This is a genomic window from Nitrosovibrio sp. Nv17 (assembly GCF_900119085.1).
Classification (GTDB): domain Bacteria; phylum Pseudomonadota; class Gammaproteobacteria; order Burkholderiales; family Nitrosomonadaceae; genus Nitrosospira.
This window is the reverse complement of record NZ_FPIQ01000003.1, coordinates 57,672-173,014: the sequence shown is the minus strand read 5'-3', so window position 1 is coordinate 173,014 and position 115,343 is coordinate 57,672. Positions and strand designations below refer to the sequence as shown.

99 protein-coding genes, 1 tRNA gene and 1 pseudogene (2 of these 101 cut by a window edge) are annotated in these 115,343 nt (G+C 63.2%); 53 read left to right on the top strand and 48 right to left on the bottom strand.

Annotated elements, in window-relative coordinates:
* On the bottom strand, positions 1 to 1,981 hold the 5' portion of the coding sequence (gene metG / locus BT108_RS03400) for a methionine--tRNA ligase (RefSeq protein WP_072293135.1). Its footprint begins 110 nt before the window's first position; 1,981 of the gene's 2,091 nt are visible here — the first part of the coding sequence; its start codon is at positions 1,979 to 1,981; its stop codon lies off the left edge, out of view.
* A gap of 196 nt (positions 1,982 to 2,177) precedes the next feature.
* Here metG and BT108_RS03395 point away from each other — a divergent pair, with 196 nt between their 5' ends.
* The 4 genes from BT108_RS03395 (at position 2,178) to BT108_RS03380 (ending at position 6,435) form a co-directional block, all read left to right on the top strand.
* Positions 2,178 to 2,864 (top strand): hypothetical protein, encoded by a 687-nt coding sequence (locus BT108_RS03395; RefSeq protein ID WP_143142380.1) that lies wholly within the window; start codon positions 2,178 to 2,180, stop codon positions 2,862 to 2,864.
* Positions 2,865 to 3,260: 396 nt separating this feature from the next.
* Positions 3,261 to 4,349 (top strand): iron-sulfur cluster carrier protein ApbC, encoded by a 1,089-nt coding sequence (apbC, locus tag BT108_RS03390; protein WP_072293133.1) that lies wholly within the window; start codon positions 3,261 to 3,263, stop codon positions 4,347 to 4,349.
* Positions 4,350 to 4,438: 89 nt separating this feature from the next.
* Positions 4,439 to 5,005 carry a dCTP deaminase gene (gene dcd, locus BT108_RS03385; RefSeq protein ID WP_072293132.1) on the top strand — a complete coding sequence of 189 codons (567 nt, stop codon included), beginning with the start codon at positions 4,439 to 4,441 and terminating at the stop codon, positions 5,003 to 5,005.
* 254 nt (positions 5,006 to 5,259) lie between these two features.
* Positions 5,260 to 6,435, top strand: a complete 1,176-nt coding sequence (locus BT108_RS03380) for a type III PLP-dependent enzyme (protein ID WP_072293131.1) — start codon at positions 5,260 to 5,262, stop codon at positions 6,433 to 6,435.
* 30 nt (positions 6,436 to 6,465) lie between these two features.
* On the opposite strand, the gene BT108_RS03375 is transcribed toward BT108_RS03380, so the two are convergent.
* Positions 6,466 to 6,981 (bottom strand): dihydrofolate reductase, encoded by a 516-nt coding sequence (locus tag BT108_RS03375; protein WP_072293130.1) that lies wholly within the window; start codon positions 6,979 to 6,981, stop codon positions 6,466 to 6,468.
* Positions 6,978 to 7,772 carry a thymidylate synthase gene (locus BT108_RS03370; protein ID WP_072293129.1) on the bottom strand — a complete coding sequence of 265 codons (795 nt, stop codon included), beginning with the start codon at positions 7,770 to 7,772 and terminating at the stop codon, positions 6,978 to 6,980. The genes BT108_RS03375 and BT108_RS03370 overlap by 4 nt, the downstream gene beginning before the upstream one ends.
* Before the next feature lie 118 nt (positions 7,773 to 7,890).
* Here BT108_RS03370 and BT108_RS03365 point away from each other — a divergent pair, with 118 nt between their 5' ends.
* Entirely contained in the window at positions 7,891 to 9,375 is a 1,485-nt protein-coding gene (locus BT108_RS03365; RefSeq protein WP_072293128.1) for a M17 family metallopeptidase, read from the top strand.
* Between the two features lie 89 nt (positions 9,376 to 9,464).
* Entirely contained in the window at positions 9,465 to 10,625 is a 1,161-nt protein-coding gene (gene aroC, locus BT108_RS03360; protein ID WP_072293127.1) for a chorismate synthase, read from the top strand.
* 18 nt (positions 10,626 to 10,643) lie between these two features.
* Here the strand turns inward: aroC and BT108_RS03355 are convergent, their stop codons facing one another.
* From BT108_RS03355 to nadC, 8 genes are all read right to left on the bottom strand, one after another.
* Positions 10,644 to 13,496 (bottom strand): bifunctional diguanylate cyclase/phosphodiesterase, encoded by a 2,853-nt coding sequence (locus tag BT108_RS03355; protein WP_255369593.1) that lies wholly within the window; start codon positions 13,494 to 13,496, stop codon positions 10,644 to 10,646.
* Between the two features lie 89 nt (positions 13,497 to 13,585).
* Positions 13,586 to 14,746 carry an OprO/OprP family phosphate-selective porin gene (locus BT108_RS03350; RefSeq protein WP_255369592.1) on the bottom strand — a complete coding sequence of 387 codons (1,161 nt, stop codon included), beginning with the start codon at positions 14,744 to 14,746 and terminating at the stop codon, positions 13,586 to 13,588.
* Complete coding sequence (locus BT108_RS14085; protein ID WP_255369591.1) at positions 14,665 to 15,267, bottom strand: hypothetical protein; 603 nt, start codon at positions 15,265 to 15,267, stop codon at positions 14,665 to 14,667. Before BT108_RS14085 ends, BT108_RS03350 begins: the two co-directional genes overlap by 82 nt.
* Positions 15,268 to 15,486: 219 nt before the next feature.
* Positions 15,487 to 16,281 carry a PEP-CTERM/exosortase system-associated acyltransferase gene (locus tag BT108_RS03340; RefSeq protein WP_072293125.1) on the bottom strand — a complete coding sequence of 265 codons (795 nt, stop codon included), beginning with the start codon at positions 16,279 to 16,281 and terminating at the stop codon, positions 15,487 to 15,489.
* An 891-nt stretch (positions 16,282 to 17,172) separates the two neighbouring features.
* On the bottom strand, positions 17,173 to 17,952 hold the full coding sequence (locus tag BT108_RS03335; RefSeq protein ID WP_072293124.1) for a gamma-glutamyl-gamma-aminobutyrate hydrolase family protein: 780 nt from the start codon (positions 17,950 to 17,952) through the stop codon (positions 17,173 to 17,175).
* A gap of 21 nt (positions 17,953 to 17,973) precedes the next feature.
* The gene (locus BT108_RS03330) at positions 17,974 to 19,089 is read right to left on the bottom strand and encodes a YbdK family carboxylate-amine ligase (protein WP_072293123.1); all 1,116 of its coding nucleotides are present in this window, start codon (positions 19,087 to 19,089) and stop codon (positions 17,974 to 17,976) included.
* Positions 19,086 to 20,294, bottom strand: coding sequence for a cation:proton antiporter (locus BT108_RS03325; protein WP_072293122.1), 1,209 nt, complete (start codon positions 20,292 to 20,294; stop codon positions 19,086 to 19,088). Before BT108_RS03325 ends, BT108_RS03330 begins: the two co-directional genes overlap by 4 nt.
* A gap of 245 nt (positions 20,295 to 20,539) precedes the next feature.
* Entirely contained in the window at positions 20,540 to 21,403 is an 864-nt protein-coding gene (gene nadC, locus BT108_RS03320; RefSeq protein ID WP_083566144.1) for a carboxylating nicotinate-nucleotide diphosphorylase, read from the bottom strand.
* A gap of 135 nt (positions 21,404 to 21,538) precedes the next feature.
* Between nadC and clpB the strand changes: the two genes are divergently transcribed.
* The 5 genes from clpB to BT108_RS03295 all read left to right on the top strand — a co-directional run bounded on the left by clpB (position 21,539) and on the right by BT108_RS03295 (position 28,324).
* The gene (gene clpB / locus BT108_RS03315; protein ID WP_072293120.1) at positions 21,539 to 24,127 is read left to right on the top strand and encodes an ATP-dependent chaperone ClpB; all 2,589 of its coding nucleotides are present in this window, start codon (positions 21,539 to 21,541) and stop codon (positions 24,125 to 24,127) included.
* Positions 24,128 to 24,275: 148 nt separating this feature from the next.
* Positions 24,276 to 25,154, top strand: coding sequence for a 4-hydroxy-tetrahydrodipicolinate synthase (gene dapA, locus BT108_RS03310; protein WP_072293162.1), 879 nt, complete (start codon positions 24,276 to 24,278; stop codon positions 25,152 to 25,154).
* A gap of 17 nt (positions 25,155 to 25,171) precedes the next feature.
* Positions 25,172 to 26,323, top strand: a complete 1,152-nt coding sequence (bamC, locus tag BT108_RS03305; protein ID WP_369816912.1) for an outer membrane protein assembly factor BamC — start codon at positions 25,172 to 25,174, stop codon at positions 26,321 to 26,323.
* Positions 26,324 to 26,395: 72 nt separating this feature from the next.
* Positions 26,396 to 27,370, top strand: a complete 975-nt coding sequence (locus tag BT108_RS03300) for a glycosyltransferase family 2 protein (protein ID WP_255369590.1) — start codon at positions 26,396 to 26,398, stop codon at positions 27,368 to 27,370.
* A 171-nt stretch (positions 27,371 to 27,541) separates the two neighbouring features.
* Positions 27,542 to 28,324 (top strand): FkbM family methyltransferase, encoded by a 783-nt coding sequence (locus tag BT108_RS03295; RefSeq protein WP_072293119.1) that lies wholly within the window; start codon positions 27,542 to 27,544, stop codon positions 28,322 to 28,324.
* A 33-nt stretch (positions 28,325 to 28,357) separates the two neighbouring features.
* Here BT108_RS03295 and BT108_RS03290 read toward each other — a convergent pair whose 3' ends face one another.
* The 4 genes from BT108_RS03290 to BT108_RS03275 form a co-directional block, all read right to left on the bottom strand.
* Positions 28,358 to 28,597 (bottom strand): hypothetical protein, encoded by a 240-nt coding sequence (locus tag BT108_RS03290; protein WP_072293118.1) that lies wholly within the window; start codon positions 28,595 to 28,597, stop codon positions 28,358 to 28,360.
* A gap of 89 nt (positions 28,598 to 28,686) precedes the next feature.
* A complete protein-coding gene (locus tag BT108_RS03285; protein WP_072293159.1) occupies positions 28,687 to 28,878 on the bottom strand; it encodes a hypothetical protein in 192 nt (63 codons plus the stop codon).
* Between the two features lie 26 nt (positions 28,879 to 28,904).
* Positions 28,905 to 30,929, bottom strand: a complete 2,025-nt coding sequence (locus tag BT108_RS03280; protein WP_083566162.1) for an AsmA family protein — start codon at positions 30,927 to 30,929, stop codon at positions 28,905 to 28,907.
* Between the two features lie 146 nt (positions 30,930 to 31,075).
* Positions 31,076 to 31,843 (bottom strand): Crp/Fnr family transcriptional regulator, encoded by a 768-nt coding sequence (locus BT108_RS03275; protein ID WP_072293116.1) that lies wholly within the window; start codon positions 31,841 to 31,843, stop codon positions 31,076 to 31,078.
* 323 nt (positions 31,844 to 32,166) lie between these two features.
* Between BT108_RS03275 and BT108_RS03270 the strand changes: the two genes are divergently transcribed.
* Positions 32,167 to 40,824: a GH36-type glycosyl hydrolase domain-containing protein gene (locus tag BT108_RS03270; protein WP_072293115.1), complete on the top strand. Its 8,658-nt coding sequence runs from the start codon at positions 32,167 to 32,169 to the stop codon at positions 40,822 to 40,824.
* On the opposite strand, the gene BT108_RS03265 is transcribed toward BT108_RS03270, so the two are convergent.
* Positions 40,804 to 41,433 carry a cyclic nucleotide-binding domain-containing protein gene (locus tag BT108_RS03265; RefSeq protein WP_083566142.1) on the bottom strand — a complete coding sequence of 210 codons (630 nt, stop codon included), beginning with the start codon at positions 41,431 to 41,433 and terminating at the stop codon, positions 40,804 to 40,806. The genes BT108_RS03270 and BT108_RS03265 overlap by 21 nt on opposite strands.
* A 348-nt stretch (positions 41,434 to 41,781) precedes the next feature.
* On the opposite strand from BT108_RS03265, the gene BT108_RS03260 reads away from it, so the two are divergent.
* From BT108_RS03260 to BT108_RS03250, 3 genes are all read left to right on the top strand, one after another.
* Positions 41,782 to 42,099, top strand: a complete 318-nt coding sequence (locus BT108_RS03260) for an ElaB/YgaM/YqjD family protein (RefSeq protein WP_072293114.1) — start codon at positions 41,782 to 41,784, stop codon at positions 42,097 to 42,099.
* Between the two features lie 76 nt (positions 42,100 to 42,175).
* Complete coding sequence (locus BT108_RS03255) at positions 42,176 to 43,222, top strand: SGNH/GDSL hydrolase family protein (protein ID WP_177257241.1); 1,047 nt, start codon at positions 42,176 to 42,178, stop codon at positions 43,220 to 43,222.
* A 2-nt stretch (positions 43,223 to 43,224) separates the two neighbouring features.
* Complete coding sequence (locus BT108_RS03250) at positions 43,225 to 43,551, top strand: DUF1840 domain-containing protein (RefSeq protein WP_072293112.1); 327 nt, start codon at positions 43,225 to 43,227, stop codon at positions 43,549 to 43,551.
* Positions 43,552 to 43,590: 39 nt separating this feature from the next.
* Here the strand turns inward: BT108_RS03250 and BT108_RS03245 are convergent, their stop codons facing one another.
* Positions 43,591 to 44,937, bottom strand: a complete 1,347-nt coding sequence (locus tag BT108_RS03245) for a hypothetical protein (protein WP_072293111.1) — start codon at positions 44,935 to 44,937, stop codon at positions 43,591 to 43,593.
* Positions 44,938 to 45,092: 155 nt separating this feature from the next.
* On the opposite strand from BT108_RS03245, the gene BT108_RS03240 reads away from it, so the two are divergent.
* Positions 45,093 to 46,319 (top strand): glycosyltransferase family 4 protein, encoded by a 1,227-nt coding sequence (locus BT108_RS03240; RefSeq protein WP_072293110.1) that lies wholly within the window; start codon positions 45,093 to 45,095, stop codon positions 46,317 to 46,319.
* Positions 46,320 to 46,420: 101 nt separating this feature from the next.
* On the opposite strand, the gene BT108_RS03235 is transcribed toward BT108_RS03240, so the two are convergent.
* The 7 genes from BT108_RS03235 to BT108_RS03205 form a co-directional block, all read right to left on the bottom strand.
* Positions 46,421 to 47,653, bottom strand: a complete 1,233-nt coding sequence (locus tag BT108_RS03235; protein ID WP_072293109.1) for an ATP-grasp domain-containing protein — start codon at positions 47,651 to 47,653, stop codon at positions 46,421 to 46,423.
* A 191-nt stretch (positions 47,654 to 47,844) separates the two neighbouring features.
* Positions 47,845 to 49,926, bottom strand: a complete 2,082-nt coding sequence (locus BT108_RS03230) for a TonB-dependent receptor domain-containing protein (RefSeq protein ID WP_083566139.1) — start codon at positions 49,924 to 49,926, stop codon at positions 47,845 to 47,847.
* A gap of 98 nt (positions 49,927 to 50,024) precedes the next feature.
* The gene (locus BT108_RS03225) at positions 50,025 to 50,657 is read right to left on the bottom strand and encodes a PEP-CTERM sorting domain-containing protein (protein ID WP_072293107.1); all 633 of its coding nucleotides are present in this window, start codon (positions 50,655 to 50,657) and stop codon (positions 50,025 to 50,027) included.
* Positions 50,658 to 50,693: 36 nt separating this feature from the next.
* Positions 50,694 to 51,347, bottom strand: coding sequence for a PEP-CTERM sorting domain-containing protein (locus BT108_RS14080; protein ID WP_072293106.1), 654 nt, complete (start codon positions 51,345 to 51,347; stop codon positions 50,694 to 50,696).
* 81 nt (positions 51,348 to 51,428) lie between these two features.
* Positions 51,429 to 52,226 carry an FxDxF family PEP-CTERM protein gene (locus tag BT108_RS03215; protein ID WP_072293105.1) on the bottom strand — a complete coding sequence of 266 codons (798 nt, stop codon included), beginning with the start codon at positions 52,224 to 52,226 and terminating at the stop codon, positions 51,429 to 51,431.
* Positions 52,227 to 52,434: 208 nt separating this feature from the next.
* Complete coding sequence (locus tag BT108_RS03210) at positions 52,435 to 53,238, bottom strand: FxDxF family PEP-CTERM protein (RefSeq protein ID WP_072293104.1); 804 nt, start codon at positions 53,236 to 53,238, stop codon at positions 52,435 to 52,437.
* 129 nt (positions 53,239 to 53,367) lie between these two features.
* Positions 53,368 to 54,945, bottom strand: coding sequence for a fused MFS/spermidine synthase (locus BT108_RS03205; protein WP_218184802.1), 1,578 nt, complete (start codon positions 54,943 to 54,945; stop codon positions 53,368 to 53,370).
* Positions 54,946 to 55,414: 469 nt separating this feature from the next.
* Between BT108_RS03205 and BT108_RS03200 the strand changes: the two genes are divergently transcribed.
* The gene (locus BT108_RS03200) at positions 55,415 to 56,356 is read left to right on the top strand and encodes a DmsE family decaheme c-type cytochrome (RefSeq protein WP_072293157.1); all 942 of its coding nucleotides are present in this window, start codon (positions 55,415 to 55,417) and stop codon (positions 56,354 to 56,356) included.
* A gap of 12 nt (positions 56,357 to 56,368) precedes the next feature.
* A complete protein-coding gene (locus tag BT108_RS03195; RefSeq protein ID WP_083566138.1) occupies positions 56,369 to 58,438 on the top strand; it encodes an MtrB/PioB family decaheme-associated outer membrane protein in 2,070 nt (689 codons plus the stop codon).
* Between the two features lie 364 nt (positions 58,439 to 58,802).
* On the opposite strand, the gene BT108_RS03190 is transcribed toward BT108_RS03195, so the two are convergent.
* Positions 58,803 to 60,248 (bottom strand): tetratricopeptide repeat-containing sulfotransferase family protein, encoded by a 1,446-nt coding sequence (locus tag BT108_RS03190; protein WP_072293101.1) that lies wholly within the window; start codon positions 60,246 to 60,248, stop codon positions 58,803 to 58,805.
* Positions 60,249 to 60,637: 389 nt separating this feature from the next.
* Between BT108_RS03190 and BT108_RS13925 the strand changes: the two genes are divergently transcribed.
* The 10 genes from BT108_RS13925 (at position 60,638) to BT108_RS03140 (ending at position 75,116) form a co-directional block, all read left to right on the top strand.
* Positions 60,638 to 61,498 (top strand): FxDxF family PEP-CTERM protein, encoded by an 861-nt coding sequence (locus BT108_RS13925; RefSeq protein WP_072293100.1) that lies wholly within the window; start codon positions 60,638 to 60,640, stop codon positions 61,496 to 61,498.
* 149 nt (positions 61,499 to 61,647) lie between these two features.
* Positions 61,648 to 62,574, top strand: a complete 927-nt coding sequence (locus BT108_RS03180; protein WP_255369589.1) for a PEP-CTERM sorting domain-containing protein — start codon at positions 61,648 to 61,650, stop codon at positions 62,572 to 62,574.
* Positions 62,571 to 64,778, top strand: a complete 2,208-nt coding sequence (locus tag BT108_RS03175; protein WP_072293098.1) for a cytochrome-c peroxidase — start codon at positions 62,571 to 62,573, stop codon at positions 64,776 to 64,778. Before BT108_RS03180 ends, BT108_RS03175 begins: the two co-directional genes overlap by 4 nt.
* Before the next feature lie 127 nt (positions 64,779 to 64,905).
* Complete coding sequence (locus BT108_RS03170; protein WP_083566158.1) at positions 64,906 to 66,843, top strand: TonB-dependent receptor; 1,938 nt, start codon at positions 64,906 to 64,908, stop codon at positions 66,841 to 66,843.
* 52 nt (positions 66,844 to 66,895) lie between these two features.
* Positions 66,896 to 68,158, top strand: a complete 1,263-nt coding sequence (locus BT108_RS03165) for an amidohydrolase family protein (protein ID WP_072293097.1) — start codon at positions 66,896 to 66,898, stop codon at positions 68,156 to 68,158.
* A gap of 610 nt (positions 68,159 to 68,768) precedes the next feature.
* Positions 68,769 to 69,719 (top strand): FecR domain-containing protein, encoded by a 951-nt coding sequence (locus tag BT108_RS03160; RefSeq protein WP_072293096.1) that lies wholly within the window; start codon positions 68,769 to 68,771, stop codon positions 69,717 to 69,719.
* Positions 69,716 to 70,930 (top strand): tetratricopeptide repeat protein, encoded by a 1,215-nt coding sequence (locus BT108_RS03155; RefSeq protein WP_083566133.1) that lies wholly within the window; start codon positions 69,716 to 69,718, stop codon positions 70,928 to 70,930. The genes BT108_RS03160 and BT108_RS03155 overlap by 4 nt, the downstream gene beginning before the upstream one ends.
* Before the next feature lie 174 nt (positions 70,931 to 71,104).
* Positions 71,105 to 71,611, top strand: a complete 507-nt coding sequence (locus tag BT108_RS03150) for an RNA polymerase sigma factor (protein WP_072293094.1) — start codon at positions 71,105 to 71,107, stop codon at positions 71,609 to 71,611.
* A 65-nt stretch (positions 71,612 to 71,676) separates the two neighbouring features.
* On the top strand, positions 71,677 to 72,663 hold the full coding sequence (locus tag BT108_RS03145; protein ID WP_072293093.1) for a FecR family protein: 987 nt from the start codon (positions 71,677 to 71,679) through the stop codon (positions 72,661 to 72,663).
* Positions 72,664 to 72,821: 158 nt separating this feature from the next.
* A complete protein-coding gene (locus BT108_RS03140; protein WP_072293092.1) occupies positions 72,822 to 75,116 on the top strand; it encodes a TonB-dependent receptor family protein in 2,295 nt (764 codons plus the stop codon).
* Here the strand turns inward: BT108_RS03140 and BT108_RS13475 are convergent.
* Positions 75,106 to 75,534 carry a hypothetical protein gene (locus BT108_RS13475; protein ID WP_143142376.1) on the bottom strand — a complete coding sequence of 143 codons (429 nt, stop codon included), beginning with the start codon at positions 75,532 to 75,534 and terminating at the stop codon, positions 75,106 to 75,108. The two genes, BT108_RS03140 and BT108_RS13475, sit on opposite strands and share 11 nt — an antisense overlap.
* Positions 75,535 to 75,603: 69 nt before the next feature.
* On the opposite strand from BT108_RS13475, the gene BT108_RS03135 reads away from it, so the two are divergent.
* The 5 genes from BT108_RS03135 (at position 75,604) to BT108_RS03120 (ending at position 77,507) form a co-directional block, all read left to right on the top strand.
* Positions 75,604 to 76,194 carry a BON domain-containing protein gene (locus tag BT108_RS03135; RefSeq protein ID WP_072293091.1) on the top strand — a complete coding sequence of 197 codons (591 nt, stop codon included), beginning with the start codon at positions 75,604 to 75,606 and terminating at the stop codon, positions 76,192 to 76,194.
* 43 nt (positions 76,195 to 76,237) lie between these two features.
* Complete coding sequence (locus tag BT108_RS03130) at positions 76,238 to 76,444, top strand: CsbD family protein (RefSeq protein WP_072293090.1); 207 nt, start codon at positions 76,238 to 76,240, stop codon at positions 76,442 to 76,444.
* A 103-nt stretch (positions 76,445 to 76,547) separates the two neighbouring features.
* Positions 76,548 to 76,697, top strand: coding sequence for a lmo0937 family membrane protein (locus tag BT108_RS13470; protein WP_143142375.1), 150 nt, complete (start codon positions 76,548 to 76,550; stop codon positions 76,695 to 76,697).
* 54 nt (positions 76,698 to 76,751) lie between these two features.
* Entirely contained in the window at positions 76,752 to 77,123 is a 372-nt protein-coding gene (locus tag BT108_RS13465; RefSeq protein ID WP_143142374.1) for a hypothetical protein, read from the top strand.
* 81 nt (positions 77,124 to 77,204) lie between these two features.
* A complete protein-coding gene (locus tag BT108_RS03120; RefSeq protein WP_072293088.1) occupies positions 77,205 to 77,507 on the top strand; it encodes a hypothetical protein in 303 nt (100 codons plus the stop codon).
* A 171-nt stretch (positions 77,508 to 77,678) separates the two neighbouring features.
* Here BT108_RS03120 and nirK read toward each other — a convergent pair whose 3' ends face one another.
* Entirely contained in the window at positions 77,679 to 79,064 is a 1,386-nt protein-coding gene (nirK, locus tag BT108_RS03115) for a copper-containing nitrite reductase (RefSeq protein ID WP_177257239.1), read from the bottom strand.
* 237 nt (positions 79,065 to 79,301) lie between these two features.
* Between nirK and BT108_RS03110 the strand changes: the two genes are divergently transcribed.
* The 6 genes from BT108_RS03110 (at position 79,302) to nikR (ending at position 85,125) form a co-directional block, all read left to right on the top strand.
* Positions 79,302 to 80,981: a CTP synthase gene (locus BT108_RS03110; RefSeq protein WP_072293154.1), complete on the top strand. Its 1,680-nt coding sequence runs from the start codon at positions 79,302 to 79,304 to the stop codon at positions 80,979 to 80,981.
* A 206-nt stretch (positions 80,982 to 81,187) separates the two neighbouring features.
* Positions 81,188 to 82,471, top strand: a complete 1,284-nt coding sequence (gene eno / locus BT108_RS03105) for a phosphopyruvate hydratase (RefSeq protein ID WP_072293087.1) — start codon at positions 81,188 to 81,190, stop codon at positions 82,469 to 82,471.
* A gap of 96 nt (positions 82,472 to 82,567) precedes the next feature.
* Entirely contained in the window at positions 82,568 to 82,873 is a 306-nt protein-coding gene (gene ftsB, locus BT108_RS03100; protein ID WP_072293086.1) for a cell division protein FtsB, read from the top strand.
* Between the two features lie 93 nt (positions 82,874 to 82,966).
* Positions 82,967 to 83,353 carry a LapA family protein gene (locus tag BT108_RS03095; RefSeq protein WP_072293085.1) on the top strand — a complete coding sequence of 129 codons (387 nt, stop codon included), beginning with the start codon at positions 82,967 to 82,969 and terminating at the stop codon, positions 83,351 to 83,353.
* A gap of 621 nt (positions 83,354 to 83,974) precedes the next feature.
* Positions 83,975 to 84,385: a hypothetical protein gene (locus BT108_RS03090; RefSeq protein WP_143142373.1), complete on the top strand. Its 411-nt coding sequence runs from the start codon at positions 83,975 to 83,977 to the stop codon at positions 84,383 to 84,385.
* Positions 84,386 to 84,624: 239 nt separating this feature from the next.
* Positions 84,625 to 85,125 (top strand): nickel-responsive transcriptional regulator NikR, encoded by a 501-nt coding sequence (gene nikR / locus BT108_RS03085; RefSeq protein ID WP_072293084.1) that lies wholly within the window; start codon positions 84,625 to 84,627, stop codon positions 85,123 to 85,125.
* A gap of 30 nt (positions 85,126 to 85,155) precedes the next feature.
* Here the strand turns inward: nikR and BT108_RS03080 are convergent, their stop codons facing one another.
* Both BT108_RS03080 and BT108_RS03075 read right to left on the bottom strand, forming a co-directional pair.
* The gene (locus BT108_RS03080; RefSeq protein ID WP_072293083.1) at positions 85,156 to 85,791 is read right to left on the bottom strand and encodes a response regulator; all 636 of its coding nucleotides are present in this window, start codon (positions 85,789 to 85,791) and stop codon (positions 85,156 to 85,158) included.
* 82 nt (positions 85,792 to 85,873) lie between these two features.
* The gene (locus BT108_RS03075) at positions 85,874 to 87,850 is read right to left on the bottom strand and encodes an ATP-binding protein (RefSeq protein WP_072293082.1); all 1,977 of its coding nucleotides are present in this window, start codon (positions 87,848 to 87,850) and stop codon (positions 85,874 to 85,876) included.
* 408 nt (positions 87,851 to 88,258) lie between these two features.
* Here BT108_RS03075 and BT108_RS03070 point away from each other — a divergent pair, with 408 nt between their 5' ends.
* From BT108_RS03070 to yut, 9 genes are all read left to right on the top strand, one after another.
* A complete protein-coding gene (locus BT108_RS03070; RefSeq protein ID WP_255369588.1) occupies positions 88,259 to 89,605 on the top strand; it encodes a hypothetical protein in 1,347 nt (448 codons plus the stop codon).
* A 57-nt stretch (positions 89,606 to 89,662) separates the two neighbouring features.
* Positions 89,663 to 90,616 (top strand): urease accessory protein UreD, encoded by a 954-nt coding sequence (locus BT108_RS03065; protein ID WP_083566156.1) that lies wholly within the window; start codon positions 89,663 to 89,665, stop codon positions 90,614 to 90,616.
* A 57-nt stretch (positions 90,617 to 90,673) separates the two neighbouring features.
* Positions 90,674 to 90,976 (top strand): urease subunit gamma, encoded by a 303-nt coding sequence (locus BT108_RS03060; protein ID WP_072293081.1) that lies wholly within the window; start codon positions 90,674 to 90,676, stop codon positions 90,974 to 90,976.
* A gap of 39 nt (positions 90,977 to 91,015) precedes the next feature.
* Positions 91,016 to 91,324, top strand: a complete 309-nt coding sequence (locus BT108_RS03055; RefSeq protein ID WP_072293080.1) for an urease subunit beta — start codon at positions 91,016 to 91,018, stop codon at positions 91,322 to 91,324.
* 36 nt (positions 91,325 to 91,360) lie between these two features.
* Positions 91,361 to 93,067, top strand: coding sequence for an urease subunit alpha (gene ureC, locus BT108_RS03050; RefSeq protein WP_072293079.1), 1,707 nt, complete (start codon positions 91,361 to 91,363; stop codon positions 93,065 to 93,067).
* Between the two features lie 7 nt (positions 93,068 to 93,074).
* The gene (gene ureE, locus BT108_RS03045; RefSeq protein WP_072293078.1) at positions 93,075 to 93,638 is read left to right on the top strand and encodes an urease accessory protein UreE; all 564 of its coding nucleotides are present in this window, start codon (positions 93,075 to 93,077) and stop codon (positions 93,636 to 93,638) included.
* A 2-nt stretch (positions 93,639 to 93,640) separates the two neighbouring features.
* Positions 93,641 to 94,321 carry an urease accessory protein UreF gene (locus tag BT108_RS03040; protein WP_255369587.1) on the top strand — a complete coding sequence of 227 codons (681 nt, stop codon included), beginning with the start codon at positions 93,641 to 93,643 and terminating at the stop codon, positions 94,319 to 94,321.
* Positions 94,322 to 94,364: 43 nt separating this feature from the next.
* Positions 94,365 to 95,018, top strand: coding sequence for an urease accessory protein UreG (gene ureG / locus BT108_RS03035; protein ID WP_072293077.1), 654 nt, complete (start codon positions 94,365 to 94,367; stop codon positions 95,016 to 95,018).
* A 112-nt stretch (positions 95,019 to 95,130) separates the two neighbouring features.
* Positions 95,131 to 96,078 carry an urea transporter gene (gene yut, locus BT108_RS03030; RefSeq protein WP_072293076.1) on the top strand — a complete coding sequence of 316 codons (948 nt, stop codon included), beginning with the start codon at positions 95,131 to 95,133 and terminating at the stop codon, positions 96,076 to 96,078.
* A 399-nt stretch (positions 96,079 to 96,477) separates the two neighbouring features.
* Here yut and BT108_RS03025 read toward each other — a convergent pair whose 3' ends face one another.
* Together BT108_RS03025 and BT108_RS03020 are read right to left on the bottom strand one after the other, a co-directional pair.
* Complete coding sequence (locus BT108_RS03025; protein ID WP_072293075.1) at positions 96,478 to 97,038, bottom strand: HNH endonuclease; 561 nt, start codon at positions 97,036 to 97,038, stop codon at positions 96,478 to 96,480.
* A 159-nt stretch (positions 97,039 to 97,197) separates the two neighbouring features.
* Positions 97,198 to 97,273, bottom strand: a tRNA-Phe gene (locus BT108_RS03020).
* A gap of 871 nt (positions 97,274 to 98,144) precedes the next feature.
* Here BT108_RS03020 and BT108_RS03015 point away from each other — a divergent pair.
* Together BT108_RS03015 and BT108_RS03010 are read left to right on the top strand one after the other, a co-directional pair.
* Entirely contained in the window at positions 98,145 to 99,761 is a 1,617-nt protein-coding gene (locus tag BT108_RS03015; RefSeq protein WP_072293074.1) for a dihydroxyacetone kinase subunit DhaK, read from the top strand.
* Between the two features lie 299 nt (positions 99,762 to 100,060).
* The gene (locus BT108_RS03010) at positions 100,061 to 100,594 is read left to right on the top strand and encodes a DUF2726 domain-containing protein (protein WP_072293073.1); all 534 of its coding nucleotides are present in this window, start codon (positions 100,061 to 100,063) and stop codon (positions 100,592 to 100,594) included.
* 305 nt (positions 100,595 to 100,899) lie between these two features.
* On the opposite strand, the gene vapC is transcribed toward BT108_RS03010, so the two are convergent.
* The gene (gene vapC, locus BT108_RS03005) at positions 100,900 to 101,310 is read right to left on the bottom strand and encodes a type II toxin-antitoxin system tRNA(fMet)-specific endonuclease VapC (protein WP_072293072.1); all 411 of its coding nucleotides are present in this window, start codon (positions 101,308 to 101,310) and stop codon (positions 100,900 to 100,902) included.
* Entirely contained in the window at positions 101,310 to 101,543 is a 234-nt protein-coding gene (gene vapB / locus BT108_RS03000; protein ID WP_072293071.1) for a type II toxin-antitoxin system VapB family antitoxin, read from the bottom strand. Before vapB ends, vapC begins: the two co-directional genes overlap by 1 nt.
* Before the next feature lie 156 nt (positions 101,544 to 101,699).
* Here vapB and BT108_RS14260 point away from each other — a divergent pair.
* A pseudogene (locus BT108_RS14260) lies at positions 101,700 to 102,252 on the top strand (transposase); the annotation flags it as partial.
* Here BT108_RS14260 and BT108_RS13775 read toward each other — a convergent pair.
* From BT108_RS13775 to BT108_RS02960, 8 genes are all read right to left on the bottom strand, one after another.
* Positions 102,190 to 102,438 carry a hypothetical protein gene (locus BT108_RS13775; protein WP_177257233.1) on the bottom strand — a complete coding sequence of 83 codons (249 nt, stop codon included), beginning with the start codon at positions 102,436 to 102,438 and terminating at the stop codon, positions 102,190 to 102,192. The pseudogene BT108_RS14260 and the gene BT108_RS13775 sit on opposite strands and share 63 nt — an antisense overlap.
* An 85-nt stretch (positions 102,439 to 102,523) precedes the next feature.
* A complete protein-coding gene (locus tag BT108_RS13770; protein WP_177257237.1) occupies positions 102,524 to 102,673 on the bottom strand; it encodes a hypothetical protein in 150 nt (49 codons plus the stop codon).
* Positions 102,674 to 103,000: 327 nt separating this feature from the next.
* Positions 103,001 to 103,525: a helix-turn-helix transcriptional regulator gene (locus BT108_RS02985; RefSeq protein WP_072293068.1), complete on the bottom strand. Its 525-nt coding sequence runs from the start codon at positions 103,523 to 103,525 to the stop codon at positions 103,001 to 103,003.
* 4 nt (positions 103,526 to 103,529) lie between these two features.
* Positions 103,530 to 103,805: a hypothetical protein gene (locus BT108_RS02980; protein ID WP_072293067.1), complete on the bottom strand. Its 276-nt coding sequence runs from the start codon at positions 103,803 to 103,805 to the stop codon at positions 103,530 to 103,532.
* Positions 103,806 to 103,959: 154 nt separating this feature from the next.
* On the bottom strand, positions 103,960 to 105,522 hold the full coding sequence (guaA, locus tag BT108_RS02975; protein WP_072293149.1) for a glutamine-hydrolyzing GMP synthase: 1,563 nt from the start codon (positions 105,520 to 105,522) through the stop codon (positions 103,960 to 103,962).
* Between the two features lie 71 nt (positions 105,523 to 105,593).
* Entirely contained in the window at positions 105,594 to 107,054 is a 1,461-nt protein-coding gene (gene guaB, locus BT108_RS02970) for an IMP dehydrogenase (RefSeq protein ID WP_072293066.1), read from the bottom strand.
* A gap of 71 nt (positions 107,055 to 107,125) precedes the next feature.
* Positions 107,126 to 107,461: an RnfH family protein gene (locus BT108_RS02965; protein ID WP_255369586.1), complete on the bottom strand. Its 336-nt coding sequence runs from the start codon at positions 107,459 to 107,461 to the stop codon at positions 107,126 to 107,128.
* Complete coding sequence (locus BT108_RS02960; RefSeq protein ID WP_072293065.1) at positions 107,433 to 107,870, bottom strand: type II toxin-antitoxin system RatA family toxin; 438 nt, start codon at positions 107,868 to 107,870, stop codon at positions 107,433 to 107,435. Before BT108_RS02960 ends, BT108_RS02965 begins: the two co-directional genes overlap by 29 nt.
* 96 nt (positions 107,871 to 107,966) lie before the next feature.
* On the opposite strand from BT108_RS02960, the gene smpB reads away from it, so the two are divergent.
* The gene (gene smpB / locus BT108_RS02955) at positions 107,967 to 108,410 is read left to right on the top strand and encodes an SsrA-binding protein SmpB (protein ID WP_072293064.1); all 444 of its coding nucleotides are present in this window, start codon (positions 107,967 to 107,969) and stop codon (positions 108,408 to 108,410) included.
* Between the two features lie 75 nt (positions 108,411 to 108,485).
* On the top strand, positions 108,486 to 109,496 hold the full coding sequence (locus tag BT108_RS02950; protein ID WP_072293063.1) for a COX15/CtaA family protein: 1,011 nt from the start codon (positions 108,486 to 108,488) through the stop codon (positions 109,494 to 109,496).
* A gap of 126 nt (positions 109,497 to 109,622) precedes the next feature.
* On the opposite strand, the gene ccmI is transcribed toward BT108_RS02950, so the two are convergent.
* The 7 genes from ccmI to ccmC all read right to left on the bottom strand — a co-directional run.
* The gene (gene ccmI / locus BT108_RS02945) at positions 109,623 to 110,909 is read right to left on the bottom strand and encodes a c-type cytochrome biogenesis protein CcmI (protein WP_072293062.1); all 1,287 of its coding nucleotides are present in this window, start codon (positions 110,907 to 110,909) and stop codon (positions 109,623 to 109,625) included.
* Positions 110,906 to 111,400 carry a cytochrome c-type biogenesis protein gene (locus tag BT108_RS02940; RefSeq protein ID WP_072293061.1) on the bottom strand — a complete coding sequence of 165 codons (495 nt, stop codon included), beginning with the start codon at positions 111,398 to 111,400 and terminating at the stop codon, positions 110,906 to 110,908. The genes ccmI and BT108_RS02940 overlap by 4 nt, the downstream gene beginning before the upstream one ends.
* A 55-nt stretch (positions 111,401 to 111,455) precedes the next feature.
* The gene (locus tag BT108_RS02935; RefSeq protein WP_072293060.1) at positions 111,456 to 111,980 is read right to left on the bottom strand and encodes a DsbE family thiol:disulfide interchange protein; all 525 of its coding nucleotides are present in this window, start codon (positions 111,978 to 111,980) and stop codon (positions 111,456 to 111,458) included.
* Positions 111,977 to 114,055 (bottom strand): heme lyase CcmF/NrfE family subunit, encoded by a 2,079-nt coding sequence (locus BT108_RS02930; protein ID WP_072293059.1) that lies wholly within the window; start codon positions 114,053 to 114,055, stop codon positions 111,977 to 111,979. Before BT108_RS02930 ends, BT108_RS02935 begins: the two co-directional genes overlap by 4 nt.
* 86 nt (positions 114,056 to 114,141) lie before the next feature.
* A complete protein-coding gene (gene ccmE / locus BT108_RS02925) occupies positions 114,142 to 114,591 on the bottom strand; it encodes a cytochrome c maturation protein CcmE (RefSeq protein ID WP_072293058.1) in 450 nt (149 codons plus the stop codon).
* Positions 114,575 to 114,778 carry a heme exporter protein CcmD gene (gene ccmD, locus BT108_RS02920; protein WP_072293057.1) on the bottom strand — a complete coding sequence of 68 codons (204 nt, stop codon included), beginning with the start codon at positions 114,776 to 114,778 and terminating at the stop codon, positions 114,575 to 114,577. The genes ccmE and ccmD overlap by 17 nt, the downstream gene beginning before the upstream one ends.
* Positions 114,775 to 115,343 carry the 3' portion of a heme ABC transporter permease CcmC gene (gene ccmC, locus BT108_RS02915; RefSeq protein ID WP_072293056.1) on the bottom strand. Its footprint extends 172 nt past the window's final position, so 569 of the gene's 741 nt are visible here — the last part of the coding sequence; its start codon lies beyond the right edge, outside the window; the stop codon is at positions 114,775 to 114,777. The genes ccmD and ccmC overlap by 4 nt, the downstream gene beginning before the upstream one ends.

Here is a 115,343-nt window from a genome sequence, read left to right as displayed (position 1 = left end):
TCGAGCGCGGCGCAAGATTGGCCACCAGAATCGTCAGACGTCCCTCCAGTTGCTCGGGCGAATAGGCGGAGCGGATGCCAGCAAATACCGTACGCGGGCATTCGGTGCCGGTATCCAGCGTCAGCCTGAGCAGCTTGTCCGCCCCCGCGACCTGCTCCGCCCGGACGATTCTCGCAACGCGCAACTCGATCCTGGAGAACTCGTCGATAGAGATGGTTTCGATACGCGTGTCGGTCGCGGTGGATGGTGCATCGGTTTTGTCTCGATGCTGAACGGGCTGGGGGACGGGTTTGTTGGCCTCGATCATGGCGGCGACCTGCTTAGGATCGATGCGCGTCATCAGGTGCCGGTATTCGCCGATCCGGTGGCCCTGCGGCAGCAGTGTCTCCGCATCGTCCCAGGTGAGCGGCGGGATGCGCAGGAACGCTTCCACGTCCGCCGCCAATCTGGGCAGAATGGGTTTCAGCAGGACGGTCAGATAGCGGAACAGGTTGATGGCGACGGAACATGCATGATGCAGTTCGCGCGTGCGCGCATCATCCTTGGCAAGGTTCCAGGGGGCTTGGTCATTGACGTACTGGTTGGCGGTGTCGGCGATCGCCATGATCCGCCTGATGGCTCTGCCGAAATCCCGGTTCTCGTAATCCCGGCCGATTTCACCGGAGTTGCGGCCGTGTCCGGCGCCGTCCCCGCTCCGGCAATCGAAAGCCCGGCAGACGTCGGGATCGTCCGCCTCCACCCCGGCCAGTGTGCCGTCGAAGCGCTTGACGATGAATCCGGCGCAGCGGCTGGCGATGTTGACGTACTTCCCGATCAGGTCGGCGTTCACCCGAGCCACGAAGTCCTCCAGACTAAGATCGATGTCCTCCATCGAGCCGTTCAGCTTGGCTGCGTAGTAGTAGCGCAGCCACTCCGGGTTCAGCCCCTGCTCCAGATAGCTGCGCGCAGTGATGAAGGTGCCGCGCGACTTGCTCATCTTTTCTCCGTTCACCGTGAGGAAGCCATGGGCGAAGATCGCAGTGGGTGTGCGAAAGCCGGCGTACTCGAGCATCGCGGGCCAGAACAGGGCGTGGAAGTAGAGGATGTCCTTGCCGATGAAATGGTAGAGCTCGGTGGTCGCGCCGCGTTTCCAGAACCGGTCGAAGTCGAGGCCGGCGCGTGCGCACAAGTTGTCGAAGCTGCCCATGTAGCCGACAGGTGCGTCCAGCCAGACATAAAAGTATTTCCCCGGCGCGTCCGGGATCTCGAAGCCGAAGTAGGGTGCGTCGCGCGAGATGTCCCAGTCCGAGAGCGTGTCGTCTCCGGTCGTGCCCAGCCATTCGCGGATCTTGTTGGCGGCTTCGGGCTGCAGCGTTCCCGAGCCCGTCCATCCGCGCAGGAAGTCGATGCAGCGGTCGTCAGAGAGCCGGAAGAAGAAGTGCTCGCTTGATCTCCTCACCGGCGTGGCGCCCGACAGCACGGAATAGGGGTTCTTCAGGTCGGTGGGGGCGTAGGCCGAGCCGCACGCCTCGCAGTTGTCTCCGTACTGGTCGCGGGCACCGCACTTGGGACACTCGCCCTTGATGAAGCGATCCGGCAGGAACATCTGCTTGAGCGGATCGTAGAGCTGGTCGATGGAGCGCGCCACGATCAGCCCGGCAGACTTGAGCCGGGCATAGATGTCCTCGGAATGGCGGCGCGTCTCGGGCGAGTGCGTGGTATGGTAGTTGTCGAACGCAATGTGAAAGCGGGCGAAATCGTCCAGGTGTTCGCCGTGCACCTTTGCGATCAGCGTCTCGGGCGTGATTCCTTCCTGCTCGGCGCGCAGCATGACGGGCGTGCCATGGGTGTCGTCGGCGCAGACATAGTGCACGGTGTGGCCCTGCATCTTCTGGAAGCGCACCCAGATGTCGGTCTGGATGTATTCCACCAGGTGGCCCAGGTGGATGCTGCCGTTGGCGTAGGGCAATGCGGAGGTGACGAGGATTTCGCGTGGATTCATCGGGTATCCGGGAAGATTTTCCAGACGCGATTGTAGCAAAGTGCATGCTGTAAGGTCTCCTGAATCGGAACATGCAGGAATGTGATGCAGCCCGGGGACCGCCAGGGTTTCACCTTATCCGGGAGGACAGGGTTCCTGTCGTGGAATCCTGGAGTATCCTCTCGAAAATTTTTCCATGCAGCCAATGCGATCAGTCATGAAATGGCACCCCATACTCATTTGGCTCATTTTCCCATGGTGCGGAAATGGGCAGGCGCAACAAAATTTATTCAACGTGCCTTCGGCGGATGTCACAGCAGAGGATGAGCTGTTTTTCCAGCAACAGATGGGTTTGGCCGCTTCTGTATTATCGTCCCATACCACCTTGAGCTACGGGCTGGGTAACGACTTCGAGATCGGCGCCAACGTGTTCAACGTCGACTTGCATTCTGGGCCCAATGAACCGCTATTCCTGTTTAATTTCCAGAAGGGATTTTCAGTTACTAAGTCCTACAAGATAAGCATCGGAACCCAGATCGGTGCCTCGGTGCCTTTACGTGTTCCAGAAAAGCGTGTATCCAGATTCGCCAATTTTTCTTACTTGAGCAGTTCGCTGGATTTGGAAAATCGAGGAAAATATTACTTGGGAATCTATTACGTGAACAAGTCCTATGCGGGTGGTAACGCTGCAGGCTTGATGGCGGGGCTGGACTATCCGCTCATGGAGAGAAAAGTACATCTCATGGGAGATTTTGTAAGTGGGAAGAATGCCATGAGCGTTGCCGTGCTCGGAGCTGTGTTTTATATGCCGCGTAACTGGATTTTTTCCATGGGTGCACAATTGCCTTCCCCAGGTAGTAAAAATCATTATGGAATGGTGTTCGAACTGACCAAAGATGACTGATCTGCATGGGAGCGCAAGCACGCGTGGCACTCCAGCCTGGCGGCCATGGCGCTCCGGAAGCTGCACGGCAGCCCGTCTTGCGACGGAGCCCTTGGATTGACGCTAGCCCTGTAAAGGTGCTTCTGGCGAAGCTGTCCGGATCGTTCTTGTCAGGGGGTGGTTGAGCAAAGCTTACCCTTCCACCCGGGCAAGTCGGCGCCGGGTGTTGACCTCAAATCATGTCCTTGAGGCGCAAGGTTCGAATGATGGGTTGGCCGTGCTGTCGGCAAGAACAACAGCAGCAGGATATTTTTCTGGCAAGAGGGGAGGTTGCTTCGGCCGATATTTGCTAATATTGAAAATTGTCCACGGCGCGCGCGGGCCGTGGCTCCGAACATAAGGAATCAGGAGTCGCCAGTGGCCATCACCGAACAGCAGGTGCAATCCGTCCTCGTGGAGATTGTCGATCCTTATACCGGCAGGGACTACGTCAGCGGCAATGAGGTGCGCAATCTCAGGATAGACGGCGAAGACATCTCCCTCGACATCGTGCTGGGATATCCGGCGAAGGGCGTGATCGAGGACGTGCGCAGACGGGTGGCGGAACGGCTTGGTACCCTGCCGGGCAGCGGCAGCGTGCGCGTCGACGTCACCAGCAAGATCGTCCCGCACAGCGTGCAGCGCGGGGTGAAGCTGATCCCCGGCGTGAAGAATATCGTGGCGGTGGCCTCCGGCAAGGGTGGGGTGGGGAAGTCCGCGACGGCGGTCAACCTGGCGCTGGCGCTGGCGGCGGAGGGCGCCTCCGTCGGCATCCTGGATGCCGATATCTACGGACCCTCGCAGCCGCAGATGCTGGGGATTTCCGGGCGTCCCGAGTCGCCGGACGGCAAGAGCATGGAGCCGATGAGGGCGCACGGCATCCAGGCGATGTCCATCGGTTTCCTGATCGATGCGGAAACGCCCATGGTATGGCGCGGGCCCATGGTCACCCAGGCGCTGCAGCAGTTGCTCAACGACACGCGCTGGCAGGATGTGGACTACCTCGTCGTCGACATGCCGCCCGGCACCGGCGACACCCAGTTGACACTGGCGCAGAAGGTGCCGGTGACAGGCGCCGTGATCGTCACCACACCGCAGGATATCGCTCTGCTGGATGCCCGCAAGGGGCTCAGGATGTTTCAGAAGGTGGGTATTCCCATACTCGGCATCGTCGAGAACATGAGTATGCATGTCTGCTCCCGCTGCGGCCACGAGGAACCGGTCTTCGGACAGGGCGGCGGAGCAGCCATGTCCCGGGACTACGAGGTGGAGCTTCTGGGCTCCCTGCCGCTGGACATCGGCATCCGCGAGCACGCCGATGCAGGCGTGCCCACGGTGGCTGCGGATCCCGGGGGACGCATCGCCGGCATCTACCGGAGCATCGCGCGCCGCCTCGCGGTCCGGATCGACACTCTGTCGCTCGACCATTCGGCCCTGTTCGCTGACATCGTGATCCAGGATACCTGACCCGCCCGAAGGCCCGGGGGCACCTGCGGCGGGCGACTGCCGCAGCCGGTTTGCCCGAACTCCCCCTTTTCCTCTTCCCCGATTCCAAGATGACCATCAAATCCGACAAGTGGATACGCCGCATGGCTACGGAACACCGCATGATAGAGCCCTTCGAGCCCAGTCAGATCAAGCATGCGAACGGCCAGAGGATCGTCTCGTACGGCACTTCCAGCTACGGCTACGACATCCGCTGTTCCGATGAATTCAAGTTGTTCACGAATATCAACTCTACCATCGTCGACCCCAAGAATTTCGATTCCAATTCCTTCGTCGATGTGAGGAATGCGGTGTGCATCATCCCGCCCAATTCCTTTGCGCTGGCGCGCACCGTCGAGTACTTCCGCATTCCGCGCAATGTGCTGACCATCTGCCTGGGGAAATCCACCTACGCGCGCTGCGGCATCATCGTCAACGTCACCCCTTTCGAGCCCGAATGGGAGGGTTTCGTCACGCTGGAGTTTTCCAACACGACACCGTTGCCCGCCAAGATCTACGCGAACGAGGGCGTGGCGCAGGTCATTTTCTTCGAGTCCGACGAGCCCTGCGAGATTTCGTACAAGGACCGGGGCGGGAAGTACCAGGGGCAGCATGGGGTGACCCTGCCGAAAATCTGACTGGCCATCCTTGTCCTCAAGGATTCCCCCTGTCGTCGCCGGATCGGGGGTGTACAGAGTGCTCCGGAGCATTTCTTCCACGGCCGGAAAAAAATGCTTGATTCCCGACGCGTGAAGCCTATAATCCGCTTCTTTTCGATACTCAAGCCCCACCACAGGAGGTCATCATGAAAAGCGAAGCAAACTATTTCGAGACGGTCGATTCGGTCAACATCCACATTCCCGTCACGTAGCGTCTCTTCGAGGAGATCACCATGCAAGCACGCAATGCCGCCCTGCGGCGCCCGTCGGAAGCCGACGCCGTATTCGATACCCACCCCGAAGTCAGCCTGGACTTCAGACATGTCCGGGAAGCCCTGCAAGACGGCTACCAGAAGCCGTTCCTCCTGGTCGACAGCAGCATCATCCGCAACAAGGCGCGCCGCTTCAAGGCGGCCATGCCTCGCGTCCAGCCCCACTACGCCGTCAAGGCCAATCCGGATCCGCGCGTGCTGCGTACCCTGATCGAGGAAGGCGTGGGATTCGAGATCGCCTCCATCTCGGAACTCGACCTGCTGCTCGGCCTGGGCGTGCCCGCTGCGGAGATATTCTACAGTAACCCTATGAAATCCCGGGCCTATCTGGAATATGCCGCGTCGCGGGGAGTGGAATGGTACGTACTCGACAGCGTCGAGGAGCTGCGCAAGATCGCGAGCGTCAAGCCGGACGCGAAGATGTACGTGCGCATCGATACGCCCAACATCGGCAGCGACTGGCCCCTGGCCGGCAAGTTCGGCACGCATGCGGCGGAAATCCGGGGGATCATCGACGAGGCGGTGACGCTGGGTGCAGATCTTGCGGGCGTGACCTTCCACGTCGGATCCCAATGCCGCAATCCGCAGAACTGGCGGGTGGGCATCGAGCGTGCCGGGAAGGTCTTCGACGACATGCGCCGTGCCGGACTGGCGCCGCGCCTGCTCAACATCGGCGGCGGCTATCCCGTGCGCCATCTCAAGCCCATCCCTTCGATCGAGATCATCGCGGACGTCGTGAACGAGGCCATCGCGGAGCTGCCGCACGACATCCGGGTCATGGCGGAGCCAGGGCGCTATCTGGTGTCCGACGCGGCATACTTCGTCTGCCGCGTGGTGGGGACCGCCACGCGCAACGGCAAGCGCTGGATGTACTGGGACGCGGGCATGTTCGGCGGAATGATCGAGATCACCGAAGGCCTGCGCTACGAAATCCTTTCCGATCGCAGGGGACCGAGCATTCCGTGGTCCATCGCCGGTCCCACCTGCGATTCGGTGGACATCCTGGTGCACGAGGAAATGCTGCCGGAGGACATCCAGGAGGGTGACTACATCTACGTGCCCAACGCGGGCGCGTACACCACCGCCTACGCCAGCAATTTCAACGGCTTTCCCCTGCCCGACGTAAAGATGGTGTGAAGCCTGCGGCCCGGGACGGGCCGCGGCGGACTAGCTCCACCTGCGATCGAGCACGACGTAGTGGTACTCCAGTCCTTCCCCGCCTTCCTCCTCCAGCCGGTGCGCCTCTCGCGAGACCTCGCGCCACTCGCCCCGGCTGAACGGCGGAAACAGCACGTCGCCCTGGAACTCCCTCCGGATCTCGGTAAGGTAGAGGCGATCGCCCACGGTCAGTGCCTGCTGGAAAATCTCGGCGCCGCCGATGACGAAGCTCTCGTCCGTATCGGCGCATTCATAGCAGGTTCTGATCGCGGTCGCCAGGGAACCCACCACCAGCGCGCCTTCTGCGCGGTAATCCGGCTGTCGGGAGACGACGATGCTGGTGCGGCCCGGCAGCGGCCTGCCGATGGATTCGAAGGTTTTCCGGCCCATGATGATGGGATGCCCCATGGTGAGCGCCTTGAAGCGTTGCAGATCCGGGGGCAGATGCCAAGGCATCGCGTTGTTTCGACCGATGACGCGATTGCTGGCCACTGCGGCGAGGAGGGAAAGGCGCCGGGGATTCATACGGCGACAGGGGCCCGGATAGCGGGATGGGGTTCGTAGCCGGTCAGGGTGAAATCCTCGAATCCGAAGCCCAGGATGTCGTCGACGAGCGGATTGAGCCGCATCGCCGGCAGTACCCTCGGCTCGCGTCCCAGTTGTTCCCGGGCCTGCGCCAGATGGTTGAGGTAGAGATGGGCGTCGCCCAGGGTGTGGATGAACTCTCCCGGCCGCAGCCTGCACACCTGCGCCATCATCAGGGTAAGCAGGGCGTAGGAGGCGATATTGAATGGAACCCCCAGGAAAATATCGGCGCTGCGCTGGTAGAGCTGGCAAGAAAGCCTGCCGTCGGCGACGTAGAACTGGAACAGGACGTGGCAGGGGGGCAGCCTCATCCTATCTATCTCCGCCACGTTCCAGGCTGATACCAGCATGCGCCGCGAATCCGGCGTGCGCCGGATCTGTTCCGCCACCTGGGTGATCTGATCGATGCCCTGGCCCGCCGAACCCGCCCACGAACGCCACTGATGGCCGTAAACAGGGCCCAGGTCGCCGCGCTCATCGGCCCATTCGTCCCAGATGGACACGCCGTTTTCCCTGAGGTAGCGGATATTGGTCTCGCCGCGCAGGAACCACAGCAACTCGTGAATGATGGACTTGATATGGCACTTCTTGGTCGTCACCAGGGGAAATCCCTCGGCCAGGTCGAAGCGCATCTGGTACCCGAAGATGGAGAGCGTGCCGGTCCCGGTGCGGTCGGATTTCGTGTATCCGTGCTGGAGCACGTGTCGCATGAGATCGAGATACTGGCGCATGAAGGATCCGAAAACCGGGGATATCCGATGTGGATATTGGGCGAGACGGCCGCATGGCGTATATAATGACCGCTACACCACCCCGATACGCCCGTATTTTACAGGATAAGGACCGCCCATGCTTGCCCGCCTGGTACAGAATGCCGCGATTCCGCAGGATCCCCTCAAGGCCACTCACGTCCTGGTGATGCTGCCCAGCCTGGATGAGGCCCGCGTGCCCGGCGAGGGGGGCGGTTTCTTCGGTGGGAAAGTGCTGGATGCGGTGCTGGCACGGCGCAGGATGCGCCTGCACGATCTCGGAGAGACCCCGGTGGCCGCGACCCTGGAGGGTGGCATCCTGTGTGCGTGGGTCATGACAAGGGCGGACGACACCCTGTTCCAGCAGCAGACTGCCGTGCGCAAGGCTCTGCAGTTGCTGTTGGAGGAAAATCCGGTGGAAATGCATCTGGTCGTCCACGGGTCGACTGAGGAGCGGCGCCTGCATGCCGAGCTGGGGGTGTACACCGCCTGGCTCAACGGGCCCGTGCTGCCGTCGCGCAAGACCGGCAAGAAGCAGCGGAGCCGCAAGCCGCTGGCGCGTATCGTGCTGCACGGCTATCGCGATCCCGGCGGCTTCGCCCCGGCACGGGCCAAAGCGCAGGGCAACCTGCTCACACGCGAGCTCACCGTACTCCCGCCCAACGAATTGCCTCCGGGGATCTATCGTGGATACATCAGGAAGCTGTCCGCCGATCAGGGCTGGACGTATCGGGAGTTCGACGTCAGGGCGTTGCGCAAGATGGGCGCAGGCGCGTTCGTCGCCGTGGCACAGGGGAGCGATCCCGAGGATGCCGCCATCGTGCATGTCCAGCGTCGCATCGGGGCTCAATGCAAGACCGTGGCGCTGGTGGGCAAGGGTATCTGCTTCGATACCGGCGGGCACAACCTGAAGCCGGCGCGCCACATGTACGGCATGCACGAGGACATGAACGGTTCCGCCGTGGTGTTGGGCATCCTCTCGGCCGTGACGCGGGCGGCCCTGCCGGTGAATATCGACTGCTGGCTCGCCATCGCCCAGAATCACGTGGGACCGCGCGCGTACAAGCAGAACGACGTGGTCACGGCCCTGGACGGGACCACCATCGAGATCACGCATACGGACGCGGAGGGACGGATGGTGCTGGCGGATACCCTGGCCATGGCGGTGAAGCGCAAACCCGATGTGATCCTGGATTTCGCGACGCTCACGGGAAGCATGCACGTGGCGCTCGGATCGCGCTACAGCGGAGTATTCTGCAACCGGGATGCGCTGCAGCAACTGGCACTGGCGGCGGGGCAGGCCAGCGGTGAGCGTGTCTGGGCATTTCCCATGGACGCGGACTACGAGGGGGATCTGGAAAGCGGCATCGCCGACGTCAAGCAGTGCACCCTCGAGGGGGAGGCGGACCACATCCTGGCGGCACGCTTCCTCGGGCGCTTCGTCAAGGATACGCCCTGGCTGCACATGGATCTGTCCGCCAGCAGCCACAAGGGAGGATTGGGGGCGGTCGGCAGCGACGTGACCGGGTTCGGCGTGGCGTGGGGGATGGAGATGCTGTCCCGGATTGCGCGGCCGGATGCCTAGCGTGCGCCGCGCCACGGCGGAGACCGGCCGCAGTCTCCCCGGGGCGGGACGGCCATTGGGCCATCCATAGACGAAAGGGTTGAGCACAGATGTCCGGGAATACCTTTGGCAAGCTTTTCTGCGTCACGTCTTTCGGCGAGTCGCACGGTCCCGCCATCGGCTGCGTGGTCGACGGCTGTCCACCGGGGATGGCGCTGTCTGCCGGAGACATCCAGTTCGATCTGGATCGCCGTAAGCCGGGCACCTCCCGCCATGTGACGCAGCGGCGCGAGCCCGACACGGTGGAGATCCTCTCCGGCGTATTCGAGGGCAGGACGACCGGCACCCCCATCGCGCTGCTGATCCGCAACGAGGACCAGCGCAGCAGGGATTACGGCAGGATCATGGACAGCTTCCGGCCGGGCCACGCGGACTACGTGTACTGGCAGAAGTACGGCGTGCGCGACCACAGGGGCGGGGGCCGCGCCTCCGCGCGCGAGACCGCGGTACGGGTGGCTGCAGGCGCCATTGCCAGGAAGTGGCTGCGGGAACGGCATGGCGTCGTCGTGCGCGGCTTCATGTCCCAGTTGGGCCCGATCGCGATTCCGTTCCGGCAGTGGGAGGCGGTGGGCCAGAATCCCTTCTTTGCCGCCGACGCCGCGACGGTACCCGAACTGGAGGCGTTCATGGACCGGTTGCGCAAGTCGGGCGACTCGGTCGGGGCAAGGATCAGCGTGGTGGCGGAGGGCGTGCCGGTGGGGTGGGGCGAGCCGGTGTACGACCGCCTGGACGCCGAGATTGCCTATGCCATGATGGGCATCAACGCGGTGAAGGGGGTGGAGATCGGCGCCGGGTTCGCATCCGTGGCCCAGAAGGGCACCGAGCATTCCGACGAGATCACGCCTGAAGGTTTTCTCGGCAACCACGCCGGCGGAGTGGTGGGCGGCATCTCCACGGGGCAGGACATCGTCGTCCACATCGCCGTGAAGCCGACGTCCAGCATCCGTCTGGGCCGGCGCTCGATCGACAAGGCTGGCCAGCCTGTCATCGTGGAGACGCACGGCCGGCACGACCCCTGCGTGGGAATCCGCGCCACGCCGATCGCGGAGGCCATGCTGGCGCTGGTACTCATGGATCATGCCCTGCGCCACCGTGGGCAGAATGCCGATGTCGCCTGTCCCACACCCCGGGTTCCCGCCCGGGCTCCGGCGTCCGTGCCCGCCAACCGGCACACGCCCGCCGCCGAGGATCCGGAGCCGGACGAGGCCTGAGGCCCTCCTGTCGAGATCTCAGGGCTCCTTTTCCTCGTCCGTGAGGTAGTCCTTGAAGGCCGACTCCTCCGCCGGAGCGGGGGTGCCGACCCAGTAGCCCTGAGCATAGTCTATCCCCATCTTTTCGAGCAGCGCGAAGGTCGCGGCGCTTTCCACGAATTCGGCCGTGGTCTGCTTGCCGAATCCGCGTGCGACGTCTCGCAGCGCCTTCACCAGGATCTGGTCGTCAGGATTGTCGGCCAGATTGCGGATGAACGAGCCGTCGATCTTGACGATGTCGATCGGAAGCTGCCGGATGTAGTAGAACGACGAGAAGCCCACGCCGAAATCATCCAGGGTGAAGCTGCAGCCGAGCATCCTGATGGCGTCCATGAGCTTGCGCGCCGCGGGCAGATCCTCCAGTGCGGCCGTTTCCGTGATCTCGAACATGAATGTCGACGGATCCGCCCCGTGGTGGGCGAAGGTGTCGGTCAGGATGCGCAGCAGCGCCGAATCGTGGAAGGCATGGGCAGACAGATTGATCGAGAAGCGGATGTTGTAGCCTCTGCGCTGGATTCCGGCCGACAGCGCGATCGCCTTCTGCAGCACCATGTGATCCACTGCGTGGATGAGCCCGGTTTGTTCCGCCGCGGGGATGAAGAGATGCGGCGCCAGTATCGTGCCGTCGTTGTCGAGCATGCGCAGCAGAACCTCGTAGTGGTCGATGCTCTTGTTCTTGATGTGCATGATGGGCTGAAAATAGAAGAAGAACCGGTCGTGCAGGAATGAATACTCGATCTTCTCCTTCCAGTACACCAGCGTATGCATCCGCTCCCGGGTCTTCTCCTCATTGGAGAACAGGTGCCAGCCCCCGCGCCCGGCCTCCTTCGCCTGGTACATGGCGAGATCGGCCGCCGCCAGCAGGTCGTGCACGTTGTTCCCGTGCTCGGGAAAGAGGGCGATGCCAATGCTCGCAGAGGCCTTGTGGGTGCGTCCGTTGACCGTGAGCTTTCCCTGGCTCAGGGCTGCCAGGGCGTTCTTCGCCACCTCGATTGCGCCTTCCGGCGTGGTCTGCGGCAGGATCACCGCGAACTCGTCCCCGCCCAGCCGCCCCAGGATGTCGACGCTGCGTATGCTGCTGAGCAGCATGCGCGCCACCATCTTCAGCAGTGCGTCGCCGGCCTGGTGGCCGCTGGTGTCGTTGATGAACTTGAACTGGTCCAGATCGAAGAAGAGCAGGGCGCCGGAGTAATTGTAGCGGGCGGCCAGATTGAGCATCTGTTCCAGTTCTTCCTGGAAGCGGCGCCGGTTGAACAGGTCCGTGAGCGGGTCGTGGTCCGCCAGCCAGGCAAGCCGGCCCTCCGTGCGCTTGTGTTCCGTCATGTCGAGGCCGACCGACAGGATGGCAGGGTCGCTCGCGGCGTGGCGCGTAAGGCGCGAATGGAGCCAGAGGATGTGGCGTATCGAGTCGTCCTTGCACAGGATGTTGGCTTCATGGCGCAGCTGGTCCCTGCGCTCGAACCGGACTTCTTCGAGGTGCACCGGCAGGTCCTGCAGATCGTTGTCGAGGACGAGCAGGTCGATGAAGGGCCTGCCCTGCAGCTCCTGCTCCGTGTACTGCACCAGCATCTCGCCGTAGGCGTTGAGCATCATGATCCTGCCGTCTATGTTCTGCGTCAGCACGATCACCTGGGCGATGTCGAGCAGGTTGGTGATGAAATCCCTTTCCTTGCTCAGTTCGTCCATCTTGCCCGCGAGTATCTGCGTCCTGTCCGCGACCTGGGTCTCGAGTGTCTCCAACTGGTGCGACAGTGCGACCGCCGTCTCGTCGAGCATGTCGATCTCGTCCCGCAGCCATTGCTTCTTGCCGGCGGAGTGCAGCGACGAGCGGAATTTCCCGAAATTGCTGTGAGCCAGGAGTGGAAGAGCGAAAACGATATGCTTGAATCGTGACAGGGGGTTCGTCAGGATCGAGAACAGCAGCACCACGGAGAGCAGCAGGCCGACCAGACCGGTGATGACGTTCTGCCAGGTCAGACCGTTGATGATGTCGATCGTGGAGGTGATGTCGGTGATGATGACGAACTGCGCCGTGCTGGCCGGATTCTCCTTTCTGAGGGAGAGCAGCCTGATCTGCTGGTGATGGCCTCCCAGGGAAATCTGCACGCCCTGCTCGAGCGCCTTGAGGTCAGGGTATTGCTCGGCGGTCTTTTCGAGTATCGCGAGATTCTTCTCCCGCCCGGTGAGTGCGGCGATGCGAACTCGCCAGCTTGGGATGCCCATGGCCTGGGGGGAAGATGTCTGCTCCCGGATGAGCAGGCCGATGTCGGCGCCGGAGATGTTCTTGAAGCCCAGCACGGCGTCGACCAGCGAGATGCCGATGACCACCACGCCGACGCTGATGCCCTCCACCAGCAGGGGTGCCACCACGAACTGCATGCAGCTTCTCGCACAGCTGAGCGGGCTGATGGGCTGCTCGAGCGAATTGACCTCGCGCACCCAGTCCAGCATGGTTTCGCCATGCGTGTCGGCGTCGGGATCCCCCCAGCTCGCCTGCAACTGGTTCGATTTGCCGTAGAAGCGCACCAGTTCGATACCCTTGTTGAGCTGCAGCGGCATCCAGTAGTGATCGAAGGTGTCGGTGATGGCGCTCCCCTGGCCCCTGAGCAGCGCGGTACTCATGCCCTCGAGAAACGGGATCATCTCGGCCAGTTGGTGCAGATCCTGAGACAGTTGCTTGATCAGACCTTCCACCTCGCTGGCGTAGCGCTGGTGCTGGACATCCCGTTCGCGCTCGAAGTTGTCGATCAGCCGCAGGTAGGTGATTGCGCTGAAGGATGCCACGATCGCGAACAATATGAGGCTGCTGAGGTACAGGACTTTCCATTTCAATCCCAGGAAACGGTATGGCCTGGGTTTTGCGGCGTCGCCATGCCCAGCCGTGTTTTGATGGAAAGTTTGCTGCATGGATGTCGTCCCCGCTAGAAGCGGTAGGAACCGAGAAACAGGAACATGTCCCAGTGCCGCGACAGATCATGGGTGTTGGGATTATCCAGCGTCGAGAGCCATGCGGTGCCGTTCACGTGATGGTACTCGGCGCGCAGCATGAATTCCGGGGTGACGTTCCAGCGCAGGCCGGCGGTCAGATCCTTGGCGAAACGGGTATGGCGCAGCCCCGCCCTGCCGGGATCCGCCCTTTCCCACTGCTTTCCGTGGGGATCGTCCCGATCCGTGTGCTGGACATCGTAGCGGACGATGGCTTCCCACTCCGGAGTAAGGCGGTAGGCGCCTTGAAAATAGTAGCTTTCTCCCACGAAACTGGTATCCACGGTCGGATGGAGCTTCTTGTACTGCAGAAAGCGCAGCGCATACTCGGACGTCAGGCTCCAGCGCTCGGCGTTGTACTGTGCCGAAAATACCAGAGGAATGAAGCCGATGGTGCCGTCGTTGAGTCCATCGCCCGCCCCCGGCAGGTAGCGGATGTTGAGCTCGGAGACGCTGACGGCGAGGCGCACGCGCCCCCCGTCCAGATCGTAGTTGACGCGGCCGGTGTAAGAGATTTCCGGCGCCAGACGCCCCGGCAGCTGTTTCCCGAATACGGCGGCCTCGGCCTCGTCGCCCCTTACCAGGGGGCGCACCAGTCCTCCCTGGAAGGAGAAGTCCCCGAAATCGGTACGATACTCGCCATAAAAATGCACGCCGTCCGCGGCAAGCGCGAGTTTTCGGGTACGATCGAAGTAGATCGACTGAGGCAGCAGCACGCTGGGCCGCGTGAAGGGGACGTCGCGGGTGTCGTTGTAGAATCCCAGGGGCGTCTTCATTCTGCCCAGCCGTATCCCCAGTTGTCCATCCTCTCCGGAGAAGTACGTGTAGTCCATGAATCCATAGTCGAGCCGGATATTGCCAGGGCTGCCCTTGCCCGCGGTGCGCGACAGCATCTGCGCAGAGAACTGAAGCGAAGTCAGCGGGCGCATCGAGGCGTTCAATCCCAGTTCCCTGAAATCGAAGCTGCCGCTGTCGGAACTGCTTTTCCCGAAGAAATTGTTCCTGTCCGATGTCATCAGCCACGATTGGCTGACGAAGCCATGAATCTGCAGGTTGTGCGGCAGCTTCGGCAGCGACGGCAGCTGCTGGGCCGGCACGGAAGCGCTCCCCAGGCAGGCCAGCAGCACGAGCAGGCCGGAGATTCCCGGGAAAACCCTTGAAGGATGACTATTTGATCTCGAGGACATTGACTCTGCCATCTATTTTGGATTTGACGAGATAGCCGATGGCCCCGCGTGCTGGCGACCTTGGTGAGCATCTCTTCCACGGAGGCGACGGTGTCGGGTGCCTGGCCGGTTCCGGAAAATACCAGTCGATCCCATGCCAGGCGCAGCTGATAGGGAAAGACGTTCAGCTTTTCCTTGGAGAATGCAATGTGCAGGGGGGCCTCGTCGGCCATGACGAACACCCGGATGGCGGTGCCGTCCGGCCAGGTGTGCTGCCGCATGCCGAAGATGGCGCGCAGAGAGCTTTTCGGCAGGGTTTTCTCGCGTATGCTGGCGTGGGTTATGATTTCATAAGACTCCGTGGCCCATGCCGTGTTGACGGCATGACTCATGCTGAACAAGAGGCAGAGCAGCAGCAGAACGGGTCGGGCGATGTGCGAACGGATGCTCACGGGTCGTATGGCGGATTCATTCCGCCCAGCGCGGTTCACGCTGAATCGGGATGGCTTCCAGCTTCGGCGGTGTGTGCTCGAGAAGACCTGGTTTCATGCCTGGTAAATGAAGATGACGGTGACGCCTATCATTGCGGTCACTTCTTGTCGGGTTTGCGGAAGACGGTTCTGTTTCTAATCCTTTTGCGGTGGCGGAAGCAACTCCTCCCATTCCAGGTTTCAGTTGACGATCTTCAGCGCATGCGGGAAACCCGGTCCGCGGTTGGGGGCAGATTTCCCGGATGCAGGTATGACTCTACCGTAATCTGTCACCAATTCCCAGAACTGGTTGTAGTCCTCGTGCATTCTGTCCAGCATCCTGTCCAGATCGACATAGTAAGGCCCGCGTTTTCCATGGTGCTCGATGAGCGGTCCGATCGGATCCAGTTGGAGTCCGTACAGGCCGAGCAGGCGGTTCAGGGATGGCTCCATCACGGACAGCCAGTGCGTGATGTCGCGTTCGACCGACATGCGTATGATGCCAACAGCGAGGGCGAGGAGAGGATGCGGGAAGCGACGTCTGTCCATCGGCTTCCAGGCCTCGACACTCCTGCCCTTTTCGATTGCGTCGAGCGGTTCGTCCCTGCGTCGCATGAACCGCCGCACGATGATCAGGCGCGAAATCTCGCCGAGATGTCTCCTCGGTATCCGGTTCATGTCGATGAGGGCAGGATCGAAGCGGGTATGCTGCTCGGTCGGAAACGCCCGCGCCGGATCCAGCGGATAGGGCAAAATCAGGCGCGCCGTTCCGATGAATTCGCCGGATGGACGGTGCCGCAGCAGTATGTGGGAGGAGTGGTGGTCGTAGCCGTCGCTCTCCATTTCGGTGGGATACTTGGACGCTTCGAAGCCGGGTGCGCGCTGCTCGACGCAGTATGCCTGATAACGGAGATGAAATGCCTGGCGCAGCAGTTGCGGGGAACGTGCATCGATGACTTCGAAGTATTCATGGAATGCTGCGACGACATCATTCATGGGAAGATGCTCCAGTTTGGAAGATGGTTTGCCGCTTCTGCCCGCATTAGGCATGCTCCTTGCGGGCGAGTGTCTCCTCGTGCGCTGCACCAGCCTGGATCCGAGCCTGCGCGACGATGGTGCTGCGATGCCTCCAGCTTTCCCGTGACGGCACTTTATGGATGAAGCGGGTGGAAGGTTGCTGGGCATTTTTCGCGTGGCACGTACCGTAGCGCGGACGTGCACGCCGTCATGACGGGCGTGTGAATCTGGCGACAGGCATCCAGATGGCAGCATATTAATCTGTCGCGCCACTGCTCGCAATGGATATCCGCGGATTTTTTCCGGTACCATGCGCCGCCGGGGCGTTGCCAGGGATTGGGGGGAACGGCATCTTCCGGCCATTGTGAAGGCGCGCCACGGCCGCCTGGAATCGGGCGGATTCCATCGATGTTTCACGAAATCGCCCTGTACGACACCCCGTTCGGATGCGAACGCCTCCTGATCGAGGAACGATGTGACAGGGCTGGGTACCGAACCGTCGTCGTCAGGCGGCGGGACGTGCTGCCTGGAATCATGATATGGGAGACAGGCCGGGCAGTCGGAGGAAGTGGGGGATCACGGTATTTCGAATCGTGTTATGGGGGCTTGAGACAATGTGGCGTAGTATTATGAAACAACGGATCCAATGCCATGGATAGCTGTAAGATTTTACAGCTGGGCAAGGTCGTGCAAATGCCGGCAGAGGGAGCGGGCGCCGACCGGCGGGCAGGGCGGGCCGGTCGCTCACCGGAGATCCCCCTCGGTTACCCATGGATTCGAAGTGCCCGTGTTCACGAAAGCCCTACATTTCCAGGGGGATGCGGGGCATCTTGAATAATCCATGCTGGGCCATGCGCAGGGGCGAATGCTTCATTCGGCCCGCTGCTTTTTCACGGTGGCAAGCAGATCGTCGAGAATGGGGCCGGAATCGAGGAGTTCGCTGGCGCCTGCGTGGAATTCTGGATGCCACTGGAACGCGACCACGTAGGACTCTCCCCGCATGCGGATGGCCTCTATGATGCCATCATCATCGGAGATCGCCTCGACCAGCAGATCGCGTCCCAGCCGGCGGATCGCCTGGTGGTGGATACTGTTGACCAGTGGGTGATTCGCACCTTCGTAAAGCTTCGCCAGACGGGAGCCTTCCTCGATGCGGATGGCGTGCCGGTGCTGATCGTACAGCGCAGCGTCCACGTGCGGGATGGCACCGGCATGTTCGGTGGCGATGTCCTGGTAGAGGCTGCCGCCCAGCGCCACGTTGATGAGCTGCAGGCCACGGCATATGCCTAGTACGGGTTTGCGCTGCACCACGCATTCCCAGAACAACTCGATTTCATACAGATCCCGTACGCGGTCGCCGGACCATTCGGGGCGCAGCGGAGTTTCACCATAGGAAGCGGGACTGACGTCGGCCCCTCCCTGCATCACCAGCCCGTCTATTTCCTTCACATAGTCGCTGATGCGCACGCTGGAGCGCTCCACGCCTCCCGATTCGATGGCCGGAAGCATGAACACCAGCGCGCCGCGGCGCATGATCCAATGGGCGACGCTCTGTTCCAGGTACTGCAGGGTTTTATTGCGGAAGCCCAGTTCCGCGGGTGGGTGGTGCAGAATGCGGGGCGACAGGCCGATGCGCAGCGGGCGTGCCATGTCGGTCGTTGCGATGAATGCTCAGCTGCCCATCCACAAATCGGCTTGCAACTGCATGACGTCGCCGAGATTGTGTTCGCGTGCGTAGGCTTGCCGCAACCAGTGCGCGCCATTGCCCGCGACGAGCATTTCGCGGATGCGCTCCATCGCCTCCGTCGAGCCCAGTTCCGCGGCGTGGCCGGCAATCCGCCCCAGCATGCCGGCGATATCGTCGCGGATGCTGCGCCGTTCATGGGTGCGCGGGTCGATGAAGATTCCGTCGAGTCCGAAGCGGCAGGCCTGGAAACGATTGAAGGTGTACACCAGGTAGTCGTCTTCCTCGGGGGCGATGCACAGCTCCACCATGATGTAGCGCGCCATCGCCTGGATGTAGCAGGCGATGGCGGCGGCGACCTCGATGGTGAGCGGAGTGTCGCACACGCGGATTTCAATGGTGCCGAATTCCGGCTTGGGACGGATATCCCAGTAGAAATCCTTCATCGATTCGACCACGCCCGTGCCGGTCATCTTGCCGAAGAACTGCTCGAAGTCGCTCCAGCGCAGCAGGAACGGTGCCCGGCCGCTCAGGGGAAAGGAGAAGACGGAATTGAGGCGCGCCGAGGCAAACCCCGTATCATGGCCCTGCACGAACGGCGAACTGGCCGACAGTGCAATGAAGTGCGGGATATAGCGTGACAGCATGTGCATGAGATGCAGCGCCTCGTCCGGTCCGGTGCAGCCGACGTGGACATGCTGGCCGAATATCGTGAACTGCTTGGCCAGATAGCCGTACAGTTCCGACAGGTAGTTGAAGCGGGGGGCATCGTAGATCTTTTGCTCGCTCCAGTGCTGGAACGGGTGGGTGCCGCCGCCGGACACCGCGACATTGAGGAAGCGGCCGGCATCGGAGACCACGTCGCGCAACGCCCGGAGTTCCCTGACCAGCGCGCTGTATTCGTGCTGCACCGAGGTATTGATCTCGATCATGCTGCGAGTCATCTCCGGCTTGACTTCGCCTGGATGAGGAAATTTCGCGATCCTGCGCAGCATGTCGGGTGCCGAGGAAACCAGGTTGTAGTCGTTGCAGCCGAGCAGCTGCAATTCCAGTTCCACGCCGATGCTCAGGGGCCGGGAAGGCGCGAAGGGCGTCAAGCTCATACCTTATCCTCCGGGGTCTCCCCGGCGAATCGAAGCGCTTTCTGCACCAGGATGGGGCCCGCGAACTCGAGGATGACGATGCAGCTCATGAGTATCAGTCCCATGCCCGAAGCGAAGGCGGGAAACAGCGCATTCGTGTCCAGCGTCAGCAGGAGGGCGACGCTGGACATGGGTGCGAGGGCAATGCCCAGGGCCGTGGCCTGGCGCAGCCCGATGCCGCTGTAGTGTCCCAGCATGAGTACCGCCAGCCCTTTCGTGACCAGGCGCACGCCGATGAGCGCCAATACCAGTCCCAAACCCGAACGCAGGCCGCCCAGGTCGGCGGCGAGACCGTTGGCGATGAACATCAGCACCACCAGCACTGCCCCGGCGGAGCCGAAGTGGGGAGGGAAGGTGCGCGTACGCCTGCGTTGATAGCGCGTGATCAGACCGGCAGCCAGCAGCACCAGGATGGGGCTGAGCTTGAGCGTTGCGGCCATGATGGTCGCAAAGGCGATCATGCCGAACAGGATGAAGGAAAACGTCTCCTCGTGTCGTCCCACGTGATGGTGGATACGTTCGAATGTGATACCGAAGAGCCATGCCAGCAACGCCGATCCACTGATGAGGTAGAGTGGGGGCAGAATGGAGTGGATGAGACCCATTCCGGCTTCGCCGTACATCAGCGCCACGGCCAGCTTGTGGAAGACCACGGCGTAGATGCAGTTGAGCGCGGCCATGAGCAGCAGCCGATCGGTTACCTGGCCTTGCGCGCGCGCTTCGGTCACGGTGCGCACCGCGATGGCGGGGGAAGTGGCGATCATGATGGTGGCGACCACCACCGCGGCGATGGAGGGAACGCCGAACCATGACAGCAGGCAGAATACGGCGACAAAGGTTGCGGATGCTTCCAGCAGGCTGGTGGCCGCGATCCAGGGATTGGCCTTGAGCCAGCGCAGATTCACCCTGCTGCCCAGTTCGAACAGCAGGATACCCAGCGCCAGATCGACCACCAGCCGCCATCCGGCGTCCGGCAACTGGGGAATCAGGTTGAGCCCGCCGGGTCCCAGCAGCAATCCGGTGCCGGTATAGCCGACGATGCGCGGCATTCTCGCGTAGCGCACCAGCGCCTCGCCCACCAGTACCGCTACCACGAGGGACAGCGCCAGCCAGAGTGCCGGACTGGGGGACAGCGGCCAGAGCGGCAGGTAGCTGGACCAGGTCATGCGGGTCCTCGTGCGCATGAATGCGGGAACCCCGATCCAGCGCCGCCAGGTGTTGCGATCAAATGCATCCGATTCCCTTCGGGGGGGTGCGCATGCCCAAGCCGTGCACAGGAGTCTTTCGCAGGTGTATTCCCTTTGGGTGAAGAGCAGGGAGACGTTCCGATATCAACCTCGATCCTGGATACCGTGCCCGGGAGATGCGGAATTATAAACCAGGAATCGAAGAGGGGCATGTCCTCGCATGCTCATCCTTTTTCGAGCGGATGGGTGGAAAAACGCAGCGACAGGTCGATCGCACGCACGTCCTTGGTGAGACTGCCCACCGAAATCCTGTCCACGCCGGTCAGCGCCACCGCGCGGATGTTCTCCAGCGTGATGCCGCCCGATGCCTCCAGTATCGCCCGCCTTCCGGGCCGCTCGCCGTTCAGGCGTACCGCCCGGCGCAGGTCCTGCAGACTGAAATTGTCCAGGAGCACCATGGCTGCGTCGGCGTCGAGCGCCTGGCGCAGAGCCTCCAGCGTCTCCACTTCGATCTGGATGAAGACTTCCGGCGGCGCGGCATTCCGCGCCGCTGCCAGGGCCGCGGCTATCCCGCCCGCCGCGATGATGTGGTTTTCCTTGATGAGCACACCGTCATGGAGTCCCATGCGGTGATTCACTCCTCCCCCGCAGCCGACCGCGTGTTTTTGCGCCAGCCGCAGTCCCGGCAGCGTTTTGCGGGTATCGACGACGATCGCGCCGGTTCCGGCGACCGCATCCACGTAGCGTCGGGTTTGCGTGGCCACTCCCGACAGCAGTTGCAGGAAATTGAGTGCGGTGCGCTCTGCGGTGAGCAGGGTGCGCGCATTTCCGGAAATGCGGCACAGTTCCTGCTCCGGATGGACGGCCATGCCGTCCCGTATCCGCCAGTGCACGCCGGTGTCCGGGCGCAGGTGATGGAAGCACGCGTCGAACCAGCCGCTGCCGCAGAGGGTGGCATGCTCACGGCTGATGACGCTGGCAATGGCGGTCTCCCCGGGGGGGATCAGCCGCGCCGTGAGATCGCCCGGGCCGATATCCTCGGCGAGTGCGCGTTCGACGTTACATTTGATCTCGGCTTTCAGATCCATGGCGATCCCGATGGGTTCATCTATGCAGGGTGGCATTCTAACGGAAGACGCCGCATCGGGTTTGGCGCATCATCTTGAATTTGCCGCCGTTCCCCCTATATAACCGTTATTCGTCTCCCACCCGAGGAAAATACCATGCGATTCGACAAGCTCACCACCAAGTTCCAGCAGGCGCTCGCGGACGCGCAAAGCCTCGCGCTGGGTCAGGATCATGCCTATATCGAGCCCCAGCACCTCCTGCTCGCGCTCCTGCAGCAGGAAGATGGTGCCACGGTGTCGCTGCTGCAGCGGGCTGGGGCCAATGTCCCTCCCCTGCGGGAGGCACTCAGGAAAGCCGTGGAACGCCTGCCGCGGGTGGAAGGAACCGGCGGCGAGATCGGTACCTCGCGCGAGCTTGGCAACCTCTTGAACCTGGCAGACAAGGAAGCGCAGAAGCGCGGCGACCAGTTCATCGCTTCCGAATTGTTCCTGCTGGGAGCGTGCCAGGACAAGGGGGAGACGGGCAGCCTCCTGAGGCAGCACGGCGCGAGCCGTGCGGCGCTGGAGCAGGCCGTCGACGCCGTGCGCGGCGGGGAGCGCGTCGCCAGCGCGGAAGCCGAGGGCAGCCGCGAGGCCTTGAAGAAGTATACCCTCGATCTCACCGAGCGGGCACGCAGGGGCAAGCTCGATCCCGTGATCGGACGGGATGACGAGATTCGCCGCACCATCCAGGTGCTGCAGCGGCGCACCAAGAACAATCCGGTGCTGATCGGGGAGCCCGGCGTGGGCAAGACCGCCATCATCGAGGGACTGGCGCAGCGCATCGTCCATGGCGAGGTGCCGGAGACCCTCAAGAACAAGCAGGTGTTGTCGCTGGACATGGCCGCGCTGCTGGCCGGGGCCAAGTACCGCGGCGAGTTCGAGGAGCGCCTCAAGGCGGTGCTGAAGGAGATCGCGCAAAGCGAGGGCGGCATCATCGTCTTCATCGACGAATTGCACACCATGGTGGGAGCGGGCAGGGCGGAAGGCGCGATCGACGCCGGCAACATGCTCAAGCCGGCGCTGGCGCGCGGCGAACTGCACTGCGTGGGCGCGACCACACTGAACGAATACCGCCAGTACATCGAGAAGGACGCGGCACTGGAGCGGCGTTTCCAGAAGGTGCTGGTGGAGGAGCCCAGCGTCGAGGCCACCATTGCCATCCTGCGGGGGCTGCAGGAGCGATACGAAGTGCATCATGGGGTCGACATCACCGACCCCGCGATCGTTGCGGCGGCCGAGTTGTCCCATCGCTACATCACCGACCGCTTCCTTCCCGACAAGGCCATCGACCTGATCGACGAAGCGGCCGCGCGCATACGCATGGAGATCGATTCCAAGCCGGAGGCCATGGACAGGCTGGATCGGCGCCTCATCCAGCTCAAGATCGAGCGCGAGGCGATCCGGAAGGAAAAGGATGAGGCGTCGCGCAAGCGCCTGGGCCTGCTGGAGGAGGAGATCGCAAAGCTGGAACGCGAATACGCCGATCTGGAAGAGATCTGGAAGGCGGAGAAGTCGCAGGTGCAGGGTACCCAGCACGTCAAGGAGGAAATGGAGAAGATCAGGCTGGAAATCGATGCCGCGACCCGCAGGGGCGACTGGCAGAAGGTCTCCGAGCTGCAGTACGGGCGGCTGCCGCAACTGGAGGCCCAACTGCACGCGCAGCTCGGCAGGCAGGAGCAGGAGGAGGGAGAGCACAGGCCCCGCCTGCTGCGCACGAAGGTGGGAACGGAGGAGATCGCGGAGGTGGTGTCCCGCGCCACCGGCATTCCCGTCTCCAAGATGATGCAGGGGGAGCGCGAGAAGCTGCTGCACATGGAGGCGCGGCTGCATGAGCGCGTGGTCGGACAGGACGAGGCGGTGCGCCTGGTGTCGGATGCCATCCGACGTTCGCGCGCGGGGCTGGCCGATCCCAACCGGCCCTACGGTTCCTTCCTGTTTCTGGGGCCGACCGGCGTCGGCAAGACGGAGCTGTGCAAGGCGCTGGCGGGCTTCCTGTTCGACGCCGAGGACCACCTGGTGCGCATCGACATGTCCGAATTCATGGAGAAACACTCGGTTGCACGGCTGATCGGCGCACCGCCCGGCTACGTCGGCTACGACGAGGGTGGCTACCTGACCGAGATCGTGCGCAGGAAGCCCTACTCGGTCATCCTGCTGGACGAGGTCGAGAAGGCCCACCCCGACGTCTTCAACGTGCTGCTGCAGGTGCTGGACGACGGGCGCATGACGGATGGACAGGGACGCACCGTGGATTTCAAGAACACGGTGGTGGTCATGACTTCCAACCTCGGTTCGCAGATGATCCAGCAGATGTCGGGCGATGACTACCAGGTCATCAAGCTGGCGGTGATGGGGGAGGTCAAGGCCTACTTCCGGCCCGAGTTCATCAACCGCATCGACGAGGTGGTGGTGTTCCATGCGCTGGACGAAAAGCACATCCAGTCCATTGCGCGCATCCAGCTGCGCCATCTGGAGGCGCGGCTGGCGCAGCTGCAGATGAGTCTCCGGGTGGCGGACGAGGCCCTGGCGGAACTGACGCACGCCGGGTTCGATCCGGTATTCGGCGCCCGTCCGCTGAAGCGCGCGATCCAGGCGCACATCGAGAATCCGCTGGCGAAGGAGATCCTGGAAGGCCGTTTCGTCGCCGGCGACACCATCGGCGTCGACTGCCGGAACGGGATCATGGCTTTTTCGAAAGCATGAAGCCGTTCCCTCCATGTTTCCGGCAGCGCAACGGGTCGATCGGAGACCCCCTCCTGGAGCGGCGACCGGGGCGGTATGGCGAATCTGCTTGGGTGTTGCAAGATTCAGGTAAAATATCGGTTTTCTATCGGACAAGCACATGCGCAGCATGATCAAGGGCAGCCTAGTCGCCATCGTGACTCCCATGCAGGAGGACGGCACGCTGGATCTGGAGGCCTTCCGGGCGCTGATCGACCATCACGTGAGCGAAGGTACCGATGGCATCGTGGTGGTCGGCACCACGGGCGAATCCCCGACGGTCGACTTCGACGAGCATGCCTTGCTCATCAGTACCGCGGTCGAGCGTGCGGCGGGGCGCATACCGGTGATCGCCGGCACCGGCGCCAATTCCACGCGCGAGGCCATCGACCTGTCGGTCTATGCGAAAAAGGCAGGGGCGGATGCGAGTTTGTCCGTGGTGCCATACTACAACAAACCGACTCAGGAAGGGCTGTACCGGCATTTCCGGGCAGTGGCCGAGGCGGTGGATCTGCCGCAGATTCTCTACAATGTGCCGAGCAGGACGGTGGCCGACCTGGCCAACGAGACGGTGCTGCGGCTTGCCGGGATTCCCAACATCGTCGGCCTCAAGGATGCCACGGGAGACATGGGCCGCGGCTTCGATCTGCTGTGCCGGGCGCCGCAAGGCTTCGCCGTTTACAGCGGCGATGACGCCAGTGCGCTGGCGCTGCTGCTGCTGGGAGGGCACGGCGTGATCTCGGTGACCGCCAATATCGCGCCGGGACTCATGCACCAGATGTGCAGCGCCGCGTCTGCGGGAGATCATGCCGCTGCCCGGGCTGTCAATGCGAAACTGTCGCCCCTGCATCGTGACCTGTTCATCGAGGCCAATCCCATTCCCGTGAAGTGGGCGGTCGCCCAGACGGGATTGATGCAGCCGGGCCTGCGCCTGCCCCTGACGCCGCTGCTGGAGTGTCACCACGAAACCGTCCGGAATGCGATGCGGCATGCTGGAATAGCGGCATAGACGGATGAATGGATGGAATGCAATCCCTAGTCCCTAGGAACCTCGGGTCGCGTGTCAGCCGGCTGGCAGCCGGCGTGCTGTGTCTCGCGATGATGGCGGGGGCGGGCTGCCACCTGCTTCCCGAGGGGAAGAAGATCAGCTACAAGTCGGCGGGCAAGCTTCCACCCCTGGAGGTCCCGCCGGATCTGACCGCGCCGGGGAGCGACGACCGTTACATGGTGCCCGACGTCAGTCCGTCGGGAAGCGCCGTCTTTTCCGTCTACAACAGGGAGCGCAACCGGCAGGGCGACGGAGGAGGCACTTCCATCCTGCCCATGGCCGCGAACGAGGTTGCAGTGCGCATGGAGCGTGCCGGCACGCAGCGCTGGCTGGTCGTCCAGGCGGAACCGGAAGCGGTGTGGCCGATCGTGAAGGAATTCTGGCACGAGCTGGGGTTCATCATCAAGGTGGAGTTGCCGGAAGCCGGCGTGATGGAGACCGACTGGGCGGAGAATCGCGCCAAGATTCCGGATGACCTCATCCGTACCGCGCTTTCCACCATCCTGGACAGCCTGTATTCGACCGCCGAGCGGGACAAGTTCCGTACCCGGCTGGAGCGCGGGGAGGGGGACTCCACTGAGGTCTACATCAGCCATCGCGGCATGGAGGAAGTGATGGAAGGCAATGTGCGCACGGTCTGGCAGCCCCGCAAGCCCGATCCGGAACTGGAGGCCGAGATGCTGGCGCGTCTGATGGTGCGCTTCGGCGTCGAGGAGGAGCGTGCCCGCACGATACTGGCGGGTCCCGGGACTCTTCAGGAGCGTGCGCGCATCGACCACGACAGGGGCGGAATACTCGTCCTGAACGAGGCGTTCGACCGATCCTGGCGCCGCGTCGGACTGGCGCTCGATCGCATCGGTTTCACGGTCGAGGATCGCGACCGCTCCCATGGCGTTTACTTCGTGCGCTACATCAATCCCGATGTGGACAACCGCACCGCAAAGGGTGGCGTGCTGTCGAAGCTCTTTTTCTGGCGGGACGACAACGTCGAGCATCCGGATCAGTATCGGATTCAGATCGGCGAGGCGGGAGCAGTCAGCGAGGTGCGAGTGCTCGACAAGGACGGCGAGCCGGAAGAGTCCAGTATCGGGCGCAGGATACTGAGCCTGCTGCATGAACAGCTGAAGTGACCCGGACCTGCCCGGGGCCTCCGGCGCATGCGGCTGCCACGCCGGTGCGGCGCGGGAAGGCGGAAGGGATGGATGTCGGATGAGATGAACATGCCGATGACGCTGTCCGTTGCGCTTGCAACCTACAACGGTGAGCGTTACCTCGCAGAGCAGCTGGACAGCATCGCCCGCCAGACCCGGCTGCCCGACGAACTGGTGGTCAGCGACGATGCCTCGGCCGATTCGACCCGGGACATCGTGGCGGATTTCATCCGTCACGCGCCCTTCCCGGTCAGGCTGCTGGTGAATGCCGAACGCCTCGGTTCGACGCGCAACTTCGAGCGTGCCATCCGGGCGTGCGCGGGCGATGCCATCTTCCTGTGCGACCAGGATGACGTCTGGTATCCGTCCAAGGCCGCCCTCATCGAGCGACGCTTCATGGACGATCCCGGAACGGTGCTGGTGTTCACCGACGCCGATGTGGTGGACCGGAACCTGAATCCGCTGGCGCTGCGCCTGTGGGAAGCGATGCGATTCCGTCAGCCGGAACGGATGCAGATCGAGGCGGGGGATGCCTTTTCCGTTCTCCTCAGGCGTTATCTCGTGACGGGCGCCACCCTGGCGTTTCGTTCCCGCTACCGGGACCTCCTGCTTCCCATCCCCGAGGTGTGGGTGCACGACGCCTGGATCGCCATGCTGCTGGGTGGCGTGTCCCGTCTGGCGGCGCTGTCCACACCCCTGATCGCCTATCGCGTGCATGACGCCAATCAGATCGGCCTTCCGCGCCGCGGAATGAACCGCGGCAAGACGTGCGCCATGGTTCACGGTCCGCAGGTGCTCCGCTATGAAAGAATCCTGGCGCGCCTGCGGGAATTCCAGGATCGTTATCCGGAAAGCGGTGACAACCTGTGCCGCCTGGAGGGAACGCTCGCCTTCCTGCGCAAGGTGGCCGTACTGCCGGACGCGCGCTGGCGCCGTCTGCCCGGTGCGCTGCGGATATTGGCCTCGAAGGACTATCATCGCTACGCCCGGGGATTCAGGAGCTTCCGGCAGGATCTGCTGCGCTGAAAAATATCCCGGCCATTCCGATTCGTGCATGGCGACCGGAACGCTTTGCGTTATACTCCATCCGGATAGCCGTACTTACCAAGTTTGCTCCATGGGAGGATTCATGACGGACGGAATCACCCCTGCCGCCTCGATGCCTCGTTCCTGACCGTACGCTGCCGACCGCCCGCTATGTCCTCCTTCTTCATGGATGCCCTGTCGAGATTGCTTGCAGCGGCGTACAGCGTGCGGGGCGGCTACACCCGCGTGAGTGTCAGGGGACAGTCCATCCGCATTGCGGTGGACAACATACGCACGTTCCAGCGCGCCCGGACCTATTCCATCAAGGAACCGGACACGTTGCAGTGGCTAGACGGCTTCGAACCCGGCTCGGTTTTCTTCGACCTGGGTGCGAACATCGGCCAGTATTCGCTTTACGCCGCCAAGAAATTCGGCGGGACGGTCCAGGTGTACGCCTTCGAGCCGCAATGCATCAATTACTACCTGCTCAACAAGAACATACAGCTCAACCGGCTCGACGGGCAGATCACCGCCTACTGTACCGCGCTCTCGGGCGTCAGCGGTTTCTCCAGGCTGTACGTTCCCAAGTTCATCGCAGGGGGAAACCGCTCGCAATTCGGCAAGGAGGATCTGGTGGCGATGAAACGCCCCGCCAGCCATGTGCAGGGCATGTTCGGGGCGACCCTGGACGATCTGTGCGAGAAATGGGGGTTGCCCTGTCCCAATTACATCAAGATCGACGTGGACGGTATCGAGATTCCCATCATCAAGGGTGCAGAGAACACGCTCAGGAATCCCCGCCTGCGCTCGGTGATCGTCGAGCTGGGGACAGCCGAGGAGGAAGAGGAAGCCATCAAGCTGTTCGAGCAGGCCGGGTTCCGGGTGGCACACACCTCGACCCGCAACTGGGGAGAGACCTGCTTCGTGTTCGAAAGGGATCCGCAGTCCGCCTGAGGCAACCGCGTCCGCACTTGCCGGAGCCCCAGCCTAAGTGGGGTTCTTCTCGGTCTTGTGCACGCCGCGCAGGTTGAGGGCCGCCAGGGCGAACTGCAGCCCCAGTACCGCGAAGGCCTGTGCATGCCAGCCCCAGATACCCCATAGCAGGTTGCTGAACAGCGACAGCCAGAATCCGACATGGCGTCTTCCCTTGGAAGCGGACGTCAGCATCCACACCGCCAGGATGTTGACCACCATCGCAGGCCACTGCAGCAGGGATGGATCGATCATCTCCGCCCTCGTCCGGCAAGGGGTGGAGGGCCGGGCTCAGGTGCCTGTCCTGTCTCCCCGCGGAATCGTCGTCCGACAATCATCGCCGCTCAGGACGGCTTGTGCGATCGGCGTCCGGATCCCGATTTTTTCCCGCCGCCGGAAAGCTTGTTTTCCGTGGCCCAGGCACGGCGTTCCGCCTCCTTTCTGGGGACGCCTTCCCGTTTTTCATAGCCTTCCTGGATGTGCGCCACGCGCCGTTTCTGCTTGTCCGTATAGGACGACTTGTCGCCTCTTGGCATGATGACCTCCTGGCAAATATGAATTTTCATTTCCCGGGCCCTGTATTCCGTCCCATCGAGCCGCCCGGAGAAAGGCTCGCTGCGGACGTTGATTCCCCTGCCCTGGCCGCTCCCTTCTCTTTCGAGGGAGGAGACTGCTTCATCGAACCGGTCAGCGACTTGCAGTCGTGGTCCTCGCCCGGCCCGGTCTCGATCAGGGGGATGAGCGCGGCCAGCGGGGTGGCGAAGACGCCCAGCAGCACTGCCGCGCCCGCACGCAGCGCCAGCATCTTGTCGGGATAGACCTTCGGCTCCTTGAAGGTGCCCGCCAGATGAACCGGGGTGCGCAGCGCCGAAATGCTGACGTCCTTCGGTTCGGGAGAGAATTTCATCTTCAACGTTTCCTCCGCGAGATCGATCTCGCCTTCTCCCAGGATATTGGTATCTGCGGTATCGATGACGAAGGCCTCGCTCTTCATCGTGCCCTTGGTGATGGCGAAGTCGGCGACGGCACAGCGCAGTTCGACGTTCCTGTCACCGATCACGAGAAATTTCAGCATTTCGGCACCATCCAGGCCTGCGATCTCGAGCAGCATGTTGCTGATCCTGCCGCCGGACATGATCAGTCCGAAATGACCGTCGGCGGATCCCAGAAGCTCGCCTACCGATCTTCCCGCACTCGCCAGTCGCGCTCTGCCTCCGATCAGCCCGCGGCTGTCCCGGATCAGATCGTTCTCCGGGAACAGCCGGGGCAATGACAGTCTCCTGACTTCGACCCGGGCTTCGGCGCGGGGCGGGCTGGCATTGCTGTCCACCTCGACCTGTGCATCGATGTGCCCTTCCGCCACGCCGAAGTCCGCATCGAGCTTCATGACACCCGCTTGGACGCGAGTGTGGGACGCCAGGCGCTCGACCGGAAGATTTCTGTTGCGGATGGACTCGCCCCTGAATCGAACATCCGCATCCATTGCCTGCAGGCGCTCCACACTGAAGGTTTTGTCCGGCAGCACGCGGTGGCGCTGGGCCTCCAGGGAGGCTTTCTTTGCCTTTTTCTCCGCCGGATCATCCTCGGGCTGGGCTCCTCGTCGTGCTCCCACGAATCCGCTCAGATCCTGCAGGTCGAGCATGCGGGACGATACATTTCCGGAAAGCCTGGGGCGGGGGCCGCCCGTCTCGAAGGACATATCGCCCGCGAGGTCGCTGTTGCCCACCCGTCCCGCGAAATCCTTCAGCGCCCATTCCGTACCGTGATGCACCAGCCTGCCTTCCACCCGGTAGGGAGGAGAGGGGAAGATCACGACCCCGACGATGGGATACAGGGCCGCAAGATCGTTTCCTTCCAATGTCAGATCGATATCTGCTGCAGAGAGTGACTGGAGCCCGGTGAGCGTGCCATCGAACCGGGCATGGGTGCTGCCAATCCGCACGTTGCCGGCGATCGGATACGGCATGCCGGCATCACTCATCGAGACTACCTCGCCGCCTTGCACGTCCGCCAGGAATTCCAGCCCCTTGAATACGCCTTCCGCCTTCACGTGGATGGGGGTGGCGCGGGCGTCAGCCGAAGGTGCGTGCGGTGACACCTGCGCCGTGATCGCCGTATCGCTGACCGGATCGAGGAAGGCGAGCATGCCGTGGTCGAGCGTAAGGCGCCCGATCTGGGGGGGCTTCGTTTCCTTTTCTTCGCCGAAGATCCAGTTGGGTTCCCCCGTACGGCTTTTTTCCAGCAGAATGTCCGGGCGTGAGATCGATACTTCCGGAAGGACGATGCTCCCTCCCAGCAGCTTCCATAGGTCGATGCGGAAGGAAAGCCGACGGATGGTCAGCATGGGGCGATCGATCCCCCACTCGGCATTTCCGAACGACAGGTCTTCGACCTGGATGCGAGGGATGAGGGAGGGCGAGACCTCCAGGTTTCCCCCGATCCTGAAGGAGCGGCCCGTGCTCCTTCCCACCTGCCGCTCGATGTAGGGTTTCAGGATGTTCCAGTCGAAGGTGGCAATGACCGCCATTGTCGTGATTCCCAGGATCATCACGAGAGCGGTCAGAATTTTCCGGGATTGCGCTTGCATGAAGAAGATGGAAGGGAAGGCCACGCGAAGCGCGGGACCATTATTGACAGTGTAGTGTCGCCTGGTGCGCCACTCGGTACGTCAGCGCACATACTCCCGCCAGGGCGGCGGTGGCTCCGCATCAGCCGGAGCGGAGACGGAAAAGATCAGGAGGAATGCCGGGTGAAGCGGGAACGGGCGGGCGCCTCGCGCAGACGCTGGATGTCGCGCGAAAGCCGGTCGAACTCCTTGCGCATGACGTGGTAGCACTCGCAGACGTGCCTTTCCAGTCCCTTTCGGTCCAGCACCTGGATGTGTCCCCTCCGGTAACGTATCATGTTTGCGTGCTGCAACCGGCCGGCAGCCTCGGTGATGCCCTCGCGCCGCACTCCCAGCATGCTGGCGATCAATTCCTGCGTCATGGTCAGGTCCCCATCGCCGAGCCGATCCAGCATCAGCAGCAGCCAGCGGCACAGTTGCTGCTCGATCGTATGATGACGATTACATACAGCCGTCTGCGATATCTGAGTCATCAGCGTCTGGATGTATCGCAGCAATACGTGCTGGAGGGTTCCTCCCCGATGGAATTCGCGCAGCATCAGCGTCGTGCGCATGCGGTAGCCATGGCCCGCGGTCTGGACGGTCGCCCAGTTGGACAGCGTTCCGCTGCCCATGAGGAGCGAGACCCCCAGCATGCCTTCGTTGCCTATGCTCGCGATTTCCGAGGAAGCGCCGTTCTCCAGGATGTAGTGCATGGAGAGGATGGAGGAAACGGGAAAGTACACGTACTGAGGCTGGCCCCCATGCTCGTGGAGCATGTCTCCCAACGGCATCTCGACGGACTCCAGATGAAGGGCGAGACGCTCGGATTCGGTCGCGGGCAGAGCGGCGAGCAGTTCGTTCCGGTCAAGCCGATGTGCGTATGAACCGGGCATGCATTTGCGATGAAACCGATAATCGAATCACATCCAGGCCGCAACAGCATGAAATCGTGGTGTATCGACCGCCGTTCCCTGCTATCCTGACTTCAGCGAAGCATCATAGCACCTCGATTATCGGACTTCCATGATTGTGCGATACCGCACATACCATGGATGAGTCACATTCTACCATGGGCCCCGGCAGTCGCCTGCGGCGATCTGCCACCGCGAACGGCCTCCGCGCCGGGCCGCGCGGGTATGCTCCTGCCCTGCTGCGGATCGACAGGGCGGGACTCTTCCGTTCTTCATCTCCAGCCGATCGAGGATAGCGAGACACGATGGTTGCCAAGCTTTTCTTTCCCATCAGGCGCTGGCTTCGACGTGCGGGCAGGCAGAGTGTCCAGCCCGGCGAGGAATTGCCGCTGCGGTCCGAGCTGTTCAGCGCCGAGCAGATGGAACTCTACGGCAGCATACTCGCTGCCTCCCACGCGTTGTCGCCGGTGCGTGGCACGGACCAGCTGCTTGCGCGCCTGGACGAAAATCGGGAAACGCTGTTCGACATCTGCGGCGTGCTCGCGGAGGCGGTTACTGCGGACAAGTCGCTGACGCCGGCGGGTGAGTGGCTGTTCGACAATTTCTACCTCATCGAGGAGCAGATACGCACCGCCAAGCGCCACCTGCCCAGGGGCTACAGCCGCGAGCTGCCCCTGCTTGCGCAGGGACCTCTGACGAATCTTCCGCGCGTCTATGACATCGCCCTGCAGGCGGTCTCCCACGGGGACGGCAGGGTGGACACGGAAAGCCTGCGGCGCTTCGTGACGGCTTACCAGTCGGTCTCCACCCTCCAGTTGGGAGAATTGTGGGCCATCCCGATCATGCTGCGCCTGGCGCTGATCGAGAATCTGCGCCGGGTCGGCACGCACGTGGCGGCTGGCAGGATAGACAGGAATCTGGCGGATATCTGGGCCGACGAGATCGTGCGGGTAGCGGAGCAGGATCCCAAGAGTCTGGTGCTGGTGATCGCCGACATGGCGCGATCGAATCCACCGATGACCACGCCGTTCGTCTCCGAATTGGCACGACGGCTGCAGGGGCAGGGCCCGGCCCTGGCGCTGCCTCTCAACTGGATCGAGCAACGGCTGGCCGAATCCAGTCAGACCATCGAGAAGATGGTGCACGCGGGGAACCAGCAGCAGGCCGCGGACCAGGTCTCGATTTCCAACAGCATCAACAGCCTGCGCGTGCTGGGGGCCATCGATTGGCGCGAATTCGTGGAGGCCAGCAGCGTTGTCGAGCAGACGCTGCGGCAGGACCCCGGCGGGGTCTATGGCCGCATGGACTTTCCCACGCGCGATCAGTACCGCCATGCCGTGGAGCGCCTGGCCAAGATGGGGGGCGTAGCAGAGGTGGAGGTGGCGCGCCATGCGTTGAGGCTGGCCCGGGAGAGCATGGAAAAAATCGAGTGCGAGCGCCGTGCCCACGTCGGATTCTACCTGGTCGGGGAGGGAGAGCTCGATCTTGAGCGCGGGGCGGGGATACGCTTGCCGCTGTCTGTGAGATTGCAGCGTACATGCCGCAACCATGCCTTCCTCCTGTATATCGGGGCGATCGTCCTGATGACGGTCGGTATGGCAGGCATCTTGCAGTTCGGAGTGCGCGCCGGCGGCGCCGGAGAATGGCTGGCGGCAGTGACGGGACTGGCGTCGCTGCTGGCTGCGAGCCAGCTGGCCGTGGCGCTGGTGAATCGCGTCGCCCAGTGGCTGGCGGCACCCCGGCCGCTGCCGCGCATGGATTTTTCGGACGGCATTCCGCCGGAGTGCCGCACGCTGGTGGTGGTGCCCACCATGCTGGCGCCGCGTTCAGACGTCGCAGCCTTGGTGGAGGCGCTCGAAGTCAGATTCCTGGCAAACCGCGACGACAATCTGTTCTTCGCCCTGTTGACCGATTTCCACGATGCGGCGCAGGAGACGCTGCCCGGAGACGAGACCTTGCTGGCGCAGGCGCGCGAAGGCATCGCCGGCCTGAACGAGAAATACGGACATGCCGCCGTGCTGGAAGGCGCAGGACCGTTCTTCCTGTTCCATCGGGCACGACGATGGAATCCGCGAGAGCGGATCTGGATGGGCTATGAGCGCAAGCGCGGCAAGCTCGCCGATCTCAATGCCTTCCTGCGCGATGCCGGGGATGGGGCCTTTTCCCTGATCGTGGGTGACCCCGCTCCGTTGCTGGCGGTGAAGTACGTCATCACCCTGGATACCGATACCCAACTGCCGCGCGAGGCGGCACACCAGTTCATCGGCTCGATGGCGCACCCGTTGAACCGGGCGCGGCCGGACGGCGCGGGCGCGCCGGGAGACCGTCCATGCGTGCGCCAGGGCTACGGGATACTGCAGCCGCGGGTCGCGATCAGCCTGTCGAGCATCAGCCGCTCCCGCTATGCCTGGCTGTTCGGCGGCGAGGCCGGCATCGATCCATATACGCGCATGGTGTCGGACGTCTATCAGGACGTGTTCCGCGAAGGTTCGTTCGTGGGCAAGGGCATCTACGACGTCGATGCGTTCGAGCGGGCGCTATGCGACCGTCTGCCGGAGAACCGCATACTGAGCCACGACCTGCTGGAAGGCTGTCACGTCCGGTCGGGTCTGCTCAGCGATACCGTGCTGTACGAGGAGTTTCCCGCGCGCTACGATGCCGACGTGAGCCGTCGGCATCGATGGATCAGGGGAGACTGGCAGCTCGCGACCTGGCTGTTGTGGTGGGTGCCGGGAAAGGATGGCCGCTACCACCCGAATCCGCTCTCGGCATTGTCTCGGTGGAAGCTGTTCGACAATCTGCGGCGCAGCCTGGTGCCGGCCGCCCTGCTGCTGCTCCTGCTGCTGGGCTGGATGTTGCTGCCCGAGGCATGGCCGTGGACGACGCTGGCGGTCGCGGCCGTGTTCATCATCCCCGGCGGGATCGCAGTGGGGTCCGATCTGTTCCGCAAGCCTTCGGACATGCCCTGGCGCCAGCATGCGGCAGCCCTCCTGCGCACGGCCGGCCGCCAAGCCGCGCAGGCGGCGTTCAATTTCGCCTGCCTGCCCCATGAGGCCTGGTTCAGCATGGATGCGATCGCGCGCGCGCACGTACGGTTGCTGGTAACACGTCGGCGCCTGCTGGAATGGAGCCCGTTCCAGGCGGAAAGGGAGGAAGATGGGCGCGCAACGGGTCTGGGAGCCGCCTACCGGAAGATGTGGGTAGCGCCGGCCACTGTCGCTGCCGCGATAGCGGGGATGATGGCGGTGGCGGAGCCCTTCGCCTGGAGCGCCGCGGTGCCTGCCTTCCTGCTGTGGGCAGGCGCTCCCGCCCTGGCCTGGTGGGTGAGCCGTCCCTTCCCCCGCCCCGGTGCGGAACTGGCGCCCGCGCAGCTTCGCTTCCTGCGACAGACGGGGCGCAGAACGTGGCTGTTCTTCGAGACCTTCGTCGGCCCGGAAGACCATTGGCTGCCTCCGGACAACTTCCAGGAGCACCCTGTGGGAATGGTCGCGCACCGGACCTCGCCCACCAACATCGGCCTGGCCTTGCTTGCCAACCTGGCCGCCCACGACTTCGGCTACATCGGAACGGGCAAGCTGATACAGAGGACGGCGGCCACGCTCCAGTCGATGGAGGCGCTGGAGCGCTACGCGGGCCATTTCTACAACTGGTACGATACCCGCACCCGTACGCCACTGACGCGCTACATCTCCACGGTGGACAGCGGCAATCTTGCGGCACACCTGCTGGTGCTGCGTGCGGGGCTGCTGGAGGCGGCGGATGCTCCCGTCATCGATCGTCGGGTATTCGCCGGCCTCGCGGATACGCTCCAGATCCTGGAGAACATCCCCGGCGTGCCGCCCGGACCGATGACCCGGTTCAAGCAGGCGCTGATGGACGCCGATGCGGCAAATTCCCGCGACCTTGCCGGCATGAAGATCGAATTCGACCGTCTGGCTGTGTGCGCCCGGGTGCTCGTGAACGAATCCCCGACCGGGAGGCCGGCGGACGCCGAGCCCTCCGCCGATGCCGGCGAGAGCCGCATCTGGGCGGAAGCGCTGAGCAGGCAATGCGAGGATCTGCTGGCGGAGTTCACCCAGCTGGAGCCGGTGCCCGCCGAATCGGATGTCGGCGGGGACGGCGCGCCTGCCCCGGTGCTCCCCTCGTTGAGGCAACTCGCCGCGCAGGGAAGCGAGCACGCGCGCCTGCTGCTGGAAACGCTGGAGCAGCTCGCGTCCCTGGCGGGGGACATGTCGCGCATGGAATACGGCTTCCTGTTCAATGCCGCACAGCGCCAGCTTGCCATCGGCTACAACGTGGGCGAGCGCCGCCTGGATGCGAGCTACTACGACCTGCTCGCCTCGGAGGCCAGGCTGTGCAATTTCGTCGCGATCGCGCAGGGAGAGCTGGCCCAGGAAAGCTGGTTTGCCCTGGGCCGGGGGCTGACGACGGTCGAAGGCGAGTCCGCGCTGCTGTCATGGAGCGGATCGATGTTCGAGTACCTGATGCCGCTGCTGGTGATGCCGACGTTCGGCAACACCCTGCTGGATCGGACCTACCGGGCGGTGGTCGACCGCCAGATCGCATACGGCGAGGAGCGGGGCGTGCCCTGGGGGATTTCCGAGTCGGGCTACAACGCCGTGGACGCGCAGTTCAACTATCAGTATCGCGCCTTCGGGGTGCCCGGCCTGGGCATCAAGCGCGGCCTGGGCGAAGATCTGGTCGTCGCTCCCTATGCCTGCATGCTGGGCCTGATGGTTGCACCCCAGGCAGCGTGCCGCAACCTGCAGCGGCTCGCCTCCGAGGGTATTCTCGCGACCTTCGGCTTCTACGAGGCCGTCGACTATACGCCCGCGCGTCTGCGTCCGGGCGAGACGCGCGCCGCAGTGCGCTCGTTCATGGCGCACCACCAGGGCATGAGCCTGCTGTCCCTCGCCTACGTCCTCCTGGATCGGCCCATGCAGCGCCGCTTTCAGTCGGAGCCGCTGTTCCAGGCGACCATGCTGCTGCTGCAGGAGAAGGTTCCCAAGGTGGCGGCCCTGCCGCCCCAGGTGGTGGAACCGCCGGACAGCCGAATGAAGCGGGAGCTGCCGGACATGCCCATGCGCATGCTGGCGAGCGCGCACACGCCCATACCCGAGGTGCAGCTTCTTTCCAACGGCCGCTACCACGTCATGCTCACCAACAGCGGCGGCGGCAGCAGCCGCTGGAACCATCTCGCGGTCACCCGCTGGCGCGAGGACAGCACCTGCGACAACTGGGGCAGCTTTTGCTATCTGCGCGACGTGGCGAGCGGTGAGTTCTGGTCGAATACGCACCAGCCCGTGCGCAAGGAGGCCAAGCGCTACAGCGTGCTCTTTTCCGAGGGCAGGGTCGAATTCCGCCGCCGCGACCTCGACTTCGACACCCATACCGAGATCGCCGTGTCCCCCGAGGACGACATCGAACTGCGCCGGGTCCGCATCACCAACCGGGCCTGGTCGCACCGCACCATCGAGGTGACCACCTATGCCGAAGTGGTGCTGTCTCCGTCGGCGGCCGATGCCCAGGCTCCGGCGTTCGGCAACCTGTTCGTGCAGACGGAGATACTGCCGGAGCGGGGGGCGATCCTGTGCAGCCGCCGTGCCCGCTCCGAGGGCGATCCGGTGCCCTGGATGTTCCATCTCATGGTGCTCCACGGCGCCGCGAGCGAGGCCATGTCGTACGAGACGGATCGGATGGCCTTCATCGGGCGCGGGCGCAGTCTTTCCCATCCGGCGGCACTGGCACATACGGAACTGCTTTCGGGGAGTGCCGGCTCGGTGCTGGATCCGATCGTCGCCATCCGCCAGCGGGTCAGCATCAGGCCGGGAGAGTCCGCCACTTTCGATATCGTCACCGGGGCGGGCGATTCGCGCCATGCCGTGATGAACCTGGTGGACAAGTACCAGGATCCGCGGCTGTCCGATCGCGTCTTCGATCTCGCCTGGACGCACAGCCTGGTGGTGCTGCGCCAGCTCAATGCGACCGAGACCGACGCGCAGCTGTACGGACGCCTGGCCGGGTCGCTGCTGTATGCCAACGCCTGGCTGCGCGCCGAGGCGGGCATCCTTGCCCGGAATCAGCGCAACCAGTCGGGATTGTGGGGATACGCCATCTCCGGGGACCTGCCGATCCTTCTGCTCCAGATCAACGACGCCGGCAGCGTCGAGCTGGTGCGGCAATTGGTGCAGGCACACGCCTATTGGCGCCTGAAGGGTCTGGTCGTGGATCTGGTCATATGGAACGAGGATCATTCAAGCTATCGCCAGCTGCTGCACGACCATATCATGGGCCTGGTTGCCGGCAGCGTCGAGGCCCACGTGCTGGACCATCCCGGTGGCATCTTCATCCGCCGCGCCGAGCAGATCGCCGTCGAGGATCGCATCCTGCTGCAGGCGGTGGCCCGCGTGATCATCTCCGACGGCAAGGGCAGCCTGTCGGAGCAGATCGCCCGGCGCATCCCCGGAGAGATACCCGTGCCGGCCCCCACCTGGCAGGCGGAGCGTGCCGCGGACGCTGCACCGGGCTCGGCGCTTCCCGATCGCGGGCTGATCTTCGACAACGGCTACGGCGGATTCACCGCCGACGGGCGGGAGTACATCATCACCACCAGCCGGGAGCGCGCCACGCCGCTGCCCTGGTCGAACATCCTGGCGAACCCGGGATTCGGCTGCGTGGTCTCGGAGAGCGGCCAGGGCTATACCTGGAGCGAGAATGCCCACGAGTTCCGGCTGACGCCTTGGCACAACGATCCGGTATGCGATGCAGGAGGAGAGGCGTACTACCTGCGTGACGAGGACAGCGGTCAATTCTGGTCGCCCGCGCCTCTGCCCCGGCGCGGCGCGACGCCTTACGTCTCGCGGCACGGCTTCGGTTACAGCGTCTTCGAACACGCCGAGCATGGGATCGCTTCGGAACTGTGGGTGTACGTGGCACTGGATGCGCCGGTGAAGTTCGTGGTACTCAAGGTGCGCAATCAGTCCGGTCGCCTGCGCCGACTGTCCGCGACCGGTTGCGTCGAGTGGGTACTGGGCGACCTGCCGGAGAAGTGCCGGATGCACGTGGCCACCGACATCGACGCGGCGCTCGGCACCCTCCTCGCCCGCAATCCGTACAGCAACGAATTTTCGGGACGGGTCGCCTTCTTCGACGTGGACGACAGGGGGCGGAGCCTGACCGGCGACCGGACCGAATTCGTCGGGCGCAACGGCAGTCTCGCCAATCCGGCGGCGATGCGATCCATGGAGCCGCTGTCGGGCCGGGTCGGGTCGGGGCTCGATCCCTGCGGCGCCATCCGCGTGACGTTCGAACTGCTAGACGGCCAATCGCGCGAGATCGGCTTCCGGCTGGGTGTGGGAGTGGACATGGACGACGTCCTCCGCCTGGCGCAGCGTTTCCGGGGCCTTCCAGCCGCCTACGAAGTGCTGGACAGCGTCCATCGCTACTGGGGGCGCACGCTCGGTACCGCCTACGTGGAAACGCCCGATCCTGCAGTCAACGTCATGATGAACGGCTGGCTGCCGTACCAGGTGCTCGCCTGCCGCGTGTGGGGGCGCAGCGGCTACTACCAGTCCGGCGGCGCCTTCGGCTTTCGGGACCAGTTGCAGGATGTCATGGCGCTGGTGCATGCGGAGCCTGTGCTGGTGCGCGAGCATCTGCTCCGGTGCGCGGCGCGTCAGTTCATCGACGGCGACGTGCAGCACTGGTGGCACCCGCCGGGGGGACGCGGCGTGCGCACACGCTGCTCGGACGACTACCTCTGGCTGCCTCTGGCGGTGTGCCGTTACGTCGCGGTGACCGGCGACCACGGCGTGCTGGAGGAACCCGTTCCCTTTCTGGAGGGCAGGCGGCTCGAGCCGGGAGAGGAGTCGTACTACGATCTGCCGGTGCGCTCGGAACAGGCCGCGAGCCTGTACCAGCACTGCGCACGTGCCATCCAGAACGGGCTGCGGTTCGGCGAGCACGGCCTGCCGCTGATGGGAAGCGGGGACTGGAACGACGGCATGAACCTGGTCGGGCTCCAGGGCCGGGGGGAGAGTGTCTGGCTGGCCTTTTTCCTGCACGCGGTGCTCGTCGGATTCTCCAGCATCGCGGTGCGGCAGGGCGACGCCGCCTTCGCCGAGCGCTGTACCGCCGAGGCGGAGCGGCTGCGCGACAACGTCGAGCGACATGGATGGGATGGCGGGTGGTACCTGCGTGCATTCTTCGACGACGGTTCTCCCCTGGGCTCGTCCGTCAACCCCGAGTGCCGCATCGATTCGATCACGCAGAGCTGGGCGGTGCTCTCCGGCGCTGGCGCCGGAGAGCATCCGCGCCAGGCGATGGAAGCGGTGGACCGGCATCTGGTGCGGCGCGAAACGGGGATCATCCAGCTGCTCGATCCCCCCTTCGACCGGTCGGCGCTCAATCCGGGCTACATCAAGGGCTACGTGCCCGGAGTGCGCGAGAACGGCGGCCAGTACACGCATGCCGCGATCTGGACGGCGATGGCCTTTGCCCGCCTGGGAGACGCCGCGCGGGCCTGGGAGCTGCTGGACATGATCAACCCGGTGAACCACGCGCGCACCGCGGAGCAGGTGGCCGTCTACAAGACCGAGCCCTACGTCGTCTCGGCCGACGTCTATGCCGTTTCACCGCATACCGGACGGGGCGGCTGGTCCTGGTACACCGGCTCCGCCGGCTGGCTCTACCGCTTCTTGCTGGAGACGCTGCTGGGCCTGGTGCGGGAGGGCGACAGGCTATACTTCAGGCCCTGCCTGCCCCCGACCTGGGAATCGTTCACGATCAACTACCGCTACGGGGAGACCGTCTACCGCATCATGGTGCTGCAGGCGGAAGGGGAGTCCGAGGAACTCGTCGTCGATGGAGCACCTACCGGTGAATCGTCGATCTTCCTGACGGATGACCGCCGCGCGCACGAGGCGAGGTGGCGGATATCGAAGTCAGGCAGCCCGTTGGGGTAGACGCAGAGCGGGATGCTCGCTGGCGTCCCGGGGGGTTGCGCGGCCCGCCGCATGCGGTATCCGTGATGCAGATGCGTCGAGATGAGCGGGCAGGGGACGAGGGACAGGATGCACGGGGTGGCCCGCACCATGCAGGAGAGCTGCGGCCAGTTTCCGCGTATAGCGCTGCAGATGGTAGCGCAGCAGGCTGCCCGATTCGAATTCCCGCTGCAGCGTGGCGGCCTCCAGGCTGTAGCCGTATCCTCCGGACTGCACCTGTGCGCGGAGGATGGGGATGCGGCCGCCCATGAGCAGGGATGCGCAGAACAGGCCTTCCGGGCCGATGCAGGTGATCGCCTCCGGAGCCGACGCGCCGACGTCGGCAAGCAATGATATCGTGCCGCTCGTGGGGAAATAGGCAGGGCCGACGCTGCCGCCCTGCTCGTAGAGGATTCCTCCTTGCGGCAATGAAATGGGTGTCAGAGAGGGTGACAGGCGCGCGTAGACATCTGTGGGAAGGTCCGCGAGAAACGAATTCCCCGGTGGCGCACTCGGGTGCGGCGTGAGCATATCCCTGTCCATCTGGACAATGATTGGCTTTTCTGCGACGGTTTCGGAGAGATCGGGCATTTTTTTCCATCCGGGCATGTAGGGTTGAGGGCCGTGTGCCGCCCGCCTTCGTTCCTCCGGATTGCGACGTGGTTCGTATGCGGGACAGATTGAAGGCTATCCCGGAATTCGGGTATCGTATGTGCGGTGTCGGACAGACCGCTCATGGCGGACCGATGATGATGCAAAAGGCCGGGCATCCAATGCCGGCAACGATCTCCGGTGCCGTGGCACCATGTGTGAGGGAAACGGAAGGAAAGAAGCAGAGGGCCTTGGTGTGGGCGGGGGGCACGCGAGCGCCCTGGAAAAAGCGGGCTCGGCCCCGGGTTGCGGCGGGATGCTATACTGTTTTTTTATGGGGAGGACGTGATGGGGAAATTTACTGCCAGAGAAAGCAAGGAAAGACTGATCGAGGATTTTCATTCGGTGATCTCTGATACGGAAGAGCTGATGAGATCCGTGAGCGGCGAGAGCGAAAGCAAGGCGCAAGCGCTGCGTGAGAAGATCGAGCGAAACCTGACGCACGCCAAGGAATATCTGCAGGATTTCGAGGATTCCATCATCGACAAGTCCAGGACCGCGGCACGGGCAGCGGATGAATACGTGCACGAGAATGCCTGGCAGACGGTCGGCCTGGCCATCGGCGTGGGCGTGCTGATCGGCCTGCTGCTGAGGAGTCGCGACTGATCGTACGTCGCAGCGGATCGGAGTCGTCCCGCTGACGTACTCCCGCCCCAATCTGACCTGGAGATCGAGCATGAACATGAAGTCATCAATCTGGATACTGGGCATCATGCTGCTGGCGGCGGGAAGCGCCGGCGCGACGCCCTTCAGTCACCTGTACGTATTCGGAGACAGCCTGTCGGACGCGGGAGAGCATCCTTCCGCCGTCATGAGCCTGTACAAGATCCTTGCGAACAACTGTGATCCGGCACATCGCTGCGGCGCCGGCCTCTATTATGATGGACGCATTTCGAATGGGCCGGTTGCGGCGGAATACCTGGCGGATTCCCTGTTTCCAGGGAATGCGGCTCCTCCGGCTTATCTCAGCTACGCGGTCGCGGGCGCCACCTCGGGAATCGGCAACTATGGTGATGGAGGTTCCGCCACCGAAAGAGGGGACAAGCTTCCCATTCCCGTTCCCGGCATATTTCCGCTGCCGGGCATGAGGGGGGAGGTCGACAAGTACAAGGATGACATCGGCAGCACGGGTGGACAGGCCGATCCTGAGGCGCTGTTCTTCCTCTGGGGCGGATCGAACGACTACCTGACCGGCAGTTCTCCGGTCGAAGCCGCCCGCAACATCGCGGGTTACGCAAGCGAGCTGGCGGATGCGGGTGCACGCCGCTTCTTCATTCCGAACCTTGTGGATCTGAGCAAGACCCCGTATGTCAGCGTTCTCACGGATGAACAAAGGATGCAGGCTCAGGCGTTCTCCCTCGCATTCAACAACGAGCTGGACATCCAGTTGAATGGCCTGGAAACGCAGTTCCCGGATGCCAGCATCATCCAGTTCGATACCTACGCGCTGCTGAACAGCGTCATCGCGGATCCCGCCCAGTTCGGCTTTGCGGATGTGAGCAATCCCTGTCTGACGTCGGGTCCCTGCGCCGATCCGGATAGTTTCCTGTTCTGGGATGGTTTCCATCCCACGACCCGGGGCCATGCCATACTCGCCGCCGCCTTCGCCAGCGCGGTGCCGGAGCCGGAAGCCGCCATCATGTTCGTCACGGGCCTCCTGCTTCTGGGGAGCGTGAGCAGCAGGAGTCGGCGCGCGATACGTCTGGCATCGGCATTGGATGGCGCCTAACCGTGCTGGTGACGTTCAGCAGTGACACTCATGCCAACATCATCATGTTCGGCGATGTCGCGCAGCGGCTGCTGAGGATGATGGGACACAGCGGCGTGGTGCCGGGGGCGATTCTCGCCGCGGACGTCCCGGCAGCGCTGGCGCGCCTGCAGGGTGCGCTCGAGAAGGAACCCTCCGGGGATGCAGGCCAGGCGTCAACGGCTGGAGCCGGTGGCGGGGGAAAGGAAACCGAGGAGGTGCAGCCCGTCTCCATCGTGCACCGCGCCCTGCCGCTGATCGACTTGCTCGCTGAAGCCGCGCGGAAGCAGCGCGACGTGATGTGGAAATAGGCAGGAGGATTCCTGCGTATCCGCCGCGCCGCGCGGCAGTCAGCGGCGGGCGAATGGCCCGGCAGGATCGGCGGGGATCAGCAGCGTCTCGATCCCGCGGCCCGGAATTGCCCAGGCCATGACGAGCCCATCCTCGTGGGCCGCAAGCTGCGGCACGCCATTGTCGCGTCCATCTTCCATCAGCGCCAGGTAGCGCACCGTTCCCATCGATCCATCCGCCTGCAGCGGGCGCAACGCCAGGGCGTCCTTTCCCGTAACCGGCGCTGTCGTGATCCAGGAGACGACCGCGGAGCGGTCGTCCATCCATGCAATGCCGATTCGTCCGGAGGGATGGTTCGCGTCCACCTCGACGGGCTGGCCGAAATTCTGTCCTCCGTCCAGCGAGAATGCAGTCCGGATGCGCGGCCGGTCATTCGCCGCGGTATACCAGGCTGCCGCGACCCGCAGCCCGCGTGCTGCCAATGCCGGGCCATTGACCGGACAGCCGGCGATCTCCCATTCCTCACGATGCAGCGGAACAGGCCGCGTCCAGCGGCCTTGCTGCAGGCGTGCCGTCGCGTGGTCGCGGATCTCGCGGTCGGTACGGCTGCGCCACGCGGCTACCGGCCCGGCTGGCGTCACCGCCACGGCGGGCCAGCAGCAGCTGCAGGTATTGCCGTCGATCACCTGCTCCGGGCCCATCCGGCCGTCGCGGTGGATGCGGGTGTAGCGCAGGGCGAACCTGCCGGATTTTCCCGCCTGTCCACCAGCGGCGCGTTCGCGTCCGTCCAGCCACAGGATCCCGGCGTCGTTTTGAACCGGAAAGACGACGGCGAAGCCGTGCTCGGCCGCCAGGCCATCCCGGTGCGGCGATGCGGGCGCGCTCCAGGTGGCGCCTGCATCCCGGGAGACGGAGACGGCGATGTCATAGTCGTAGGCGCGGCCGTCCTTGCGCCGGACCAGCCAGTGCGCCACCCAGAACGATGCGTCGACGGCGGCGACCGAGGGAAAATCGCTCCAGTTGATGAACCAGTCCGCACCGCGGGCGACATTGCCCTGACGCACCCAGCTTCCATTTTGCAACAAGGCGTACTTGAGCACATGCCCATTGTCCGCCGGCTCCACCCAGCTCATGAGCAATCCGCCATCAGGGAGCTTCGCGAGGCGGGGGAGTCGCGCACCGGGGCCGGCAGGATTTTCCAGCGTGCGTACATCGCCCGCGGGTGCGGCAGCCGAGCGGCAGGCCAGGGCGGTCAGCCAGGCCAGGAGCAGGAGGGCGGTGATACTGCGGGCATACGCCATGGCACGGTGGGTGTAGGTGGTATACGGGGCAGTGTAGGGAGGAAACACCGCCAGGGGAATGCGGCAAATTGTCGCAGGAAAGGCGGCGCCCGGGCCTGTCGTCATCGGTGCGCCGGCGTGCAATAGCGGATATACTCTCCTGCCTGGAACGATATTCGCGGCACCAACCAGGGGCCGGCTCGACACGTCGGTACGGGCTGGTCCCGGGCCCGCAGGCGGAGCGGGGACCGCATCGCGATGAATTGAAGGGGTAGCTGCCTATGCGCGTCTGCTTCGTTTCCCATTCGGCTGGCCGCTACGGGGCGGAGCGGGCCCTGCTCGAACTGCTGCGGGGATTGCTCGAATCCGATGTCGCGATCCTGGTGCTCGTCCCGCAACGGGGACCCCTGCTGGACGAATTGGATCAGCTGGGCATCGCCTGGCGGATCATCGACTATCCGCCCTGGGTGTCGCGTCCCAAGTGGTTTCTGCACCGCTGGCTGCGCCTTTTGAAAATGGCGTTCTCGAGCATCCAGGTAGCCCGGGTGATCCGGTGCTGGGACGCGGACATCGTCTACACCAACACGGTGGTGACCGGCACCGGGGCATTCGGCGCCTGGCTGGCGCGCCGGCCCCACGTCTGGCATTCGCATGAATCCCTGAGGCACAACCCCAGTCAGATTTTCTACCTCGGCGAGCATGCCGTCATACGCCTGATGGATCGTCTCTCGGTCGCGATCGTCGTCACTTCCCGTTCCGTGGCGGACGACTACGAGGGCGGTTTTCATCCCGCCAAGATGCACGTCGTCTATCAGTCGGTGACCCTTGCTCCACCGCAGGTTCAGCTTGCCGGTGCCTCGGTGGAGGAGACGCCGTCCTTCCGCTGCCTCGTTGTCGGCTCGCTGCACCCATGGAAATGCCAGGACCAGGCCATTTCGGCGGTGGCGCGGCTGGCCGGTGCGGGAATCGACACGCGTCTGCTGCTGGTGGGGGGAGACGGCAGGCGGTATCGCGCGCAGCTGCAGCGGCAGGCATGGGAACTGGGGGTGGCGCAACGCGTGGAGTTCCGGGATTACATGGCGAATCCCATGCCGCTCCTGAGCAGCGCCGACGTTGTGCTCGTATGCTCCCGGTGGGAAGCGTTCGGCCGGGTGGCGGTGGAGGCGATGCTGGCGGGGAAGGCAGTGATCGGCAGCAACAGGGGCGCCACGCCCGAGATCATCCGTCACGGCGAGACCGGCCTGATCTACGAATGGGGAGATGTCGGCGATCTCGCCGCGAAGATACGATTCCTGTACGACTATCCGGAGGAGCGCGGCAGGATCGGGCAGGCTGGGCGTCGATGGGCGGAGAGCAGGTTCACGCAGGCGCGCTACGCGCAGGAGATTTTCGCAATACTATCGGCAGCGGCGTCCATCCGGCCGCGAGGCGAGGCCGGCGGGATGGCGCCGCTTCCCGCCGAGCCCGGCCTGACGGATACCGATGCGCGGCCGCAGGCACCGAACTGACGGGGTATGCCCACGCCATGACGTCGATTGACCGACGGCGGTTCCGTTGCCGGTTCTCTTCTGTTTCGCATTTCCGGCATGAGGGCTGGGAGCGGGGGCTGTCAACGGTTGAACCCGAGCGACGCCAGGCAGCGCTTCACGGCCTTGCGGTAAGGCCTGGGCAGGAGGCGCTTGTACAGCTTGGCCATCGCTGCCACCACCCCCGCTCCGATGCGGTAGCGCAGCGTGATATAGACGAAGTCCGACGGAAGATAACGCCATACCTGATGGCGGTTGAGCATCAGATCGGTCGCTCCCAGCCGCAGGGCATGCGGCAGGAGGGTGTCGCCGGAGACGGGCGGGCAGGGTGGATCGAAATGGGTACCGGTGGAGAAGCACTGTCGGATCGCGCCGGCGGGATCGTCGCCGAAATGGCGCGGATGATTGATCCACAGGTTGGGTCGCATATCGGCTTCGAAGAAGTACAGATCCCCATCGATATCGGAGCGGATCGAGCCGATGTTGACGAAGCCGTCGGCGCCCAGTGCGCCGCCCAGCGCGTCCAGTTGCTCGAACACCCCTTGCTCCAGCCCGGCACGGGGTACGTAGCGCCTGATGGAGGTGGGGCCGAATTCCGAGGTGCGCCCCTGCTGCATGGAATAGGCAAAGTGGACCAGCCTGCCCTGCCGGTAGAAGGCTTCCATGGATACCGTGACACCCGGCACCCTTTTCTGCACCAGGACGGGATACGGCGCGATACCACCGGCGAGCGCCCGTGCCTCGGCGTCATGCGTGGCCTCGAAGATCCCCAGTCCGCCCGATGATGCGTCGATCTTGACGAATACGGGATAGCCCAGTTCCCGTATCGCAGCCTCGAGTTCATGCCTGTCACGCGCGGCACGGAAATCCGGGGTCGGGATTCCATGTTTCCGCAGGATCTGGCTCAGTCCGATCTTGGAATAGATGTGGATAAAGTCATCGGACGACATCACCGGCAGCAGCACCGATTTCTGCGCATCGGTCAGGCCGGAGCGCATGATCCTGCCCAGCGTGGGATCGTCGCAGGGGACCACCAGCGCGTAGGGATGGCGGATCATGTCGGTGGCTGCCGCAAGGAAGGATGCGTCGTCCCGGGCGAGGACGTGCTGCCGGACGAGCCGGTGTTTCTTGAAACCGGCGTGGATCGAGAGCACGTCCACGATGAAGCCGGCCCGGTTCAGAAAATCGAGCACGGTCAGCATCAGTTCCGGCCAGTAGCCGCCGATGAGCAGGCATTCGGGTTCGCGGGCCATGAAGAGGATCGGGGATGTTGCGTCCTGACGAGGTTCGTACATGCGGCCGGGTTCATCCTGCATCCGTGCTCCACGGATGCATGGAGGGTGGACGGACGGATTGGCAACATGACCGTGCCGGTTTGCGCGAGAGGGATTCTACCCCATTTTCATAGGACGTCCATCGCAAGCCACGCACTGGAGTCCATCGTGGCCGCCGCCAACCATGGGGCTCATCGGTAATGCGGGATGTGGATGCAGCGGCGTACCGGTGGCTACATGTTGATCACCATCCTGAACCATACCGTGCGGCCGGGTTCGTTGAGGCGGCCGAAATTGACGAAGCCCGGTGGGACGTCGCCGATTCTGCGGCTGAGGTGCTCGTAGTAGGTGCGCCCGAAGATATTGTCCATGCCCATGCTCAGCTGCGCCTGCTTAATCGGCTTCCACGACATTGACATGTTGGCGGTGGCGAAGCCCGGCGTGGGATCGGGATTGTCGATGCCCAGAGAGTTGCCGAAGCCGGGATCGATGCGTGTCTGCCGCATCACCGCCCGACCGCCGAGCGTCGCGGTCAGCGTGCCGCGCTGGAAGATGACGCCGAAGCGGCTGTCCAGGGGCGGTGTTTGCGCCAGGGGGACGGAGCCATGCCCATGGCCGGTGAGATTCTCCGCGCGGATCCACGCCAGGTTGCCGAACAGCTTCCAGTTGGGGGCGATCTGGCGGATCAGGTCGAACTCGACGCCGACACGATCGACGTCCACGTTCGCCGAGCGGATGCCCTGGTCGATCAGGATATAGTCGTGGACGCGGCTGCCGAAGACGGTGACGGACCCCTGCCAGGTGGGGTGGCTGATCGAGAGGCCCAGATTGATTTCTCGGTTCTTTTCCTTCCTGAGACCGAAGCCGTTGAAGCTGGCGCGTTCCAGGTTGCTGGCGGGGCGCTCGCCGTTGGCGATGGAGATGAAGCCGACGGTGGCGGGAAGGAATTCCTTTTCCACCCGGATGAAGCCGCTGTTGGCAACGTCGTCGCGCTGGCTGTACGAGGTGGGATAGATGGTCGTTCCCAGGAAGTCGCGCATCTCGCCCGAAGCCGTGTGGAAGTAGTCGCGCCGCACGCCCAGCTTGATGGTCGTCGCGTCGTCCACTAAGTGCGTGACTTCGGTGAACACCGAGTTGTTGATGGTATGCAGATCGTAGAAAGGGGAGAACAGGTTGGTGATGGTACAACTCGAATCGAAGCAGAACGTTCCCACCGAACGATTGCTGCCGACGTACTGCTCGTCCCGGTGTTCGTAGCCCACGACCATCTCGGTGCTGGCGTGCACGTCGAAGGTGGCCGCCATTCGCGCCGAGCGCCCGCGGTAGTCCTGCGTCAGCGTCCTGCGGCTGGTATTCGTGATCACCGGTGGGGGATTGGGATTGAGGTGCTCCACGGTCACGGGCCTGAGCGTGAAGTTGTCCATGAGGTGGTCGAGCTTGCGATCGAAAAACTGGACTTCCAGCTTCCTGAAGCGGCCGGCGATGTTCTTCACCACGAAGCGAGCGCCCAGTATTTCGCGTTTGAAGCTGATGCCGTCCCCCATCAGGGAAAAGGCGGGAAAAGCCACCTGGGCGTCGCCCTGTTCGGCGCTGAATTCCGCGCTGATGTCGCGTGTCGGGGTCAGCGTGGCGACCAGCTTGCCGGAGTGCCGCTTGAAGAAGGAGAAGAATTCCCTGCCGCTGCCATCCTTGTAGTTGTCCCCGCGCGAGAAGTTCACCACGCCCCGCAGCTGGGCCAGCGGTGCGCCCACCGTGACGTCCGCCGTCAGGTCACGACGGCCGAAGCTGCCCAGGCCGCCCGCCAGGCGGCCCTGCACGCCCGGTTTTTCGAATTTCTTCGGATTTTCGTTGAAGATCACCAGTCCACCCATGTTGGAGCCGTAGAGCACGCTGTTCGGCCCCTTCACCACGGTGATGTGGTCGTGCGCATCGGGCTGGATGTAGGAGGTGGCGGGATCCGTCCCATGGTTGGCGGCGGCGGCTTCCAGGCTGTCGTTCATGACGATTCCCAGGCGGGGGCCGCCCAGGCCGCGCAGGTAGATGGTGCCCGAGGTGCCTCCGATCTTGGAGTACGAGAATTCCGGCTTCTCGCGCAGGAATTCGGCGGCGTCGCTGCTGGGGCGGGAGGTCCACTTGAGGGATTCCGTTTCCACCAGCGGCTCCTTCTGGCGGCCGGCCGATACGTTGATTTGCGGCAGCACCTCCTGAGCCGTTGCGTTATTGCCGGCGAGCACGAGGCATGCTCCGGCCAGCATGTGCCTGAGGATGGCAGGAGAGAGCGGATCGCGCGGGCGGCAGGCGCGGCGGGACTGCATCGGCGGGAAGCTTTCGGAGCGTGCGGAAAGTCGTCGCAGACGAACGAGGGCCGCCCCCAGGGAGCGGCCCCGGCGTCTTTGCTACGACCCCAACGGAATCAGGCGCTGCGGCGCCGGTGCGTCCAGGTGCCCACCAGGCCCAGCCCGGCGAGCAGCAGGGCCCAGGTTTCGGGCTCCGGGATCGGTGCCGCCTGGAAGTTCACGGAAAGCACGATCTGATCGCGGAAGGGATCGCCCATGCTGGCCATGGGCGTCGCGTGCCACATGGAGGTGTTCAGGTTGACGTAGATGTTGTCCGCGTCGAAGGTGACGTGCGAGGGCAGGAAGCCTTCAACGAGATTGCCGTAGGCACCACGGATATAGGCCGTATTGGTGACCGTGACGTCGAGGATGTCCGTGAGCTGGCCGTTCAGATCCGAGATACGGAAGCCGATGAACGCGGGGCTGCCGTAATTCATGAAATCGGCGGTCTTGTCCCAGGTGAAGGTCACGGTATTGTCCGAGGTGTCGATCGCCCATTTGGACAGGCTGGCAACTTCCACTGCGCTTGCGCTGCCCGTTACCTCAGCCTGTCCGATGACGAAGAAAGACGCGAGATCGGTGTTCGATACGCCGTAGTCCACGCGGAATGTCTGGCCGTCGAAGGTGTCGGCGTCCGCCGCATGGACGAATGAGGTGGAGAGAAGCAGACAGCCGGCCGCGGTGCCAAGGTATTTTTTATAGGTATGCATGATGATATCGTCTCCTTTTTGGAAGGATGGGGTGTGTTACGCGTGATGCCTCGGAAAAATCGATGTGCGGCGGCCCAGTCCGCCCAGCAGGCCCAGGCCCGCCAGCAGCATGGCCCAGGTTTCCGGCTCGGGGATGGGGGCCGCCTGGAAACTGACTTCGAGCGCGATGCGATCGCGGTACCGGTCGCCCATCTTGCCCGGTTCCGGTTCGAAGTTGTGCCACATGGAGGTGTTCAGGTTGATGTAGACGTTGTCCGCGTCGAAAGCGAGATTCGAGGGACCGAAGCCTTCTATCAGGTTGCCATAGGTCGACGGGACGTAGGTTGAATTGGCGATCGATACGCCGGTGATGTCCGCCAACTGGCCGTTTGTATCGGAAATGCGGATGCCGATGAAGGGCGCGATGGAAGGATCGTTCATGTAGTCGCGTTCCTTGAGCCAGGTGAGCGACAGGGTGTTGCCCGTGGCATCGATCTCCCAGTACCAGAAGTCCGCCAGCTCGATCGAGGTTGCGTTGCCAGTCACCGCAACCGTTTCCCAGGGATCGGACGCGCTGCCGGTTCCGAAGACGTAGCTGATGGAAAAGGTACTGTGATCGAATGTGTTGCTGGCGGCCTGCGCCTGGAGCGGAATGGCAGGCAGAAGTGAAAACGAGAGCGCCGTGACCACGGATCTTGTCATTTTTGTCATGGAGTGCTTCTCCCTAAAAAAACTCGCAATACCGGGGTATTGCGAGCAACGCGGGTTGAATCGACGATAAATGGTGAAGCCTCAGTTCCGATCGGCGGAACTGCGCCGCCGGGCGATGGTGCCGACCAGGCCCAGGCCGGCCAGCAGCATGGCCCAGGTTTCCGGTTCCGGAACGGGCGCCACGTCCAGGGTGGCGCTGAAGCCGTACGCCCGGTTGCCCGCGCTGGTGCCGGCCCCGGCATAGGTGGCGCCACCCACGACCAGCGAATAGGTGCCGGCGTCCAGGGAGAAGGTCTGGCTCACGAACCCGTCCGCCACGCCGTCGCTGACAATGCCGGGGAAGGTGCTGGCGTGGCCAAAGTTGGCGAAGGTGCCGTCGACCGCATAGCCGATGAACGTCAGGAAACTGGTCTCGCCGGCATCGTTCGCCGTCTGGAAGCTGCCCAGCGCATTCCAGTAGCCTTCTGTCGCCGCCAGCGGATTCTCCGGCGTCGGTTGCGCGTCGCGCCAGGCGAAGGCGGGTTCGGAATAGTCGTGGGCGAGATAGGCCGCCAGCCCCTCATACAGGGAAAATCCAGGCAGCAGCACCCCGCCTTGGGGATTCGGCGTCAGCGTGTTCGATTGCACCGAAACGGTGACGCTGGCGGCGTTTTCCAGCGTGAAGCTGAGGAAGCGCCCCTTGTGACTGTCACCCCAGTCGGCGTCGGCGGCGTCCGCCCAGCCATAGTGGCCGTCCACGGTCCGATTCGCGAGCGTGGACGAAGCGGTGGTCGATCCGGTGAACGTGCCGAAATCCTGACCGGTGTAGTCGACGTGCGCCAAGGCCGGCAGCGGCGCGACGCCCGAAAGAAGCAGAGCGATGCGTAATGATCTTTTCATGGCATGAATCCTCTTTGTTTATTCTGGTAAGACCGCGGCCAGGAACCTGGATTTCCGCATGGACGGCCGATAAAGCTTGTATCCAGTATCGATTGCGGTCGAAGGCAAGTCAATGTGGCAAATTGTCGCAGGCGGCGGCGTCATCTGCCGGGTCTGGTGCCTGAACTGGCGATGGATTTCTCCCGGTCAGACACCAGGATTGGTTGCGTCAGCCTCTGCCGGCGCGTCGCCGCACCATGGCGCCCATCAGGCCCAGGCCGGCCAGCAGCATGGCATACGCTTCGGGCTCCGGCACCACGGCGACCGTGCCGGACACGCCGTAGGGCAGCAGTGGCAGGATGTCCTGGTTGGCGTAGTCGGCGCCCCCGACGAAGATGGAGTAGTCGCCTGCGGCCAGCGAGAACGTTCTCGACACGTACTGGTCGGCGACGCCGTCGGCGCCGGCAATGAGGCCGGTGCCGTAGTCCACGCCCAGGCCGTCGTAGATGTGGCCGATATAGGTGAACTGGCTGGCGGGATCATTGTTGTCGTTGGTGATGGCCCAGTCGGTCAATGCCCGGAAGGAACCTTCGGTGTTGCCGGCGCCCGCGATCGCGTCGCGTATGGCGACCGAACCGGCTCCGCCGTCATGATCCGCGCCGAACGGGGCAACGTGAGCCAGCCCGGCGTAGAGCGAGAACCCGGGAATCAGGCCGCCTTCCACGGCGGTGGGATTGGGATTGGCCTCGGTGGGGGCGGGCGTGAATACCTGTGCCTGGAATGAGATGTTCACGGTCGCGTCTTCCGTCAGCGTGAAGCGGTAGGCGCGCAGACGGTGGCTGTCGCCCCAGTCGGCATCAGTGCCGTCGATCCAGCCGAAATTACCGGTGGCCGACTGGTTGGCGATGGTCTGTGAGGCGCCGAGGGTGCCGTCGAAGCTGCCGAAGTCGCGCCCGCCATAGCCGATATGTGCCATGGCCGGCAGCGACGTCATGCCGGCGAGGAGCATTGCGTATCTGATTGTCTTGTTCATGGATATTCCCTTTAATCTAGGATTGTCGATAACGGAAGCGCCGGAACGATTTTTCTCCTGCGCAGGAGGATATTAGCGGAGCAATCGGAATAATCAATGTGACATATTGTCGCATATGACAAAAGATTTTCATCCGAGCAGCATCAGCATCCTCGGGTCGATGCGCTCCATGAAGAGCGTACGATAGGCTTCCGACTTGCGGGTCTGCCAGCGCTCGAGCGGGTTGTGGTCGTCGGTGAGGATGATGCCCGCGCCGAAGGATCCCGCATATTCCTGGTCGAGCAGCCACTGCGCGCCATCGTGGTTCGTACGGTCCAGTTCCAGCGGCTGCCGGGAGACCAGAAAGACAAAGTCGGTGAAATCCTTCTTGACCGTGGTGAAGACCCGGAGGTGGGGGAATACGCTTTGCAGCGTCCGCCGCACCGCGGCGACCGCCTGGGAGCCCTCGCCCGAGGCGAATCCGACGTAGTTCAGCGCCAGGATGCCATCGTCCTTCAGGAGCGCCTTCAATTCCAGCAGCATCTCGCGGGTGAGCAGGTGAACGGGCTCGGAGCCGCCGGTGAAGCAGTCGTGCATGATGTAGTCGTACCGGTTCGGCAGGCGTTTGATCTCGTAGCGCGCGTCCCCCACGACGAAGGCCCCGGTCGGACGGAAGCCGAAGTGATTGCGCGCGGCGTCGGCGACTTCCGGATCGATCTCGATGGTGTCGGTCTCGATGCCCGCCGCCGCGAGGTCGCGCGCGACGTGTCCGCCACCCAGGCCGATCAGCAGCGCCTGCCGGGTATGCGGCCGGAACAGCGGCAGCACCCTCAGGATCGCCTGATAGCCCAGGATGCTGCGGCCGCTTGATTCGTCGACCGCGCTGATGACAGAAGCATCCGACAGCAGCAGGCGGAAGCCGTTGGCCTCGTCCACCACCACCCTCACCCAGCCGTAGTGGCTCTCGCTTTCGTGGATCAGATTGAATCCGGGCACCCTGTCGCGAGCCTGCGCGAAGCCGGCCAGCGTCAGGCTGCCGAGGAGCGCGGCGGCGGCCAGTGTGGGCCAGCCGTCGAAGCGGCGGGTGCCGGGGGGGCGGTCCACCAGCGCCAGGATGGCCGCGAGGGCCACGAGCCCGAGACTGAGGGCGAAGATCACGCTGCGGGTGCCGAATTGCGGCAGCAGGTAGAAGCCGAGCAGCAGCGTGCCCGCGACGCTGCCGACCGTACTGATGGCGTAAACCGCGCCCGAGGCGGTGCCGACGTGCCGGAGATTCCATGTCGAGCGCTTGATGACGCACGGCCCCACCATCGCCAGGCTGGTCAGGGGCAGGGTGAACAGAACGAGGGCGCTGGCGAAGGCGCCCATGCGCATGCCCCACGAGTCGGTGGCGCCGAGCACGGCGGACGCCGCGAACGGGATGGCTAGCGTGGCCGCTGCCGCCAGGAGGATGACATGCGGCAGCCGTATCCCGGGCAGGCGGTCCGCGATGGTTCCCCCCACGTAGTAGCCCAGCGCCAGCGCGATGAGGGTCACGGCGATGATGGAGGACCAGACGTAGAGGCTGACGCCGTAGAATGCACCGATGATGCGGGCGCCCAGGAGTTCCAGCACCATCACCGCTGCGCCGGTGATCATGACCGTAACATATAACGGCATCCTTGCGTCGGTATCGCCGTGGGAGTCGGCGGTGATGGAAGGTCGGGGGCTTGAAGGGTCCTGTGTCATGTGGTGGCCGATCGGTCAGGAAGCGGGAGCGAACGGAAAACACGATCTCGCGGCGGAACGAGCGGACGGGACTACGATCCAGCCATGGCCGCGCTGACGTCCCCCGCGTGCGTGTGGAGGGGCCGGGCACGATCAGCCACGAGGTTGAGCGTCGGCCCATCGTCGGCCATAAAGTATTGATTGGAAGGGGTGGCTCGTCAATGCGGCATATTGTCGCAGTTGCCCGGTCCGCAATGGCCAGCGGCATGAGCTGCAAGCGTCCGCTGCGACAATATGCCGCATTCCCGGAGCATATCGTGTGCGGTACACTGCGCACGGGTCATCCGTGACGCCATCTGCGCCATGCTCGCGCCATTTTCTTCCATTATTCATGTGCGACAGGCGGGCTTTGTTGCATCGATAATGACATTAGAATATTTTTGATGAAGGTGCGGACGAGGTGATCTGTTTGCGCAGCCTATGGCCGATCATGGTTGCAGGCCTCTGCCTGGCGGCGGCGCTGGCGCTGGGAATGGCGATCGGATTCCCGTCTGTGGCGGCGCAGGATGTCGACAGGATGGCGGGAGTGCGTGCGCAGGACAAGGTGTTGCGGGGCGATGCCAAGTGCACCCGCTGTCACGACGAAGACGAGAAGTATCCCGTCCTTGCCATCGGGCGGACCGCGCACGGTACCCTGGCCGACAGCCGTACCCCGACCTGCACCGCGTGCCATGGCGAAAGCGGCGACCATGCGGATGCGCCGGAAAAGCATCCGTATCCCGACCGCTGGTTCGGCAGGGATTCATCCCAGTCGTCCGACGAGCGCAGCGAACCCTGCCTGGGATGCCATCAGGGCGGCTCACGCATGCACTGGGCCGGCGGCAATCATGCCAACCGGGACGTAGCCTGCACCTCGTGTCACCGGATACATGCTTCCCACGACCGGGTGCGCGACCGCCTGACCCAGTCGGAGGTGTGCTTCACCTGCCACAAGGCGCAGCGCATCCAGGTGAACCGGCCCTACCGCCATCCGATCAGGGAGGGCAAGATCGCCTGTTCCGACTGCCACAACCCGCATGGATCCGCAGGGCCTGCCATGATGGTGCGCGACGGCATCAACGATACCTGCTATGCATGCCACATGGAGAAGCGCGGTCCCTTCGTACGCAACCACCAGCCGGTGCAGGAGAATTGCGCCATCTGCCACGACCCGCACGGCACCACCGCGCCCGGCATGCTCAGATCGCGCACCCCCTTTCTGTGCCAGGAGTGCCACGAGCCCAGCACCCACCAGGGCAGCATCGGATCGCTCGCCGCCACCGGCGGGCGCGACAAGAACACCCTGGCGCGCGGCTGCCTGAACTGCCATACGCAGGTCCACGGCAGCAACAGTCCCCTGGACGAGCGCAACGAGCGCCTGTTCCAGCGGTAGGGGGCATGCGGCGTGAGTCCGGGATATCGGCGAATCTTCCGGCTCACGGTCGCCGCCGTACTGCCGCTATCCTGGGGGTTGGCTTCGGCGGCGCAGGCCGGGGCCGATGGCGAGCGCCTGTTGCGGTTGACCCGGCCGGGGGGCACCGTCGAGATCGGGACAGGCTACCTGTCCAGCGACGGGATACGCTTCGGCCAGTACAGCGGCGTGCGGGAGGAGGGCGCCTACGGGTTGCTGAACGTGGATGCCGCCAGGCGCTTCGACGCGTCGGGTACCTGGCTCAGGCTCACCGGCCGCAACCTTGGGTTCGACAACCGCGAGTTGCGGTTCGAGCACCGGCGCCAGGGCAGCTGGGGATACCATATCGATTTCAGCCAGACGCCGCGCTACGAGCCGTTCACCGTGCATACCGCGGTGACGGGCATCGGCAGTCCCACGCCCGCCATTCCCTTTCCATCCCGCCCGGGCGAGCCCCATGTCCTGAAGACGGAGCGCAGCGCCGTCGGCTTCGGCGTCAACCGGAGCTTCGCGGGGAAGCTGGACCTGCAGCTGTACTTCCGCAACGAGGAAAAGGACGGCGCGCGCGTGTTCGGGCGCGGCACGCGTCCCAACCTGGCGGGAGTCTTCGAATTCGTTCCCGAGCCGATCAACTCCACCACCCGGCAGTTCGGCGCCACCCTCGGCTACGGCGGCAAGCGCCTGCAGGTGTCCGCCGGCTACTACGGCACCGTGTACGACAATCGCTACACGGCGCTCGACGTCGCGGGCGGCAGCCCCGTGGGCGGCGGAAACGCGCTGAATGCCTACACGCCCATCGCGCTACCGCCCGACAACCAGTCGCACCAGGTCTTCGTGACGGGCGGCTACAACCTGACGCCGACCACCCGCGGCACCTTCAAGGCGGCGTACACGCACGCCACCCAGAACAACGTCTTCGCCGGCGTGCCGCTGCTCACGCCCGGCATCGGGACTAGCCTGCGGGGAAGGGTGGGCACCCTGCTGCTGCAAGGCGGCGTGACCGCACGTCCGCTGCCGAAGCTTTCCCTGCTGGCGAACATCCGTTACGAGGATCGCGACGACAGGACGCCCATCCTCGACTACAACCCCTTGGCAACCGGCAACTACGGCTATCTCGGCATCAACCAGCCGTTCTCCATGAAAACCTTGAATGCCCGCCTGGAGGCGAGCTACGCCCTGCCCGCGGGCCTGCGTCTCACCGGCGGCCTGGATTTCGACCAGAGACGGCGCGAGTATGGCATCCCCATCGTCGTGCGCCACCGGCCGCGCACCGACGAACGATCCTACCGCGTCGAGCTGCGCCGCTCGATGTCCGAGACGCTCACCGGATCGATCTCCTACATCCACAGCGATCGCGACGGCTCCGGCTTCATGGGCACGGCGACGCCAGGCTATCCTGACCTGGTATCGCCCATCAATCTCGCGGACCGCTCGCGCCACCGGGTACGCGCCTCGATCACCTGGACGCCGATGGATCCGCTGACGCTGCAGTTTGCGATGAGTGAATCGCGCGATGACTACCGGCATCCGGACGCCGGCCGGCTGGGGCCGCAGGCGGGCATGTCGCGGGACTATGCCCTGGATGCGACCTACACGTTCTCGGACGCGTGGCAGGCGACGCTCTGGTATTCACGCAACGAAACCCGCCTGGAGCAGTTGTCGCGCACCGATCCGGCCACGGCTGGCGGAAGGCTCTGGGCGGCAGCACTGGGCAACCGCAGCAATTCGTTCGGATTGAGCGCGAACGGCAAGCCCAGCCACAGGCTGGACGTCGGGAGCGACGTGTACTATTCCGACATTACCGACCGGTACAGGCAGCGGGCGCTCGCGGGCCCTGCCATCGCTTCGCTGCCGAACATCTCCACGGAACTCGTCAACATGCGGCTGTACGCGAAGTACGCGCTGCTGAAGAATGCGGGCCTGCGCCTCGACTATATCCACAACCGCTTCCGTACCGACGAGTGGACCTGGACGGGCTGGACCTTCAGTGACGGAACCCGGCTCAGCCAGAATCCAAACCAGGTCGTGCACTTCATCGGCATATCGGGATACTACAGCTGGTGAGCGGAAAAGACCGGAACCAGCGACGGGCGCACACCCGGGCCGGGAAGGGCGCAGAGAAAATGGTTCATGGCGGCTCGCAGGGGGCTTGTTGGCCGCCATGAACCATGGGCGTTTCCCTGAGCGAGAAAGCGCCAGGCGCAGGAAGGGAAGAATAGAAGGAGTACGAACGTCAGGCCGGATCCTTGCTCGGGCCGCACGCCACTGTTCGCTCCGGCGTGATGCGGCCAGTATCGGACAGCATCATGCGCAGGTCAATGCGGCATATCGTCGCATGCACGATCCTTCCATGGAGTCATCAACATATCGTCATATACAGGAATTCCATGAATGCGGATCTCGTATCGATTGCCGCGAATCCCGATATTCAGAATTGATTCGGCCAGTCATAACCGAGTTCCTGGGCGAAGGGCCTCAGGTGCGGCGCGAGCACTTCGAAGCGGGAGGCGTAGTTGCGCCAGCGCCCGATTGCGGAGCGATAGATCGGACGCGTCACATCCGTGAAGCTGGGCGTGGCGATCACCCGTTCCCGTGCGTGCTCGTGGAAGCGCCCCATTTCCGGGATCCATTCGATACCCAGCAGGGTGAGCGCCGGCAGGACGGCCGCTCTCAGGTCCGTCACGACGTCTTCATAGCGGATCTCCGTCCAATCCAGACTCAGGCGCTTTCGCATCACGAGCCAATGATACATGACTGATGCGTAGAATCGGGCGCCTTCCTCCCAGTCCACCAAATGCAGGGTGAGTGCGCTGGGGACGAGTGCCTGCATGAAGCTGCTGAGCCGGACATCCCGTGGATCGCGCAGGGCGAACAGGAACCGTGCGCGAGGAAACAGTGCGTGGATGAAACCGACGTGCAATGTGTTGAGTGCGGTCTTGTCCACCAGGATGCGGTCGCGCAATCCTTCGCCCAGCCGCATGCGGGCCTGTTCCCAATAGTACCGGCGCAATTGCGCGAGCGCTTTCGGTCCGAGAGCCTGCAGCCGCTGCAGCCAGTGCAGCCCGCTGCCGGGTGAGCGGCGGTAGAGTTCCCGCAGCACCTGAGGGAGCAGGGCGGCTTCATCGCTGGTGGTCACGGCAGGGTGGGCATTGAGAACCTGTTCCAGCAGCGTAGTGCCCGAGCGGTAGAATCCGATCAGAAACACCGGATCCGCCATATCGTCCTCCCGGAATGCAGTATCCACGGCGTCAATCCCAGCCTGCGTGACCTGCTCCCGCTCCTGCTCCAGGCTGCGGTATATCGCCTCGGGATCGAAATGCGCCGCCTGGGGGGAATGCAGCATCATCCTGCCGGAGTCTGCCAGGCGGTCAAAAGCCCGGTCGTATTCTCCCAGCCGATCCAGCACCAGCCCCAGTTCGAACATCGCGCGCGCACGATGCGGATCGGATCCGTTCTCGACGAGCGCTTCCAGGCGCATGCGGGCAGTATCCAGGTCGCCGCATCGCGCCTCCAGCGTGGCGAGCAGGATGGCGGCGTTGGATTCGCCGGGAGCGAGCCCGAGCGCCCGGGACGCTGATCGCCTGGCGGCCACGTTGTCGTTCAGCCGCGATAGCGTCAGTGCCTGGAGATGATGGGCACGGGCGGAGGCGGGCTCCCGTTTCAGTACCTGGCCGATCGGATCAAGCGACTCCCTGTAGGCACCGATTCCGTGCAGTTCAATCGCCAGGTCGAGTAGCGGCCCGCATTCGCCGAGGCCCCCGCCGGAATGCTTCCGTTCCCGGAGGAGCAGCCGGACGGCCTGGAGAAGGCGGTCGCGGGCTTCGCGGCGATGGCCCATGCGTCCCAGACAGTGTCCCAGTCCGGCGAGCGCCATGTCCGATCGGGGCTGCAGTGCCAGAACATGCCGGAAGCATTCAGAAGCCTGCTCCAGCCTCTCAGCCCGGACGTGGGACCGCGCTTCTTCGATGAGTCCTGCAATGAGGCGAGCCTGGTTGCCAGACAATGATATATGCATAATATGGCGCGCCGACGGAGAAGATTCCCACGCAGGAGTCTAGCAACTGCGCAGGGAACGGATCGAAACGTGGGAGCTTTTTACCATGATTCGTATCCAGTTGACATGCGGCATTTTGTCACATTGACTTGAAGGCACGCAGACGTAACATACATGGGCGCCATATCGGCGCCGCGTGCCCGACGGCCGACAGGAACGAGAGGCCACCGCGGGCGTCTTCATTGAAATGTCATCGAGGGAATCCACCCATGAAATCCATCAAGCAGCAGAAGGTCCCGGCCAGCCGGCACGTCTTCCTGCGCACCGCCCTGGCGAGTGCGCTCGTCATCGCTTTCAGCCCCGCCGCGCTTGCGGACAATGCCATCGACTTCCGTGACTGGGACGGCGGCGTGGGTAGTACACCCACGCTTGCCGCCGGTAGCGCGCTGAACGCGACCCGGGACCTGCCCAAGAGCAACTACTCGGCCAATCCCCAGCTGGCCGGCTCGGCCTGGGCTCATGCCGGCGGATCCCCCTGGTGGACTTTCCAGCTCACGAGCGCGGCGGACGTGACCGTTCACCTGGCACCGTCGGCCGCCGAGGCAGCGTTCAAGCCGGCCTTCACCGTATGGACATCGGGCGATGCCAAGTTCGATGGGGGTGAATCCGCGGTCGATCACGAGATTGCGACCAATGGCTGGGACTCGCCGCACTCCTTCAACGCCGTGGGCCAGTTGGGCGACTTCGGCACCTACTGGATGAGCCATGATCCCGATACCGGCACGGTCTACGGCAACATGAAGGAAACCCTCGGCTATGCGAATGCCGGTGCCGCCCAGGCTGTCGGCGGCTGGGGCGAGAGCGTCCAGCATGGCGCCTTCGACGTCAGCATCACGAACGATTACGAGAGCGGCGTCACGGGCGCTGTCGGAAGCAACTGGGCGCAGCTGTCCTTCACCAACCTGCAGCCTGGCTGGTACGTCGTCTTCGCAGGGGGGGCGGATCATGCCCTGGCCACCACCGGCATGAACCTGACCGTCTCCGCCGTGCCCGAACCGGAGTCCTACGCCATGCTGCTGGCCGGCCTGGGCTTGCTGGGCGCCATGTCGCGCCGCCGCCGCTCCGATTGACCCGGGTGATTGGAAGGAGAGGCCGGAGCCCGGCTTTTCCCTCCCATGAAACATAAGGATAAGCCGCTCGCGGGCATTCCGGAGATCGCGCCGTATCGGGCGTGAACACGGGTCCCGTGAAGCCGGCGGTGGATCGAGGGAAAGAGAAAGTGAGAGCAAGAACGGGTCGTCGCGCGCCGGGAACATCGAGGGGATCGTGCATCGTGCTGGCAGGGATGCTGGCCACCGCATCCTCCTTCAGTCTGGCCGAGAACGGTGTCGCCCTGCAGAACTGGCGCGACGGGGCGGGCGCGTTTCCCAGCCTTTCTCCCGGCGAGCGGGTGGAGGCGGTCGGGGGGATGCCCGGAAGCAATTACGCCGGCAATCCGAGGCTGGAAAATTCCGCCTGGGCGCACCTCGGCGATACCTGGTGGCGTTTTCATCTCACAGCCGCCACCGACGTCGTCGTTCACCTGGCGCCGGTGGATCCCGGCGCAGCCTTCAAGCCGGGGCTGACCGTGTGGGCCTCGGGCGATACCTCATTCGATGGCGGCGCCTCCGATCCCGACGAGGTTGCGGTCAACGGCTGGGACACGCCGCATTCCTTCAACGCGGTGGGGCAGGTGGCCGACGATGAGAAGGGTACATGGTGGATGGGCGGATTTCCCCATTGCGGGGAAAGCGGTGATCAGCCCTGCAGCAACATGAAGGAGACGCTGGCCTACGCGATGAGCGGGCCGCAGCGTCTCGCGACGGAGGGTACCGGCTGGAACGAGGATATCCTGTGGGGCGTACACGACGTCAGCGTGTCCGATACCTATGAAAAAGGAATCTCCGGGAATGTCGGCGGAAACTGGGCCCGGCTGGTTTTCCACGACATGCAGCCCGGCTGGTACGTCATCTTCGCCGGCGGCACGGAGCATGGCCTGCCCGTCACGGACATGCGCCTGTCGGTGACGGCCGTGCCCGAACCCCAGTCCTTCGCCATGCTGCTGGCCGGCCTGGGGCTGCTGGGCGCCATGTCGCGCCGATACCGGATACACCGGCATGCGCCTGGTCCTGGAAAAAACAGCCCGACGAACGGATCATTATCATGATTGCATATTCCACGAGCCTGGCGCGCATCCTGGCCGTTGCCTGCGTGCCGCTGCTCTGCCTGGGAACGATGTTCCAGGCGTCCGCCCACCTGGGACCGGTGCCGGTCTCCCTCAAGGGTGCCCCCGTACCAGAAGTGCCGGGTCTGCTGGACGGCCCCGACCCGATCGTGATCGACAAGCGGAAAGCCATCGTCCTGGGCAAGGCCCTGTTCTGGGATACCGCTGTCGGCAGCGACGGCATGGCCTGCGCCACCTGCCATTTTCACGCCGGGGCGGACGCGCGCGTGAAAAACCAGATATCGCCTACCGGAAAGGGGATGGTCCAGTCCGGCGGCATGTACGAGCGTATGGACGGACAGCTCCGCGGGCCCAACTCGACGCTGAGACGCCGCGATTTCCCGTTGACGCAGGTCAGCGATCCTCACCGGGAGTCGCCCTTCGTCCGGGTGTCGGACGACGTGGTCGCGTCGGCGGGTACGTTCGGCGGCGTATTCAGGAAGGTGCACCTGGACGAGGGCAGCGACGACGATTGCCGCCATGCGGGGGATCCCGTCTTTCATGTCCGGTCCCTCGGCACGCGCCGGATCATGCAGCGCAACGCGCCGACCGTCATCAACGCCGTGTTCAACCACCGCAACTTCTGGGATGGGCGCGCCAACAACGTGTTCAACGGCAGCAGCGAATGGGGCGCACGCGATTCCGCTGCCGGTGTCTGGGTCAGGCAGGGCGGCGCCGTCGTCAGGGAGCGTCTGAACCTGGTCAATTCCGCGCTGGCCTCGCAGGCCGTGGCGCCTGCCACCGATCCGGTGGAGATGAGCTGCGAGGGGCGGACCCTGGCCGATCTGGGACGCAAGCTCATGTGGCGCCGCCCCCTGGAAAAGCAGAAGGTCCATTGGAACGACAGCGTGCTGGGCGCCTACAGCATGAGCACTCCGGGCAACCTGGCGCCCGGCCTGAACACCTACTACGTCCACCTGGTGCGGCAGGCGTTCAATCCCAAGTACTGGTCCTCGGGCCAGCGGGGGCCTTTCGGGCGGCCCGCGCCGAACGCGGAAGACCAGGTTCCCCTGGCCTACAACCAGTTCGAGGCGAATTTCGCCATGTTTTTCGGGTTGGCGCTGCAACTGTACCAGTCGACGCTGGTTTCCGACGACTCACCCTTCGATCGCAGCCGGCGCGACGCGAACCTGATCCCGATCGACCTCACGGCCTCGGAGATACGCGGCATGCAGGCGTTCCGCGTCGCCCACTGCAATCTGTGCCACATCGGGCCGGTGTTCACCGCGGCGGCGGTCGACACCAACGCGAGGCTGGTGAAATCGAATCCGCGCGCCTTCGGCAACGAGACCTTCACCATCAGCACCACCCACAACGTCATCACCCGCACGCCCACCTTCAAGGGTACGGGTTTCGTCGACACCGGGTTCGCGTCGACGGGCGTCGGAGAGGACGAGTGGGATCCGGGGCTGGCGGCGCAGGATGCCTTCGGCAATCCCCTGTCCTATTCCGAGCAGTACCTCGAATACCTGACGGGCAACCTGTCAGGCGTCAGGGATGCGGCCGTCGCGGAAATCCGTCCCTGCGACCTGCAGGTGCCCATCGCCATGAGCCTGAACAACAATCATCCGCTCTTCTTCACCAGGGCCAACGGCATCCAGCCCCAGGCGCAGCCGCTGACGGACTGCCGCTCGCTGACGAGCGCGTTCGTGCCGCTGCCGGAGGTGGCCTCCGCGGAGCTGGCCGATCCCGACACGAAGCGGATGCTGAGCGTCGTGGACAGCACCTTCAAGATCCCGACGCTGAGGAACGTGGAGCTGACCGGCCCTTTCATGCACAACGGCAGCATGGCATCCCTCGAGGAGGTGATCGAGTTCTATGCGCGGGGCGGCAACTTCGAAGGGGCCGGCAAGCAGTTCGGTTTCGTGTTTCCCCAGCCGGAGCTGGAGATGGATGCCGGCATCCGGCAGGATTTGCTGAACTTCCTGAAAAGCCTGACGGATGAGCGGGTCCGGTACGAGCGGGCGCCTTTCGATCATCCCGAGCTCGCCGTCGTCCATGGCCATGCGGGAGATGGCTACAGGACCGAGGGCGGGAACCCGCTCGGGCCGGATCTGAGCCGCGACGAATTCCTGCTGATCCCTGCCGTGGGCGCGGAAGGACGATCCGAGCCGCTGGAGCCTTTCGAACGCCTGCTTCCCTGGTAAACCAGCCCGGCGGCACCCGGGAATATCCGATTCGACTCCCGCGTCCTTTTAGGCGCGGGCGAATGCATTCGGGATGTTTCCGGCATGCCCCGCGGATCAACTTCTTTCCAACCACGATGGTCATTCCATGAAAGCAATCCGGATCAATGCAGCATTCCTCGTTCTTGCCGCAGCCTATCCCGGGATCGTACCGGCACAGGACGTGGCGCCGGCCCCGGGGGCAACCCTGCCGACCGTCGACGTCACCGCCAACCCGATCATCGATCACGTCCGTATCGATCCCTTTTCCAGCACGTCCGCGGTAGTCACGGAGAGCCAGCTGCGCGACCAGAATGCATTCGACCTGGCCACGGCGCTGCGCCGCACGCCGGGAGTACAGATATCCCGCTACAATCCCGTCGGCGGTTTCGGGGGAGACCAGGGGGGCGCCGTCTACATCCGTGGCATGGGTGTGAGCCGGCCCGGAAGCGAGATCAAGACCTATATCGACGGCGTGCCCTTCTACATGGGCGTGTGGAATCATCCCCTGCTGGATCTGCTGCCGGTGAACGGCATGCAGTCGATCACCGTCCACAAGAGTCCGCAGCCGCAGGTCAACGGCAACAACTTCGCATCCATCAACCTGGAGACCAAGCGTGCCACCGGAGACGGCATCCAGGTCGGCGGCAGGATATCGGGAGGCTACTACAATACCTTCATCGAACAGGCGGACCTGGTCGGTCGCTGGGGCGACGTGGATTTCATGCTGGCGCAGGGGCATGCCCGCTCCAGCGGCCACCGGGCCAATGCGGACGGTGAACTGAACAATGTGATGGGGCGCGTCGGCCTGCAGCTGAATACCCATTGGTCCGCGGGCGCCAGCTTTCTCTATGTCGGCAACCGGGCTCGCGATCCGGGCGACAATCGCGTGCCCGCGCCTGCCGTGGCGCCCCGGTACAATACCGAGGCAGGCATGGTCACCGCCTTCATCTCGCATCATCATGGCGGCTGGCGTGGCAGCCTGCGTGCCTATCACAACCGGGGCGAAGGCAACTGGCTGCACCAGCCGGGCATGGACGGGGACACGCTTTCCAATTTCGAGATGACCGGCCTGCGCTGGAAGGAGGAATTCTCCCTGTGGAAGGGAGGGACCATCACGGCTGGTCTGGACAGCGACTGGATCTCCGGCGACGTGCGTTTCAACCGGATAGCGCCGGCGCCACAGGGGAGTTTCGATGCGCCGGCTTTCCGAGTCACCTCGCCCTATTTCGCCCTGAGCCAGCAGGTCGACCTGGGCCGGGGCTGGGTGCTCATGCCCGCGATCGGCATCCGTGTCTACGACCACAGCCAATTCCGCACCCGCACCTCGCCGCATGCCGGCCTGTCGCTGATTTCCGAAAAGATCACCCTGTTCGGGAACGTATCGCGCGGCATCAACTACCCGGGATTGGAAGCGCCCCTGCTGTCCTCCCTGATTCCTCCTTTGGGCCAGAGCTGGAAGCAGCTCGCCGCGGAACAACTCGACCACGCCGAGGTCGGCGTGAGGCTGACACCCTGGGAATCCACTCAGTTCGACGCCAGCGTGTTCGTCGACCGGGTGAGGAACCGCTACGTATTCGGGTTCCCGCCGAACGTCCCGCCCCCGCCCCAATTCATCAACCTGGGCGCCTACACGATGAAAGGCGCGGAAGTGATGATCCGGCAGAACATTACCGCCAGCTGGACGGTGTTCGGCGGCCTGACACTGCTCGACCCCGGGATCGACAACCTGCCATATACGCCCAGGCGCGCCGTCACGGCAGGCATCAGCGGGCAGGTGGGCCCCATCCGCCTCACTGTCGACACCCAGTATCAATCCAGCATCGCCGCGCTCAGCCGGGCACGGGAAGCGGGCGCGGCCAATCTAGAAAAGGTCGACTCCTTCGTGATCATGAACGCGCGCGTATCCCATCGCCTGCCGATGCTCGGCAGGCGGGGCGAGATTTTCGTGGCCATGGAGAACCTCCTGGATGAAGACTACGCCTATCGTCCGGGATATCCCATGCCGGGGCGCTGGGGACAGATCGGCCTGTCTGCGAGCTTCTGATGGATGCGCCCGGCCATGTGGGAAGCATCCATCGCGAACAAGAGGGGATGATATGACGAATGTTGTTCTTTACCGGGGCAGGCATCTTCTTTTCTGCCTGTATGCGGCGGCTGTGGCGTTTTCCATGATCCCGGGCAACCCGGCATGGGCGCAAGGCGAACTTCTGCTGTTGCGCGCGGCGCGGATATTCGACGGCGATGCCTTCCACGCGAATGCGGCCATACTGCTGGCGAAAGGACGGGTGACCGGGATCGGTCCGGCGGCCGCGCTCGACTTCCCCGATGCGAGAATTCTCGACCTTGGCGATGCAACCATCCTGCCGGGTTTCATCGAGCTGCACGCTCACCTTCTGTTCAGGAAGATCCCGGGCAAGGTCGTGCTGAAGCACGGCATCACCACGCTGCGCGACGTGGGCGGCCCTGTGCGGAGGCCTTCCGGCGGCGACGGCCACCTGCGCGTGTTCACCTCCGGCCCGATTCTCACGGCTCCGGGAGGGTACCCCATTCCCATGCTGGGGCAGGATGGCATCGCGATTCCCATCTCCACCGCAGAGCAGGCGCGCGAGACGGTAGGTGTCCTGATTGCCGATGGAGCCGTCGTGATCAAGATCGCGCTCGAACCCGGCGGCGAGGCGGGCGCACCCTGGGCGTCAAGCCACGGTCACGGTCACGACCACGGTCATAGCCACGGAAGCTCCACTTCGTCTCCCGGCATGCGTGGGCAGCCATGGCCGCTGCTCCCGGTGGATATCGTGAAGGCGATCGTGGAGGAGGCTCACCAGCATGGCCGCAAGGTGACTGCGCATGTGGCCGAGGAGCGTGGTGTGCGCATCGCCGTCCAGGCAGGAGTCGACGAGTGGGCCCATGTGCCCTGCGAGCCCATCCCCGAGCCACTGCTCAGGCAAGCGGCGGCCCAGGGCGTGGTGATGGTGACCACGCTGGACACTCTTTCCGCATGTTCCGGCATCGCCCGTAACATAGGGATCTGGGCAGGGCTTGGTGGCGCGATCCTCTACGGAGCGGAAATCGCCCATCCCGACATTCCCTGGGGAATCAACGCCCAGGAGCTGATGCACATGATGGACATGGCGGGAATGGAACGGCTGGACGTGCTGCGCGCGGCAACCTCCGAGGCCGGCAGGCATCTCGGGATACCCCTGCTGGGTACCCTGCAACCAGGTGCGCCGGCGGACGTCATCGCGGTCAGGGGCAGCATCGACCATGATCTCAAACGCCTGGAATACCCGGGACTCGTCATATCCGGCGGAAGGATCATCGTCGATGATTTCACCGGGAATGGAGATTCCGCACCATGAACATGGAACGGAACATGGAAGACATATGGGTGCGTCACATTGCCGCGCGGCATTATGCCACATTCCCAAAGGAAGGATCGTGGGCTATCCTGATTGCCAATGGTGATCGACGCGCGGTCGGAGCCGCAGACGGCGCAGAAAATCTCCATCGACGTGAAGTATGCAGCAAGAGTATGTTTCAAACATGTGTTTCATGTGTCTCCCTGAAGTTGTAGTACCGCAGCATCGTTGCATGGCAGTTGTTTCAAGTTTCATCATTCCTTTACTCTTTGGGTTCGTGGCACTACCCCCCGTGTGTCCCGAACCCTTTCTTTCCTTTATCGCCATTTCCCTGCTGCGGACTCTGTGGATTTCCAGTTGCCTGACACGATATTTAAATGTCATTGGACATCGGTCTCATGCGGCAATTTGCCGCATTTTCATGACACCATTTTGTAGGCATACTGAATCGACGCATCCTCATGAGGCGATCAATGATGAATGGTTATCTGAGGGCCGAATCGGCGCATGTGCCTCTGCCCGACCGTGTTTCCTCCTCCTGTGCGGGCAGGCATCGCGATCCGCGTCGATCCGGCCATCTTCTTGCGCGCTCTCTTCAAGGGAGATTCCCATGGCCGATACCCGGCAACTTCCGGTGATCGAACAGGCGGCAGCCTGGGTGGTGAACATGTCGGCCCATGAAGTCAGCGCCGAGCAGCGCACGGCGTTCGAGTCCTGGTTGGCGGAGGATCCCCGGCATCGGACGCTCTACGAGCAGGCGCAGTGCTTGTGGCAGCCGCTGACGATCGCCAACCAGGAGGCGAGCGAGGTTTCAGGAGGAAAGGTCGCCTGCCCAGGCAGAAGCATCGCCTCGCTGTTGAGCATCCTGCTGACCGTATGCGCGACGTATGCGCTGCCGTGGGACGAATGGCTCGCCGATGAGCGTGCCACCGTGGGTGAAATCCGGGAGATCCGGCTGGTGGACGGCAGCCAGTTGGTGCTCGACAGCGGAAGCGCCGTGGACATCGCCTTCAATGAGCGCGAGCGCCGCCTGATCCTGCGGAGCGGGCGCCTGATGATCAACGTTGCGCCCGACGGCCGGGTGGCCAGGCGGCCGTTCCTGGTCGAGAGCCGGGATGGCGTGTCGCGGGCGCAGGGCGCCCGCTACGTGGTTGGGCAATCGGATGGCGAGAGCCTGGTCGGTGCAATCGAGTCACGCGTCCTCGTGACGAGCCATGGCCGTCCCGATCATTCCGTTTCCTTGGAGGCGGGACAGAGCGTGCGCCTCGGCAGCAGGCACATGGGCAAGGTCGAGGCGCTGCCGCCTGCTGCGACGAGTTGGATGCAGGCGAGGCTGGTGTACGAGGATACGCCGCTCGAACAGGTGATCGCCGATCTCGGACGATACCGCAAAGGCCACCTCAGGCTCGATACGGAGGCGGCGGGACTGCGCTTCACCGGCGTGCTGCCGGCCGACGATCCCGATGCGGCGCTGGAACTGCTGGAGCATGCGCTGCCGGTCTACGCCCGGCACTACACCGGCTGGCTCGCCCGCATTGCCCTGCGGCAGCATCGGAAATGAGCATGCCTTCTTTCAGGATGCTGGCCTTCCTTGCCCTCGCAGGCGCGATGGCAAGTGTCTCGGCAAAAAACGCCCCCAGCATTTCCGGGCGTTGCGTACCGGCATTCTCCCAGGTGGATGCGGAGGGAAATTTCCAGCCGTCAGCCACTTGCGAGCTGCCCCCGGGGTTCTTCAGGGAGATCATGTCCAGGGTACATGCGCTGCACGCGAGGGCGGGTCGATCGCGTGCCGGCAAGGCGCACCTGGTCGATGCGGTGAATGTGCTGCTGGATACCCTCTATGCGACGTTGGGGCCAGGAAGCGCGCAGGAACGGAGGTTCGGTCAGGACGCGTTGCACCTGAAGCGCCTGGTCACGGATTTGGTCGAACGGGATGGCGCGCGGCCGGATGCGGATCTGGTCTCGGAGGCGCAGCAGTGGAAGCTGCGCTACGACGAGTTCGTGGATCAACTGGAAAGGGCGCGCCTCCCCGGCCCAGCTGCCCGGTCCATCCGGGCGTCGCTGCATCGCCTGGATCTGCAGAAAGCGGCGGAACTGCTGCGATCGGCATCCAGGGAGTCCGCCGTGGAGAAGCCGCTGCTGGGAGCGCGCCATTTCGGCCTGGCACTGGTCGAGATGCTGCGGTTCCGCTACCGTGCGGCATTGCCCGACCTGGAGAAGGCGCACGCCCTGCAGCCGGATGACGCCAGAATCGCCTTTTCCCTGGCCCGGATCCTGCAGGACGAGCGCCGGTCGGCGGAGGCCGCCGCTGTATACGATCGGTTGCTGGCACGCTACCGCGCACTGCCGGAGGAAGGACGCCAACCCTACCTTGCCGACATGGCGGGCATACTGAACAATATTGGGGCGTTGCACATCCATGCGAGGGAGTTCCAGAAGGCGGAGTCCGCATTCGGCGAGACGCTGGAACTCTATCGCGCCCTCGCGCAGCGAAACCCGTACACGTATCGGCCCGATATGGCGATGACTCTGAACAACCTGGGCGCGCTCTACGGCGAAAGCCGGCGCTACAAGGAGGCCGAGACCGCATTTCGGGAAGCCCTGGAGCTCTACCAGAAGCTGGCCCAGGAGAGTCCGGGCACCTATCGTGCGGACGTGACGATGACGCTGGGTAACCTGGAATCCCTCTACAGGTTGGCACAGCGCTCTGCGGGCGCACCCGGGCCGGAGCGGGAAGCGGGGCTTCCTGTGATGTCGGAGCAGCTACCTTAGTCCGTCGGATGGTTCGTCGGGACACGAGGCGACACGCATTTTCCCCGGCGCTGCGACGATGGTCGTGGCAAGCCAGGATCGCCGCAGACTCTGCTCTGCGACAATTTGCCGCATTCCCTCCCGAGCGCAGGCGCAGCACAATCACGCTTCCCGGACAGCCATGAAATACCCGCCATGACCGCTACCTGTATCAATGATGAACTGTTTCTGCGGATACGTGAGGAACTGCTCGATTTTCTGCATCGAAAGATGGGAAACAGGGACGAGGCGGCGGACATGGTGCAGGAGATCTACCTGAGGTGGCGCAAGCAGGACGTGTCGAGCATCGGGAATCCCCGTGCCTTTCTCTTTACGGTGGCACTCAACCTGGTTCGCGACAGCGCACGCCAGCAGGCCTGCGCGCACCGGCATGCCCTGGCGGAACGGACAACTGGGGAAGACGCCAGCATCCTCGACGATCCGGCGCGGCGCTACGATGGCCAGAGGCAGCTGGAAAGCCTGCAGTCCGCCTTGAACCGGCTGCCGGAGCCGGTCCACTATGCATTCCTCCTGTTTCGGTACGACGGCATGACACACGCCGAGATCGCCAGGCATCTGGGCATCTCCAAAAAAACGGTGGAACGCCATATCCAGCGTGCGAGCGAGCACTGTTTGGCCATACTGGCGGAATTCAGGTCATAATCGCGTTACATGGCGACGACGCCTCTCCCAAACGTCCTGTGGGGGAGAGGACATGAGAGAATTGCATGCCCGGACCCCCCGACCGTGACGAATCCGACACCGATGCAGCGGCTCGCCACTGGTTCGCCCTTCGGCAGGGCCGCACAATTTCGGCGGAAGAACGGCGTGCCCTGGCGGACTGGCTTGCCGCGAGCCCGGATCACCGCGCGGCCTGGGCCCGGGTGGAACGCGACTGGCAATCACTGGAGCATTTCCGCGGCGGACTTTCAAGTGAGTTGATCAGGGCGCGCCGCCCTCGTCCCTGGTATTGTAATTCCAGTCATTTCAAGGGGGCGCTTGCAGCCCTCATGCTGGCGGCACTGCCCATGCTGTACCACGGGTGGACCGGCAACACCCAGACCTGGCACACTGGGATGGGCGAGCGGCGGCACCTCGTTCTCGCCGACGGCAGCCGGTTGAGCCTGGATACGGCGACGCGCACGACCATTACCGAGAGCTGGTTCAGGCGCCTGATCCAGCTCCAGGAGGGCGAGATTTACCTGGAGGCGGCATCTGATCGGCGGCCTTTGGTGGTCATGGCTGCCGGCGCGCAGATCCGCGATGTCGGCACACGCTTCTCGGTGCGCGACACGGCGGGAAAGCTCACCGTACAGGTGGCGGAAGGTGCGGTCGAGATCACCCACCGGGATCACAGCCTGCTGCTGCGTGGCGGAGAAGCGGCAACGGGGCATCCGGGAGACGGGGAGTGGCGGCTGACCGCGCTGCAAGGCGAGATCGCCAACTGGCGCCAGGGTGTGCTGGTATTCGACAGGCATGCGCTGCAGGATGTTCTCCAGGAACTGGCGCGCTACCATGCGGTACAGTTCGACCTGACCCCTCCCGATCTCGCAGGCAAACAGGTCAGCGGGCGTTTTCAGTTCGACGAACTTGATACCACCCTGCGCATCATTGCAGACACCTTGAATCTGCGAGTCGAGCGCCCGGCACCCGGGCGGTTCAGGCTTGCCCCGGCATCCGCGCACAGCCGGGCACCGCTCCAGTCCTGCTGCTGAGTCTTCCGCTCCTCAAAGTCCCGCGCTAGATCGTGGAAGCCGGCATCCGCCTTCTCTCCAGTGCAGGAGAAATCTCGGCAGGTGACGATTTTCCATCCCTTGGTGCGTCCTATGCGGAGAGATTCCAATTCCAAATACTCTTGGCGCAGAGGGAGGCCATGGTTCGCCTACGTATTTTTCCAATTCTCATCATGCTCGCGGGCCCGGCCGCGCAGGCACAGGTTCCGGCCGAGCCGCAGCAATCCGTGCTGCCGCTCGCCACGGTCCTCCAGCAATTGGCGGCCCGGCATCATCTAAGTATCGCGTTCGAAGCGGAGGCCATGGAGGATAGACAGTCATTCCCGCCGCCCGGATATCTCCCGCCACGCGAGGCGCTTGCCCTCCTGCTGGCCGGTACCGGCCTGGAGGCGAGGGAGATTGCGCCCGGCCGCTACAGCATCGTGCGGGCTACTGAAGATTCCGCGGAGGTCAAGAAGCTGCCGGAAATCACCATCACGGCCGGTCCGTCGAGCGGCGGTGGAACACTGACCGTCCCGGACACGGCGCAGGCCACGGCCGACATCCAGCGCACGCCCGGCGCGGTCGAGGTGGTGCCGGACACGGAATTCAAGAGCGGGCCCGCCAACACCGTCCGGGACGTCCTAGGCTGGGTGCCGGGCGTCATCACGCAGCCCAAGTCGAACATCGACAACCGGGTATCGATCCGCGGTTCCGGGTTGACGCGCAACTACGGCAACCGCGGCCTGAATGCCTATCTGGACGGCATCCCGATCAATACCGCGGATGGCCTGTTCGATGTCTTCGAGATCGATCCGAGCGCCTACCGCTATGTCGAAGTGTTCAAGGGCGCCAATGCGCTGCGCTATGGTGCCAACACGCTCGGCGGCGCCGTCAATTTCGTCACCCCGACCGGCCACGACGCCTCCCGTCTCGACACGCGCCTGGATGCGGGCAGCTTCGGCTATGTGAAAGGGCAGGCGAGCACCGGCGGAGCGAGCGGGGCGCTCGACTGGTTCGCAACCGTATCGGCGCAGCGCGAGCATGGGTATCGCGATCACAGCAACGGCCACCTCGAGCGCGGCAGCGCAAACGTCGGCTATCGGTTCTCCCCGGGCGCCGAGACACGCTTCTACGTGAACCTGAATTCATGGCGCCAGCGCCTGCCGGGCGAGCTGCCCAAGAACGTGGCGATGCGTTCGCCGCGCGCCGCGGATCCCGAGTTCGTGCGGCTGGACCAGCAGCGGAACATCGATTCGGTACGGGTTGCCAACAAGACCACGCTGCGCTTCGGCCCCACCATCGTGGATGTCGGCATCTTCGGCCACCATCGCCACGTGGATCATCCGATCTTCCGGTACATCGACTACCACGTCAACGACTACGGCGGCTTCGCCCGCGCGACCGACGACCGGGAGGTCAGGGGCTTCCGCAACCGCCTGGTTGCCGGCATGAATGTTCACAATGGCAGCATCGACAACGAGGAATTCGTGAACCAGACCGACGCCGTGAAGGGCGCGCTGGCCGTGTCCACGCTGGACAGGTCCCAGAACTATTCCGTCTATGCGGAGGACTCGTTCTTTCTCCTGCCGAACGTCGCGCTCGTCGCCGGCGGACAGTTGCTGCACGCGGTGCGAGACCGGAAGGATCGCTTCCTGGCCGACGGCGACCAATCGGGCCGCCGTGCCTACACCTACTTCAGCCCCAAGGTCGGCGTCCTTTGGGACATCGACCCGGCGTGGCAGGTATTTGCCAATGTCTCACGCAGCGTCGAGGTGCCCACCTTCGACGCCAACACGTTCATGATGCCGGCCAGTTCGACCGTCAATGCCCAGACCGCGACCACCTACGAGATCGGCACGCGTGGCCGCCGCCCCGACCTCACCTGGGACATCGCGCTCTACCGCGCCGAGATCAGGAACGAGCTGCAATGCCTGAGAACGGCCCCGTGGAGCCTCTGCTCCGTGGTGAACGCAGGACGCACCGTGCACCAGGGCGTCGAGGTGGGGCTGGGCGCCGCGCTCCTGAAAGGGATCGTCTCGGGCAAGGACCATCTCTGGATCAACGTCGCCTACACCCTGAACGATTTCTTCTTCGACGGCGATGCCGTCTACGGCCATAACCGGCTGCCGGGCGTGCCGCGGCACTTCATCCGTTCCGAGCTGTCCTACCGGCATCCGGGCGGATTCCAGGCCGGCCCCAACGTCGAGTGGATGCCGCAGGCCTACTTCGCCGACAATGCCAACAGCCTCACGATCGATCCGTACACGCTCCTGAATTTCAGGGTCACGTACGATCGGGGCAGGGGTTGGTCCGGCTACGTCGAGGGGCGCAATCTGCTCGACACCCGCTACATCTCGACCACCATGACCGCCGGAGTCGCCGATGCCGCATCGGCACTCTTCAATTCGGGATACGGCCGTGCCATTTATGGCGGCGTGCGGTTCAGGTGGTGATGGTTTTGTCAAACTCCACAGCCAGGGCCCGCCGCAGCCGTGTTTTTTGGTGCGCAACCCGGAGGCCCGGACGGACATTCACCCGGCCCATCGTTACTCTCCGCTGCAGGCGTATGTGATCGTCAATCTGATGATCAAAGGCCAGAACAGGGTGAGGCCGCGCGATCGATCGTCCGGTACACCTCGTAGTTTCATGTTTTTCAGGTAACGGCCGCCCGCCATCCGCGAATGAGCCCATGCCCGCTGCGGCACGAACCGGGTTCCCCGACGACCTGCCGCGCATGAGGATCGGCATACATGCGTTGCTTCGCGGATACTGCCGGCCCATGGCCAGCCACCTTGCTGAATTCTCCTGTTCTTCGATTGTGTGCGTCAGCGCACCGATCAGCCGTGCAAGAAAAAGGAAGATGATCGTCACGCAACGTGATTGGTTGCAAGAATGAAGGGGTTTTCGCGGTTCCGATCAAATTCATTTGGAGAAGAAAATATGGATACCCATAAGAAGGAGCTGTCCGTTCTGATCATGGCGCTCGCCATATCCTGGTCCCTTGCCGGTTGTGGAAAGGAAGGAGAGAAGCCGGCACCTCCTCCGGAGCAGCAGCCCGGCCCGGCGACCACGATAGGAACGGAAGTCGATGACAGCGCCATCACCGCCAGCGTGAAGTCGGCACTGCTCACCGATCCGGACGTCAAGGGGCTGGACATCACGGTGGAGACGCGGAAGGGGGAGGTACTGATGAGCGGCTTCGTGGATAGTCAATACCAGATCGACCGTGCGCTGACGCTTGCCCGTGGCGTGGACGGCGTGAGGAGTGTCGACAACAGGATGAACGTCAAGACGGGCGAAACGACGGTGGGCGAGAAGATAGATGATGCCATCGTCACCACCCGGGTCAAGGCCGCGTTGCTGGCCGACGAGACGGTGAAGAGTTTCGATATCGCCGTGGCGACGCGCGACGGAGACGTTCAGTTGAGCGGCTTCGTGGACAATCAGGCACAGATAGACCAGGCGACCGCCGTCGTGCGAGGCCTCGAGGGCGTGAAGAACGTCATCAACGAATTGAGCGTCAAGCATTGAAGAAGGCATTCTTAATTAACTCAACCATGAAAGGAGCATGCAAATGAACTGGGATCAAGTGGAAGGCAACTGGAAGCAGGTCAAGGGCAAGGTCAGAGAGCAGTGGGGCAAGCTCACCGACGACCATCTCGATGTCATCGCCGGCAAGCGGGATCAATTGGCAGGAAAGATCCAGGAGTCCTACGGTGTTACCAAGGAAGAAGCGGAGAAGCAGATCGCCGAGTGGGAGAGGCGGCAGAAGGATCTGTGAACGGCCCGGTTGAACGCGTCGCCGGACCGGATCGCGGTACGTACCTGCAAGCAGCTACGGCGTGGTGCGTCCGCCATCCGGTCGAATTTGAGAGGAGGCTGTCATGCTGTATACCATCGCCGTCATTCTGATTGTCCTGTGGCTGCTGGGGCTGGTGAGTTCCTACACCATGGGAGGATTCATCCACCTGCTCCTGGTGATTGCCGTCGTGGTGGTGCTGCTCAGGATCATTAGCGGGCGCAGGCCCTTGTAGGGAAGGGGGCGAGGCAGAAACCGTACGCCGGCAGCGGACGACGTTCGTGGCGGGTTGAAGTACCTGGAGGTTTTGGATAAGATAGGCTCACCTCGTCTGGCCGGTACACGACCTTCGCGTCAGGATCGTTCCGGACAGTACGGCGCGCTCTCTTTGATTCGAAGTGACGATCATCAGATGACACGTTCGACCATAAGCTGCATGAGAAAGGCGTTGCTCATGACATTGTTGCCGCTATGGCTCTGCGCTCCGGTTCTTGCCCAGAAGCCGGAACCACGGGAGTATCCCTGGGAAAAGACCATCAAGCGGATCGAGGCGGAGGAGGCCAAGGCGGTCAAGCCGAAAAAACCGGAGTCGGAATCTCAGGACAATGACACCGGAAAATCCGAGAAAAAGGCGGAAGTGGAGAGCAAGTCAGGCAGGTAAGGAAGACGCTTTTTTCCCTTTCGGAGCCGAGCGGATCGGGCAAATGATGAGACTGAAGCCCGGATATTCCAGCACATTCACATGGGTGCGCTGATTTTTTATTGCGTGGTCTACTTCATCGGCTATCACGCGGCCTGGTTGCTCGGTCGGCTCGACAGGCGCTCCCTCGCACGCCAGTGGCGGAGCGGAGGCATTGCTCTCGTGGGCTGCGTCGCACTGGGGCATGCCTACATGATATTGAGCGCTCCACTGCCTCATGGCCAGGACGCGGGGCCGGGGTCTGCCCTGGCTTGGTACGTCATCCTGCCGGTTGTGGTCATCGTGGCCATGGTGCTGTACCTGGACCGGCAGGAAGAGAACGATACCGATAGTTCCTCTTCGTAACCTCACCCCTGGCAGGGTGGTCCTGTACATCGGTACAATGGACGCCATGCCTGGATCCCCTAGAATACGGATTCGGGACTCATACCTTCCATCCTCCATTGGCGGTATGCCCGACCCGGTACGCGGCTCCTCATGGGCGTACCGGGTTTTCGCATCCCATCGCGCTGCCGCTCAGTGTCCCGATGCGGCGTCGATCGCCTCGTTGCTCCTGAATATCGAATCATCCGCATCGCCGCCGACGGTGAGGAATCCCACCAGCCCCTTCTCCATGCGAGAGAGCGCATGGTCCACCAGAATGTAGCGTCCCGGGTAGTCCACCTTGAATTCCACGATGGCCGCGCCTCCAGGCGGGACCAGTGTCGTCTGCACATCGCGCAGCGGCGGGCTGGTCAGCGAAGCCTGGTTGTATACCTTGTCGAAGACTTCCCCGATGACATGGAAACTGGAAACCAGGTTGGGGCCTCCTACTCCGAAGTAGATGCGCACGGTTTCACCCACGCGCGCCCGCATGCCGTGGGTCCTGGTGAGCGCGTCCACTGTGCCGTTGAAGGTGAGATAGCTCGGATTCTCGGCGAGCAGTCGCTCGAGCGAGAATTCCTGCAGGCCTGGGGTACCGTGCCGCTGTGCGGTGTAGAGCTCTCCCTGCATCACGTAGAATTCCCTGTCCACCTTCGGCAATCCTTCCTCCGGTTCGACCAGGATCAGCCCGTACATGCCGTTCGTGATGTGCTGGGCCACCATGGGGGTGGCGCAGTGGTAGACGAAGAGTCCTGGGTGCAGTGCCTTGAAGGTGAAGCGTCTGGTCTGCCCGGGACCCGCCTGGGTGACCGCGGCCCCGCCTCCGGGCCCGGTGACTGCATGGAAATCCACGGAGTGGATATGGGTGCTGCTCTGCGCGTTGCGCAGGCTGACGGTGACCGTGTCGCCCACCCGGATGCGCACGAACGGTCCCGGCACCTTGTCGTTAAAGGTCCAGTAGCGGTAGGTGCTGCCATCGGCGAGGCGGCCCTCGATTTCGGTGGACTCCAGCTCCAGGGCGACGTTCATGGGAGCTCGGCCGGCTGTGGGCGGGCCCACCTCATGCGGATCCTGTGCGACCTCGATCGCCTGATCCGGTGCGGTCGACTGCGGTTCGCCAACGACGAGCCGGCCGGACATGCCCGCCGCCTTGTGGCCCGGCAGGGTGCACAGGTACTCGAAGCTGCCGGACCGGCTCGCCTTGAAAACGACCGTGGTAGCCGAGCCTTTCACGCTGATGTTGTCCGATTTGGCGCTGAACTCGGGTATGGCGATATCATGGACGGCACCATCGCCGTTGACGAGGCTGATCTGCACCACGGCGCCTTCGGGTACCGCCAGGTCCGGATTGATCCTGTCGGCAATCGTCCGGCTTTCACCGACGAATACCAGCTTGCCATCCGCGATGTCGGTGCGCAGCGTGAAGGTTACGGTGGGTATGTATGTGACGGTGTCGTGATGGCCTGCTCCCGCGGAATATGCCGCTTGGGCGAAAATGGCGATATGGATGGCCGTGAGCAGGGAAATTGTCGTGCGCATGTGCGATTCCGGCGGAATGGGATGGAAGGAAGCAGGGCTGGCGCGCGCCAGGGTTGCCGGGAGGCGGCCGCAGACCAGAAGGCCGCGGCCCTATGGCCGGATTCCCGATGGCAGTGAACATCGTAAGTGTCGACCGGCTCCGCCGTCAAGTCATCAGCGTGGAAAACTGCGGTCGGCCCTGCGGTTCGGCCCCGCTCGATTTGTTGGGACGGGTCTTTTCAGGTATCATAGATGATCATGACAAAGTACGTTTTTGTGACAGGTGGCGTGGTGTCTTCCCTTGGGAAGGGCATAGCCGGCGCATCTTTGGCTGCGATACTCGAGACGCGCGGTATCAGCGTGACCCTCCTCAAGCTCGACCCCTACATCAACGTCGATCCCGGCACCATGAGCCCATTTCAGCATGGCGAGGTGTTCGTCACCGAGGACGGCGCGGAGACCGATCTCGACCTGGGTCACTACGAACGATTCATCAGCGGCAGGATGAGCCGCCGTAACAACTTCACCACCGGCCAGATCTACGAGAACGTGATCAAGAAGGAACGCCGCGGCGACTATCTCGGCGGCACCGTGCAGGTCATCCCGCACATCACGGACGAGATCAAGCGCCATATCCGCGCGGGGGCCGGCAATGCCCAGGTCGCCATCGTCGAGATCGGCGGCACGGTCGGCGACATCGAATCCTTGCCCTTCCTGGAGGCCATTCGCCAGATGGCGGTGCAGCTGCCCCATGAAGACACCTGTTTCATTCATCTGACGTTGCTGCCCTACATCAATTCCGCGGGGGAGCTGAAGACCAAGCCAACCCAGCACTCTGTGAAGGAGTTGCGCGAGATCGGCATTCAGCCGGATGTGCTGCTGTGCCGTGCCGACCGCCCCCTGCCGACGGATGAACGCCGCAAGATCGCACTGTTCACCAACGTGCGCGAGGAAGCGGTGATATCGGCCGTGGATGCGGACAGCATCTACAAGATTCCCGCGCTCCTGCACGAGCAGATGCTCGACGAGATCGTTTGCCACAGGCTCAACATTCTCGCCCGGGCTGCCGATCTCAGCCGGTGGAAGGAGCTGGTGTACGCGCTCGAGCATCCGGAGCGCACGATAGCGATCGCGCTGGTGGGAAAGTACGTGGACCTGACGGAGTCCTACAAATCCCTGTCGGAAGCCCTGGTGCACGCGGGCATCCATACCCGCAGCCGGGTCGAGATCCACTACATCGACTCGGAAATGATCGAGAAGCGGGGGGTCGAGTGCCTGACGGGCATGAATGCGATATTGGTGCCGGGCGGATTCGGCAAGCGTGGCGTGGAGGGCAAGATCATGGCCATACGCCATGCGCGCACGCATCACATTCCCTATCTTGGCATCTGCCTCGGCATGCAGCTGGCCGTGATCGAGTATGCCCGCAGCAAGGCCGGCATGGAGGGCGCGCACAGTACCGAATTCAATGCCGAAACGCCCTATCCGGTGATCGCGCTCACCACCGAGTGGCATACGCGCGAGGGGCATCTGGAGACGCGCGACGCATCGTCGGATTTGGGGGGCAGCATGCGCCTCGGGGGGCAGGAATGCCTGCTGCGGAACGGGTCGCTGGTGCGCAGAATCTATGGCGCGGAAAAGATCATCGAGCGGCATCGCCATCGCTATGAAGTCAACAACGAATACGTTTCCCGGTTGGAGCAGGCGGGCTTGCGCATCAGCGCCGTATCTGCGGGAGAGGGTCTGTGCGAGATGGTGGAACTGCAGCAGACCGAGCACCCCTGGTTCGTCGCCTGTCAATTTCATCCGGAGTTCACTTCCACGCCCCGGGCGGGTCATCCGCTGTTCACGGCGTTCATCGGCGCAGCCATCGATTTCGCGGGAAAACGTGCCACGTCCGGGGCGATGGCTGCCGGCAGATTGAAGAATATCGCGTGAGCAGGCAGTACCCGACCGTTTCTTAACAATACTGATATATCGACCATGTATCATCCCGGTTTGCCGTCCGCGCAGTGCGCCGGGCAGGCATGGTCGGCTGCCATCGTTCCCGTCGCGCTGCCGGACAGGCCCTTCGTACCCTTCCCGTGGGCCGCATCGCCGCACGGGATGCATGAATTTCAACACATGACCCAGGAAAAAACAGTATGAGTGCAATTGTAGATGTCATCGCGCGCGAAATCCTCGATTCCCGCGGCAATCCCACCGTCGAGGCGGATGTGCTGCTCGAGTCGGGTACCCTGGGACGGGCCGCCGTGCCTTCCGGCGCATCCGTCGGCACCCGCGAGGCGGTCGAGTTGCGCGATGGCGATGCGCAGCGTTATGCCGGCAAGGGCGTATTGAAGGCGGTCGAGAATGCCAATACCGAGATCGCCGAGGCGATCATGGGGCTGGATGCCACGGAGCAGGCCTTCATCGACCGGACCCTGATCGATCTCGACGGCAGCGACAACAAGTCGAGGCTGGGCGCCAATGCGGTGCTGGCGGTGTCGCTGGCGGTGGCGAAGGCCGCGGCGGAGGAATCAGGCCTGCCGTTGTACCGCTACCTGGGCGGGGCGGGGCCCATGTCCATGCCCGTACCCATGATGAATGTCATCAACGGCGGCATGCACGCCAACAACAAGCTCGATCTGCAGGAGTTCGTCATCATTCCGCTGGGCACACAGAGCTTTCGCGAGGCGCTGCGTTGCGGTGCCGAGATATTCCATACGCTGAAGCGATTGCTGCAGGATCGGGGAATGAGCGCAGCGGTAGGAGATGAAGGCGGGTTCGCTCCCCGGCTGGACGGCAATGAGGCGGCCTTGCAGCTGATCGTGGAGGCCATCGAGCAGGCGGGCTACCTTCCGGGCCCGGACGTCGCGATCGGACTGGATTGCGCCAGCTCGGAGTTCTACCGGGATGGCAAATACCACCTGAAGTCGGATGGCCTGAGCCTCAGCTCCGCACAGCTTGTCGACTACCTTGCCGCCTGGGTCGACAAGTATCCGATTCTCAGCATCGAGGACGGCATGAGCGAGCATGACTGGGATGGCTGGAAGCTGCTGACGGACAGGCTCGGCAAATCGGTGCAGCTGGTCGGGGACGACATCTTCGTGACGAACAGCGGCATCCTCAGGGAAGGCATCGCGCAGGGCATCGCCAATTCCATCCTCATCAAGGTCAACCAGATCGGCACCCTGACCGAAACCTTCGCCGCTATAGAAACCGCCAAGCGGGCGGGCTATACTTCCATCGTTTCGCACCGTTCCGGCGAAACGGAGGATACCACCATCGCCGACATCGCCGTGGCCACCAACGCATTGCAGATCAAGACCGGATCGCTGTCCCGTTCGGATCGCCTGGCGAAGTACAACCAGTTGCTGCGCATCGAGGAAGATCTGGGGGACGCCGCCACCTATCCGGGACGGAGCGCCTACTACCAGCTCAGGTAGGGTGTCGGCGAGCGCCCTCCGTCGTGCCGGCGGTACGGGCGGGAAGATGGGCCGCGACGAGGGCGGTCCGTTCAGCGAAGGACTGGAGGCATCCGGATGAAAATGCTGCCGAGTCTCGCCATCATTGCCCTGATTGCCCTGCTGCAGTATCCGCTGTGGCTGGGAAAGGGGGGCTGGCTCAAGGTATGGGAACTCGACCGGCAACTTCAGTCCCAGCATGACGTCAACCGGAAGCTGCACTTGCGCAATGCCATGATGGATGCCGAAGTACGAGACCTCAAACAGGGTCTCGATGCCGTCGAAGAGCGAGCCCGCAGCGAACTGGGCATGATCCGGGAGGACGAGATCTTCTTTCATCTGCCGGTGGATGCGATACCGGTACCGTCGGCGGAGGGGGGGTAGCCCGCCCGGTGGCATCCAATCGCAACCGACAGATCCTGCATTCGCCGATTCGGATCGGCTCCGGTCCATGAATCGGCTACGGAGGGAGCATCCATGCATTTTTTCCTGATGGTTGGTATCGCCTTGGCCGCGGGTGTCGTGGGATTTGCGCTGCAGAACAACATGCTGGTGACGGTTTCCGTGGCCCTGTGGCAATTCGAGGGCTCCCTCGCGCTGGTGTTGCTGGTCGCAATGGGCCTGGGCGTGCTGGCCGCCGGCTTGTTGTCCTCACCGACATTGATCCGGAACCGCTGGGCGCGTTCCCGCCTGCAGGGCCAGGTCCTGCGACTGGAGCAGGACAAGGCGGCACTGGCGCGACGCATCGCGGAACTGGAAGCCGAACTTGAGAAGCTGGCGCCCAGGCTGGTCCGCGAGGAACCGGTCCGTTTCCCGGGGCTGCAGTCCCTGTTTCTGGACAACCCCGGGAAATCCAGCGAATAGCGCTTCATCGGCATCATCCGGCCGGCCTGCAGAAGGCCCGGAACTGCCCGGCATGGCGGCGGAGATGCGGTCCGGCGGACGCCCATTTCAAGGAAGTCATGTAGGAAATTCCCGACAGGGCATCAACGTATGCCCATACCATAATAGGTGGAAAGAGGCGTAGGAAATTCCTGACGCAACGGAGAAATATGCTTACAACATATATCTTCCTTTCCTGATAGACGCCCGTACGTACTTATCCTATATTCCCATCAACACCCATGGCTGAATCACGGGATAGGTGGATGTCATATCATCCATGGAAACGGGAATAGGGAAATGAAGATTCTCATCGCTCCTTCGCATCGGAAATTTTCCCCTGCGTTTGACATCATCATAACGTGCGGTCTTCCGCTCCTTCCTCTGGGCCGCAGCGCTTCAGGAGCCAGATGCGACGACGGTATCGTGTGCCGGACGACCCTGCATCGAGGCCATCCATTCGGATTTCATCGCCTGCAGAGTATTGCAGGCCGGATGGCCGAGAAGCTGCTCGGCGCCACCCGGGGCTTTTGCAAGTCATTTGAAATGCGGCGTCGGCAAGGGCAGGCCGTATCCGCGAAGAATGCGATCATGAAGGAAAGAATGCTTCTTGCCATTCTGCTTCTTTTCTCATTGATTTCCTGCGGACATACCCATTTTTATGATGCGGTTCAGGATACGGGCGCACGCAGGGCGGCGATAGAGAGTGCGCGCCTACGCAACGACCATGACGCCCTGAGCCGGTACTTCGAGGACCTGGCCAGGGAAATGCAGGGGAAAGCCCGGGAGAAGAAGCAACTGCTCGATCATTACGAAAGCAAGAGCTATCTGTACGGGCGACGGGCGGAGAATCTGAAGTCGCACACCGAGGCCGGGGTACGCAGATACGAGAATATCGCCCGCAGAAGCCTCAGGGAGGCGGATGCGCATCGCCGGCTGGCATGCGAATCCGCACGCCAGTCAGGCAGGAACCGGACGATCGACGCATCCTGCCATGAATCCGCCTACAACTGACTTCGGGGGCACGCGGGCAGGATCCGGCATGAACCGCTGTGCTGTCCATCGTCGTATCGGGATGCCGGGAGAGGCGCTTCAGGATGAAGCCATGTAGGGGATACCTGACAGGATATTAACGCATGCCTACATCCGGTATCGCTGCTTCCTGACAGACGCTTGTCGGCATCTCAACTTATATTCATAATCGGATCACAAGGTTGCCATAATTAAAGACACAAAAATGGAGAATATGGACCATGGAACGACTCACCATATCACTGAACGACAAACTGGCCGAACAGTTCGACCTGGTCATGCACAAGCGTGGCTATTTCAATCGCTCGGAGGCAGTCCGCGACCTGATACGGGATCTGCTCGATACCGTGCATTCGGAAGAGCCGGACGAAGGCCACTGCATCGCCACGCTGAGCTATGTCTACAATCATCATGAAAGCGAACTGGCCAGTCTGCTGATCGCGGCCCAGCACGATCATCATGATCTGACGGTGTCGACGATGCACGTCCACATGGACCACGACAACTGTCTGGAGATCGTGGTGCTGAACGGATCTACACGGAAAGTCAAGCATTTTGCCCAGCGCGTCATCGCCACTCGCGGGGTGCGGCATGGCAAGCTGCATCTCCTGCCGGTGGATTTCGTGGATGAGCGGGATGCCGCCCGCAATGTCCCGCATGGCGGGCATGCTCATCCTGCCCACGAGCCTGCCGAGCATACGGAGGATGCCGCGCTGGTGTAGCGGCATGGGGAAGGCTGCTGGCGTCGTCTTTCATTCCAGCAGCTTGTGTTCCGCCACGTAGCGCACCAGTTGCGCGTTGTTCTGCATGTTCATTTTCCCCAGGATGCGTGCGCGATAGGTGCTGACGGTCTTGGCGCTCAGCGCCAGCTTCTGTGAGATTTCGGTCAGGGACACCCCCACCGCGATCAGCTTGAGGACATCGAGTTCGCGGTCGGAAAGCGTGGAGTGTGGAGGAATCGCGGAGGTCGGTCCGAGGTCGAACAGCAGCTTCTCCGCCAATCCCGGATCAATGTATCTTCCACCATTCGCAAGGCGGCGGATCACCGATATCAGCAGGTCGGTCGGACTGTTCTTGGTGAGGTAGGCAGAGGCTCCCGCCCGTATCGTCCTGATGGCGTACTCGTCCTCATGGTACGTGCTCAGCATCAGTATCTGATGCTTGGCGTTGCCGCTCATGAGCCGCTTGAGCACTTCCACGCCGTTCATGCCGGGCATGTTCACGTCGAGCAGGGCGACATCCCAACCGCCGAGCCGCATCTTGTTCAGGGCATCGATGCCATCCGCCGCCTCACCGACGACTACGATATCCGAAGTTTCGGCAAGGATCCGTTTCAGCCCATCCCGAAACAGCCGATGATCATCTGCCAGGAACGTCCTGATTATCATGCTCATTCTCCAGAATCCGAGGAGATGTCAGAAAAAAACCGTCTTCTGTCCATATGCCGGCATCAGCACGGCGTCACGGTGTTCATGGGGTTGTTTCCTCCTTTTCCTTGATGGGTATGCGTACCCGTATCGTGGTCCCTTGCTCTCGTACGCTGACGATGTCGATGCTGCCTCCCAGAACTGCTGCACGCTCGCGCATGCCGAGCAGGCCGAAGGATTTCTTGCCCATGGCATCCGCAGGATCGAATCCCTTGCCGTCGTCGTGCACCTCGACGACGAGATCGTCCACCTCCCGCGACAGCGTGATCTCGACGCGGCTGGCCTGGGCATGGCGGGCGACATTGGTGAGCGACTCCTGCACGATCCGGAAGATGGCTACCGTCTGGTCTTCTTCCAGATCGACAGGATCGTCCATGAGCCGCAGCATACAGTTTATACCGCTATGCTTCCTGAATTCATCCGTCAGCTTCTTGAGAGCGGATATGATACCCAGTCCGAGTGATGCCGGCCGCAGGTGCTCGGCGACATTGCGCACGCTCTGATCCGCGTTGTCCACCAGTTCCGACATGTTGCGCAAAATGATCTGGGTTCTTTCGTTCCTGCCGTCACCCTCGTTTTTCAGCAGCGAGATTTCCAGGCGCAAGGCTGCCAGGAGTTGGCCCAGTTCGTCGTGAATCTCGCGCGCGATGTACTTGCGATCTTCCTCGCGCATCCGCTCCACGTGCGCGGCAAACTCCCGTATGGCCGCGTCCCGCACCCTGAGTTCCCGTTCTTCCGCGAGGTGCGCCTCGGCCTGCTTGCGTTCCAGCCATTTTCCCAGGTCGTCGCCGATGGCATCGATCAGGTTCTGCTCTTCCGGCAGCAGGAAGGGCTGGGCTTCACTGTAAAACACGTCGATCCAGCCGTACGGCTCGCCGTAGACCATGACCTGCTTGCGCAGCACACGCTTGTGATCCTTGTCATACTGGTTGGAGATGAATTCCCTGTCGGCGAGTTCGATCCGGATGCTGGTGGAATTGGGAAACTGCATGGCCGCGATCAGCTGTACCAGAATGGTGTTGCAGACCTCCTCCAGGGATCCCGATTCCATTCCCCGGCGGATGGCATAGAAGCAATTGATTTCCTTCAATCGCTCCCGCAAGGATTCCTTGACTTGCCGCAATTTCACGACTTCCCGTTCGATCGCCTTGGCCATGGTGTTGAAGCCGGCGCCGAGTTCGGCGATTTCGTTGTGCGTGACGATATCGCAGCGGGTGGAATAGCTGCCCTGCGCGATGCTGCTGGCCTGGCGGCTGAGAGAAGCGAGCGGATGCAGGATGTTGCGGCGCATGTAGATCGTGGCGATCGCCACGAGAAACAAGGCTCCGCACAGCACCGTCAGGATCAACAGCACCTGCCGCTGGAACTTCATCTGCAGATCGTCCAGCATGGTGCGCGTGCGCTTGTCCAGTTCCTGCATGAACTGGCCGATCGGCTCCATGATCTTGGATTTTTCCGCGCTGTAGCGCTTGCCGAACAGCAGATCGATCGCGTAATTGCGGTCGGGCGCGCCGGCCACGATGAAATGACCGTAGCCGTCGTCATACAGCCCCTTGATGGCTGCGAAGGCTTCCCTTTCCAGGTTGGTCAGATTGTCGGAATACTTCTGCGACTGCAGCAGCAAGTCGAGCTCGTGCTCGCTGAAGCCCTCGCGGCGCATCAGGTCCATCAAGGAAATGGTCTCGCCAAGCGCGCCGGGGGCGGGGGATTCGGTCATGCTCCAGTAGGTGATCGGGTAATCCTGCGGCCGTGGCTGCTTGCCGTTGCGTATGTCGAGAATCTCGAAGAAAAATTTTTCATAAATGGGGTCACCGGTAATGACATAGCTGCGGGCCATCTTGGTCAGATCCTCGGAACTCTGGAACAGCTCGCTTGCCAGCCGCAGGGAGCGGTACTTGCGACGCTCGGCCTCGGTGATCTCGTCCAGCGTGTCCAGCACCTGGGAAGACAGCAGGATCAGCAGCCCGAGTCCCAGCACAGTGACGATGAGGCTGAGATTGGTGAAGACACCGATTTTCATACGCTCCTCACCTTCCTCAGGTTCCTTGAGTGGCGGCAATCCGGATGTTTCCGCCATGGCCGGGCGGGGGCCTTGCACCCTATGCTTATCTCGTGATTATCCATAATAGATATCCTGGGCCGGATGGAGACTCGACAGCCTGATCAAGTGTACCAGTTAGGATCGAGAACAATAGGGGGTGGTACTTTCGATAATATCCATATTGATTGGCCTCCATTTTCGGTGTGATCGCCGAAAACAGGCCGTGGCATTGATTATCCGGGTATTGGGAGCGGGATGTGGTAATAAATTATAGATCAATTGTCTTACACAAAATTTTTGGATTGTGGGTATCTGTTGATGACTTGCATGGAAAAGCGCTGCATGATTGTGCACGTCGCATCAACCAACACAAGGGAGTTTTCAAGGATGAAAAATCATAAGGAGAGGCACGAAAAAAACGGCCGTGGTCCGATCCCGGCCGGAGGCATCCTGGTGAACGGCGGCGGTACCTGGGACAGGATCGGGCGCGTTCCTGTCCGCATGGCGGCGGCAATCCTGGCGGCGAGCTGCCTCGCGCTCCCGGCGACCGCCAGCGCGGCGGATTCGGATTTCGCGGTTCCGCGCGGCCCCAAGTTCTCGATCGACGAGACCAAGTGGATCAGCGTGGGCATGGGGTTCCGGGGGTCGGGCATATGGGCCGAGAAGCGGCCCGGCAACGGCTATGCCAGCGCCTTCAGCATCGACAACGCCCGGGTATACCTCAACGGGCAGATTCACGAGTACGTCAAGTTCGAAGTCAACACGGAGTGCTTCTTCTGCAACAACACCGGGCCGAACGACAATCCCAAGATGTCCTACAACATCCTGGACGCGATCGGGAAGGTCGAGATCAACCGCTACGTGAATTTCTGGGGCGGACGCATGCTGGTGCCCACGGAACGCGGGGAACTGAGCGGCCCGTTCTTCCAGGCGACCCACGATGCCTTCAAAACGCCGTTTTTTTCACAGGACTTCAGCACCAAGTTCGGCAGCGGCGGCGCGGGCCGCTACGGTCGTGACGACGGCGGCACCTTCTGGGGCAGCGTCGAGCCGGGTTTCATCCCCGGCACCCTGGGTTACGCGGTGGGGGTGTATCGCGGCCTGCAGTCGTCCCGTACGCTGGGCCCCAACCAGGGGAACGACGTGCTGTGGGCGGGGCGCTTCACCTACAACTTCCTGAACCCGGAAAAGAATCCGGGCTACTACACCAGCAGCACCTACTTCGGCAAGGCGGGCGACATCCTGGCCCTCGCGTTCGGCGCCTCCTACCAGAAGAACGGCGCCGGATCGTTTGCCAACCGCAGCGATTTCCTCGGTCTGGTGGGCGACATCCTGTTCGAGAAGGTCCTTCCGAAAAACACGGGAGTAGTCACCGTCAATGGAGAATACAAGCAGTTCTACGCCGACTACGCCCCGGCCGCCTTCGCCGATCCGGGCTGTTTCTGCATATTCGACGGAAAATCCTGGACCGTCACGGGGCTTTACCTGATACCGGTCAAGGTGGGTATCGGCAAGTTCCAGCCCTACGGCCGGTTCACCAGCATCCAGCCCAACAACAGCAGCAACCGCGAGGAAATCGAAGCCGGCGTGAACTACATCATCGACGGCTTCAACGCGCGCATTTCCGCCTACTACCAGCATGGAGACCTTTACACCAAGGGGCTCAACTACGCGCCGGGGGTGACGGGACGCGCGGTGGACGTCTTCAAGCTGTCGTTCCAGTTGCAGATGTGATCCGGGCGCAGGGAAAGACAAGCCATGAAATTTTGCACAACCACGCACAGGATGACGATGCAACCGACCACACAGCAGGGTAGCCCGGCGAACCCGAACGGACGCGACCTCGCATCCTCGGCGCGCCGCCTGTATCCGGTATCCTCCCAGCCCTCGCCGCAGGTAGCGGCGGGTCTGCCGCAGGCGCCGCTGCAGGCACGGCTGTCCCTGGGATTCGAGGCGGATGGCGGTACCACCCGATTGATCGAGCGGTGCCATTTCGGGCCGCTGATCGTGCAGAAGCCGCTCTATCCCGAGGGACGGAAGGTGTGCCACGTGGTGGTGATCCATCCGCCGGGCGGCGTGGTGGGAGGGGATGATCTGGAGATTTCCGCCAAGGCGGGTCCGGCTGCCCAGGTGCAGCTCACCACGCCCGGTGCGACCAAGTGGTACCGGGCCAATGGGCACGTCTCGCGCCAGCACGTCCGGCTCGAGGTGGCCGCCGGCGCGGCGCTCGAATGGGTGCCGCAGGAAACCATCTTCTTCGACGACGTGAACGTCGCCCTGGATCAGGAAGTGCTGCTGGAGAAGGATGCAAGCTACATCGGTTGCGAAATCCTGTGTTTCGGCAGGACCGCCTCGGGCGAATCCTTCACGAAAGGGCAGATCGCCCAGCGCATCGGCATCCGCCGCGACGGCAGGCTGATATGGCTGGAGCGGCTCAGGCTGGCGGGAGGCAGCTTCGCCATGGGCAGTCCGCTGGTGCTGGCGGGCAACACGGTGTGCGCGACCCTGCTCGCAGTGGGCCGCCCCGCGCCCGCGGAGGTCCTGGAAGCGGCGCGGGAGGCGGCGGGAGCTCTGGCGCAAGGTACCGGCCAGGTGGGCATCTCGCAGCTGAAGTCGGTGGTGGTGGCGCGCTACCTGGGGAATTCGAGCGAAACGGCGCGGCGGATCATGCTGCATGTCTGGGGGCTGCTGCGACCCGGCATGCTGGACCGGGGGGCGATCGTGCCCCGCATGTGGAATACCTGAGGACGCCAAGCAGGATCGACGATGTGAAGCACTTGTTATTTTACTGAGGAGGAAACCATGGACTTGACACCAAGAGAAAAAGACAAACTGCAGATATTCACGGCGGCACTGGTGGCGGAGCGCCGCAAGGCGCGCGGCCTGCGGCTCAACTATCCGGAAGCGGTAGCCCTGATCACCGCGGCCATGCTGGAGAGCGCGCGCGACGGGCACACAGTGGCGCACCTCATGGCGGAGGGCAGGACCATACTCAGCCGTTCGGAAGTCATGGAAGGCGTGCCGGAGATGATCCCCGACATCCAGATCGAGGCGACGTTCCCGGACGGCACCAAGCTGGTGACCGTGCACAACCCCATACCCTAAACCCAAAAAAACAGGAGATCCATAATGGCTAGACTACCTTTGGTTCCGGGCGAGGTGTTCGTGCAACCCGGCGAGATCGAATTGAACGTGGGCAGGAAAACGAAAACCATCAAGGCTGCCAACAGCGGCGACCGCCCGATACAGATCGGCTCCCATTTCCACTTCTACGAGGTCAATTCCGCGATGCAGTTCGACCGCGACGAGGCCTACGGCATGCGCCTGAACATCATGGCCGGCACCGCGATCCGCTTCGAGCCGGGCCAGGAGCGCACCGTCGAGCTGGTCGAGCTCGCCGGAGACCGTGCGGTGTATGGATTCAACCAGAAAGTGATGGGCAAGCTGAAATAACGGCGTACCGCCAACAACCTACGGAGGAGTAGAAAAATGACATTCAAAATTTCCCGTGAGACGTATGCCGAGATGATGGGCCCCACCAAGGGCGACCGCATCCGTCTGGCAGACACGGAACTGTTCATCGAGATCGAGAAGGATTTCACCACGTACGGCGAGGAAGTCAAGTTCGGCGGCGGCAAGGTGATCCGCGACGGCATGGGGCAGTCGCAGCGCAATCATGCGGACGTGGTGGACACGGTGATCACCAATGCGACCATCGTCGATCACTGGGGCATCGTGAAGGCCGACATCGGCATCAAGGGTGGCAAGATCGCGGGCATCGGCAAGGCCGGCAACCCGGACATCCAGCCCAACGTCACGATCGCCATCGGCGCCGCGACGGAAATCATCGCCGGCGAGGGACTGATCGTCACCGCGGGCGGCATCGATTCCCACATCCACTTCATCTGCCCGCAACAGGCCGAGGATGCCATGATGAACGGCATCACGACCATGCTGGGCGGCGGCACCGGCCCGGCGGTCGGCACCGCGGCCACCACCTGCACGCCGGGACCCTGGCACATCCATTCGATGCTGCGGGCCTCGGACGGCATGGTGATGAACACGGGCTTCTTCGGCAAGGGCAACGTCAGCCTGCCGACGCCCAACGAGGAGCAGGTACTGGCGGGCGCGTGCGGCCTGAAGCTGCACGAGGACTGGGGCACCACCTACGCCGCCATCGACAACTGCCTCGCGGTCGCGGACAAGTACGACATCCAGGTAGCCATCCATACGGACACCATCAACGAAGGCGGCTATCTCGAGAACACCATCGCCGCGTTCAAGGACCGCACCATCCACACCTTCCACACCGAGGGTGCGGGCGGCGGCCATGCGCCGGACATCATCGCGGTCGTGGGGCTGGACAACGTGCTGCCGTCCTCCACCAACCCGACGCGGCCCTACACGGTGAACACGCTGGACGAGCACCTCGACATGCTGATGGTGTGCCACCACCTGCACGCCAACATCGCCGAGGATCTCGCGTTCGCGGAGTCGCGCATCCGCAAGGAAACCATCGCGGCGGAAGACATCCTGCACGACATGGGCGCCATCTCGATGATGTCGTCCGACTCCCAGGCCATGGGCCGCATCGGCGAGGTCGTGCTGCGCACCTGGCAGACCGCGCACAAGATGAAGATTCAGCGCGGCACGCTGCAGGAGGACAATTCCCGGAACGACAACTTCCGGGTCAAGCGCTACGTCGCGAAGTACACCATCAACCCCGCCATCACGCACGGCGTGGCGCACGCGATCGGCTCGGTCGAAGTGGGCAAGTACGCGGATCTGGTACTGTGGAGGCCCGCCTTCTTCGGCGCCAAGCCGTCCATGATCCTGAAGGGCGGCATGATCGCGGCCTCGCTGATGGGTGATCCGAACGCCTCGATCCCGACGCCGCAGCCGGTGCACTACCGCTACATGTTCGGCGGCTACGGCGGCGGCATCAAGACGTCGAGCTTCACCTTCGCGTCGAAAGCCTCCATCGAGGCCGGCCTGGTCGACACCCTCAAGCTGGACAAGACCCTGATCGAGGTCAAGGACACGCGCAACCTGCGCAAGAAGGACATGATCCACAACGGTGCCACGCCGAAGATGGAAGTCGATCCGGAAACGTACGAGGTCCGCGCCGACGGACAGCTCCTGACCTGCGGTCCGGAGGACGTACTGCCGATGGCGCAGCGCTACTTCCTGTTCTGAGGCCGACATGCTTACCCTCAATACCAGGATTGCGCAGGCGGATTCGGTTTTCTCACAGCTGATTCTGCCTTACGAGCTGCGGGAAAACAGCCGCCTGCGCACCACGCTTGCCTCGGGGGAGGAGATCGCCATCTTCACGGAGAGGGGGACCGTCCTGCGCAACAACGATCTGCTGGCAAGCGAGGATGGCAGGGTGGTGCAGATCGTCGCGGCACAGGAGCCCACCTACAGGATCACCTGCCGGACGCCCCGTGACCTGCTTCGTTGCGCCTTCCATCTGGGGAATCGCCACACGCAGACCCAGGTGGGCGACGGGTTCCTGCGCATCCTGCAGGACAGCGTGCTGAAGGAGATGATCGAAGGACTGGGGGCCACCGTCACGGAGGAGAGCGCGCAGTTCGAGCCCGAGTCGGGCGCCTACAGCGGCGGGGGGCATCACCATGGCGATGGTCACGATCACTCCCATGATCATGACCATTCCCACTCCCATGGGCATGGACCGCTGGCTCCGATTCCGGTGCGGCAGCGGATCCATCGTCCGTCGGACAAGCCGTCGGGGCAGGGGTCGTGAGCATGATGGGCTCGGCCTCGCTGCTACGTCTGCTGCAGCTGGCCAGCCCGTCCCTGCCTATCGGTGCCTACACCTATTCGCAGGGACTGGAGGCGGCCATCGAGGCGGGAACGGTCGGGGACGAGCACTCCGCCCGCATCTGGATCACCGAGGCGCTGGGTGTGGTGGCGGATTTCGAGGCGCCAATCCTGTGGCGGCTGCTGAAGGCGTTTTCCGCACGCGATGCGGCGGCGGTGAGCTACTGGACGGAGTGTTTCGTGGCCTCCAGGGATACTGTCGAGTTTCGTGCGGAGACCATCCAGATGGGTTATTCGCTGGGCAAGCTGGTGGCCGATCTGAGGATTGCCGACGATACGCTGCTGGACATCCTTTCGGCGCAATCCGAGGTGCCGCTCCCCACCGCCTTCGCCTGCGCTGCCGAGGCGTTGGCGGTGCCGCACGGGGTCGCGGTGCTGGGAATGCTGTTCTCCATGGTGGAGAATCAGGTGCTGGTGTGTGTGAAATCGGTTCCACTGGGACAGGTTTCAGGTCAGCGGCTGCTGCTTTCGCTGCATCCTCCGATCGAGGCCGCGGCGAACCATGCGCAACAACTCGAGGACGATGATCTGTGCAACTGGGCACCGGGGTTGTCCTTGCTTTCCATGCAGCACGAAGTGCAGTACAGCCGTATCTATCGATCCTGAACCTGGGTTGCTATCGGAAATATAACCTCATACTGGAAAGAAAATGCAAAGATCATCGAATCCGCTGCGCGTAGGAATAGGTGGCCCCGTAGGCTCCGGCAAGACCGCCCTGTGCGAGGTGCTGAGCAAAAGGATGCGCGACCGCTACGAAATGGCCGTGATTACCAACGATATCTATACCAAGGAGGACATGGAAATCCTGTTGCGCGCCGAGGCATTGCCCTCCGAGCGCCTGATGGGGGTCGAAACGGGTGGCTGTCCGCACACGGCCATACGCGAGGATGCATCGATCAATCTGGAGGCCATCGCGCGCATGAGCGCGGATTTTCCCGATCTGGATCTCATCCTGGTCGAATCCGGCGGCGACAATCTCGCATCGACGTTCAGTCCCGAGCTCTCCGACCTGACCATCTACGTCATCGACGTGGCCGGGGGCGAGAAGATACCGCGCAAGGGAGGGCCCGGCATCACGCGTTCCGCGCTGCTGGTCATCAACAAGATCGACCTTGCGCCGTACGTGGGTGCGAACCTCGAGATCATGGCGCGCGACGCCAAGAAAATGCGCGGCGAGCGGCCTTTCGTCTTCACCAATATGCATACCGGGGAAGGCATCGACCAGGTAATCGACTTCATCGTGAAGCAGGGGCTGCTGGACGAGGCGCGGTCGCAGCCGTCGCGCAGGCAAGCGAGCGGCTAGGCTGCCATTCGGGAGGGAGGAGGCAGCGCACGAGATTCACTGTTCGGAACGCCGCATCTGACGGGTACCGCATACACAATGATCTCTCATAAAAATACTGGAGGTAACGATAATGGAATGGTCATTAGCGATAGACAAGGCAATACCCCGCCCCCTGCGCGTGATCCTGAGAGGCGTGGGCCAGGTGTTCTTCTGCGGCAACGCCGTGACGGGACTCGTTTTCCTGGTCGCGTTGTATGTCGGGGGTATCACGGCGGGTCTCGCAGCCACCGTCGGCGTCGTCAGCAGCACTGCCGCAGCGTATCTCCTGGGGTTTTCCGAGGATGACATCGACGCGGGATTGTTCGGGTTCAACGGTACCCTGGTCGGGCCCTGCCTGTTCCTGTTTCTGGAGAATACCCCCCAACTGTGGCTGTACGTGGTGCTCGCCTCGGTGCTGTCGAGTGTGGTGCTGGCCGCCCTGATGAAGATCCTGGGGCCGTACAAGATTCCCGCTTCCACCTCGCCCTTCGTCCTGACGTCGTGGATGTTCCTGGTGGCGGTGTATTCGTTCGACGTGTTCTCCAGGGGCCCCGTCCTGCCGGCACCCGGCATCCCCGCCGAGGCGGCCGACGCCGTGGCGATGCCGGCGGACATGTGGTTCACGGCCCTGACCAAGGGCGTCGCCGAGGTGATGTTCGCCGACAGCGTCATCGTCGGCATCATGTTCCTGGTGGGCATTGCCATCACGTCCTTCCGGGGCGCCCTGATGGCGCTGGGCGGAACCATCATCGGCGTGGCCTTCCCCATCATGCTGGGCGCGGACAAGGGCTTGATCGAGATGGGATTGTACGCCTTCAACCCGGTGCTGACCATGATGGCGGTGGGATGGGTCTTCCTCAAGCCCGACATCGCCAGTGCCGTGCTGGCGGTGATCGCGGGGTTCATGACGGTCGTCTGCCACGCCGGGCTGGCCAATTTCCTCGCGCCCATCGGCCTGCCCACGCTCACCTTCCCGTTCGTCCTGACGATGTGGATGTTCCTGTTTGCCGCCGGCAAATCGCGCTACTGGGCGGATTGATCCCCTCGCCGCAAGCAGCGTGCGCGGCGGGATGAGGCAGGGGGTCCCAGGCAAGGCCTCATCAGGAGAAAAAGAAGGGAGACCGGTCCGGCCGCTGGAGATCAGCGGCCGGACCGTTTTTCAGCACCGGTCTCGGATGTGAATCTCACAGGCGAGTTCCGGCCACAAGGCCGGGTTCCCGGTCGTCGCGCGCTGGTTTTTGAAATCTATTGGCCGGTTTCCCGGATCGTCTTCCAGAAGCCATGCAAAGGCCGCCTCGCGGGCCTGCCGTCGCTGGCCTCGGCGGAAGCAGCGCCAAAGCGGGAGGCGCCTCAAGGAGCGTGTTGCTCGTTGTCCAGGCGGACTCGGCCGGCCGGTCACCCACCCGGGCCGCCATGGAAGCCTCTTCCCGCTTCATCGCTACGCATGCAACCGGCTGGTGCGCGGAACGCCCGCCAGCAGGAATGCCATCTGATCGGCCAGAATGTGGCGGTTGCGCAGAATGAAGTGCTCGTGCCGGTTCGGCGTGTAGGGTACGTAGGCCAGCGGCATGCGCGCCTGCTCGGGGCTGCGGTCCGCCTTTTTCGTGTTGCATCCGCGGCAGGCCGTCACGACGTTGGTCCAGGTGTGCCTGCCGCCTTTCGAGACCGGCATCACATGGTCGCATGACAAGTCGTGCATGTCATACCGCCGTGCGCAGTACGCGCATACCTGCCGATCCCGGGCAAACAGCAAGCCGTTGCTCAGCGCCGGTACCGCCGGTCGGTGCGCTGCCCCGCTGATTCCGCGCAGCGTCAGGATGGATTGCGTCTCGATACGCGATCGGCGCCCGTCGTTCTGAATGCCGCCGCGATACTCGCAGACGTGCTCGCCCGCGGACCAGATCACCATGTGTTTGGCATGGTAGGTGATCGCTTCCTCGATGCAGACCCACGCCCGCGGCAGGCCCGACTGCTCCAGCGTCAAAATCAATGGTTCCATGTCAGCCCCTGTCTTGTAGATACACTCTCTCCGGGTACGTGCCCCTGTCTTCTGCAAGGCTGGGCGTGGCAGAGGGATGGCGTGCCAAGAAGGATTCACATCTTCGGCCTCCGCGTTCGAAGCGCGGCGCTCCATTCACCGAGCTACCCCCGATTGCACTGGTGCCGCCGGCAAGGTATCGAGCCTGCCTCTCGGGTGCTTCAAACCCGCGCTAATCCATCTCAGCTACAGCGGCGTCATATATTGAGGGGAGGCGACCCGGATTCGAACCGGGATGAAGGCACGTTGCAGATGCTCGCCTTGCCATTCCCAAGCCCGACGAAAGATGCAATGGCCATGGGTGAAGGCATGGCCGCTCGCCTCGCCGGGCAACGACAAACGATTACCACGTCCAGTTTGTTATAGATCCATCCGCATTTCCGGACGCTGTGCCGGCGCGGCGACTGCAATGCCCGGGTGCCCCACAGAGATTCGGGTTCGGAGAACCTGGTTTCCAACGCCGGCGCATATGCCTGTTCCGCCAGCGGGCCGATAACGAAAAAGCCCGGAGACCTTGCGGTGCAATCCGGGCTTGCTGGTACTTTGATGCTGAAACGAACTACATCCTCAGCATCTCCGGAATGGCACGCGCACCGCGCCCCGATGCGTCAAAATGATTGGGCGCAAAGGGAATGACGGTTCGATCCATGCCACGACGCGGCTGGGCGGGCGCAACGCGGCCCCGGCGGCTTGATGGCTGCAACGCGATTCGTAGGTTCAGTGCGGTTTTCATGGATGAACGCTTGTTGCCCGGGTTGGGGCCGAGAAGACCCTTGTCTCTCGTCAATGGCGGCAATGTAGGGGATGACGGTGGGCTTGTCAAGCGTTGCGACGGGAAATGTTGCGGTACTGCCGGATATTTCAGGGGTATAAGGATGCCTCCAGTTGCAAGCCACCCAGTTTCCGGAGGAGCGTCAGGCCGCCTGTGCATCAAATCCCTTGAATCCACGTAGAATGGGATGACTTCACGCCGCTACGCGTGCAGGTTCTTCGCAGGGTAAAATCTTCCGGTGCCCGGCGAGGCGTCGCATTCGGGCTTCTTCATGCCCCAACCCAGGGACGGCCAAATGGCACAGTTCATCAATTCCAGGGAAGACATCGTCCAGGAGGCGCTAGATGGCCTCGTGGCCGCTTCCGGCGGGCGGCTTGTCAGGTTGGACGGGTATCCTTTCATCCGGGTCGTCATCCGTTCCGATTGGGACAAATCCCGTGTGGCGGTCATCTCCGGCGGCGGGTCGGGACATGAGCCGGCGCATGCGGGCTTCGTCGGCCCGGGCATGCTGACCGCGGCCGTCTGCGGCGATGTCTTCGCCTCGCCCTCCGTCGACGCGGTCCTGGCGGGAATCCTCGCCGTAACCGGAGATGCCGGCTGTGTCCTCATCGTCAAGAACTACACGGGGGACAGGTTGAACTTCGGTCTTGCCGCCGAGCGCGCGCGTGCCCTGGGCAAGCGAGTCACGATGGTCATCGTCCAGGACGATATTGCCATCCCCGGCATGAGCCGCCCCCGCGGCGTCGCTGGCACCATTTTCGTGCACAAGCTTGCCGGGCAGGTGTCCGAGCGCGGCGGCGACCTCGATGCCGTGACCGCGGCAGCGCAGCGGGCGGCTTCCAATGTCAGGAGCATCGGCATGTCCCTCGATACCTGCACCGTGCCGGGCTCACCCAAGGAAAACCGAATCCGCCCGGGTCAGATCGAACTGGGGTTGGGCATCCATGGCGAGGCCGGTGCTTCGCGCATGCCCTATATTGGCGCACGCCAGGCCATGGCCGAGGCCGTGGCAAGGCTACTCCCGACGCTGAACGGCGGCCGCCATGCGGCGCTTCTGAACAACCTCGGCTCGACAACCAACCTTGAAATGTCGATCCTCGCCGATGAACTGAGGAGATCCGCCATCGGCCCCCGTATTTCCCATATCGTCGGTCCCGCCGCGGTGATGACGGCGCTCGACATGCACGGCTTTTCACTGACGCTCTATTCGCTGAACGCCGAGGACGAAAAACTGCTGGCCGCGGAAACGCCCCTGCGTACCTGGCCAGGGCTCAAGCCCTTCGCGGCGCCGCGCATCGTGCCCTTGCCCGACGGGCTATCTCCCGTGCGGCCGAGGCCTTCTGCTGACCCCGCAACCGAGGCGCTGCTCACCCAGTGTTGCAGGACGCTGATTGCTGCCGAGAAGGACCTGAACGCACTCGATGCCAGGGCAGGAGACGGCGATACCGGAACAACGCTTGCTCGTGCCGCGAGAGCCTTGATCCAGAAGCTCGATCAGCTTCCGCTGACGGATGACGCGCAGCTTTATCATGCGCTGGGGCGTGAGCTCAGCCAGACCATGGGAGGTTCTTCGGGCGTCCTGCTCGCGATCTTCTTCACCGCCGCGGGGGATGCGGCATCAAGCGGGCAGGGCGTGGCAGAAGCGCTCAAGGCCGGGTTGGCAAGGATGCAGGAAGTGGGCGGTGCGCAAGCGGGCGACAGGACCATGATCGACGCGCTGTTGCCCGCCCTCGATGCCTTGCCGCGAGGGCTGGCGGAAGCAGCCCGCGCCGCGAGAGAAGGGGCCAACCGCACGGCCGCCATGCCCAGGGCTCAAGCCGGAAGAGCTGCCTACATCGGCGCGGAACAACTGCAGGGACATGCCGATCCCGGGGCGGAGGCCGTTGCAAGATTGTTCCAGGATTTATGCTAGGGTCTTGAATTGTCCCAACTCCTGGGGGTCAGTGCAAACCAACGAAGCGGTCCGCCTCTGGCTTAAAACTGTCCGTTTTCCGGGGAAACGTCACATTCGGCTTCCGGGAGAACGTCAAAGTGTCCACGAAAAAGAGTCAACTCCAGCTAAGGGCAAGCTGGGCAGCATTTTTAGTGGTAGAGGTGACCAATAGGATTAGAGTTTCCCAACGCAGCTTATACACATGACTGAAATGCTATAGTCAGCGGGGAAGCGAAGAAAGTGGAGCTCGGTGGTAGGATATATTTTTGAAGACTAATATGCGCGAGCTTCTAGTCAACATTCTCATTTCGACCGTGATCGTGATCGTAGGCCTCACCTTGATGGTCGTGATGATTCTGAGGAAACGCCGCTTTAAGGTTGAGGTAGTGCAACATTGGCCATTCCACGTCAAGCGGCCACTTTCAACACCGGAGCAGATTCTGTACCACCGTCTGGTCAAGGCCTTACCCGACCATATTATCTTGGCACAGGTGCAGGTTTCTCGGGTCTTGGGCGTCAATAAAGGCTTTAACTTTCACGAGTGGAATAACCGGATTAATCGGTTGAGTTACGATTTTGTAGTCTGCGGCAAAGATGCGGCAGTGCTGGCGGTGATTGAGCTTGACGATAAATCCCATGAAAGAGCCGGTCGTGGCGATGCCGATCGGAAAAAAGACCGTGCAACGGAAGCAGCAGGCGTCCACATGATTCGATGGCACGTTAAAGCTTTGCCGGATCAGGCCACAATCCAGGCTATTATTACATCTCAACCTGTACGATTAAAATCTATTCTCAAGTCCGTCGGTGATTAAATCGCACATTGTTTTACAGAACAGGCCGAGATTGCAAGGACCCGGTGCTATTCAGGCGATGCATTCAAAACGCTGCAAGCGCATCGCGCTACTGCGCGGCAGGCCGTCTACAAGGACGCCCATGCCCGACATCCCGAAAGATGGTCTGGAGCAATACGCAACTGGTCCCGAATCGATGTGGTGCACTTGAATCCGGAAAATGGACGCGCCGTCTCCAGAACCCCCAAAACAACTCTCAAGAAGGTGGCTTGAGTTTTACTAAATGCGACAACTAGCTTGACAAATACCGCTTATGGCTAATATGGCTACTGGCTAGCACTAACCCAGTTCTCTACTTCAAGCGCTGGTACACGAATGAATTCCGAGACGTTGTTCGTTACCAGCACGAGACCTTCACTGCGTGCATGGCCCGCGATGTGCAGATCGTTCACCCCGATGGGTTGGCCCAATTTTTCCAGGGCGGCGCGAATGGCCCCATAGTGCTGGGCAGCTTTGGCGCCGTAGGGCAGTACCTCAAGGCGACTACAAAAGTCCTCGATCGCTGACAAGTTGTTACTGACCTGGCTGCTTTTCTCAGCACCATGCAGAAGCTCAGCCAAGGTGATCGAAGAGATTGCCATTCGGCTGGCATTGGCATTGAAGGAAGGCAGCACCTCGATGGGGCGCCGCTTCAAGACATAAATGACGATGTTGGTGTCCAGCAGATAGCGCAACATCAGAACGACTCTCGCTCAGGCTGGTGCTGGCTGGCGCGTTCAGGCATGAAGTCGTCGCTGACGGTGGGACCGCCCAAGAAGAAGCTGTCCCAGGTCTGGCCGACTGGAGTGATGATGCGTTCATGCCCCCTGACACGCACTTCCACCTTGTGTACGCCTTCGGGCAAGCGCACGTCCACCGGAAGTCGGACAGCCTGTGTGCGGTTATTGATAAAGACAGTGCCGATAGACATTCCGTCACCCCTTGAGTTAAGAAGTATATAGCGATAGTATATCGCTATGCGCCATGATGGGTCAAGATTGAAAGTGACGTTCTCCCGGAAAATTGCTACAGGTTAGAACTGGAGGTAGGATTGCTTCCCGAGGCCCCGCAGGGGCAAGGAGAAGCGATGAAGAAGTCGAGATTCACGGAAGAGCAGATTGTTTACGCGCTGCGTCTGGCCGACGGCGGCCAGACGGTGGTCGATGTATGCCGGCAGCTTGGCGTATCGGAAGCCACGTTCTACACCTGGAAGAAGAAGTACGCGGAGTTGGGCGTGAGCGAGATGCGCAGGCTCAAGCAGATCAAGGAAGAGAATGCGAGGCTGCGGCGCATCGTGGCCGACCTGACACTGGACAAGCAGATCCTGCAGGAGGTGGTGCGAAAAAACTCTGAAGGCTGCCAGGCGGCACGAGCTGGCAGCCTGGATGCAGGAGCGCTTCAAGATCAGCGTGCAGAGATCATGTCGGCTTGCAGCAGAGCGGGGATGGCCCAAGACGATTACCGTGGACAATGGCACGGAATTCACCTCCAGGGCCCTGGACGAATGGGCCTATCGCCGGGGCATCAAGCTTGATTACACACGGCCGGGCAAGCCCACGGACAATGGACTGATCGAGTCATGCAACGGGCGGCTGCGCGATGAATTCCTCAACGTCCATGAATTCATCACCCTGCGCAACGGCAATGACGGCGTACCCGGCAAGGCCGCCTGACCATAGTGCGCGTAAGTGGTCCATGCGCTCGTTGCGGCCGGAAGACGAGCGTCCTTGTGACGGCCATCGGAGAACGCGCACGAAGCGCCCCGAATCATCGAGGTCGTCTTTCCACGTGGTCAGCAGCACCCCGAGGTCAGAACGGGCCCCCATGACCAACGCGTGTTGCGGGGGGGGAATCCGAGGCGCGTGAGGAACTTGCTAATCTTCTCCATAAGACCGTCGTTCGCTCGTGTCACTACGGCTGCTGGAGAGGTTCCGGCAAGTGAAGAAACAAGCCGTAGCGTCGGTGGTGCGGGTTTTTGCCGAACATCAGCGATTGCTCGCAGGCCATGATGTCGGCTGCCGGATCAGTGTTCTCGATGACGATGATCCGCGTGTCGGACATATATTAAAAAAGCCTATGGTTTCTGGTCTTGACCTGCCTGGGACGAAGAAGCTGACTCTCAACCACGTGCTTTCCGACAAGGTCGACGACGTACCAAGCGGGAAGAAGCTCGAGGCCACCAAATCGTTCAAGGCCGCAGTCCGAATGCTCGCAGGTGACAACCGTCCGACAAAAGGGTCGTTACTGCGACCGCTGCGCGTACATGACTATCTGCCCGTCAGCACTCAATCTCTAGATCCCTTGGAGCGCACAGAACAAGCAACTTGCGGCAGAGATGTCCAACACCTAGGCGTTCGTACTAACCAATCAGTCGGTCAAGAAGGCCATTCATCCGACCAAGCCCTCAATTTCTTTAGAAGCCAGGTGCGGCAACCGGCATCCTTCCTTGGCTATATTGATCTCAAGGGCCGCCCTGGCCACATCCAGCACGTCCTCGGCCAATGGATAGTTGCCCTTGGCCCGCAGCCAAGCCAATACATCGGCTAAGTGCCAGATCGACGCACTGCCTTCATGCACTGGCGCTGGGAAGCTGTCTGGATGGGCCAGCATCAGCTTGCGCATGTTCTGCCGTGACATGCCGACGATCTCAGCTACATCAGTCAAGCCGACGAGATCCGGCGCCACTTCGATCAACCGCACCGAAGGTGCAGCGTGATGCACATCGGTCAGCGCGCTGCGAACAGCAGCGCATGCATCGACCGCCTCGCGGGTAAATTCCAATGCCAGGCGACCCGGCTGCCCGATGCCGACCAAGGCATCGTTACAGCCGGCTTCACCCAGGCGCTCGACCAGTGCATCCAGGTCGCTGTCGCCGTCAGTAAGCTGATATTTCAAGGTGAAAGTGTACTCCATTGCGCTACTCCTTGGCACCGTCATCAACCTTGTTCTGCTTGCGGTGCATAGTGCAGTTGCCCACGACGCGCCTCAAAGCACGGGCGTGGTTGCCTGGATTCTTCGGCGTGCTCCATACACTGGTAATGCAGAACTCACCGCAGCGGCATTCCTCATCGTTGTACGGGCAATAAATCCGGCCCCAGGCATGGCTGCCGCCGACTTCGATGCGCCAACCCTGCCCTTCAGCGTGCCTGAGAGCTTCCTCGACCTCTTTTTTTGGATGAGAAGGACGGGGCATCTGTAGTTTCCAGTATGGGGACAACCGGCAAGGTTGTCAAGTGACAACCTTGCCGGTTGTTAACCGATCGCACTCAGTGCCGGCACGGCCACATTCTTCGGCACCAGCTTCGGCATGTCGGTCTGGCGGTACCGCTCCCCAGAAAGACGTTCCGTCACTCCCACTCTATCGTCGCGGGAGGCTTGCCTGATATGTCGTAGACCACGCGGTTGATGCCGCGAACCTCATTGACGATGCGGTTGGATATGCGGGCGAGCAGGGAGTAGGGCAGTTCCACCCAGTGGGCGGTCATGAAGTCTTCCGTCTTCACCACGCGCAGTGCCACGACGTATTCGTAGGTGCGGCCGTCGCCCATCACGCCCACGGATTTGACCGGCAGGAACACGGCGAACGCCTGTGACGCCTGTTCGTACCAGCCGGCGGCGCGCAGCTCCTCGATGAAGATGGCATCGGCGCGGCGCAGCAGGTCGGCGTATTCGCGCCTGACTTCACCCAGGATGCGAACGCCTAGGCCCGGGCCGGGGAAGGGGTGGCGGTAGACCAGGTCGTGCGGCAGGCCCAGGGCGATGCCGAGTTCGCGCACTTCGTCCTTGAAGAGCTCGCGCAGGGGTTCCAGCAGCTTGAGGTGCAGCGTATCGGGCAGGCCGCCGACGTTGTGGTGGGACTTGATGGTGTGGGCCTTCTTGGTCTTGCCGCCCGCCGACTCGATCACGTCGGGATAGATGGTCCCCTGGGCGAGCCAGCGTGCGCCGGTGATCTTCGCGGCTTCGCGCTGGAATACCTCGACGAACTCCCGTCCGATGATGCGGCGCTTTTGCTCGGGATCGGCCACGCCGCTCAGGTGATCTAGGAACGCCTCACTGGCGTCCACGTGGATGACCTTCACGCCGAGGCTGCGGCCGAAGGTTTCCATGACCTGCTTGGCCTCGTCCAGGCGCAGCAGGCCGTTGTCGACGAACACACAGCTGAGCTGTTCGCCGATGGCGCGCTGGATGAGCGCCGCCGCGACCGCCGAGTCGACTCCGCCGGAGAGGCCGAGGATTACCTCGTCCGTTCCTACCGTGGAGCGGATCCGGTCGATGGCCTCCTGCATGAAGTCGGGCATGGTCCAGTCGTGGCCGACGCCGCATATGCCGTGCACGAAGCGCTCGAGGATGGCCCTTCCCTGTGGGGTGTGGGTGACCTCGGGGTGGAACTGCAGGCCGTAGAAACGGCGGGCCTCGTCTGCCATGGCGGCGTGGGGCGTGGCGGCGTTGCAGGCCATGACCCGGAAGCCCGGCGGAAGCACGGCGACCTTGTCCCCATGGCTCATCCATACGTCCAACGCCGGGCTATGGCCGGGCAGGGTACGGTCCTGGATGCCGCGCAGCAGCGTGGCATCCCCCTGGATTTCGATCTCGGCATGGCCGAATTCACGGATATCCGATGTTTCCACGCCTCCGCCCAGCTGGGCCGCCATGGTCTGCATGCCGTAGCAGATGCCGAGGACGGGTACTCCCAGCTCGAAGACCGCCTGCGGCGCGCGCAGAGTGTGGTCCACCGTGGCGGAGTCCGGCCCGCCGGAGAGGATGACGCCCTGCGGGGCGAAGTCCGTGACGAATGCAGCATCGACGTCGCAGGGATGGATCTCGCAGTAGGCATGCGTTTCGCGGATGCGGCGCGCGATCAGCTGGGTGTATTGGGAACCGAAGTCGAGGATCAGTATCTTCTGGTGCATGGGAATGGCTTCAGTGGCGGATGCGGTGGTGCGGGCCACAGGCGGCGCGCCGGATTCAGGTCCAGCGTGCCTCAGTCGACGTGATAGTTCGGCGCTTCCTTGGTGATCTGCACGTTGTGGACGTGGGATTCGCGGATGCCGGCGGAGGTGATTTCGATGAACTCGGCCTTGGCGTGCACTTCCTCGATGGTCTTGCAGCCCAGGTAGCCCATGCCGGAGCGGATGCCGCCTATGAGCTGGTGGATGACGGCGATGGCGCTGCCCTTGAAGGGCACGCGGCCCTCCACGCCTTCGGGCACCAGTTTCTCGGTATCCTGCCCGGCCTCTTGGAAGTAGCGGTCGCTTGAGCCCTGCTGCATCGCGGAAAGCGAGCCCATGCCGCGGTAGGTCTTGTACGAGCGCCCCTGGAAGAGTTCGATCTCGCCGGGCGCCTCCTCCGTGCCGGCGAACAGGCCGCCCAGCATGGCGCAGCTCGCGCCGGCTGCTATGGCCTTGGTGATGTCGCCGGAGTAGCGGATACCGCCGTCGGCGATGAGTGGGATGCCGGTACCCGCCAGCGCCTTCGATACGTTCTTGATGGCGGTGATCTGCGGCACGCCCACCCCGGCGACCACGCGTGTGGTGCAGATGGAGCCGGGGCCGATGCCCACCTTCACGCCGTCGGCGCCGTGGTCGGCCAGCGCCCGGGCGGCGTCGGCGGTGGCGATGTTGCCGCCAATCACCTGGATGGCGGGGAAATGCTGCTTGACCCATTGCACCCGTTCGAGCACGCTGCGCGAGTGACCGTGGGCGGTGTCCACCACGATCACGTCCACGCCGGCCTCGGCCAGGGCCTGCGCGCGCTCGTCGCTGCCGTCGCCCACGCCGATCGCGGCGCCCACGCGCAGGCGGCCGAAGTCGTCCTTGCAGGCGTCGGGGTGCTCCGACGTGCGGATGATGTCCTTGACGGTGATGAGCCCGCGCAATTCGAAGTCGTCGTTCACGACCAGCACCCGCTCCAGCCGGTGCTTGTGCAGCAGCGCCATGGCCTCCTCGCGGGTGGCGCCTTCCCGAACGGTGACGAGGCGTTCCTTGAGCGTCATGATGTTGCCGATCGGCTGGTCCAGATTGGTCTCGAAGCGCAGGTCGCGGTTGGTGACGATGCCCACCACCTTCGATCCCTGCACCACGGGCAGGCCGGAGATGCGGTAGCGGTGGATGAGCTCGAGCACCTCGCGCACGGTCATCTCCGGGGGGATGGTGATGGGCTCCTTCACCACGCCGCTTTCGAAGCGCTTGACCCGGGCGACGTGGGCGGCCTGGTCCGCGATCGGCATGTTCTTGTGCACGATGCCGATGCCGCCTTCCTGCGCGATGGCGATGGCAAGCCGCGAATCGGTCACCGTGTCCATGGCGGCGGAGACCAGTGGGATGTTGAGGGAGATGGAGCGGGTGAGGCGGGTGGCGAGGTGGACGTTGCGCGGCAGGACTTCGGAATGGGCGGGGAGCAGCAGGACGTCGTCGAAAGTCAGGGCTTTTTCAACCAGTCGCATGATCGATTCCTTGGCAAAGCGACATTATATAGCGAAACCCGACCGGGTGCGGGGCCTGGACGGCGACGGGCTCATCCGGTATCGGCAATCCTTCTCTTCTTTGCCGCGCGCTCCGATCGTTTCCGGCGCGCTTCCTTGGGGTCGATGCGCAGCGGCCGGTAGATTTCCACGCGATCGCGATCGCGCAGGATAGTGTCGGGGTCCACCAGCTTGCCGAAGACGCCGATACGGTTGCATGCCAGGTCGATCTCCGGGCACAGGTCGAGGATGCCGCAACGCTCCACCGCCTGCCACGCCGTGGCGCCCGCCGGCAGGCGCAGCCGCCTGACGTGCGCGCCGTGCGGCAGCGCATAGACCACCTCGACCTCCAGGGTGGCCTCAGGAGCTGTCGTAGACGGATTCGGCACGGGCGATGAACGCCTCCACGAAGCTGTTGGCGATCATGTAGAACACCGGCCCGACCAGCTTCTCCAGGAACGCGTGGGCGAAGGTGTAGTGCAGGCGAAACTCGATCTTGCAGGCGTCCTCGGCCAGGGGAATGAAGCGCCAGTGGCCGTCCAGGTGCTGGAAGGGGCCGTCGAGCAGCGTCATGTTGATCAGCTCCGGCGGGGTGCGGGTATTCTCGGTGGTGAAGCTGTGCTTGATGTGGTGGTAGTCGATCATGACGGTCGCGTGCACGGTGGCCTCGTCCTTCTGGACGACGGACGAGCCGCCGCACCATGGCAGGAAATCCGGGTATTTCTCGACCGCGTCGACCAGGTCGAACATCTGCCTGGCGGAATAGCCGACCAGCACCGATTTTTCTATCTCAGCCATGGATTCGGCCCGGGCGCGGCGCCAGTCGGCGGATGCCGGGCAAAACTGCTAAAATACAGGAAACCCGGGCCGAACTCACTTCTTTTTCCCCTCTCCATGAGCATCGTCCAGAACAGAAAAGCCTTTCATGATTATTTCATCGAGGAAAAATACGAGGCAGGGGTGGTCTTCGAAGGCTGGGAGGTCAAGGCGATCCGTGCCGCGAGGGTGGAGATAAAGGAATCGTACGTCATCATCCGCAAGGGCGAGCTGTTCCTCATCGGTTGCCACATCAGCCCGCTGCCCACCGCATCCACCCACGTCCATCCCGATCCGGTGCGTACCCGCAAGCTGCTGCTGCACGAGGAGGAGATCACGCGCCTCATCGGCAAGGTGGAGCGCGCCGGATATACCCTGATCCCGCTGGACATGCACTACAAGAGCGGAAAGATCAAGCTCGAGATCGGTCTGGCCAAGGGGAAGAAGCTGCATGACAAACGGGAATCTGAGAAGCAGAAGGAATGGTTGCGCGACAAGCAGCGGCTGATGCGTGCACGATGATGCCTCCGCGGGTCATGATCCTCATGATTCGAGTGCTGCTGTCGTGAATTTTTTGTACGAGCCGTTTATTTTATCATGCAAAAATCCATCGCCGCCTGGTTGTTGATCTGCTGCGCCCTGGTGTTCGCCATGGTGGTGGTCGGCGGCGTCACGCGGCTCACCGATTCCGGGCTATCCATCGTCGAGTGGCAGCCCATCGTCGGAACGCTGCCGCCCCTCAGCCAGGCGGACTGGGACGTACTGTTCGAGAAGTATCACCAGACGCCCCAGTACCAGAAAATCAACCTCGGCATGAGCCTGGAGGAATTCAAGGGCATTTTCTGGTGGGAATACTTCCATCGTCTGCTCGGACGCGTGATCGGGCTGGCCTATTTCCTGCCCTTCGCGTATTTCGTTGCGCGCCGGGGGATAGACGGCCCCCTGGGGATGAAGCTCACGGGCATTCTCGTCCTGGGCGGGCTGCAGGGTGCGATGGGATGGTACATGGTCAAGAGCGGCCTGGTGGACAATCCCAGCGTCAGCCAGTACCGCCTGACCGCCCACCTGGGCCTTGCATTCATCATTTACGCCGCCATGTTCCGGGTGGCGCTGGATCTGCTGTACCCGGTGGGCATATCGGATGGGAGCATCCGGCTGCGGCGCCTGCAGCGCTTTTCCGTGGGGTTGACGGCGCTCATCTTCGTCATGATCCTGTCGGGAGGATTCGTCGCGGGCATCCACGCGGGCCGGGCTTACAACACCTTCCCGCTGATGAACGGGCACGTGGTGCCGCCGGAAATCTTCATGCTGGAGCCGTGGTACCGCAATTTCTTCGAGAACGTCGCCACGGTGCAGTTCGATCACCGCCTGATCGCATGGACCCTCGCGATCCTGATCCCGCTCTTCTGGTTCAAATCGAGGAGCCTGCCGCTGCCGGGCTCGGCGCGGCTTGCCTGCAACCTGCTCCTGGCCATGCTGGCGATACAGGTCAGCCTGGGCATTGCCACGCTGCTGCTGGTGGTGCCGCTGCATCTGGCGGCGGCGCACCAGGCAGGTGCGCTGCTGCTGTTCACTGCCGCGCTCTGGACCAACCACCGGCTGCGCTGAGCCGGGACCGGCAGCGCTTCATTCGAGGGTCGATGGGAAGGGGCCCTGCCGGGGGGTGAGGATTGCCCGCCCTGGGCGCCTGTCAGCGGCTGACCGCGACAGCAGGGCGCTGTCCTTCCGGCGAGATCAGGGCAGGGCCTGGTCGATGACCACGCTGATCCCCGACGCACCGATGCGTATGGGCCGGCTGAGTCCCTGGAGATCGCCGCTCTGCGGCATGGGGGAGCCCGATTTCGAGATCCTGGCGCCGACCACCATTTCCTCGGAGAAGGTGGACAGCTGCACGCCGGAGCGAGCCATGGAGTCGTTCAGCGTGAAGCTGGCCGGCAGATCCTTGACCTGCAGGCGCAGGGTTGCCAGCGGCGCCTTCGGCCCCGATTTGGCGCGGGCGAAGATGTAGAGGCTGTCGTTCGGCGACGCCTTCCCGGCCATGGCGGGCGCCAGCGTCACGCTGCCCGACAGGGTGCCTCCGCCCGGCCCCGGTGCGGCGGCACCCGCGCCTCCGCTCGAAGCGGGGGGGGATGCGGCAGGCGCCTGTGCCATGATGCTGCCCTTTCCAGCCGCCAGCGACCGGGCCTCCGCGATGCTGTTCTTGACCGATTGCGCCAGCTCGGAGTCCGGCGGAACCAGTGCCAGCAGTTGTTCCCAGTAGTCCGCGGCGCGGCCGAACTTCTCCTGTTCGAACTCGGCTGTCCCTGCCAGCGCCAGCGCCTTGGGGTTGCGCGGATCGAGGCGCAGCGCCCGGTCGATCAACTCCCGGGGCTGTCCCACCAGGCTGCCGTTGTTGGTCATGGCGACGACATCGGCATAGTCTGTGATGAGTCCCGCATCCTCGGGCGACAGGGCGAGCGCCTTTTCGTAAGCTTCCTTGGCCTCATGGAAGCGCTGCATGATTCCGTAGGTGCGCGCCAGCATGGTCCAGCCTTCCGCATCCTCCGGATGTTCCGCAAGGCGCGCGGTCAGGTTGTCCAGCACCGAGGAGAAGTTCGGGTGGCCGCCGTCGTCCGCCAGCGGCATGTGCTCGGCGGGTACCTGGGGCACGAGTCCCCGCGTGTCGCCCACCCAGAGGTAGAGCGAGATCGCCAGGATCGGGATCGCGAGGACGATGACGGCGGTGGTCGCCACGTTGCCCCGGTTTCCCGGAGCAAGCATGGCGCCGGCCGCACCGGCCTCTGGAATGTCTTCCAGCATGCGCTGCTGCAATTCCTGCTTGCTGGATTCGTACTGCTCGCGCGTGAGGATATCGCTGCGCAGGTCGCTTTCGAGTTCAGCCAGTTGATCGCGGTAGATATTGATGTTGGTTGCGTCGCGTTCCGTATTGAGGGAGGGATTTTTCCTCTTCAACAGCGTAGGCAGCACGAACAGCAGCGCACCGACGATGAATACGCCGGCTACGACCCAGAATGTCGTCATTCGTCGCGGCCCTTGCCTTTCTCCAGCAGGGCTTCAGCCTGCCTGCGCTGGTCTTCCGACAGGGTGGAGTCCGCGACCCGCCGGTTGCGGCGCTTGAGGTAGACGAACAGCATGATCGAGCCTCCCAGCAGGAAGATGAAGGGGCCGGTCCACAGGAGCAGCGTCGTGGGTTTGAGGGGAGGGCGGTACAGCACGAAGTCGCCGTAGCGGGCGACCAGGAAGTCGACGATCTCCTTGTCGCTCTTGTCCGCCTTCATCTGTTCGCGGATTTCGCGCCGGAGGTCGTTGGCGAAGTCGGCGCGCGAGGCGGCGAGGGATTCGTTCTGGCATACCAGGCAGCGCAGATCCTCGCTCAGCGCGAGCATGCGCCGTTCCAGCTCGGGATCTTCCGCCACCGGCACGGCCTCCTTCGCCCAGCCCGCGGGGAGGGCAAGCAGGAGGCAAGCCAGCAGGAGAATACGGGCAAGCCTGGCCTGACAGGCTGTCAGCATATCGGGTAGATTTTGGGGGCGACGGCGGACCCGGGGCGCAATGGCCATGCCGGGCTCATCCCTGCAGCTCGCGCACCAGCGGCAGGATCTTGGTCTCCAGCGCCTCCACCGTGACCGGGCCGATCTGCTTGTAGCGAATGACGCCTTCCTTGTCGATGACGTAGGTCTCGGGCACGCCGTAGACGCCGTATTCGATGCCCATCCTGCCTTCCGGGTCGCGCGCGCTGGCAGCGTAGGGATCTCCGAACTGCTGCAGCCACTGCAAGGCCAGGTCGCGCTCATCCTTGTAGTTGAGGCCGTAGACCGGCACGATGCCGGACCTGGCCAGTTCGACCAGAACCGGATGCTCGTCGCGGCACGACACGCACCACGACGCCCAGACGTTCAGCAGCCACACCTTTCCCAGGTTGTCGCGGGAGGCGATCGTCTTCCCCGGCTGGTGCAACTCTTCCAGCTGGAATTCGGGGGCGGGCTTGCCGATCAGCGGCGAGGGCACCTGGCGTGGATTGAGCCCAAGCCCGACCAGCAGGAATCCCACCAGCACGATGAACGCCACCAATGGCAGGAGGAAGCGCGTCATGCCTTCCTGCCTCCCGGGATGAGGGGGCCTGCGGAAACCTTCCGGTGGACGGGGATGAGCGGGCCTGAGGGAGCCGCCCTCTTGCCAGGCCGGGGCCGCGCCTCGGCGCTGGGGGCGTCATCCGCACCGCCGCGCTGCTTGCGCACAGCGAGCCGGTAGCGCCGGTCGGATACCGCCAGCATGCCTCCGAAGGCCATCAGCATGCATCCGAACCAGATCCAGTCCACGAAGGGCTTATGGTAGACCCGCACGATCCAGGCACCGTTTTCCAGCGGCTCTCCCAGGGCGACGTAGAGATCGCGCAGGATGCCCGTATCGATCGCGGCTTCCGTCATGGCCATGCCCGAGGCGGTGTAGGTGCGTTTTTCCGGCTCCAGGGTGCGGATTTTCTCGCCGTTGCGCAGCACCTCGACGTCGCCCATGTCCGACATGTAGTTGGGTCCGGCCACTTTCCTCGATCCGTTGAAGCGGAAGGTGTAGCCGCCGACCTCGACGGTGTCGCCGATGTCCATGCGCACGTCCTTTTCCGTCTCGTAGCTGCCGACCAGCGTGACGCCGATGATGAACACGGCGATGCCCAGGTGGGCGGCGTGCATGCCGTAGTAGCTGCGGGACTGCGCCGCCAGCTTGGCGAACAGGCCCTGCTTGCCGCTGCTGCGGATGCGCTGGGTGATGCTGACCACGATGGTGGCGATGACCCAGAACGCCAGCAGCAGTCCGAAGCTGGCCCAGGGCTTCCATTCGCCCATGGCCAGCGGTGCCAGCAGCGCGGTGACGAGGCTGACGGCCGCCGCCCAGCGCAGGCGTACCGCCAGTTCCGGCAGGCTGGCCTGCTTCCAGCGTGCGAACGGCCCGACCCCGATCAGAAAGATCGCCGGCGTCATCAGGGGAATGAACACGGCCTCGAAGTAGGGCGGGCCCACCGACAGCTTGCCGAGTTCGAGAGTATCCATGATGAGCGGGTAAAGGGTCCCGAGCAGCACGCTGCCCGCAGCCACCATCATCAGCAGATTGTTGGCCAGCAGCATGGATTCCCGGGAGACGGCGTCGAACTTTCCGCCCAGGCCGACCTTGGGCGCCCGCCAGGCGAACAGCAGCAACGAACTGCCCACCACCAGCACCAGGAAGCCGAGGATGAAGATGCCGCGCTTGGGATCGGTGGCGAAGGCGTGCACGGAGGTCAATACCCCAGAGCGCACCAGGAAGGTGCCCAGCAGGCTCAGGGAAAAGGCACAGATCGCCAGCAGCACCGTCCAGCTCTTGAAGCTGCCGCGCTTCTCGGTGACTGCCAGGGAATGCACCAGCGCGGTACCCACCAGCCATGGCATGAAGGAGGCATTCTCGACCGGATCCCAGAACCACCAGCCGCCCCAGCCCAGTTCGTAGTAGGCCCACCAGCTCCCCATCATGATGCCGATGGTGAGGAACAGCCAGGCAACGGTGGTCCAGGGGCGCGACCAGCGTGCCCAGGTGGCGTCCATATGCCCGCTGAGCAGTGCGGAGATGGCGAAGGCGAAGGCGACCGAGAAACCGACGTAGCCCATGTAGAGCATGGGCGGGTGGCAGACCATGCCTGGATCCTGGAGCAGGGGATTGAGGTCGCTGCCTTCGGGCACGCCCGGCAGGATGCGCTCGAAGGGATTGGAGGTCAGCAGCAGGAAGAGCAGGAAGCCCACGCTGATGAGCCCCATGACCCCCAGCACCCGCGCCACCATGTCGTCCGGGAGGCGGCGGCTGAAGATGCTGACCGCGAACGACCATCCCGCCAGCATGAATACCCACAGCAGCATCGAGCCTTCGTGCGAGCCCCAGGTCGCCGCGATGCGGAACTCGATCGGCAGCTTGGAATTGGAATTCTGCGCCACGTTCATCACCGAGAAGTCATTGTTGGCGAACGAGTAGGCGAGGCAGAAGAACGCGATGGCGATGAATACGAATTGCCCCTGTACCGCGGGCCGGGCCAGGGCGATCCACGAGGGGATGCCGCGGGCGGCGCCGATGATGGGCAGGGTACCCTGGATGAGCGCCAGGAGCAGCGCGAGGATCAGGGCAAAGTTACCGAGCTCTGGGATCATGGTCTGGAGGTGGTGAGGGATTGAAGAAGCGGGCGGCACCATGCCTGCCCCGGTTCACAGTAGGAAAGCATCTTCTCGGGTTGTGCCTATTGCATCATGACCGTCTTGCGGGCCTTTTCCGCCTGTTCCAGCGCGCTCGCCGCTTCCGGCGGCATGTAGTTCTCGTCGTGCTTGGCCAGCACCTCGTCGGCAAGGAAGAGGCCGTTGGCCGTCAGCTTGCCCTGGGCCACCACGCCCTTGCCCTCCTTGAAGAGATCGGGAAGGATGCCGGTGTAGGCGACTGGGATCGCCTTGGCGGTATCGGTCACCACGAAATTCACCGTCACGCCGTCGGCCATGCGCCGGATGCTGCCTTCCTCCACCAGTCCGCCGATGCGGAAGCTCCTGCCCACCGGCGCCTCGTTGGCCGCCACCTGGCTGGGGCTGAAGAAGAACACCAGGTTGCTCTGGAACGCGTTCAGCACCAGGATGGATGCCACGCCCAGCGCCGTTACGCCGGATGCGATGACTGCCAGTTTCCTATGACGTGGCTTCATTTTTCTTCTCTTGTGTGGTTGTGGTTGACTCATGACTCAGACTGAGATGCCGCAGCAAAGTTCGTTTGCGGCTGGAGAGCGCGATGACCTCGCCCACGATGCAGACGAGCGTCACGGCGTAGGATCCCCACACGTAGAGGCCGTATCCTCCCATGTCGAGGAAGTGCGACAGGCTGTCCCAATTCATCGCGCGACCTCCGGCAGCGCTCCCACCCAGGCCGTGTGGCGTTCGCGCTCCAGGATGATGGCGCGCGTGCGCATCAGCACCACGGCGATGGCATATGCCCAGCATGCGAGCGACATGATGAGCATGCCAGTGAGCATGGTCGTGGCCATCTTCGGCGACTGGGTCAGGCTGACGGTGGCGCCCTGGTGCAGGGTGTTCCACCATTTCACCGAGAAGTAGATGATGGGCACGTTGATCACGCCGACCAGCGCGATCATCGCCCCGGCCTTGTCGGCACGGCGGGGATCGTCGATCGCCGCCTGCAGCGACATGAAGCCGATGTAGAGGAACAGCAGGATCAGTTCCGAGGTGAGCCGCGCGTCCCACACCCACCATGCGCCCCACATCGGCTTGCCCCACAGGGCGCCGGTCCACAGGGCGAGAAAGGTGAACATCGCGCCGGTCGGCGCGATGGCCGTCGCCACCATGGAGGAGAGCCGCGTATTGAAGGCGAGCCCTATCCCCGACCACATGGCCATCACGACGTACAGGAACATGGACATCCATGCGGCGGGGACATGGACGA

Coding starts and splice junctions, on each gene's coding strand:
- BT108_RS03395 (WP_143142380.1), top strand. CDS start 2,178: ATGAAATGGCACCCCATACTCATTTGGCTCATTTTCCCATGGTGCGGA.
- dcd (WP_072293132.1), top strand. CDS start 4,439: ATGACCATCAAATCCGACAAGTGGATACGCCGCATGGCTACGGAACAC.
- BT108_RS03380 (WP_072293131.1), top strand. CDS start 5,260: ATGCAAGCACGCAATGCCGCCCTGCGGCGCCCGTCGGAAGCCGACGCC.
- BT108_RS03375 (WP_072293130.1), bottom strand. CDS start 6,981: ATGAATCCCCGGCGCCTTTCCCTCCTCGCCGCAGTGGCCAGCAATCGC.
- BT108_RS03370 (WP_072293129.1), bottom strand. CDS start 7,772: ATGCGCCAGTATCTCGATCTCATGCGACACGTGCTCCAGCACGGATAC.
- BT108_RS03365 (WP_072293128.1), top strand. CDS start 7,891: ATGCTTGCCCGCCTGGTACAGAATGCCGCGATTCCGCAGGATCCCCTC.
- aroC (WP_072293127.1), top strand. CDS start 9,465: ATGTCCGGGAATACCTTTGGCAAGCTTTTCTGCGTCACGTCTTTCGGC.
- BT108_RS03340 (WP_072293125.1), bottom strand. CDS start 16,281: ATGAATGATGTCGTCGCAGCATTCCATGAATACTTCGAAGTCATCGAT.
- BT108_RS03335 (WP_072293124.1), bottom strand. CDS start 17,952: ATGGCACGCCCGCTGCGCATCGGCCTGTCGCCCCGCATTCTGCACCAC.
- BT108_RS03330 (WP_072293123.1), bottom strand. CDS start 19,089: ATGAGCTTGACGCCCTTCGCGCCTTCCCGGCCCCTGAGCATCGGCGTG.
- BT108_RS03325 (WP_072293122.1), bottom strand. CDS start 20,294: ATGACCTGGTCCAGCTACCTGCCGCTCTGGCCGCTGTCCCCCAGTCCG.
- nadC (WP_083566144.1), bottom strand. CDS start 21,403: ATGGATCTGAAAGCCGAGATCAAATGTAACGTCGAACGCGCACTCGCC.
- clpB (WP_072293120.1), top strand. CDS start 21,539: ATGCGATTCGACAAGCTCACCACCAAGTTCCAGCAGGCGCTCGCGGAC.
- dapA (WP_072293162.1), top strand. CDS start 24,276: ATGATCAAGGGCAGCCTAGTCGCCATCGTGACTCCCATGCAGGAGGAC.
- bamC (WP_369816912.1), top strand. CDS start 25,172: ATGCAATCCCTAGTCCCTAGGAACCTCGGGTCGCGTGTCAGCCGGCTG.
- BT108_RS03300 (WP_255369590.1), top strand. CDS start 26,396: ATGTCGGATGAGATGAACATGCCGATGACGCTGTCCGTTGCGCTTGCA.
- BT108_RS03295 (WP_072293119.1), top strand. CDS start 27,542: ATGTCCTCCTTCTTCATGGATGCCCTGTCGAGATTGCTTGCAGCGGCG.
- BT108_RS03290 (WP_072293118.1), bottom strand. CDS start 28,597: ATGATCGATCCATCCCTGCTGCAGTGGCCTGCGATGGTGGTCAACATC.
- BT108_RS03285 (WP_072293159.1), bottom strand. CDS start 28,878: ATGCCAAGAGGCGACAAGTCGTCCTATACGGACAAGCAGAAACGGCGC.
- BT108_RS03280 (WP_083566162.1), bottom strand. CDS start 30,929: ATGCAAGCGCAATCCCGGAAAATTCTGACCGCTCTCGTGATGATCCTG.
- BT108_RS03275 (WP_072293116.1), bottom strand. CDS start 31,843: ATGCCCGGTTCATACGCACATCGGCTTGACCGGAACGAACTGCTCGCC.
- BT108_RS03270 (WP_072293115.1), top strand. CDS start 32,167: ATGGTTGCCAAGCTTTTCTTTCCCATCAGGCGCTGGCTTCGACGTGCG.
- BT108_RS03265 (WP_083566142.1), bottom strand. CDS start 41,433: ATGCCCGATCTCTCCGAAACCGTCGCAGAAAAGCCAATCATTGTCCAG.
- BT108_RS03260 (WP_072293114.1), top strand. CDS start 41,782: ATGGGGAAATTTACTGCCAGAGAAAGCAAGGAAAGACTGATCGAGGAT.
- BT108_RS03255 (WP_177257241.1), top strand. CDS start 42,176: ATGAAGTCATCAATCTGGATACTGGGCATCATGCTGCTGGCGGCGGGA.
- BT108_RS03245 (WP_072293111.1), bottom strand. CDS start 44,937: ATGACGACAGGCCCGGGCGCCGCCTTTCCTGCGACAATTTGCCGCATT.
- BT108_RS03240 (WP_072293110.1), top strand. CDS start 45,093: ATGCGCGTCTGCTTCGTTTCCCATTCGGCTGGCCGCTACGGGGCGGAG.
- BT108_RS03235 (WP_072293109.1), bottom strand. CDS start 47,653: ATGCAGGATGAACCCGGCCGCATGTACGAACCTCGTCAGGACGCAACA.
- BT108_RS03230 (WP_083566139.1), bottom strand. CDS start 49,926: ATGCAGTCCCGCCGCGCCTGCCGCCCGCGCGATCCGCTCTCTCCTGCC.
- BT108_RS03225 (WP_072293107.1), bottom strand. CDS start 50,657: ATGCATACCTATAAAAAATACCTTGGCACCGCGGCCGGCTGTCTGCTT.
- BT108_RS14080 (WP_072293106.1), bottom strand. CDS start 51,347: ATGACAAAAATGACAAGATCCGTGGTCACGGCGCTCTCGTTTTCACTT.
- BT108_RS03215 (WP_072293105.1), bottom strand. CDS start 52,226: ATGAAAAGATCATTACGCATCGCTCTGCTTCTTTCGGGCGTCGCGCCG.
- BT108_RS03210 (WP_072293104.1), bottom strand. CDS start 53,238: ATGAACAAGACAATCAGATACGCAATGCTCCTCGCCGGCATGACGTCG.
- BT108_RS03205 (WP_218184802.1), bottom strand. CDS start 54,945: ATGACACAGGACCCTTCAAGCCCCCGACCTTCCATCACCGCCGACTCC.
- BT108_RS03200 (WP_072293157.1), top strand. CDS start 55,415: ATGGTTGCAGGCCTCTGCCTGGCGGCGGCGCTGGCGCTGGGAATGGCG.
- BT108_RS03190 (WP_072293101.1), bottom strand. CDS start 60,248: ATGGCGCTCGCCGGACTGGGACACTGTCTGGGACGCATGGGCCATCGC.
- BT108_RS13925 (WP_072293100.1), top strand. CDS start 60,638: ATGAAATCCATCAAGCAGCAGAAGGTCCCGGCCAGCCGGCACGTCTTC.
- BT108_RS03175 (WP_072293098.1), top strand. CDS start 62,571: ATGATTGCATATTCCACGAGCCTGGCGCGCATCCTGGCCGTTGCCTGC.
- BT108_RS03170 (WP_083566158.1), top strand. CDS start 64,906: ATGAAAGCAATCCGGATCAATGCAGCATTCCTCGTTCTTGCCGCAGCC.
- BT108_RS03165 (WP_072293097.1), top strand. CDS start 66,896: ATGACGAATGTTGTTCTTTACCGGGGCAGGCATCTTCTTTTCTGCCTG.
- BT108_RS03160 (WP_072293096.1), top strand. CDS start 68,769: ATGGCCGATACCCGGCAACTTCCGGTGATCGAACAGGCGGCAGCCTGG.
- BT108_RS03155 (WP_083566133.1), top strand. CDS start 69,716: ATGAGCATGCCTTCTTTCAGGATGCTGGCCTTCCTTGCCCTCGCAGGC.
- BT108_RS03150 (WP_072293094.1), top strand. CDS start 71,105: ATGACCGCTACCTGTATCAATGATGAACTGTTTCTGCGGATACGTGAG.
- BT108_RS03145 (WP_072293093.1), top strand. CDS start 71,677: ATGCCCGGACCCCCCGACCGTGACGAATCCGACACCGATGCAGCGGCT.
- BT108_RS03140 (WP_072293092.1), top strand. CDS start 72,822: ATGGTTCGCCTACGTATTTTTCCAATTCTCATCATGCTCGCGGGCCCG.
- BT108_RS03135 (WP_072293091.1), top strand. CDS start 75,604: ATGGATACCCATAAGAAGGAGCTGTCCGTTCTGATCATGGCGCTCGCC.
- BT108_RS03130 (WP_072293090.1), top strand. CDS start 76,238: ATGAACTGGGATCAAGTGGAAGGCAACTGGAAGCAGGTCAAGGGCAAG.
- BT108_RS13470 (WP_143142375.1), top strand. CDS start 76,548: ATGCTGTATACCATCGCCGTCATTCTGATTGTCCTGTGGCTGCTGGGG.
- BT108_RS03120 (WP_072293088.1), top strand. CDS start 77,205: ATGGGTGCGCTGATTTTTTATTGCGTGGTCTACTTCATCGGCTATCAC.
- nirK (WP_177257239.1), bottom strand. CDS start 79,064: ATGCGCACGACAATTTCCCTGCTCACGGCCATCCATATCGCCATTTTC.
- BT108_RS03110 (WP_072293154.1), top strand. CDS start 79,302: ATGACAAAGTACGTTTTTGTGACAGGTGGCGTGGTGTCTTCCCTTGGG.
- eno (WP_072293087.1), top strand. CDS start 81,188: ATGAGTGCAATTGTAGATGTCATCGCGCGCGAAATCCTCGATTCCCGC.
- ftsB (WP_072293086.1), top strand. CDS start 82,568: ATGAAAATGCTGCCGAGTCTCGCCATCATTGCCCTGATTGCCCTGCTG.
- BT108_RS03095 (WP_072293085.1), top strand. CDS start 82,967: ATGCATTTTTTCCTGATGGTTGGTATCGCCTTGGCCGCGGGTGTCGTG.
- BT108_RS03090 (WP_143142373.1), top strand. CDS start 83,975: ATGCTTCTTGCCATTCTGCTTCTTTTCTCATTGATTTCCTGCGGACAT.
- nikR (WP_072293084.1), top strand. CDS start 84,625: ATGGAACGACTCACCATATCACTGAACGACAAACTGGCCGAACAGTTC.
- BT108_RS03080 (WP_072293083.1), bottom strand. CDS start 85,791: ATGATAATCAGGACGTTCCTGGCAGATGATCATCGGCTGTTTCGGGAT.
- BT108_RS03075 (WP_072293082.1), bottom strand. CDS start 87,850: ATGAAAATCGGTGTCTTCACCAATCTCAGCCTCATCGTCACTGTGCTG.
- BT108_RS03070 (WP_255369588.1), top strand. CDS start 88,259: ATGAAAAATCATAAGGAGAGGCACGAAAAAAACGGCCGTGGTCCGATC.
- BT108_RS03065 (WP_083566156.1), top strand. CDS start 89,663: ATGCAACCGACCACACAGCAGGGTAGCCCGGCGAACCCGAACGGACGC.
- BT108_RS03060 (WP_072293081.1), top strand. CDS start 90,674: ATGGACTTGACACCAAGAGAAAAAGACAAACTGCAGATATTCACGGCG.
- ureC (WP_072293079.1), top strand. CDS start 91,361: ATGACATTCAAAATTTCCCGTGAGACGTATGCCGAGATGATGGGCCCC.
- ureE (WP_072293078.1), top strand. CDS start 93,075: ATGCTTACCCTCAATACCAGGATTGCGCAGGCGGATTCGGTTTTCTCA.
- BT108_RS03040 (WP_255369587.1), top strand. CDS start 93,641: ATGATGGGCTCGGCCTCGCTGCTACGTCTGCTGCAGCTGGCCAGCCCG.
- ureG (WP_072293077.1), top strand. CDS start 94,365: ATGCAAAGATCATCGAATCCGCTGCGCGTAGGAATAGGTGGCCCCGTA.
- yut (WP_072293076.1), top strand. CDS start 95,131: ATGGAATGGTCATTAGCGATAGACAAGGCAATACCCCGCCCCCTGCGC.
- BT108_RS03025 (WP_072293075.1), bottom strand. CDS start 97,038: ATGGAACCATTGATTTTGACGCTGGAGCAGTCGGGCCTGCCGCGGGCG.
- BT108_RS03015 (WP_072293074.1), top strand. CDS start 98,145: ATGGCACAGTTCATCAATTCCAGGGAAGACATCGTCCAGGAGGCGCTA.
- BT108_RS03010 (WP_072293073.1), top strand. CDS start 100,061: ATGCGCGAGCTTCTAGTCAACATTCTCATTTCGACCGTGATCGTGATC.
- vapC (WP_072293072.1), bottom strand. CDS start 101,310: ATGTTGCGCTATCTGCTGGACACCAACATCGTCATTTATGTCTTGAAG.
- vapB (WP_072293071.1), bottom strand. CDS start 101,543: ATGTCTATCGGCACTGTCTTTATCAATAACCGCACACAGGCTGTCCGA.
- BT108_RS13775 (WP_177257233.1), bottom strand. CDS start 102,438: ATGGGGGCCCGTTCTGACCTCGGGGTGCTGCTGACCACGTGGAAAGAC.
- BT108_RS13770 (WP_177257237.1), bottom strand. CDS start 102,673: ATGTCCGACACGCGGATCATCGTCATCGAGAACACTGATCCGGCAGCC.
- BT108_RS02985 (WP_072293068.1), bottom strand. CDS start 103,525: ATGGAGTACACTTTCACCTTGAAATATCAGCTTACTGACGGCGACAGC.
- BT108_RS02980 (WP_072293067.1), bottom strand. CDS start 103,805: ATGCCCCGTCCTTCTCATCCAAAAAAAGAGGTCGAGGAAGCTCTCAGG.
- guaA (WP_072293149.1), bottom strand. CDS start 105,522: ATGCACCAGAAGATACTGATCCTCGACTTCGGTTCCCAATACACCCAG.
- guaB (WP_072293066.1), bottom strand. CDS start 107,054: ATGCGACTGGTTGAAAAAGCCCTGACTTTCGACGACGTCCTGCTGCTC.
- BT108_RS02960 (WP_072293065.1), bottom strand. CDS start 107,870: ATGGCTGAGATAGAAAAATCGGTGCTGGTCGGCTATTCCGCCAGGCAG.
- smpB (WP_072293064.1), top strand. CDS start 107,967: ATGAGCATCGTCCAGAACAGAAAAGCCTTTCATGATTATTTCATCGAG.
- BT108_RS02950 (WP_072293063.1), top strand. CDS start 108,486: ATGCAAAAATCCATCGCCGCCTGGTTGTTGATCTGCTGCGCCCTGGTG.
- ccmI (WP_072293062.1), bottom strand. CDS start 110,909: ATGACGACATTCTGGGTCGTAGCCGGCGTATTCATCGTCGGTGCGCTG.
- BT108_RS02940 (WP_072293061.1), bottom strand. CDS start 111,400: ATGCTGACAGCCTGTCAGGCCAGGCTTGCCCGTATTCTCCTGCTGGCT.
- BT108_RS02935 (WP_072293060.1), bottom strand. CDS start 111,980: ATGACGCGCTTCCTCCTGCCATTGGTGGCGTTCATCGTGCTGGTGGGA.
- BT108_RS02930 (WP_072293059.1), bottom strand. CDS start 114,055: ATGATCCCAGAGCTCGGTAACTTTGCCCTGATCCTCGCGCTGCTCCTG.
- ccmE (WP_072293058.1), bottom strand. CDS start 114,591: ATGAAGCCACGTCATAGGAAACTGGCAGTCATCGCATCCGGCGTAACG.
- ccmD (WP_072293057.1), bottom strand. CDS start 114,778: ATGAATTGGGACAGCCTGTCGCACTTCCTCGACATGGGAGGATACGGC.